The following is a 115,343-nucleotide window of genomic DNA, read 5'->3' as shown; positions in this document are numbered from 1 at the left end:
GGTCGTTCACTTCATTGAGCTCGCCGTTGAGGTCAAAAGAGGTGCGGTATTTTTCCGGTCTTACCTGCAGGTAATGCTGCGTTTCACTTTCCGTGAGGTACTGGCTGATATATTTCAGTGCGTACTGCGGCTGACCGGAGCCCCATATCAGTTTCATTTTCTCGTAGCGGGAAGCGAAGTTGTACCTGCGGTTGAAGTACGGGATCATTTCAGGGTTCAGTACCGACATGGTATGACTGAGCATCCGCTGCAACTTTTTTGAAAAACGGGTATAGCGTAAGGCCTGGTTGAATTTGTTGTAGCCGGCAAAGATCTCGTCGCCCCCGTCTGCAGAAAGCGCCACCTTTACCTGGCGGGCGGCCAGCTTACTTACCAGGGTGGTAGGCACGGTGGAGTTGTCTGCAAAAGGCTCGTCATAGATCTCCGGCAGATGTTCCAGCACATCCAGCGCATCTTTAGGGCCAACGATCCATTCTGTATGATCAGTACCCAGGTGACGGGCAATCTTTTTGGCTTCTGCGGATTCATCCCACTGTTTCTCTTTGTACCCGATGGTGAAAGTTTTGATACGGCTGCCCGAACCGGCTTGCAGGATAGCGGCCACGCTGGCGCTGTCATACCCGCCGCTGAGGAACACGCCCACCGGCACATCTGCCACCATACGGTAATTATAGGCGCTCTTCATGAGCATCTCGGTATGCTGGATCACTTCGTTTTGGGAAAGGTCTGTCAGGGGCTGGTTGTAAGCATCCAGCACATTCCAGTAAGCACATTCCTGCGTTTCCTTCCTGTTAAGGCTCACTGTGAGCAGGTGGCCGGGTTTCAGCTTGCGGGTCTGGCGGTATACGGTGTAAGGTGCTGGAATATAACTGTATTGCAGGAACAGCGATACGCTGTTCACATCAATTTCCTTTACAAACTGCGGGTGCTCACACAAGCCTTTCAGTTCGGAGGCAAAGAGGAGCACATTACCATCCCAGAAATAATACAGCGGTTTTACACCGGCCCTGTCGCGGCACAGTATCACCTGGTCCTGCCGTTCATCGTAGATCACAAAGGCGAACATGCCGATGCATCTGTCCAGCACCTGTTCTTTCCAGGCATCGTATCCCTTTAACAACACTTCTGTATCAGAACCGGATTGAAAGGTGTAGCCCATTTTCTCCAGGTCTTTCTTTATCTCTTTGAAGTTGTATATCTCGCCGTTGAAGATGATGGTGTACTGCCCGAAATGCATAGGCTGATGGCCGCCGCTGGATAGATCCAGGATGGACAGGCGCCGTTGTCCCAGCCCGATGTTTGCAGCCGGATGGCCGAATACTTCGTAGCCGGCATCATTGGGACCACGATGCTGCATCACATCTGTCATGCGCTGCAGTATGTCTGTTCCAGATTTTTTGGTAAAATCAATAAACCCAGCAATTCCGCACATATCTATTAGTTAAAGTGTTTAATAATATAAATGGTCTGAAAGTTTAACAGTTTAATGCTGTTCGGGAATGTTGTCAGGCATTCAGACTTTCAAACCTGATATTTTTCATGTTCCAATAAATACCTTTCCAGAACGCTTTCAGATGAGTAGCTTCTCTTTTAAGGAGATACTGCAGGGTATTCTTGGGCACGGTAAAACAAATGAAATACAAAATGAACACCAGGCGGGCGGGCAGGCGCACGTTGCGGCGCATGAACAGTATCCGGTTCCTGGTAATATAATATGTTTTGAGCGGGCTGTTCTTGCCCGTTGTCATGGATTCTTTATGATAGATCAGTGATTTATACTGGTAGTAGATCTTGTATCCTTTGCGGCGGAACTGCTCACACCAGTCAAATTCTTCATAATACAGAAAATACAGTTCAGGCATGAGTCCCACCTTATCGAGCGCTTCCCGGCTGATCATCATGGCGCCGCCGTGTGCATATGGTGTAGCGCTGACAGCGTCATACTGCCCCTGATCTTTTTCCCGGCAGCCGATCATGCTGTTGCGGCCGGTGAAGATATCAACGGAGTGATAGCCGGCATATTCAATGGTGCCCTTATGAAAATAGTAATGGAACTTGGGACTGGCCACGCCGGCGTCCGGATAGGTGGCAAACACTTCCAGCAGTCCTTCTATCAGGCCTTCTGTAAATTCAGTATCGTTATTTACCAGGAAGAGGTAGTTACCGGCGGCGGCCTGGATGCCCAGGTTATTGCCCCCGGCAAAGCCGCGGTTCTCTTCACTGCGGATCACTTTTACAGTGGGAAAGCGGTTGATGATCTCCCTGGTAGGATCTTCTGTTGATGCATTGTCCACCACGATCACTTCAAAACGCGGGTAGCTGATATGTTGCAGGGATGCCAGCAACTCACAGGTTACCGCCGTATTGTTATAATTAACGGTGATGATGGAAACCAAAGGATGATATGTCTGTTTATTTGCCTGCAACATCTAACAAGGGATTGTCTATCTCTGTTTTGGTATGTTTGGTATGTATAAAGCGGTTGTTGGCGCCTTTGAGACGAAACAGCAGCATTACCATAATGAATGCCGCACGTGGAAGTCCCAGCATTGCGGTCAACAGGTAACGGCTGAAGAACCGACCGGGTATGGGCAGCAGCAGGCTGATGCAATTGCAAGTCCAGAGTGCTATCCACCACGCTAGTGGCAATACCAGGTAAGTATGCAGCGCGATATACAGCAATGCAACCGCTGTAACGGCCACTACCAGCAGCAGCCTTGGCAGCAACAGGTTCTGGCATACCGCGAGATTAAAGTAATCTACATTGCCCCTGAACAGTTCGCGCCACCCCTTTTTCCAGTAATGACGCAGGTATACCAGCTGGCTGGACAACCAGCGCCGGCGCTGGTGTTCAAAGGTTTCAGCATGCTCTACCTTTTCGTCAAACACATGCGCATCTTCCAGGTAATAGATGGCATGTCCTTTCTGTATAACCATTAACTGCAGCACCTTGTCAAAGCCCCCCGTGGCATCTATCTCCTGCATGATGTTCTTTATCAGCGGGTAATGGAAGGCCATGCCGCTGCCTATCACGGACGAAGACAAACCAAGCGCGTTGGCGCCTTTGCGGTAAAGGTGGTTGGCAATGATTTCATTGGCCGCATCCAGCACTGCAAAGGGTGTATTCAGGTTCTTGGCTACACGCTGTGCCTGTATGGCATACTCACCTGCCTGGAATGCCTGGTTCACCAGCAGCAGAAAATCAGCCGCCAGCATGTTGTCTGCATCACAGATCAGGGCCAGGTCGTAATGATCGCCTAACCGGGCAAAAGCCGCGTTCAGGGATTTTGCCTTGGTACTTTTGTCAAATGAAACGGGGATGACGGTAACGCCGGATGAGCGCAGCTGTTGCAGCGTTTCGGGCTGCAGCGAGTCTGCTATTACAATCACTTCATATTGATCTGAAGGGTAGTTCAGCCTGGTGTAACTCTGTGCGGTAGACAGAATGATGGAGTCCTCTTTATAGGCCGGTATCAGGATGGCCATCTTAGCATAAGAGGCTTCTGTTGCGGCCGGTGAATGTTGCGTATTTTTCTTACGCTGCATCCGTCCGGCGATGGACAGTATCAGGTTGTAAAGTATGCATCCGGCTAAGTAGGAAAATAGAATTACTTCGATAACAGCTGTCATTATACGTTATCTTTTTGTACGAGCGCAAAGGGAGTATTCACCATCAACCACATGTCGTAGGCGAAGTTGTGCCGGTGCGCATAATTAATATCAAGACTGATCCGCTCTTCAACAGACATATCTTTTTTACCACGTTTGCTGATCTGCCACAGGCCGGTGATACCGGCGGGCGCCAGGAAACGCTCTGCCCAGTCGTCAGTTGTAAGCGTGGCTGCTTCATAAAGCGGCAGCGGGCGGTTACCTACCAGCGACATATCCCCTTTCAGTACATTAAATAACTGGGGCAGTTCATCCAGGCTGGTATTGCGCAGGAAACCGCCCAGGCGGGTAACGCGGGGATCGTTGGACACTTTAAAGAACATAGGGCCGTTATCGTTACCGCAGTATTGATTCTGGGCTTTGAGCACATGCAGCTGTTTATCTGCATCGGCCACCATGGTCCTGAACTTATAGAATTTGAACATCCGGTAATTCTTGCCGGCCCTGGAAGCCGCGTAAAAAATCGGGCCTTTGCCTTCCAGCTTTATCATCAGGGCGATGAGCAGCAGCAAGGGCGACAGCAGGATCAGCAGCGTACCAGCTACCAGTATATCAAAGATCCTTTTGGCCACGCGGTTAACGGGTGTACTGTGATAAGTAACAGTGGGAGCTTCCGGACTTTTAGGCACAAACAGGTGCATGCGCTTAAACTTGCTCACAAAGTTCACTTTATCATCCAGGCGCTTCACGAGGCAGTCGTGGGTAATGATCTCATCAATGAAAACATACTTCTTAACGAAAGATCGCAGGGCGTCTGACAACTGATCCGTGTACAGGAAGAACGGGATTGAGCGCAGTACCTGGTGATTTTCAAAATAGCTTTGCCAGCTCGCCAGGTCTGTTTCATAACTGCTGTTGAAACGATAGATAATGACAGCAGGGATCTTCCGGTACACATTCAGCAATTGATCAATTGCTTCCTGCGCATCGGCCACATGATCTGCCATGAGGTATTTGAAATGCCCGGGTTCCTGTGGCATTTCTACAACGCTGTGGCCTACAAACAATGCTATCTTCTCATCCGAAAGCTGACGGATGATAGTAGTGTTAGGCTTACCTGATGTTGCACTCCTGACAATCGTGGCAGTAGTCGAAAAACTAGGTGTAATCGTTGTCTCCATATCTTTGGTTGCAATTTGCGTTGGTAAAGGGATTACGGCAAGGTCGCGGTCAGCTGACCATTAAACATACAGGCAATTTTCTCGAGCAACACAACCGGGTCAAAAGGTTTATGCATCACCGCCTGAACGTTCGTGTAACGTGCCATCAATGTTTCAGGCGCAGCATTGGCAATTTCACCGGAAAGCACGAGCACAGGAATATCTTTATATAAGTAACTGGCAGATAAATGTTCCAGCAGTTCCCAGCCATCAATGTTGGGCATGCGCAGATCTGTAACGATCAGGTCTGCTGAATTGCCGCCTGACAACCAGGCCATGGCATCAAGCCCATCTCCCACTGCTGTTACAGCATAATGCCTGCTCAGTATAGCCTCCAACAAAATTCTTATTGGCTTGCTGTCATCTATTATTAAAACTTTCTTTTTCATTACTACCTTCTTTTTCAATAAAACTTGATCTTTTGAACACTAACACCTAAGCAAAACGCACAGCTATGCCATAGGTATAAGAAGGCTTTAGATTGGATAAGGTCAAAGAGAACTGAAATGTACGGTAGCTTTTCAGGGGATATGATGACCGGTAGAGGGATTAACTAACTGTAATTTAAGGCATCCTTTATTAATTAGCAAAGGTTCCTCAATAAAACAACACTAGTTGACCAGGTTTTTCCAAGCATTAGTTTCAATCAGAGAGAAAATTGCTACAATGCTTCGAACGGATGTAAAATTATAATACTTTGATAATTAACAAGGCAGTATTTCGTAAACGGCGAATTTTCCCGGGTGAATGCAAGGAAAATGATGGTAAACGAGTACTCAAACAAAGATACGGGTAAAAAATTCTAAATAGTAAAATTTTACGGGAGATAAATTACTTTTGCGGTCGACATACTACTACCCCATGAAGAGATTTTCGGGTCCGGCCATTCTGTTATTATTACTTGGAATAGTAGCCTACATCATACTGGTATTAATCACTGTTTTTCATCAGCAGCCTCCTTTATATGATGAGCCATTGTTCATTCCTAACGTGTACCTGTTTGAGCAGTACGGCCTCACCAAAGAGTTCCTGTTAAAGATCAATGAACAGGCGCCCGGGCCTTTATACCAGTTTATACATTATCCACTGAGAGGCATTACCCATTTGCAGACGCCCGGCATCAGGCTGGTGAACACTGCCTTACTCGGACTGATGATCTTACTGCTTACTGCTATCATTACGCAGCTTAGCAAGGTAGAGAAAAAGCAGGCCTTTCTGCTGGCGCTGAACATGATGGCCATCCCCATGGTGTGGAATGTATCAGGCATGGCCTTAACAGAAATCCCGCCCATGTTCTTTGCCACACTCTCCATCTTTCTTTTACTGCATGCTTTGCGTAAGCAGGACAATGCATTTGCAGTGAGTCTTTTACTGGCGCTGCTGGCAGGATGCGCCACAGGTTTATCTATCCTGGGCAGATCTCCATTCCTGATCATGGTGCCGGCAGCAGGTGCATTGCTGGTAAGACATTTTAATGATAAACGCCGCTGGGGCATACTGGCCATATACATGAGCACGGCGCTGGCCATCTGCCTGCCGGTATTTTTAATATGGAAAGGATTGATGCCGCCGCAACAGGCATTTACAGCAGCTGGTGGCCTGAGTGTGCAGCATGCCATGCTGGCCTTTGCTTATGGTGCGCTGGTAACTTTTATCCTGGCGCCTGAATGGTTCTTTTTCAACCGGCGTATATTAATATATATGCTGCTGGCCTACGTGGTGCTTTTAGTGCTCAACCTAACGGTTGTCCATCTTAAATTTGCGCCGCTGTATTTTTCCCTGGCTAAAGTATTGCCCCGGGAGATCATGCGCCCCTACCCTTTTGTAATTGTACCGGTGCTGTGGGTAATTGCCTGCTATTTTTCCGCATGTTCGCTGGTAAGGGCCTGGCAACGCAGGCAGGAACCGTTCTTTCTTTTCCTGTTCCTCTGCGCTATGCTGATGCTGGCCACCAACCTGAAGGTGATGCACCTTTTCAGCTCGCGTTACGTGGCGCAGGCTGCCCCCTTCTTCGTACTGGTGCTGTTATCGTACGACAAGATCAGTTATAACAAATGTCTGCGGGCAATTGCCGGTATGATCATCGGACTGCTTTCGCTGGAGACTTACTTTCATTTCCATTGAAGTTGTAACAACTGTATGTGACCAAATTCATTACTTCACATGCTGAAAAGTGGCTTTTACTAGTAAATTTTCTCACTTCACCCAAAAAAATTAGGTAGTTTATGATCTGCGAATTAATTTAGCGCTCGAAACCGGGTACGCCATAGGGTGTTTATTTCCTTAACAGCAAGAACATTTCTGCTCTCCCCCAAATGGCGCTGGTGTTGCAAATCTAATCTTTCTACCGCCTTATCCTAAGACAAAAACCACGCAATGTAGGCCGGTTGCGGACCGTGAGCCTGCCATCTTTTTACCATTCCTTTGAATTTCTGGTGCATGACTGGATGCAGTCATGAGTATTTAAACAGGTATCGTATGATTTGCCGAAGAGGTCCGGTTATATCCGGATTTTTTAAGGTGACATAAGTGATAAAAAATAATAATTGATATGGATGTCATATATTTTATAAAAGCCCTGCTAAAGAGGAAGTGGTGGATCATGATCAGCACCGTTGTAGCTTTAGCACTTTCTTTTCTTTTCACCATGGACAAGGCCAAGTTGTACCGGTCCAATTCACAGATGTCTACCGGCTTTACGGTAAATGAAGATGTGAAACTGCGGGATGAGAATGTTAACCTGTATGAAGCAGATGTAAAGTTCAACAACGTCGTGGAAACTTTCAACTCCCCTACTGTAATTGGTTTGCTTTGCTATGACCTGATGCTGCATGACCTTACCTCTCCCAAGCCCTTCACCGTACTGACAGAGAAACAGCGCCACACCCCTGAATACACCAGCTTTAACAGGACCCAGGCGCTGACCATCCTGCAGCACAAACTGGATTCGCTGCAAACACTGACATCCTATCAGCCGGAAGAGCGCAAACTGCTGGAGTATATGGCGCTCTATAAGTATGATTACGAATCCATCAAGAAGAACCTGAGCATTGGCCGCCTGGCGCGCACCGATTATATAGATATCTCTTTCGGTTCTGAAAACCCGGAGCTGTCTGCCTACGTGGTGAACCAGGTAATCAAAGTGTTCCTCCGCTATTACCGCAGCCTGCGTTCTGAACGTTCTGTAGAGAACATCGGCACCTTTGAAGAACTGGTGGCGCAGAAGAAAGCCGAACTTGACCAGAAAGTGGAAGCGCTGCGTAACTATAAGGCCTCAGAAGGTTTGCTGAACGTGGAAGCCGCCAGCGGCACAGAACTGGGGTTGATCAGCCAGTTTGAAAGAGCCCTGGTAGACGAAAGGAACAACCTCAACATCATCAACTCTTCCCTGCAAACGGTGAACAGCCAGCTGGGTCAGATGGGACAGGGACAGGTAGTATACGATAATAACAATAACAACGATATCGTTTCCCTGCGCAGGCAGATCAACCAGATGAATGATGAGTACATGCGTACCGGAAGCACAGATGCTGCGCTGGCAGATAAAATAAAGGCCTCCCGCCAGCAGCTCCAGAAGCTGATGTCTGCAGCGCCCACCACTACTACTGCCAGCAAAACACTGACACGTGAAGAGCTGCTGCAACGTAAAGCCCAGCTGGAAGGTGATCAGCGGGCATCTATGCTTAACATCTCCAACCTGCAATCCAGGATCGGTTCTCTGAGAGGCTCCGTAGGCACCTATGCCAACAAGGAAGCCAATGTAAAAAGCATGCAGCAGGAAGTAGACCTGGCCCAGGAAGAATACAATAAACTCAAAGAAAAGCTGAACACTGCGCTGGACAGCCGTACCGCAGCTTCTGATAATTTCAGGCAAACCTTACAGGGACAGCCGGCTTTCCGTCCGGAATCTACCAAGCGTATGAAGATCATGGCGCTGGCAGGCATGTCTGTTTTTCTGCTCAGCACCCTCGGCGTATTGTTCCTCGAATTCTTTGACCGCTCTATCAAATCACCTTCGCTCTTTGAAAAGAACGTAGACCTGAAACTGATCAGCACGATCAATCATGCCGACCTGCAGCGCTACAGCATTCCGCAGGTACTGCAAAGCAAGGTGGGCGAGGATGATGTCAGCGTAAAGAGACAGAACACCTTTCGCGAACTGCTGCGCAAGCTGCGCTTTGAAGTGGAAAGCAGCAATAAATCCATCTTCCTCTTCACCAGCACAGAACCCCAGCAGGGCAAAACCACCCTTGTACAGGCGCTGGCTTACAGCTTAAGCCTGAGCAACAAACGGGTGCTCATCATCGATACCAATTTCTGTAATAATGATCTGACTATGCAGCTGGAGGCCAAACCTACACTGGAAACATTTTCCCTGCGGCCCGAAGAGGTCAGCCTGGAAAAAGTAAGGGAGATCGTTACCACCTACTCTGTAGAAGGCATTGAAGTGATAGGCTGCAAAGGCGGCGACTATACGCCTTCCGAGATACTGCCCAGGCATCATTTGCTGAATTATCTGCCGCAGCTCAAAACCTATTACGACTATGTGCTGCTGGAAGGAGCACCCCTGAACGATTATACCGACAGTAAAGAGCTGGTGGCTTATGTTGATAGCGTAATAGCGGTATTTTCTTCCAGGCTCTCTATGAAACAGAACGATAAGGAATCAATTCAGTTCCTGCAAAGCCTGAATGGCAAAATGCTGGGAGCAGTACTGAACAATGTAAATGAGGACTACCTGGAACTGTAGTAGTCGAAAAACGAATAGCATGCGCCTTTCCGAGCATTTGAAATTTATTTTTTCATTCCGGCCTGAGGTATCGGGGCGTTACGCCTGGGTAGATTACGCAAAAGGCATCGCAATTATATTTGTAGTGTACCGGCACGTATTATATGGTTTATTGTACAGCGGTGTAACGGCAGATCCTTTGCTGATGGACGCCAACGAAATGTTGTATGGATTCCGCATGCCGCTGTTCTTTTTTCTTTCAGGACTGTTCTTTTCATCCAGTCTGAAAAAAAGAGGACCCGGCGATTACCTGGTTACCAAGGTCAATACGCTGCTTTATCCCTATGTATTATGGTGCTTTATACAGCTTACGCTGCAGATCATTTTTTCAGACTACACCAATTTTAAACGCGGAGTGGGCAATTATATAGATATACTGATCCATCCGCGGGGCATGCTGCAGCAATGGTACCTCTTTGCCCTGTTCAATGTATCGGCCCTGTATCTCTTCACGCATACTGTGCTGAAATTGAATGCGCCGGTGCAGATCCTGCTCGGACTGTTACTGCCAGCCCTGATCCCTTTTGTATACGATATCAGCACCCTGTCTGACGTGATGATGTTCTATATCTTTTTCTGCCTGGGGCACCTGAGCGCGCCTTACTTTTTCAATGATAAGGTGCAGCAGCAACTGGGCAAAGGTTACAATGCATTACTGCTGCTGCCTGCATTTGTACTGGCACAGTACTATTGCATGAAGCACCCGGAAGCAAATATCTATCTCTTTTCCGCCCTGGCCATGCTGGGAGTGATCCTGGTGATCATGATCTCTTTCCTGCTGGCGAAGTACAGGAAGCTTAGCTTTCTGCAGACGCTGGGGCATCATTCATTGTATATATACCTGCTGCACCTGGGTATTGTTTTCCTGCTGCGTACGGCACTGCTGCGTACCGGACTGGCCATCAGCATGCCCATGATGACATTCATACTGGTGACAGCGGGCATACTGTTATCGCTGGTGCTGTACAGGGTTTGCCTGCTGCTGCGGATGGACTTCCTGTTTGTAGGGCCGTTTAAAACGCCTGCTGCAGCATTAACCACCATACCAAAAAAATAACGACAATGAAAAAGGACAATAAAATGGTCAATGAGGGAGTGCACCGGGCGCTGATACTGGCCTTTGCAGCCATCGTCATTTTAATGTTGCTGGCAAAAACCTTTTTCTTTTAATACATGCAACTGACACGCAGAAATATCAACAAGGCCTTCATGGTACTGCTCTGGATACTGATCGTACCGGTGATCACTTATCTCGCATCCCTGGATGCGAAGATCGGCATCGGGCTCAGTGTGCTGATCGTGGGTGGTGCTGTGGGATTGGTATGCGTGATCAACTACCGCCTGGGGTTCTATATTTATATCACGGTCACCTTCATACTGCCCATGATAGAACGCATGGCGGGTACAGAGCTGAGTAAAGGTGTGGCGATGGATGGCCTGCTGCTGTGTACCCTGCTGGGCTGTATCTTCAAACGGGGAGATAAAACGATCCGCAAGGTAAAGCTGAGCAACCCGATACTGGTTTGCCTGTACCTCTACCTGCTGATATTGGTCGCACAGCTCTTCAACCCTGCAGGCAGCTCATTGCTGGGATGGTATGTTTTTATGCGGGTAGCCCTGCGCAGTTACTTCTTCCTGTACATTGGCCTGAACGTGTTCAACAGCATGAAGGATGTGTACAATTTCTTCAAGTTCTGGCTGATACTGGGCACCGCCGCTGCTTTGTATTGCTGTATACAACAGTGGTTTGGCCTGATGTGGTACGAAAAGGCCTATATGGCCAAGTATCCCGAAAAATACAAGACCACGGTGATCATCTTTGGTCTCAGGCTGTATTCATTTATGTCTGACGCAGCAGTGCTGGGTATCATCCTGGCCTGTAATATCACCTTTATGCTGGTATTGCTCACGGCCAACCTGAGCGCCATCAACCTGAAGCGAAAGGTGCTGCTGGGTATTTCCGTGGTGCTGCATACACTGGCTTTGGGATATTCCGGTACCCGTACCGGCTATGTGATGCTGCCACTGGGCCTGATGATCTTTTTTATAGCGAACCTGCATAAGCGCAATACGATATTGATAGCGATGGGTTTTGCGTTCTTCGGACTGGTCATTCTCTATGGCCCCATCCATGGAAACCCTACTGTGAACAGGGTAAGAACCGCCTTTATTGGCGAGCAGGATGAATCTGTAAACGTGCGCGACAGGAACCGCAGCCGCATCCGGCCCTTCATGCATTCTCACCCTATGGGAGGCGGCATCAATACCACCGGTGGTAACGGAGACACTTATTATCCCGGCCATGCGCTGGCAGGCTTCCAGTGCGACAACGGCTACCTGCGCGCAGTGCTGGAAACTGGCTGGCTGAGTATGTTCCTGGTGGCAGGCGTTTTCTATTTTCTAATACAAACTGCGGTGGGTAATTATTTCCGGTCTGACACTGAGCTGGACCGGCTGCTGATGATAGGGCTTGCCTCTGCAAGCTTTGCCGCCGCCGTTTCTGAATACGCACAGGATACTTTCACTTTAGTGGAATCGTCCATTATGTTGTTTGCCTTCATAGCCGTAGCTATCAAAGTAAAATATCTTAAAGAGTAACTATTAACGGATGATATCACCTGCTGATTTTCTTAGAGAGGGAAAATGTAGTGTGTGATCTCATCAGGGGACAAAAAAACAACAATTATTAAACAGTAACTGATGTAATGAATATTATATCAGCAAATTAACTAAAGACAAACTATTAACTGATGAAAAAGGCCTACATTTTACTGCTGTTTGTTTGCATAGGTCTGGCGGCGAATGCGCAACAGCAACCCGATACCGAAGTACTACTGAAGCTGCCAGCAGATCCGCCTGCAGTGGCACGTTTTAAGCAGAAGCTGGTGGAACTGGCATTGCAAAGCCCGGATGTAAAACAATTCGATGATCGTAAGGATATTGCCAAATACAATACGCGTGTGGCCACCGCACAGTGGGCTAACCACTTCGTTGCTTCAGGTAACCTGAATGAATTCACCATTAAAGGCCGCAGCAATGATCTGAACGCCAACCAGAACTTTTACCCCCGTTACAATTTCGGGGTTACCTTCCCGCTGGGGCATTTCGTTAGCATCCCTAATGAAATAAAGAGGGCCAAGGCAGAAGGGAAACTGGCCCAGAAACAAAAGGAATCACAGGCGCTGATCATCAAGGCCAGGGTATTACAGGCTTATGAGGATTATGCCGCCGCTAAAAAGCTGATGGAGCTGCACCTGCCTATCATGGAAGATGCATTGCTGAACTATAACCAGGTAGAAGAGAAATTCCGTGCGGGAGACAATACAGTACCTATTGATATCTATAAAGAAGCCTACCGCCAGTACAACGCAGAAATGGTACAGAAGGTAGAGCTGGAAAGAAACTTCCGGCAAACAAAACTTATACTGGAAGGAATAGTAGGCATGACGCTGGAAGAAGTTATGAGACTTCCCTAACCTATTAAATGAAATGTTATGTTCTTAAAGAACTTTGTACTGCTGTGCAGCCTGGTGCTGCATACCGGTGCAGACGGGCAATATGCCCCCATGAAACCTATTACCGTTAAGATCAGTCCCTGGCAAACAAGGCAGGCGCTGATACTGACACCTGAAAACATCAGTAAGGGTAAAAAGTACCCCCTGCTGATCTGCTTTCACGGAAGAAGCATTGCAGGGCACGACCTGAGCAAGATCTTCCGGCAGGGAGTAGCGAGGCAGATACATGAAGGAAAGAAGATCGAAGCAGTGAACCCGAAGGATAATAAAAAGTATGAGTTCATCGTTGTGGCGCCGTTGGCTGAAAGCTGGTCTTTTGCGCCGCAGGATGTAGAACCGATGCTGGACGACATTCTGAAAAATTACCCGGTAGATCCCAGCCGCGTTTACCTCACCGGCTACAGCGCGGGAGGCTGGTCGGTAGAATCTGCCAAAACGCACAGCAAAACCTTGTCTAAACGTATTGCTGCCTGCGTTACGATGTCGCCCCCCATCCTGGACAGTCCTTACCTGAAAAGGTATAAACTGGCTGCTGACGAAAACATACATACCTGGTACTTTGCCGGTGCGCAGGATGGTTACTTCCTGAAAAACGCCCGCTCATATGTAGACAGTACCAACCGGTATAAACCCGGTTTAACGAGGTTTACCGTATATAATGGAGGACATTGCTGCTGGGAGGAATATTATAATCCCGCACACAGGGAGAACGGTATGAATATTTACGAATGGCTGTTGCAGTTTAAGAATACCGATTGATAATTCCCTATACGCATGAACAGGACGAAAGCTTTGAGAGGATGGCTGTGGTCTGCCGAAAGCAACATCACCACAGCAGCCAGGCTGAAAGGGCACTGGCTTTACAGAACGCCGGACCTGGGACTGCTGTATCATTACAGGTCCCTCATCGCAGAACTGGCAGAAACAATTATACCACGTGCCGGCACACCGGGTGCAAAAGATGCGGGCGTACCCGAGCTTATCATTACCATGATAAAGGAAGGTACACCGGTAGGCGCCCAGCACAGGTTCCTGCAGGGACTGGAAGAACTGGCAGCCTATGCACGTTCGCAATACGGCCAGTCTTTCTTTGACTGCAGCGTAGAACAGCGTCATAACATACTGGCCCATTTTGAAAAAAGAGACCGGCCCATGAGGGGGATTGCCGGTAAAGTATTCAGACGGCTGTTTGGCGACGCTTTTTTTGTGACACTAAAAAAATGTACCGTAACAGGCTACTGCGCCTGCCTGCAACGCGCAGCAAAACAGACATAAAATATGCGTTTCACTTACATACTTTTCTATGCCAGCTTTTTTATCCTGTTCTATAATTATATAGGATACGGCATACTATTGTGGGCGCTCGTAAAGGTCAAACGCCTTAGGACAAAAGCCCGTCCGGCCACAGCCCCCTTTGAGCCGGAAGTGACGCTGATAGTGGCTGCCTATAATGAAGAAGCGGTGATCGAAGAGAAGATAGTAAACACGCTGGAGCTGGATTACCCCAAAGAAAAGCTGCAACTGCTCTTTATTACAGACGGGTCTACAGATGATACCCCTGCCATTATCTCCCGTTACCCTGAAATACAATTGCTGCATTCCAATGCCCGCAACGGTAAAACAGCGGCCCTGAACCGGGCAATGGAACACGTACAAAGTCCCTACGTGATCTTCTGCGACGCCAACACCCTGTTGAATACCGCCGCCGTCCGCAACATTGTGCGGCACTATGCAGATGAACGTACCGGTGGGGTAGCCGGTGAAAAAAAGGTGATCAGCAGCGGCGCAGCAGGTGCGGCAGCTACTGAAGGCGTTTACTGGAAGTACGAGTCTTTCCTCAAGCGCCTGGACGCCGAGCTGTATTCTGTAGTAGGCGCAGCCGGAGAGCTGTTCTCCATCCGTACGGCGCTCTTTGAGCCGGTAGAGGAAGATGTGATCCTGGACGATTTTGTGATCTCCCTGCGCATTAACATCAAAGGTTACCGTATTGCGTATGCGCCCGATGCCTATGCCATGGAAACACCCTCTGACTCTATCAGTGAAGAGCACAAGCGGAAGATCCGCATCAGCGCGGGAGGGTTTCAATCCATTGTAATGCTGCGCGCATTACTGAACATTTTCAGGTTCCCGGTGGTTTCTTTCCAGTATATCTCGCACCGGGTGCTGCGATGGACCCTGAGCCCTTTAAGCCTGCTGGTGCTGTTGCTGAGCAATATTGTACTGGCCGTTTACGCAGGCGGATGGTTCTACCCTGCCTGCCTGGCCATCCAGGTACTGGGATACCTGGCTGCGTTCACCGGGTACAAACTGGCTGCGCGTAATACGAAGATCAGCCTGTTCTATATCCCTTTTTATTTTCTATTTATGAACATAGCGGTGTACCAGGGCTTTTACCGCTACCTGACCAGGAGTCAGTCAGCCGCCTGGGAAAAAGCAAAACGTTCCAATAAAGTTCCTAATGCCAACATCCAAATTGCAGAAAATGGAGAAACAATTGTCCGTAGCAACTGAAACGCCCGTATCAGCGCCCATAGCAGCAGCGGCCAACACTGCTGCACCGAAGAAGAAATTCATCAGCTACATCCACAACTTCCGTGGGGTGGCTATCATTTATGTAGTGGGTGCGCATATACTGCTGAACTGGAAAGAAGGGTCTGTATCGCATAAGATACTGGATATTATCATGCAGAACTCCACCATCCTGTTCCTGTTCATTGCAGGCTACCTGTTCCAGCATTTATCTGCAAAGTTTGAGTATAAAGACTACCTGGTGAAGAAGTTCCAGAACGTGATCTGTCCCTACCTCCTGCTGTCGGCGCCGGTGATTGTGTACCGTGTGGTTACACAGGATATTAATGGCTTTACACTGGAAGATCATCCTGACTTCGGCTCCTGGCCACGCTGGGAACAGGCCGGCTATTACCTGCTGCATGGGGCCCACCTGCAACAGCTGTGGTTTATCCCCATGATCGCTTTGTATTACCTGATCGCCCCGGTATTATTATATATGGACCGCAAACCGGTATTGTACGGGTCACTCGTGCCTTTGGTAATACTATCTTATATCGTACAGCGCAGCGTGTTGAGCGATACCCTGGTTATGGCCGTTCACTTCCTTTCCGTGTATGTTTTTGGTATGTTCCTGAGCCGGTTTAAAGACCAGTTCCTGGTGTTTGCCCAAAAGTACTGGGTAGCGATCACCGTACTGCCCATCGCATTCCTCGTATTGAACTACTTTGTGAGCAAACCTTTCTACGACCCGGTAGACTATACGCACAAGATGCTGTTCTGTCCATTTTACCTGTACTGGCTGTGGAGGCTTGAGAAGTACGTGCCCCGGGTGGTAGACACGCTGGCGGTGTACAGCTTCGGCATATACTTTGTGCACTACTTTTTTGTGCTGTTATTAAGGGGGGGCTACCAACTGGCATTTCATCGCCCGATGCCGGGCAACCTGCTTATCTGGGCCGTTTGTTTGATTATAGTAATGGCACTTTCGATCTGGACCTTACAACTTGCAAAACGGATACTCGGGAACAAGAGTAAATTCCTGGTGGGGTGTTAATAACGTTTAAAGGCAAAATCCTGCAATTTACCTGCTATTTTCAGCGGTTTACCAACTTTTTTTGAAAGTGTCGATTTTAAATTTCTAAATTGCAGTATACTGAATCTTGTTGGGGACAAAACTTTCTCTTCTGACCATCTCCTGGACAAAACCACCACGTTTAGTGATTTCTTTTTATTTGGCCACATCCAATGAACGAGCCTGGTAAACAACGATTACCGGATACTCAATCATTACATATGTTAAAATTTTACTTGCGACTCGTGTTGCTGGTATTGTTCAGCACACAAACATCTTGGGCACAGGTTTTAAATCCCAATGACCCCGTTGTAACTTATAACCCCTCCAGCCCCCCGGCCCAGCCAACCTGGGGCCAGATCGGTAAGTGGGTTAGAACTGCCCGTGTAAGCTGGAACAGTTCAGGCTACAAATGTTACATCTACAAAGGCATGCAGTTCAGGCTGCATTATCCAAAGAATTTCAATGCGGCGGATACCAGTAAGAAGTATCCCATTATCGTATTCTGGCATGGTATAGGCGAGAAGGGCGGTTTATATGATAATGAGTATCAGCTGTTCCATGGCGGACAGGTGCATGACCAGCGCATTGCATCCGGCGCCTATGACGGTTTCCTGTTATATCCCCAGAACCAGTTCGGTTATTTTGGGCCTACCCAATATGACTATGTGAATGAACTGATCAACAACTTCTTTGTTCCACAACTGAATGTGGATCCTTTCCGGGTGATCGTGAACGGTCTTTCCGGCGGCGGTGCAGCCTGCTGGGACTTCATGTTCCGTTACCCCAAACTGGTGGCCGCAGCTACTCCTATCAGTGCGGCGCTGGATACTTATGATGATAACATACAAACCTGGAAATGGACCTCAGTATGGCATTTGCAGGGGGGTGCTGACAAAAATCCGCCACCCCAGGTTGCACAGCTCATAGAGTCTACTGCCAAATCAGTAGGCGCCAATTATAAGCTGAAGATCTACGCGGGCCAGGGGCACGGCATCTGGAACCTGGTATGGAATGAAGCGGATTACTTTCCCTTTGTTATGCGGCAGTATAAGTCCAACCCCTGGGCTTTATACGGCCAGACCGAGTTTTGCCCCGGTACCCCCGTCAACGCAGTGCTGGGCCTCACAGCAGGGTTTGACCAATACCAGTGGCGGAAAGACGGTGTTATTATTGCCGGCGCTACCGGCAATACCTATACGGCTACCAGCTTCGGTACCTACGATGCCCGTATCAGGAGCGGCTCCCGGTGGTCAGAGTGGTCCCGTATCCCCATTGTGATCAAGACCAAGACGCCTACGGTTACTCCCGATATCATGATGGCCGGTATCCAGAGCAATGTGCTGCCTACCCCTGAAGGTAAGGACAGTGTTGTACTTTCACTGCCCGAAGGATATGCCAGCTACCAATGGTTAAGACAAGGCACCAGCGATACGATCGGCAGGGCAAGCACGTTTACGGCCCGCCAGCCGGGTAATTATGTTGCCCGTGTAACCGAGCAGTTCGGCTGTTCCAGCAATCTGTCCAGCCCCTTCAAGGTGATCAGCGCCAGCGGCGCCCCTGCACCAGACGCTGCCAACGGCCTGGTGGCCACCGCCACTTCCAAAACAGCGATCAAACTTGACTGGAGCGATAAGCCTTCTCCACAGTACAATGAAACCTTCTTTGAAATATACCGTGCAACATCACCCGGTGGCCCCTATACACTCGCAGGTAAAACGGCTACGGATGTACGCACCTTCACCAACAATGGCCTGGAGAACAATACACAGTATTACTTTATTGTACGCTCCGTGAACAATAACGGCGCCGCCCCGGTGAGCAATGAAGCCACGGCTACCACCCTGGCAGATAACAAACCGCCTACCGCCCCGGGTAACCTCACCGTAGGCTCCGTTACCCGTACCTCCGCAAGCCTCAGCTGGTCTTCTGCTACAGACGACGTAGGCATTGACAGGTATGACATCTATATCAACGGTAAGAAGAGCTTCTCTATACCACAGATAGGTACAGGCACCCAGACGTTTGTAGCTTATGGCCTTAACTTTGGTACCACCTACACCTTTGTTGTAAAAGCCAGGGATGCCGCCGGCAACGAATCTCCGGCCAGCAACCAGGTGGTTGCCATTGCACAGAATACAAGCGGCCTTACCTATAAATACTATGAAGGTTCATGGAACAACCTGCCTGACTTCAATAGCCTGACGCCGATAAAAACAGGTGTCAGCGCCAATGTAGACAAGAACGTAAGGAACAGATCAGACAACTTCGCCATCATGTGGGAAGGTTATATTAACATACCCACCACCGGCACCTATACATTCGAGACCTACTCCGATGCGGGCAGCAAGCTGTATATCAATACGCCATATAGCGCAAACGCTACTGCGCTGGTGAATAATGACGGCATCCACAACGCCCAGTACAGAAGCGGTACCATCACACTGGCTGCAGGTACCTATCCCATTGTACTGACTTACTTTGACCGTACAGGATCAGATGAGATCCGTTTATACTGGAGGAACAACGTGGGAATAAACTCCCGTACGCAGATCCCCAACTCCGCATTCAGGGATAACCTCAGCCTGGGCGCAGCGCCCTCCGCACCTTCGGGTATATCCGCTTCCGTTGTTTCTCATACCAAGCTGAAAGTGAGCTGGAATAACAGCGTTACCAACGAAACCGGTTTTGAAGTATACAGGAGCACCTCCTCCGGCGGTACGTACACCATCGTAGGCAGAACTGCCGCTAACGTGACCAGCTTTACAGACACCGCTTTAAACCCGAACACGACTTACTACTACAGGCTGAAAACCATCAATAATAATGGCAGCTCCGGCTTTACTTCTACTGCTTCTGCAAGAACAGCAGTACTGCCGGCTATACCGCCTGCACCCACTTTGCTGGTGGCTACAGCCGTTTCCGGCAACCGGATCGATCTGACATGGAAAGATAATTCCACCACAGAAACAGGCTTTGAAATATACCGTTCTGCTAATGACGCCAGCAACTTTGTGCTCATTGCCACTACGCCGCCCAACGCCGGCGCACAGGCTGCATACGCTGATTCGGGCCTCTTTGCCAACTCGCTCTTCTACTACAGGGTGCGTGCAAAGAACGATGGCGGCAACAGCTCATACACCAACACCGTGAATGCCACCACGCTGAACGGCTTGCCCGAGATTGTAGGTACGGAAGACAGGACGATGCGCTACGGCACACAGACCAGCTTCCAGATCGGTGCAGTGGATCCGGATGGAGAAGATGTAACGATCACATCGCCCAACCTGCCGGCATTCGGTGCTATTACACCTTCCGGCGACGGAGGCGTTAACCTGATCTTCTCTCCGGGTGCAGGCGACCAGGGCGTATATAACATACAGATAAAGGCAACAGACGAGCATAACGGCAGTACTACGGCCACCTTCACCCTGACGGTGAACGACAACTTCATGCCCCAGTTAAGCCCGATCTCGAACGTAAGCCTGGCCGAAAAAGGATCTGCTGTGGTGAACCTCAGCTCCAGCGATGCAAACAGCGGCGACCCGACCAACTGGTCTGCCACCGGTCTGCCTGCCTTCGCAGTGCTGTCGCCTGAAGGCAATACGGCACAGATCCAGCTCAACCCCGGATATGCCGATGCAGGCGTTTATAACGTAACAGTAAAAGTAGATGACGGTAAAGGCGCATTCGATACCAGGTCATTCACGATCACGGTAACGGATGTGAACCCCAACTACACCGTTTACATAGACTTTGGAGACGGTGCATGGGCGCCGCCATCACCATGGTTCAATACCAACAAACGGCCTGCGCAGAATGATGTATTCCCTGCCCTGAAAGATCAGCTGGGACGCACTACCAATATGTCAATGACCATCCTGACCCCATGGCAGAACGTCAACGGCGGTACGAACACCAATAACCAGGGCGCCAATACCGGTAACAACTCCGGCGTTTACCCCGATGCAGTGATGGTGACCAACTGGTGGACCACGACGGATCTGCAGACCATCCGCTTCAACGGACTGGATCCGCAGTTCAAGTACAGCTTTACCATGTTTGGCAGCCGCGCAGGCATCAGTGATGACCGTGTGGCCAGCTATACCATTAACGGTACCACGGTAACGCTGAATGCACGGAACAACTCCAGCCAGACCGTGTCTATCAATGATGTAAGGCCCGATGCCAATGGCGGTATCTCCATGAACATAGTAGCGGCGCCGGGATCTCAATATGCATACATCAACGCCATGGTGATCACCGCCAGCTTTGATGATGAATCAGCGCCTGCCAAACCGCTCAACTTCAGCGGAGAGGTGGTTAGCAATGGCGTGCAGCTGAGCTGGAGCGACCAGGCCTTTAACGAAACCGGGTACGAAGTATCCCGTTCCGCTAACCAGGCAGGGCCATTCACCGTGCTGAACGCAAATCCCACCAACGCAAATGCCACCGGTTACCTGGATGCTACCGCAGGCAGTGCCACCACCTGGTATTACAGGGTAAGAGGCCTGAATGGCTATGGTGCATCACAGTACACCGATACAATAGCCGTGGTGATACCGAACAAGGCGCCCGTGATCGCTGCCATCAGCAACGTGACCATGAAGTCAGGCACCAGTCAGCAGGTGAATTTCACCGCCACCGATGCCGCTACAGACGTCATCACCCTGTCTGCCACCGGTCTCCCTGCCTTTGCCGTCTTCCAGGATCTTGGCAACGGCTCCGGCAGGTTCACCCTGACTCCGGGTGCAGGCGATATCGGCAAGTATACACTCACCGCCAGGGCCAAAGACAATTCCGGCGATACCAGCAGTGTAAGCTTTACCGTTACGGTAACCGATGCGAAGATCACTTCCGTATACGTGAACGCCAACCAGGTAGAACCTGCAGGCGCACCATGGAACAACTTCAATGCATTACCGAACGTGAACGCCGGCATCACGAACCTGCTGGATGAAGCAGGCGCTGCCACCGGTATCAACATCACGGTGCTCGACCAGTTCACCGGCGCTAACAACGTAGGTGCAGAAACGGGCAATAACTCCGGTGTATACCCGGATGCAGTGATGAAGACCTTCTTCTTTGACCAGAGCAATTCTGACCGCCGTATACGCATCAGCGGACTGTCTGCCACACGTAAATATAACCTCGTGTTCTTTGGCAGCCGTACCAGCGTATCCGACAACAGGAACACTACTTATACCGCAGGCGGACAATCCGTAACGCTGAATGCCGCCAGCAATACCAGCAACACCGTTCAGCTCAACGGCCTCACACCGGATGCAAGCGGGAACATTGTCTTTGTTGTAAGACAAACCAGCGGCTCTGTGGCTGCTTACCTGAACGCACTGGTGATACAGTCTTACGTGGATGACGGCACACCGCTGGCGCCATCCAACCTCACAGCTACCGCTAATTCCAGGACCAGCATACAGCTGAACTGGGCAGATAAGGCCAGTAACGAAACAGGCTACCAGGTATGGCGCGCAACATCCGCCACCGGTACCTATAGCCTGATCACTACGGTAGGTCCGAATGTAACAACGTATGCAGACAACAATCTGAGCCAGAACACTGTCTACTTCTACAAAGTAAGGGCAGCGGCAGGCGCACTGTTCTCCGCCTACAGCAACGTGGCCAGCGGCGGCACGATGGCTTATGGTGTAATGATCAACTTCACCACTACCACCAGCATTGCCAACGCACCATGGAACAATACGGCCGCATTGCCTTTCGCAGGACTTACCATGAACAACCTGATGGACGACAATAGTGTAAACACCTACATGTCCATGCAGATCATAGATAACTTTACCGGTACCAACCCTGCAGGTATGCAAACCGGTAACAACTCCGGCGTATATCCTGACAAGGTACTGGCAGAATCTTACTACACTGAAACAGATACGGCCCTGTTAAGGATTACCAGGCTGGATCAGACCAAACGCTACTCCTTCACCTTCCTGGGCAACAGGGGCAGCGGCGGTACCAGGATCACGGCATACAGCATCGGCGGCCATGTAGTAACACTGGATGCAAACGACAACACCCAGAATACCGTTACCATCAACGATGTGATACCAGACGAAAACGGTGATATATTCATTAAGGTATACACTTACCTGAACTACGGCTACCTGAATGCAATGGTGATCAAGGCGTATCCGCTGGGCGACAGCAGTGGCCTGGTAAATCTGCCGGTAGTTGGCGCCACCATGGATGCCGGACGTACCACCAACAAGCTGGTAACATTGTCAGGCGCGCTCAACGACGCGAAACTGACACAGTCTGAAGATGCTGCTACCAACGGCGTATCAGTTGAAAAGGCATTCCCGAATCCGTTCAATACCTTCATCAACCTGTACTACACCCAGCAACAGGCCGACACCAGGGTAACCGTAAGATTGCTGGATGTGACCGGACGACTGATCCTGACCAAGGACCTTGGCATCCGCGGTAAAGGACAGTATATGGAAAGACTGGATCTGGGCAACGCACAACTGAACCATGGCGTTTACTTCCTGCAGATAATGTCTGAAAACAAAGCTGTCAAAACGATAAAACTGTTAAAGAATTAGGATCTAACAACACACCGTTCACAGAAAACTCCGGTTCCGGGCAATCCGAAACCGGAGTTTTTTTGTAAAATCCCCAAAGGCCAAAGACCACAGGCCAAATTCCAAAATCCAAATTCCAAATACCAACATCCAATCACTAAACTCCAAAATAAAAATTCCAAAGAGTGAAGCAACTAATAGTCTTCGCTCTTTGGAATTTGGTATTTGGAATTTGGAATTTGGAATTTCCTATTTGGTACCCGCCAGCTCCATAATAATCTTGTATTCTTCCGGCGTTACTGCGCTTACAGACAGCCTTCCCAGTCTTACCAGCTGCAGGTTGGCCAGGCGCTTATCTGCTTTTACCTGTGCCAGGGTAACGGGCTTCTTGAGCGGTTTAAGCGGTTTCAGGTCTACTACTACCCAGTTAGGATCTGTAGTGGTAGGGTCCTGGTAATGTTCTTTCACCACTTCCGCGATCCCTACTATTTCCAGGCCTTCATTGCTATGGTAGAAAAATACCTGGTCTCCCTTTTTCATCGCCTTCAGGTTGTTACGCGCGGCATAGTTGCGCACGCCATCCCAGAAAGTTTTACCGTCTTTTACAAACTGGTCCCAGGAGTATTTGAATGGTTCTGATTTAACAAGCCAGTAATTCATATAGAAAGTTTGAAGTTTGAGGTTTGAGATTTGAAGTTGTTGGAAGTTAAAAGTTAAAGGTTGAGCCAAGAATTATTAACTGGAGCCTTGTTATGAACGTTTCGCGTTCAACAAACCTCAAACTTAACACTTTAAACTTCAAACCTGAAATGTCAGATCCCGCTTGCCAGCACATCCGCAATGTGCATGGTTTTGATGGAGTGCCCATGCTTACGGATATATCCATCCAGGTGCATGAGGCAGGAAAGATCGGTGGAGATCAGGTAATCCGCCCCGCTGTCGATGGCGTTCAGCACTTTCTGTTCGCCCATCCCGATGGAGATCGGTTCGAACTTTACGGAGAAGGTGCCGCCAAAGCCGCAGCAAACCTCGCAGTCATTCATTTCCCGCAGTTCCAGGCCTCTTACTTTTGATAGCAGCAGCCGGGGGCCCTGCTTGATACCGCATTCTCTCAGGGCGCCGCAGGCGTCGTGATAGGTAGCCACGCCATTAAGGGTGGCGCCGGTATCTGTTACATGCAACACGTCGGTAAGGAATTCTGTGAACTCGTACATGTTCTTGCGCAGCTGCTTCACCTCATTATGTGCCGCCGAGTTATCGAACAGCTTACCATAGTAGTTACGCACAAAGCCGGTACATGATCCGCTGGGGGCGACAATATAATCGTATGTTCGGAAGTCCTTTACAAATTTGGTGGCTACAGAGCGGCATTCGTCCCAATACCCTGCGTTATAGGCGGGCTGCCCGCAGCAGGTTTGTTCGGGGTTATAGCTCACGTTGCATCCCAGCTTTTCCAGCACCTTCACCATATTAAATCCGGTCTCGGGGAACAGCTGGTCTACAAAACACGGTATGAAAAGCTGTACATTCATAAACAAAAGTTTGAGGTTTGAAGTTTGAGGTTTGAAGTTCGTTAAAGGTTAAAAGTTTATGGCAAGTGTCCCAACCAGGCTTAGGCCGCTAACCTGCCAACATCTAACGAACCTCCAACCTCAAACTTTAAACACCTAAATTCCTCTGAAAAGCGATCATCTTCAGCGCAGTAATGGCAGCTTCCTCCCCTTTGTGCCCATGCGGGCCGCCCAGTCGGTCTGTTGCCTGCTGCATATTATCTACGGTTAATATACCAAATATAACAGGTACCGGCAATTCGAGGTTCAGTTGTGTAATGCCGGTAGTAACGGCATCACATACATAATCGAAATGCGGTGTTTCGCCGCGTATCACGCATCCGAAAGCAATAATAGCGCCAGGTTGCCGCCCGGTACCTTTAGTGGCTTCCCAATACTGCTTACAGGCAAAAGGCAATTCAAACGCGCCCGGCACCTGGTATTTGCTGACACGCGAGATCTTATACCGTTCCAATGTGCGTTCACAGCCGGCTACCAGCTCATTGGTAACGGCATCGTTCCATTCGGTATACATCATAACAACACTGGCATCCTCTAAATGGAGAATGCCAGCATCATTCAATAACGTTTGGTTATGTATTGACATAAAACTATAAATTCCAAATACCAATATCCAAATCTCAAATACCAAGATCCAAAATCCAAAATCTGGTGCTGAACACAATTCCAGCTTTGGAATTTGGCAGCTGGAATTTGGAATTTGAAAACCTTACTCCGTTACTTGTCCCAGGCGCGCCAGGTACTTGTCCATTTCGCGGCCTTCGTTGGTTTGCGGATATTTTTCTTTGATCTCTTTGTAGATAGCGATGGCGTCCTGTGCTTTACCGGCTTTTTCGAGTGCCAGGCCTGCACGGAAAAGGTACATGGGCGCAGTCAGCTCATTATCGCTGTAGTGACCGGCCTTTTTATAGTACGCAATACCGTCGTCTGTTTTGTTCAGCTCCATATAGGCGTCGCCGGTAAGGCCATAAGCGTATGCCTGTACCAGTTTGTCATTAGCGTTGAAATCTTTCAGCATATCTATACCTTTCTGGAATTCGCCCAGCCTGATATAGCTAACGCCTGCACTGTATTTGGCGAGGTTGCCGGCTTTGGTGCCGCCATATTTATTGATCACCTGTATAAATCCGTAGTTGTTGCCGTCGCCATTCAGCGCCAGCTTGAAAGAGTCTGCTGCAAAGTACTGCTGCGCGTGGAAGATCATTTCCTGCGCCTTCCTTTCATTGGGGGCCTTGATGAAGCGGTTATAGGCGAAGAAGCCGCCTACTATCACCACCACTGCCAGCAGGGCAATGTTGATCACCTTTTTATTGTTGTTGTAGAGGTCCTCTGCCTTGTGCAAAGAGCCCTGCAGATCGAAGTCCTGCTGTGTTGTTGCGGGTGTAGCGGCTTTATGTTTGGTTTCTGCCATTTTTTAGTTTGTTATCAGTTTTTACTCATAGGTAATTAGTAAAGCTCTTAGCTGCTAGCTATTAGCTTCTAGCAGCTAACGGCTAACAGCTAATAGCTAATAGCATTTTTATTAGTCCACAATAAATGGATAATCCTGCTGTACGTAAACGTCTTTCAACAGTTCATCATCAGCCGGCCAGGGAGATTCTTCTGCGAACTTCACACATTCTTCTACTTCGTTCTTCACTTTCTGGTTGATCGCTTCGATCTCTTCGTCAGTTGCCCATTTATTTTTCTGGATCGTCTTCAGTACCTGGTTGATGGGATCTTTCTCCTTATATTCTTCTACTTCTTCTTTGGTGCGGTACTTGGCGGGATCGCTCATGGAGTGGCCGCGGTAACGGTAGGTCTTGATCTCGATCAGGGTAGGACCGTTGCCTTCGCGGGCGCGTTTTACTGCCCTTCCCAGGCCTTCAGCCACTACTTCGCAGCTCATGCCGTCGATCGTGTCGCTCGGCATATCGTAAGCGTCAGCCAGTTTATATATATCCAATACGTTGGAAGTACGTTCTACGGAAGTACCCATGGCGTACATGTTGTTCTCGCAGATGAAGATCACCGGCAGTTTCCACAGCATAGCCATGTTGAAAGTTTCGTGCAGGATACCCTGACGGGCAGCACCATCACCGAAGAAACACAGTACCACATTATCTGTACCCTGGTATTGCTCTGCAAAAGCCAGGCCTGCACCGGTACCTATCTGGGCGCCCACGATGCCGTGACCACCGAAAAAGCCTTTCTCCTTGGAGAAGAAGTGCATACTACCGCCCTTGCCTTTGGAACAACCGGTAGCCTTGCCGTACAATTCCGCCATACATTCATTGGCAGTCAGCCCCTTCGCGATCGCCAGGGCGTGGTCGCGGTAAGCTGTAATGAATTTATCTTCAGGCTTGGTAGCAGTCATAGCGCCTGCTGCTATTGCTTCCTGCCCGATATACAGGTGGCAAAAACCGCGGATCTTCTGCATACCATAGAGCTGTCCGGCCTTTTCTTCAAAGCGGCGCAGCAAGAGCATCAATTCATACCAGTACAAGTATGTTTCCTTAGTGAATTTCGTCTTCGCTTCTGTTTTAGTAGCCACTATTTCTAAATTTGTCCGCAAATATAACAGGAAAATCCTAAAAACTAAATAACTGTAACAAATCCCTGTAAATTTGTGGTTTACAATTAAAAAATACGCTGAATGCTTAATGCAGAACGCAGCACGCCCCTGGCAGGGTTCACCCCGTGTTCCGCTTTCAGCATTCAGCTTAAAGCCTTAACATTCCGCCTTTGTTATCTGTAACTGACATAGCGCTTACCCAGTTCAAGAACTATACACACCGGGCCTACCGTTTCGGGAAGCGTATCATTGGCATCAGCGGCCGCAATGGCAGCGGCAAAACCAACCTGCTGGATGCCATTTATTACCTGTGCTTTACCAAAAGCTATTTCAGCAGCAATGAGGCCAGGAATACCCAGTATAATACCAATGGTTTCCGGCTGGAAGGGCAGCTGGAACGCGATGGCCAGCTGAGCCGCGTGGTCTGTACCCTCAAGGAGGGTAAAAAAGAGATCTCCCTGAACGGGGAGGCCTACGAGCGCTTCTCCCAGCACATTGGCCGCTTCCCCGCCGTAATGATAGCCCCCGACGATGCGGAGATCATCCTGGGTGGCAGCGAAGAGCGCCGTAAATGGCTGGACGGCCTCCTCTCCCAGCTCTACCCGGGCTACCTCGAAAACCTGATCACCTATAATAAGATATTACAGCAACGGAACAGCCTGCTAAAGACCATTAATGCATCAGCCCCCAGCCAGGATGCCCTGCTGGATATATTTGACCGGCAGCTGGTGCAGCACGGTGTACCTGTGTTTGAGAAACGGCGCGAATTTCTCCCGGCATTCATTCAACAGGTACAGCAGCTGTACGATTACCTGGCCGGGAAACATGAAGTGGTCAGCATCGAGTACCAGTGCGCACTGCTGGATCAGCCCCTGGCTCAGCTGCTGAAGACCAACCGCCATAAGGACATGCTGCTGCAGCGCACCAGCGGCGGTATTCACCGTGACGACCTCCTTTTCCTGCTGGACAGTCATCCTATGAAATCCAGCGCCTCCCAGGGGCAGCGAAAAAGCTTCCTCTTTGCCCTTAAACTGGCGCAATATGAAGTGATCAGGCAACAGAAACAGTTCCCTCCCCTCCTGCTGCTGGACGACGTATTTGAGAAGCTGGACCAGGATAGAGTATCCCGTCTGATCCAGCTGGTCTGCAGCCCCGGTTACGGACAGGTCTTTATCACCGACACACACGCCTCCCGCCTGGAAGAAGCCTTCAAAAACAACGCTGACAATTTCCAGCTCATCCCTATGATGTAGGAAATATCAAATACCAAATACCAAATACCAAATACCAAATTCCAAAAAATAATGCAGGTGGCCCAATGTAAAGCGGGTATGCCTGTTATGGCTACGCTTATGTTTGGTATTTGGTATTTGGTATTTGGAATTTGGTATCTTTGATCCATGCGCCATGGAATCAGTTCAATAGGAGACGCTCTCCGCGAATACATGAATAAAAGCCGCCTGAAACCGCGGATGATGGAAGTACGTATACAGGAAAACTGGGAACACCTGATGGGAAAAACCATCGCCAGGTACACGGAAAACATACAACTGATAGACGCAAAACTCATCATCACCACCAACGTTGCCCCCCTCAAACAGGAACTGAACTACGCTAAAGACAAGATCATAAAACTGGTGAACGAGATGCTGGGAGAGCCCGCCGTACGGGAGGTGATTATACGCTGACTGATTATTAATTACTAGTTCCAGGATTATTGGAGGCGATGGCCTTATCTATCAGTCCCTGGATATCGCTCATCAGCATGGAGGTGTGGAAGTGCAGCATCACCAGTTCTTTTTCGTCTTTGATCAACATCACTACGTTGCCCAATTCATCTCCTTTTCCTTTGTTAAGCATATAAACGGAGTTATCTTTATCGCGCACTTCCAGCAATGGCTCCAGGCCCGATTTGCTTATCAGCGTTTGCCTGAGGCGGTGCACATCCTTAGAACTGATGGTTTCGCTGTCGTCTGCACTGATCACGTATAATTTCATGCTGTTCACCTTGCGGAACATGCGTTTTATAATTACGCCGTCTTCATCGTCAAATGCGCTGGCGGGTATTACATTGGCGCCCAGCTTAATCAGGAAACCCAGTCCCATTCTGAAAGTGGTGGCCTTATCATAATACTCGCGCTGAAAGGACTTCAGGTATTTTTGCTGGCAGAGGGCTGGTATAGCGCCCATCAGCAGGAAGGCGGAGAGGATGATACAACGTTTCATTGCTTATTATTTTTCTTGAGTTTTTTGAGGTTATCCATTCCCTGGATGTTCATGTTGCCGGCAATCTGGGAGATCTCGTTCAGGTCAATGTCACCTACCAGGCTCATGGCAACAAATTCCTTTGTGCCGCCTACCAGCATCACCAGTTCAGAGATATTGCCCTTTGCATTTTCCTTTACCAGGAATTTGAGGTCGTTCTCCTTGTCCCTTACCGTCATCAGTTCTTCGAAATCTTTGGTCAGGAATGCAGCCGCTTCTTTGTAGAGTTTACTGCCATCTGTCGCGTCTTCCTTGGCCAGGATGCGGAGGCCTTTGAGCTTCTTCACCACAGACATGAACTGCTGCCCTTCTCCTGAATTAATATCCAGTTTGCTGAACATACTGAACATCTTGGGGGTAACGCTGACCAATGTGAAAGAACGGTCGTCTTCATACTTGTCAAAGAAACGGTCTATTACGCTTTGTGCATGTAGCTGCTGAGCGGCTAACGCCAGCATCAGCATAATTGTTAGCTTTTTCATTTGCTGATATTTATATGTAGTAAGTAGTCTGTTTAATCCTTGATCTTATCGGTAGCCTCGTTGAAGTAGCTGAGCTTTTCTATCTGCTCGGTGCCTTTATTCAGGTTCCTGGCCAAGAGCTGTAAAGCTTTCTGTGTTTCCTTATAGGCCACTTCCGGGTCCTGGTAGGTATCCTCCCCGAAATCAGCTACAATGAGCTGGTGCTGCTTTTCCCGCTGCTGCTGTATGCTGTAACCGATACCTGCCATGATCAGCAGTACGGCGGCGTATTTCATCCAATGCTGCCAGGGGCTGGCTTTCTTTGTGATGGGTACCACGCGGGCAGCCGGTTCTGCAGGCAGTTCCTGGTCTATTTCCAGCTGGAAGTAGCGGAACAGGGGCGCTGCTTCCCGCAGGTCATCCGGCAATGGTTGCTGGTGCGTTACAAAAAATTCACGCAGCTGCTCCTCTTCCTCCAGGGATGTTGCTGCTTCCCAATATTTCTCCAGCAGCGCTCTTATTTTATTGTAATCCATATACATGCATGTTTTGCAGTTGCTCCCGCACCGATTTCCTGGCGCGGTGCAGGTTAATTTTTACTTCGCTTAATGTCAGTTCCAGTATGTCACAGATCTCCTGGTAGGAGAAACCTTCCATATCCCGCAACTGAATAATGGTGCGGTACTTTTCGGGCAGGGCATTGATGATGCGGTGCACCCTGCCCATTACATCCTGCTGTTCGGCCGCCAGGTGCGGGCTTTGCTGGTGATTGGCCGGTACCTCTCCTGCCCTGTCAAGTCCCTCGGTATTCCGGTACTTTTTTGATTTCAGCCGGTCCAGCGCCAGGTTGCGTACAATACGCATACACCAGGCCTCCATATTCTGCAGCTCCGGCATGCGCTCCTGCTGGTTCCATACCTTCAGCAGCGCATCCTGGATGATGTCTTTGGCATCTTCCTCATTATTCAACAGGCGGAAAGCAAAGCGAAAAAGCTTTGGCCTGATGGGAAGTACCTGGGAATGAAACAGTTCTAAAGACATAAATCAATGCTGGCGGAAGGTGCCAGGTTTCAGGTTTGAGGTTTGAAGTTCGTTAAAGGTTAGCAGTTCAATTCAGATGGCTTACCTGCCTTGAACATCCAACTTGCAACGAACTTCAAACCTCAAACCTCAAACCCGTCTCTTTAATTGCCGTTTTATATTAGGAAGACGACCAGTGAAAACCTTTGTTACAAGAAAATTAAAAAAAAAATCCTGTCCCGGAACTAAACCGGAACAGGAACTCAACCATAGTAATTCAGGGGGAGACTAAAACAGTGCTTAGCAATTATCTCAGCCACAGTATCTTACCTGGCTTATACTCCTTATAAGCGCCGGTAGATGGATTATAGGTGTATGTACAGGTGCTGGAATGGTCCCAGGCGCATATAAAGTCATAATTCTCCACGCCTGCGGGGTAGAAATTACCGCCGCTGGCCTTGTAGTATAAGGTGGGTGCAGACTGGGAGCTGGCGGCTACGGCGCCGCCAATGCCGAGGGTAATGGCTGCTGCCATTAAAAGGGTTCTCATTTTTTTCATGGGTGCTACTGTTTACGGGTTTTATAAATAAAGGGTTTCAGATGCCGGCCACCTGGTTATTGATTAAATAAGGTTTTTCAGAACGTTCTTTACGAATATAAGGGAAAGCGGGCAATTAAAAAAGCGGATGATCCGGGGCTCAGAGCCGGATCCTGGGGTCCACAATGCTGTATAGAATATCTGCCAGCAGGTTGATGATGACGAAAATGCCTGCGGTAAACAGCACAGCGCCCATCAGCACGGGGAAATCAAACTTTTCAAGTGCATCTACGGTTACCTTGCCGATGCCTTTCCATCCAAAGATATATTCCGTAAAAAATGCGCCCGCCAGCAGCTCTGCAAACCAGCCGGTAATGGCGGTGATCACGGGGTTGAGCGCATTGCGCAGGGCATGTTTCCAGAGCACTGCCCGGCGGCCAAGACCCTTGGCATAGGCCGTGCGGATGTAGTCCTGGTTCAGTACATCCAGCATGGCGCTGCGGGTGAGCTGCACTATGATAGCCAGTGGACGGATACCCAAAGTAACGGCTGGCAGCACCAGGTTGCGCAGGTTCAGTATACGGCCTGCAAAGGGATCCACATCATACAGGCTGCCCGTCATATGCAGCCCCGTATAATTGCTCAGCACAAAACCAAAGAGATAGGCCAGCACAATACCCGTGAAAAAAGAAGGGGCCGATATGCCCAGCACACTCGCAAATACGGCGCCGGTATCCATCCAGGTGTGCTGCTTCACGGCAGAGAGAATACCCAGTGCAATACCTGCCACGGTGGCAAAGAGCATGGCCGCTACCGCCAGCAGCAAGGTACCCGGCAGGGCTTCGGTAAGGATCTCCCACACATCTTTCCTGCCCTGGTAGGAACGCCGCAGGTAAGGGGTTTTCAGCACCAGTATGCTGCACTTGGATACGTGCATCACCGTTATATAGTGCAGCTTCTCGCGGGCTTCCTGCTCGTTATGCACGGCTACCGGAGAAAGATCGTTCAGGTACAGCAGGAACTGCATGGGTAAAGGCTGATCCAGGTGCAGTTCCCGCCGTACATTTTCAAGAGAGGCCACGTCTGCCCGCTGCCCCAGCGTAAGCCGGGCAGGATCGCCGGGCAATACATTGAACAGCAGGAACACCAGCACCACTACACCGAGCAGTACCAGCAATCCGTAACCTGTTTTCCTGAGAAGAAAGTGCATAATCAGATCCTGGCAACTATCTAAGGTATATCATTATAATGCCATTTCCCTTTGATCGTTCCCTGCTCTAACTGTATCAGGCAGGGATTGCTGCGGCCAGCCGTTTTTATGGCAGTGCCGTCCATCTGCACAAAGGGGAACTGCAGTCCATGCTGCGCCTTGAAAGCATCTACCGCTTCCTTGCCGGAACCCGTAACGCCATAGATGTATATCTCACCCTTCTGCTCTCTTTCCTGCAGTGCCTTCATTTTGGCATCCCAGCCTTTGCCCGCTTTAGCGGTGTTCAGCACCAGGAAGAGGTATACGGGTTTGCTTTCTGTGAGGATAGACTGCGTAACATCCGCGCCATCAAAATCAGTCAGGATAAAATCCTTAATGGCTGGTTCTGCGTTGCCTTTCTTCACCAGTTTATCCTTACGGTCTACAAACACCCAGGTACTGTCAGACCATGGATAGTTTTCCATGGTGAACTCCTTGCGCTCGCCGTTCTTCTCATATATCAGCATGGTCTCATACACATCAGGCTGTGCGCCGGGCGGCAGTTTCATTTTCTCGGGAATGTTGTTGCCTACCTTATAGGCGAGGCAGTCTACAAACGGCAGGTGGTTTAACGTATACCACTGTACGCCCGCCGCAAATACCAGGGACAGCGCCATGATAATGTTGCTGGCCATATTACGGAACAGGGGTTGTATACGGTTACGGTAAAAGAAGATCACCAGGATCATCACCAGCAGCACCACATCTTTATAGAAAGTGCCTTCGGCGCTCAGCTTGATACAGTCGCCAAAGCAGCCACACTCCTTAATGGTGCCGCTGAACAGCGCATAGGCCGTCAGGAAGGTGAAGAAGCCGATCAGCAGCAGCAGCAGGAAAGAAAAGATGCGCATGCGATAACCGATCAGCACCGCCACCCCGGCTACGATCTCGAATATATTCATGATCACGGAGAACGCCAGTGAATAGGGCGAGAGAAAAGTGAGGTGCAGCACCTCAAAGAACTCGTCCGTCTTATAACTGAGCCCTAAAGGGTCATTGGCCTTGATAAGGCCGGAGAAGATAAAGAGAACACCTACCAGTATTCTAAATAGGTTCAGGATAATTTTCATGGATTCAATATAATTAATTATTAATTGTGTTGCTCCTCCATCTTGATAAGCGCGAACAGCGCGTAGTTGATAATATCAACGTAGTTGGCCTCTATCCCCTCAGAGATCAGCGTTTTTCCGTCGTTGCGGAGTATCTGCTTGATGCGGAGCAGCTTGGTGAGAATAAGGTCTACAAAGGATTCCTGGCTCATGTCCCGCCAGGCTTCGCCATAGTCGTGGTTTTTGTCTTCCATGACCTGCTGTACGAAGCGGATCTGCTCATCATAGCGGCGGGACACTTCTTCCACGGGCAGGTCCTGGTAAGGATTGTCTTTATCCTGCTGGCTGAGCTGTATCAGGCCGATCACGCCATAGTTCACAATACCGCGGAATTCGCCGTCAATATGATCGCCTACTTTCTGCGTGCCCAGCTCCTGTATGGTGCGGATACGCTGCGCCTTAATAAAGATCTGGTCTGTTACGGATATGGGCCTTAACACACGCCAGGAAGTGCCATAGTCCCTGGTTTTCTTGATAAAGATATCCTTACATGCTGCCATGGCCCGCTGGTACTGCTCGCTGGTTTTATTCATGATCGTTATTAAGGCAATAAATTTTAATTTGCAGGGCAAAATAATGAAAAATGTGGGAATGAAATTAACGCCATATACCATCAACTGCCGCGGCAAACTGCTGGACCTTTCCACGCCCCTGATCATGGGCATCATCAACATCACGGACGATTCATTCTACGCAGCCAGCCGCAGCAAACACCTGCACCATGTATTGGAACAGGCAGCGCGGCACCTCGCAGAAGGGGCCGCTATCCTTGACCTGGGCGCGCAAAGCAGCAGGCCCGGTGCGCAAACAGCAGGCGAACAGGAGGAAACCGACCGTTTGCTGCCCGCCGTACATGCCATTATCAACCAGTTTCCCGAAGCGGTGATCTCTGTAGACACCTGGTATGCCGGCGTTGCAGAAAAGGCCGTACAGGCGGGGGCCGCCATCATTAACGATATCAGCGCCGGTGAGATGGACCCCGGTATGCTTGGCACTGCAGGACGCCTGCAGGTACCCTATATCGCCATGCACATGAAAGGTACGCCTCTTACCATGCAGCAGGATCCCCAATATGATAATGTGGTGCAGGAAGTGCTGGACTATTTCATTAAAAAGCTGGCACAATGCCGGGCCGCGGGTATTGACGACGTGATCATAGATCCCGGTTTTGGCTTTGGCAAGACCATGGCCCACAACTATACCTTACTGCGTCACCTGCAGCTGTTTGGCGAGCTGGAATGCCCCCTGCTGGCGGGCGTATCCCGCAAATCCATGATCTACCGCCTGCTGGAGACCACCCCGGAAGCAGCGCTCAACGGCACCACGGTGATCCATACACTGGCATTGCAGCAAGGCGTTCAGCTGCTGCGTGTACACGATGTAAAACCAGCCGCCGAAGCAGTGAAAATATGGCAGTATATCAGCAATATCGTATAGTTTGATAGTTAAACTATCAACCTCAGACCTTTAAACATTCAAACTTTTCCTATTTTTACGTTTATGGATATGTTTCAATTTTACGGTAATAGGTTTAACTGGCTGAATATACTGGATCTGCTGATCGTTATTTTCCTGGTCATACAATTATACAGGCTCCTGAAGGGCAGTCTTGCTTTCAACATTTTTGTGGGACTGCTCATGGTATGGCTGGCCTATTTTATTGTACAGGCCCTGGGTATGCCTATACTGACCAATATTCTGCAGAACTTCATTAATGTAGGCATCATTGCCATTATTATCATATTTCAGCCTGAGATCCGCAAGTTCCTGCTGGTGCTGGGCAAGAAAACACCGATCAGTAAAGACAGTTTTTTCACCAAGCTGTTTATGCCGGATAAGTTTAAAAGCTACCGTGAAGAAGAAAATATCATCAATGAAGTGATCACCGCCGTAGCGCATCTCTCTGCCAGGCATACGGGTGCGCTCATTGTGCTGGCTACCACGCACAGGGTGAAGTTTGATACGGCCAGCAGTATTTCGCTGGACTGTAACATCAGCGCCAAACTGATAGAGAGCATATTTGCCAAGGGTAGTCCCCTGCATGATGGCGCCCTTATTATTGTTGGCAATAAGATACTGGCGGCTAAAGTGATACTGCCGGTTTCCGATAATCCCAACCTGCCTACCCGTATTGGCCTGCGTCACCGTTCTGCGGTAGGTATTACGGAGCATAGTGATAACCTGGCAATTGTGGTATCTGAAGAAAGAGCCACTATCTCCTATGCGCAGGATGGAAAGCTGGTGCAGGATGTTTCGCTGGAAGAGCTGAAGATCAAGATGTATGAAGTGCTGGTAGACGGAGAAGTACAGTAAGCTGTTCTGCCACCGGCTGAAATTAACTGTTATAAAAAAAGGAAAAGCGAAGTGGGGATCACTTCGCTTTTCCTTTTTATACTAATCTGTTTTAAGTTACCTTATTTAGCAGGAGCAGGTGCAGCCGGCGCTTTACCTGGTTTAACATCTACCAGTTGTACGTCAAATACCAGTACAGAGTTACCGGGGATAGCCGGGGGACTTCCCTGTAAGCCGTAAGCCAGTGCAGAAGGAATTACCAGCGTAGCTTTGGAACCTTTGTTCAGGGCGCCGATACCGGCATCCCAGCCTTTGATCACAAAACCCTGGCCGATGGGGAACTTGATAGGTTCCAGCGGCATGCCGGGCCTCATGGTAGAATCCAGGCTGGAATCAAAAGTTTTGCCGTTCAGCAGCTTACCGGTGTAGTGTACAAATACGGTGTCGCCTTCATGGGGCTTGTCGCCTGTACCATTCTGGCTTACTGCAACATATACGCCTTCAGCAGTTTTATTTGCGTTCAGTTTGTTCTTGTCCAGGTATTCCTTGATCACCTTCTCGTCTTTAGCAGTCTGCTGGCTGGCAGAATACTTGTAATCAACGGCGAAGGTTACCCTGATCTGGTCGCCTTTTTTACCGAACGGCGGACGAGGCTCGGGTAATGAATCCCAGGGTATAATGAAGGTAGCGCTGTCGCCCTCTTTCAGCAGGGCCAGGCCTTCCATCAGGTCATACTTGTTCACTGATTTCTGGATCAGCACCGGTACAGGAGCGCCCACCAGTTTGCGGGACTCTGCGAGGATGGAATCGTTCAAACGCTGAGTAATGTTCATCAGCACCGTATCGCCCAGCTTAAGCTGCGCACCGCTGCCAGATTTGTGTACGGTGTATTCTACACCATTGGGTGTTTTCTTGACACCGCCGGTACCGCAGCTGGCCATAAACAGGCCTAATGCTGCAACAAGTAACTGATTGTTTCTTTTCATCTCTGAGTATTATACGTATTAATAGGTAAAGTTTCGTTGTTCAAAGTTCACAGTTTGAAAGTTTGATGGTTTGAAGGTCGCCTTCGCGAACGTGTCAAACTTTTAAACTTCCAAACATTCAAACTTCCCGGCTATTGCAGCAGGTCCTCATTCTCTTCCACCGCCTTGATAAAACGCTGTACGGTCTTTTCAAGTGAGTCTGCGCTTCTGCCGCCGGCTGCGTTAAAATGGCCTCCGCCTTCAAAATATTTACGGGCAAAGGTATTTACGTCAAAATCGCCTTTGGAGCGGAAAGATAGCTTTATTTCCTCTCTTCTGTCAATGATCAGGGCAGCCATCTTGATACCCTGAATAGACAGCAGGAAATTTACCAGTCCCTCCGTATCCCCGGTCTGCAGGTCAAAGCGCTTGAGATCAGCATATGGAATGGCCATCATGGCGGTATTGTATTCATAGAATACTTCCATACGGTGCAACAGGCTGTGGCCGATAAAACGGAGGCGGTTTTCCAGGAAATTATCATAAATGGCCTGGTGGATCAGCTCGTGTTTTAAACCACGGTCAAGCAGGTCTGCTACCATCCGGTGCACCCTGGCCGAAGTAGAAGCGAACCGGAAAGACCCGGTGTCAGTCATGGTACCCGCATAAATACATTGCGCTATCTCGCTGGTAATATACTGCTCTTCTCCCAATTTATAAAGCGTTTCATACACCAGCTGAGCAGTAGAAGACGCCGCTGTGTCGCTAACGCCATAATCAAATCCGGGTTGCGGCTCTAAGTGATGGTCTATCAGTATTTTAGTGCATTTCAGCTGCTCCAGGTGGGGCGCCATGGCCTTGGTGCGGTACAATGCATTGAAATCCAGGCAAAACAGGAGATCAATGCCTTCCAGCGCGCTCATAGCCTTCTCCTGCATAGACTCAAAATCAAGGACCAGCTCGGCCCCCGGCATCCATTTCAGAAAATCCGGGAAATTAGTGGGAGAGATAACGGTTACTTCGTGTCCTTTCTGGCGCAGGTAATGGTACATCGCCAATGAAGAGCCCATTGCGTCTGCATCGGGTTTCTGATGCATTGTAACCACCACCTTCTTAGGGCTTTCCAGCAAAGGCTTGATTTCCTCGATCGGCTTCATACCAAGATTAAGCGGATGTTAAAATATTGTTATGTGTCAACTAAAAACGAAGTGCGAAGTTCTTTATAAAATTCCAAATTCCAAATTCCTGAGGTTAAATTCCAAATACCAAATTCCAAATTCCAAAAGAGCGGAGATTTCCGGACTATAAACGGGAATTTAGCATTTGGTATTTGGAATTTGGAATTTGGATTCCGGAATTTGGAATTTAGCATTAGGAATTTGAACTTTGTGCCCCAAACTAACCAAAGGGACAAAACTTCCCCTTTGGAATTTGGATTCTGGAATTTGGAATTTTAAAATATTATGGGCAACAGAACATTTACGATGATTAAGCCTGATGCTGTGGCAAACGGGCACATTGGCGCAATACTGGAAAAAATTAACGCCGCCGGCTTCCGTATTGTAGCACTCAAAATGACCAGGTTATCTGCTGAGAAAGCAGGCGAATTTTATGCAGTGCATAAAGAAAGGCCTTTCTACGGCGAACTGGTTGAATTCATGAGCAGCGGCCATATCGTAGCTGCCATCCTGGAAAAAGCCAATGCGGTGGAAGATTTCCGCAAACTCATCGGCGCTACCAACCCGGCTAATGCCGAAGAAGGCACGATCCGCAAGCTGTATGCAGAATCCGTAGGCCGTAACGCCGTGCACGGTTCCGATTCTGATGAGAATGCTGAAATAGAAGGCAGCTTCTTCTTCAGCGGCCTGGAGAAATTCTAAGCAACGAACCTACTGTTATTTATAAGCCAAAGCGCCTTTTGTTAATAAAGGCGCTTTTTTTATGTCCCCCACAACCACTCCCATGCTATTTTGTTATATTTAACAGTCCACGGAAATGCAACACCACCATCCGTGCCACACTATCTTATGAACCAATACACAGCATAATGGCCACGCTATGAATCAAGAACGACAGACCATCAACTATGGACGTTTTACATCCCCGGCTCAAAACAGCTATTACATCATGATAACCACTTAAAGAACAAAAACACACTTTTATGGAAAAACAGCAGACTGCCAGGCCTGACCACCGGGCACGCGATTACGTGTCCGACGCGCTGAGCGACCTCGGCATTCATTACATCTTCGGCGTGCCCGGCACCAATGAGATCCCTATTATTGACGGCACCTCCTACCCCGAAAACGGCGTGCGGTACATTGAAGGCCTCCATGAAAACATTGCTATCGGCGCGGACATCGGCTCTGCCCGTATGACCGGCAAACCGGGCGTACTGGTAGTGCATGTTACACCCGGCATCGCCCACAGCATCGGCACCTGTTCAATGCCTGCCGCCCGGCAATGCCGCTGGTCATTCTTTGCTTACAGCAATATTCCCTCCATCTTTTAAACCAATTGTCATGGCTAACGAACAAATTGACATCGCCATTATAGGCGGCGGCGTTTCCGGTCTTTACAGCGCCTGGAAACTGCAACAGGACCTTCCCGGTAAAAAGATCGTTGTTTTTGAAGGCAGCGATCACATTGGCGGCCGCTTACTCTCCGTAAAACCACCCAACATCCCGGATATGGTGGCCGAATTGGGCGGCATGCGCATCCTGGAGAACAACCAGTTCAGGATCGTTGGACTGATCAAGGATCTCAACAGCCAGCTGCCCCCCAATGAGCAGATCGAGACCTATAAATTCCCTGTGGATGAAAACCAGAACCTCGCCTTCCTGCGCGGCGAATTCCTGCGCCTGATCGATTTCACCACCCGTCCCGATAAAGTGCCCTACAACCTTTCTTTCCTCGATAAAGGGAACGGTCCCGGTACCATTATCGTGAATGCCATTGAACAGATCGTGCCCGGTATCACAGACACCGGCCTCACGGAAGATCAGCGCAGGGAAATGTGCAAACACGCTGCCTTCGACGATATCCCCCTGTACCAGTGGGGCTTCTGGAACCTGCTGTACCGCGTGATCAGCAGCGAAGCCTACCAGTTCAGCATGGACGCCGGCGGCTATGATTCCACCCTGGTGAACTGGAACGCAGCGGATGCTATTCCCTGGTACCTTTCAGACTTTGGCATCTCGCCGCAGTACAAAGGCTTTTGCAACGGCTTTCAGCAGGTGCCCATCACCCTGGGGGCTTTCTTTGAAAAAGGCGGTGGCGAGATCCGGCTTAACCAGCAGCTGCGCGGATTTGTATGGACGGACAACCAGTTTGAGCTGACCTTCAACAACGGTACCGTGATCAACGCAGGCAAACTGATACTGGCCATGCCCCGCCGTGCGCTGGACCTGCTGGCGCCCAATAGTCCGCTGCTGCAGGACATCAAAGCGCTCACCGGCAGCGTTACGCCGCGCCCCCTCTTTAAACTGTTCACCACTTACGACAATCCCTGGTGGAGGATATCCGGCTACACAGGCGCCGACGGCAAATTTGTACCCGTTCAATCCGGCCGCTCCGTAACGGATCTGCCTATACGCCAGGTGTACTACTGGCCCAACTACAAGGGTAATGCCGCTGTAAGCGGACGCGCCATGCTGCTGGCCAGCTATGACGATGGCGCCAACATCGGCTTCTGGGACGGGCTCCGCCCCCAACGCGGCGCCACCTGGCTGCAGGGCCGCTCTCACCCGCTGCTGGCAGATCCTTTTGTAGGTGAGGATGATAAGGCACCTGCATCCGGCAATGGTGTGCAGAACGGGCTGAACCAGCGCTGGGAACAATACCAGGCTCCCCGCCGTATGGTAGATGAAATAGCCCGCCAGCTGGCCCAAATGCATAACCTGAGCTATACACCGGCGGTGAAAAGCGCGGCCTTCCGCGACTGGGGTGAAGATCCCTATGGCGGCGGATGGAATAGCTGGAATATTGGTGTAAAAAGCTGGGAAGTACGTGACAAGATCGTGCACCCTTTAGCCGATTGCCCCATGTATATCTGCGGCGAAGCCTATTCTGATGCACAGGGCTGGGTAGAAGGCGCCCTTCAGACAGCAGACCTCATGCTGGCGGCCCTCCTCGGCAAATCCGTTAAAGCCGGAAAAGCTGTAGGCCAGGAAGCCTGAGCCACTTAAAAGTTAAAAGTAAAATAGTCGTTAGTTGTCACTAATGGAGGATGCCATCACACCTCCATTACCCAACAACTAACGACTTCCCTTCAATCGCTAACAGCTGAAAGCTAACAGCCAGCAGCTAGCTATCCAGTTCCACCACCACATCATCCTGCTGCACCATAGTGCCTTCCGGCAGATGGATGGCTTTTATTTTTGTGCTGCGCGTAGCCGTTACCGTAGTTTCCATTTTCATGGCTTCAATAATGAACAGGGGCGTATTGCCGGAGACGAAATCTCCTGCCCTTACCAGCAGTTTGGACAGCTTGCCCTGCAGGGGCGCACCAATTTCCTGTTCAGGGTTAATCACTTTCCTGTTCACCGGCACGAGGCTGGCTACGGAATGATCTCTTACCTGTACGCGGCGCGTATAGCCGTTCAGCTCAAACACCACGGTACGCATACCATTTTCGTCTGCCGGCTGTACATACAGCAGTTTCACGATGATGGTCTTGCCTTTGCCCAGGGTAACCAGTATCTCTTCTCCCAGCTTCAGCCCGTAAAAGAAAGCCGGTGTTGGAATGGCTTCCACGTTGCCGTACACCATCGCATGATGATAGTACTCATCAAACACCTTGGGGAACATATGATAGCTGAGATAATCCAGGAACTCTGCCAGCGGGTACTTCAGCTGGAAGGCGGCAAAATCACTGTCAAAATCCACCGGCGCCAGATGCGCATTGGGTTTGCCGTTCAGCGGCTTCTCTCCTTTCAGTACAATGCGCTGCAGCTGCTCGGGGAAACCACCGTGCGGGATGCCCAGATCACCGCGGAAGAACCCTGTTACCGAAGCCGGGAAGGCCAGGTTACGGCTTTCATCCAGCACTTCCTCAGCGGTAAGATTATTGGCCGTCATGAACAGCGCCATATCACCCACCACTTTAGAGCTGGGCGTTACTTTTACAATATCGCCGAACAGCTGGTTCACCACGGCGTAGTTCTTCTTGATCGTTTCCAGCTGGGCGCCCAGTCCCAATGATTCTGCCTGTTGGCGAAGGTTGGAGTATTGTCCGCCGGGGATCTCATTCTCATAGATCTGGGCGGTGCCCGCTTTCATATCAGATTCGAAAGGATAATAGAATTCTCTTACATCCTCCCAATAATTGCTGTATTCATTGAGCGAAGCCAGGTTCATGGCCTGCCCTCTTTCATGGCCCTGCATAATGGCCACCATGGCGTTCAGGTTAGGCTGAGAGGTGAGTCCGCTGAGGGAGGCAATGGCGCAGTCCACCACGTTCACCCCTGCCTCTATGGCCTTCAGGTAGGTAGCCGCCTGCACGGAGGAGGTATCATGCGTATGCAGTACCACCGGCAGCTGTACGGCCTCGCGCAGGGCGCTGATCAATACCGTTGCCGCCTGTGGTTTCAGCAGGCCTGCCATATCTTTTACCGCCAGCATGTGAGCGCCTGCATCTTCCAGGCGTTTGGCCAGGTCGATATAATATTGCAGCGTATATTTTTTGTTCTCTTTATTCAGTATATCGCCGGTGTAGCTGATGGCTGCCTGCGCCAAAGCAGGGGTATATTCCCGTACAAAGCGGATGCTGGGCGACATGGCATCTACCCAGTTCAGCGAATCGAAGATGCGGAACACGTCTATCCCGTTCTCAGCGCTCTTCTCAATGAATTTGGCGATAAGGTTCTCGGGATACGCCGAGTAGCCTACGGCGTTAGCGCCGCGGAACAGCATCTGCAGCAGCAGGTTGGGCATGGCGGCACGGATCTGCTGCAGGCGCTTCCAGGGACATTCATGCAGGAAGCGCATAGACACATCGAAGGTAGCCCCGCCCCATACTTCCATGGAGAACAGCTGCGGGTTGTTGCGCGCATAACCTTCTGCTACGGCCATAATATCCTTGGTGCGCACGCGGGTGGCCAGCAGGCTCTGATGCGCGTCGCGGAAGGTCGTATCTGTGAAATACACGGGTTTCTCATTCCGCAGCCAGCGGGTAAATTCATCCCTGCCCAGTTTTTCCAGGCGGTCTTTGCTGCCTTCGGGAAAGGGCTGCATGCGGTTGGCCGAGGGTATCTGCGGAATGCGGAAACGCTTGTTGGGATCTTTGACCTTCACATCCGGATGACCGTTCACCGTTACATCTGCCAGGTACAGCAGGGTTTTGGTGCCGCGGTCGCGTATCTGCGACAGCTTGAACAGTTCGGGGTGCTTGTCGATAAAGCTCACCGTACAGGTGCCTTTACGGAAGGTATCGTGCGTGATCACATTTTCCAGGAACCGGATGTTGGTCTTCACACCGCGGATCCTGAACTCACGCAGGGTTCTGTGCAGGCGGGCGGAAGCGCCGGACAGCGTACGGCCCCAGGCGGTTACCTTCACCAGCATGGAATCGAAGAAGGGCGAGATCTTTACGCCGGAATAAGTGCTGCCTTCATCCAGGCGGATGCCGAAACCGCCGGCATTGCGGTAAGCGATAACGGTACCGTAATCAGGCGTGAAATTATTCTCCGGGTCTTCGGTGGTGATGCGGCACTGTACCGCAAAACCGTTCAGCTTTACATCTTCCTGCCCTTTCAGGAAGATCTCAGGATCGCTCAGCTGGTGGCCCTGAGCGATCAGTATCTGAGATCGTACAATATCGATGCCGGTTACCTCTTCCGTAACGGTATGCTCTACCTGTATACGGGGGTTCACCTCGATGAAGTATATATTGTTATTGCGGTCTACCAGGAACTCTACGGTGCCTACATTGTTGTAGTTCACCTTACGGGCCAGGCGCAGCGCATATTCGTATATGGCTGAGCGTGTTTCTTCCGGCAGGTTGGGACTGGGCGCTATTTCCACCACTTTCTGGAAACGGCGCTGCACGGAACAATCGCGTTCATACAGGTGAACAATATTGCCGTGGTTATCTCCCATCAGCTGCACTTCAATATGTTTGGGCTCTTCAATGAATTTCTCAATGAAGATGGTATCATCGCCAAAAGCTTTGGCCGCTTCGCTGCGGGCTTCTGTAAAAGACTTTTCCAGCGAGGAGGCATCGTGCACCACGCGCATACCGCGGCCGCCGCCACCGGCTGCCGCCTTCAGCATAACGGGAAAACCTATACGGGCGGCCTCCTGCTGAGCAACAGCCACACTATCCAGCTTCACCTGGCTGTCTTCGATCAGGGGAACATTGGCGGCGCGGGCAAGCGCTTTGGCAGCAACTTTATCGCCCAGCTGCGCCATCACTTCAGGAGTGGGGCCAATGAAGATGATGCCTTCTTCCCGGCAGCGCCTGGCAAATTGCACGTTCTCGCTGAGGAACCCATAACCGGGATGGATCGCATCTACCTGGTTCTCTCTGGCCAGGTGGATAATCCCTTCAATGTCGAGATAAGGTTTAAGGGGCTCATCGTCTTTGCCTATCTGGTAGGCCTCATCCGCTTTATAGCGGTGCAGTGAATAACGATCTTCGTAAGTAAAGATGGCGACTGTACGTATCCGCAGCTCTGCTGCTGCCCGCAGTACCCTGACTGCAATCTCGCCCCGGTTGGCTACCAATAATTTCTGTATCTTCTGAAGTGGAATCTCCGGCATGGTATGTTAAATAAGTATGCGTTTGTGTTAAAATTGTATGCTTCTGCGAAAATAAGGGAAATAGAAGGTCAAATCCCCAATTCCAATGCCCAAATTCCAAACTTTAAAAAAAGTCGTTAAAACCACTGGGCGGCCATAAAATTAGTAAAAGAAGAACTGTTTTTATTCAATTCTTTCTAATCATTCCTATTAAATTGTAAATATTCTTCAATCACCGGGAAAATTCAAATCCCAGGGGAAATTCCAAATCCAAAATCCCAAATACCAAATTCCAAATTCCAATCGATGTCATAATTATTATCTGTCATAACTTATAAGTTGGCGTTATCTATATTGGAATTTGGTATTTGGGATTTTAGTATTTAGTATTTGGATTTTGACGCCGGAATGTGGATTTTGCCATCCGTAATTTGAGATTTGGGATTTGGGATTTGGTATTTGGTATTTGGAATTTTACAAGATGTGGAAAGTATACCTGAAAGGCTTCACCGCTTACCTGCAGCTGGAACGTTCGCTGTCTGCCAATTCTGTAATGGCCTATATACGGGACGTTGAGAAGCTGGAACAGTATCTCCTGGCGCATGACCGTAAAATACCGCCCGAACAGGTAACGCTGGACGACCTGCAAAACTGTGCGCAGTGGATTGCGCAACTGGGCATGACGGCTACCTCGCAGGCCCGTATCATCTCGGGCATCAAGGCCTTTTACCGTTACCTGATGATGGAAGACCTGCTGAAGCATGATCCTACCCAGTTGCTGGAAGCGCCCAAAATCCGCCGTAAACTGCCTGATGTACTCAGTTTTGAAGAAATAGAAAGCATTATTGCCCAGATCAAGGCCGGCACGCCCGAAGGGCAGCGCAACCGGGCCATACTGGAAACCATGTACAGCTGCGGACTCCGGGTAAGCGAAGTAGTGAACCTGAATATCTCCCGCCTTCATTTTGACGCCGGCTTTATACGGGTGATCGGCAAAGGCGATAAAGAAAGATTGGTGCCCATCGGCAGGGATGCCATAAAATATATCAACATCTACCTGGAAGAGATCCGTGTACACGTGCCCGTAAAGAAGGGCTTTGAAGATACCCTCTTCCTTAACCGCAGGGGCAGCGCCCTGAGCCGGGTGATGATCTTCCTGGTGATCAAAGAACTGACCGCAGCCGCAGGTATTACCAAACAGGTATCGCCGCATACCTTCCGCCATTCCTTTGCGACCCACCTCGTAGAAGGCGGCGCCGACCTCCGCGCCGTACAGGAAATGCTGGGCCACGAAAGCATTACCACCACCGAGATCTATACCCATCTTGACCGCGAATTTCTGCGGGATACCCTGCAAAGGTTCCATCCCAGGTTCTGACACACTAAGAAATCCTTTGGAAGATGACCAAACGAGCCTGACAGATCGAAGCACATCGATGTAAGATAACAGAACGGGGCCGCCACCTGACAGAACGGCGTTGTCAGCTAACAGAACGGAGCTGACAGATCGAAGAACATTGATGTAAGATAACAGAACGGCGTTGCAGATAACAGAACGGGCCTGACAGATCGAAGCACATCGATGTAAGATTACAGAACGGAGCCGCCACCTGACAGAACAGCGTTGTCAGCTAACAGAACGGAGCTGACAGATTACAGCACTGCGATGAAAACTTACGGCACTTCCGGGTAAGATAACAGGAATAAAAAAACAGCTACCTTAAACTGGCTGAAAGGTAGCTGTTCATATGAACATTGGGGCTCTCAAACAAGATGACTCCTAACTAAAACTCTAGAATGGCGCTAATGACAGAAAATCGTCCTGGAACTTTTTCCTTTTCCCTGATATCACCGGCCAGTTGCCGATCCATTGAGCCAGGTGGCTGCCGGCCTTCTTCATGGCGGAAGGTTGAATGATGATATTCAGTAAGGTACAGGGAGCGATGGCCCTTCGCTCAGGACGTTGTGCCGATTGTATGTCCTCTTCCCAAAGCAGCTGGTTCTTACGGTATACCTTGAAGTATACATCCGGTCCTTTGTGGTACTGACCCTGGCGGACCGGCGGTAAAAAGCCGGCTGACATATCCTGGATGCCGAACTGCACTTTATAACGGCCAAGGCTATTGGTCTGTGCGGCGCCCAGTAAGCGCCTGTTCAGGGCATTATAAACTTCTACTTTCAATTGCGGCTGGGCATTCATGCAGCCATGATGCTTTACCGTACCGCTGATCACCCAGGTGCCGTAGCTGCCCCTGATCTGGCTCCAGTGTTCGGACGGTATCACATAGGCAAATGCCGCCAGGTACTTGTCTTTTGTCCGTTTCCAGTGGGGCACCAGCCTGCTCAGGTGATACTGGGTCACGCTTCGCTTGCCGGAAGCGCGCCCCGGCATCTGTTCCAGGCAAAGATCCAGCTCCAGGGGTTCTGTAAATAAATGGATCTCTTCCCAGCTGAGGCGGAAATCGCCCCTTTCATCCAGCACTGCTTCGGCTAACAAACGGTCTGCTTTCCGCTCCACTTCCGCGGGAGAAAGCTGTTTTAGGTGGTTGAAATTACCATTACCTGTCATCGCTGAGGGGTAATGGCCTTCCGGCAGGTAGATGCGCAAGCGCCCTTTAGCCATCGGCTCAATACTTTCATCACAGATTAGCGCAGAGATGTTTCCAATTAACAGGTAACTCATAGTCTGACAGTTTTAAAAAAAAGGGGTTAACGAGTAAACCCTGGACCGGCTATCCTCTCTCCTGAATAACCGATTTTTCCTTTTCTCTCTTTCTCTGCATACCGGAAGAAACAAACATGGGTAGAAAGGCCCAATTCAACTATTAACCCAAGTATTGCCCTCTCCAAAGTAATAACGTGAATCTTTCGTACTCAGGTTGATGTTACAAAGGTTGGGAATAATGCAGGAGCAGTCAAGCGTTAAACACGCATAAAATAGAAAATGCGTAGTTCTACGCATTCTTTGCGGGAAATACGGTACCAGGCAATAAAAAAGGGATTGCCTGCCGGCAACCCCTTTAAAATGAATAGCTTAACGTATAGTCTTAGTGACGGTCTTTAGACATGTAGATCTTCAGGTCTATGCTGTCCGGACAACTAGCCGGGCAAGGCAGACCACTATCCGCCAGCGGCGCTTTTACAGTCTCTACGCCATTGGCAGTATTAACCTTATACTCAAGGATATTGCCACCTACCGCATCTACCGCTGTAAATACCAGTGAGTGTGCGCCCTGGTCATTGATACCGTTGAAGATACGGATACCGGCGCATCCGGGAACAGCCAGCAAAGCATCGAACAGCTCACGGCCATATAACCAGGAGCGGAAAGCTTCCGGCTCTTCGTTCTGCCAGGTAGCGATCATTTCATGTGCAGCGGCACGGGAAATAGAAGCGCCAATGGTAGTCAGATCCAGCGGAGCCTCATTGGCTTTTTTCCATAAATAACCTTCCAGGTCGGCGCTGCCGAAGGGACAGCTGGCAGGGCAAGGCAGGCCAGTGTCAAAAATAGCCTCGTAAATGTGTTTGCCTTTTGCATTGGCGCCAATGAGCACGAAGGTGTGGATACCTTCTGCATTAATGGCGTTGAATGCGCGGATACCTTCACAGCCGGGTATCTGCAGCAATGCTTCGAACACATGGCGGCCATACACTACAGACCGTGTACCTTCCGGTTCCTGCTGCTGGTAGGCAGCGATCATTTCCTGGGCTTGTTTGGAAGAGATGAAGGAACCGATCTTCCTGATGTCCTTTAATAATGTGGCTTTCTTTTCCTGGGTAATCATGAGATACCATTTAAAGGTTAAACAATAATAAAAGTTGACTCAATGTTAAAACCACATAACAGGAGACCGGTTATCAATTACTATGATACTGATACGAACAAAATAGCAACTATAATTTAAGAATGCAACAAAAAACAAATATTTTTTATTTATTACCCCCTTCACTCCCCGCTACTGCCCTATGGATAAGGGTCATGCGTAGAACTACGCATTTTTCCGGGAAAGTACTGAAACTGAACGGAGGGTTGGACTGGATAACAGGCAGCAAACACAATATCGTAGCGGGTTTGCAGGAAAAACACGTTACACTTAACACATATGTGCCATATGTATGTAATCTTTAAAAAGTGAGATTTTGTAATAACTTTACCGCCACTGGCTATTTATCTAACATCCTAATTAACTAAAACTGTTGTCACATGAGTACAGATGCTAAAAAACTCCACTACCCCTCCGATGCAGGGGAGTTCATCTCCTTAAAAGATGCTGACAGAATGATCGGCAAATACGGGGATAACGAAAAGCAGAAAGGACGTGGGGAGAATTATACGCAAGCCTATTTCTTCGGAAAGGAAAAGATACTGGAACTGCTGAACTGCCATGAAGAAATTGTTGGTATCCGTATCTACTACGGTATGGACCTGAACGGAGACGGTGTAGACGATAAGAAAATGGTACTGTATGCAGTGAACAAAGAGGGCAAGAACGTACCTTATAAACGTCCCAGGCCGAAGATCGCCGGATTAAGCTTTGCGCCTCCTGATCCTGCTCCGACAGGTGACCCGGTTGATGATGGAGGCGCGCTGGATGGAGGTTTACCATGCCCTAGCTATTGCCCATGAGTTTTTAAATGGAGAACTAAGTGAGTATATTTGAAATTCTTTTTTACGCAATGACGGGGATCGAATGTTTAATTTTGATCCCCTTTACTTTAAGTAGCAGATTGCTGAATAAAGCCGAAAGATGGGCCTACTATTACCTTATTTCAAGTGTTTTTTTCGCTGTGGGATCTGCCATCATTGCCCGGCTACTCAACAATAACCTGTGGTTTACTTCTATTATGAATTTAGTACAGTTTATTGTGCTATCAGTTTATTACGCTTGTCTGATCAAAAATACGTTCACCCAAAAAATAATAAAGATCCTGCTGCTCCCCGCTATAGTTATCTTCTTTTTAGATTTTTTAAAGCTGGAGGGCATATTTAGCTTTAACTCCATCTTCATGACAATCCGGACTTTCCTGCTGTTATGCTACGGCGTTATATTCTTTATCCAGCTTTTGTTTGATGAAGAGCTGATCAGGGAGTCAATTTTCATTAATACCCTTCCCAATTTCTGGTTTAATTCCGGGCTGTTTATATACCTATGCAGTTCTTTCTTTCATGCACTTACTTACAACTTCTTTCTGCGCCATTCCGTCGGTAATACTAACCTCATTATTCCATCACTCGTTTTTATAAGTGGAATTATTGAGGCAATTCTTTTTTATATTGGCCTTATGAAAGTAAAACAACAGCGAGGATGAATATCGTTGAAATAGTCGTTATTGGCACTATTGGTATGCTCATGCTGGGTATCCTGGTGGTTATACTGGTAATATTTCAGCAAAAACAAGTCATCCAGCACAAACTTGCCCTCCGCGATAAAGACCTCGAACTGCAACGCGAACGCCTGGTGGCCGTGCTGCAGGGACAGGAGCAGGAGCGCAAGCGCATTGCTGAAGACCTGCACGATGAAGTAGGCGCCCAGCTGTCTGTACTCAAACTCAACATCGGGCAGCTGTCGCAACACCTTAAAAACGGCAACGGCGAAGCCGAACGCCTTAAGGAAACCAAAGACTTTACCGATACCATCATCCAGCACCTGCGCTTCATATCCCAAAGCCTGCATCCCCAGGCCCTGGATAACCTGGGTCTTTCACACGCGCTGGATTCCTTCTGCAGCCTGATGAACAAGAACAAACAGGTGGCGATCTCCTTCAAGACCTCCGGCAACAACCGCCCGGTAGACCGGGAAAAGGCGCTGAACGTATACCGCGTGGTACAGGAGCTGATGAACAATATCCTGAAACATGCCCAGGCCACCGAAGTCCTGATCACCTACCACAGCACCCCTACCCTCCTAAGCGTAGACGTGGAGGATAACGGCAATGGCCGCCTCCTGGACTCACTGCAACAGTCGCGCAAAAAAAACGGTAGCCTCGGTCTTAAAAATATTGAAAGCCGCCTGAATATTATCGGGGGAAGTATCACCTTTGCAAAGAGAGCTCCAACAGGTACGATCGCCCAGATCAGGGTGGAAAACTACCAGCCCGTGATCGGATAGCGGTTTACAGTAGACTGCAAACTGCAAACTAACTGCTGCCAACCGGACAAGCGAAGCACGCTAGATATTAAATTGTTGACAGTTAAACGTTAAGAAAAAAAATCACTTAACTTTACGGCCAGTTAAACTGTTTACACAACTCATCTCCCTATGGCTGACAAGATAAAAGTGGCGATTGCTGACGATCATAAGATCTTTCGAAGCGGCGTTATCAACACGCTCACTCCATACGATAATATCAACGTAGTGTTTGAAGCAGAAGACGGGGAGCATCTGTTAAAGATCATGGAAGAAGAGCAAGTACCCGATGTGATACTCATGGACCTTAAAATGCCTAACATGGACGGCATCCAGGCCACCGTACAGGTAAAGGAAAGGTTCCCTGACATAAAGATCATCATCCTCACCATGTACGAAGACGACAACTTCATCGTACACCTGGTGGAAAATGGCGCCAACGCCTACCTGCTCAAAAACGCAGAACCCGAAGAGATCTATGAAGCCATTTGTACCACGCATGAAAAAGGATTCTACTTCAGCGAGAATGTCAACCTCGCCCTGCTTAAGAAAGTACTGCACAAGAACCGGCAGCAGTTCAAACCTACTTTCAGGAACAATAATGCCAATACAGAACTGCAGCTGAACGAACGCGAAAAGGAAGTCCTCCAGCTCATCTGCAACGAATTCACTACCCAGGAGATCTCCGAAAAGATCTTTCTCAGTCCGCGTACCGTTGAAGGCATCCGCCAGAAACTGCTGGAGAAGACCAGCGCCAAAAACACCGTAGGACTGGTAGTGTATGCATTCAGGAACGGACTGATAGAGTAAACAGCTGCAAGCCGTCAGCCCTTAGCCATTAGCAGCAGCTGACAGCTAAAAGCCGGCAGCTAACCGCTACATTTAAACCACCAATTATATGAGAAAACTAGTTTACTACTGCGCGTTCCTGTGCCTTGCGCAGGGCGCCTTTGCCCAGAATGTTAAAATGCCGGCTCCCAGTCCCGGCCAAACAGTAAAGCAGGATTTTGCACTCTCCTACGTGGAAGTGAGCTACTCCCGCCCCGCTGTAAAAGGCAGGAACATCATGGGCGACCTGGTGCCTTATGGCAAAGTATGGAGAACCGGTGCCAACGGCGCCACCACCATCACTTTCGGCGAAGACGTAAACTTTGGCGGTAAACCCGTTAAAGCGGGTAAATACGGCCTGCTCACCATCCCCGGACAGGCGGAATGGACCGTGATCCTCACCAAAGACCTGAACGTAACCAGCCCTTCCGCCTACAAACAGGAGAACGACGTGGTACGTATCACGGCGCAACCCATGGAAATGCCTTTCTCCGTTGAAAGCTTCCTGATCTCTTTTGACGAGGTAATGCCCAGCTCCATGAACATGCTGCTGCTGTGGGATAAAACCGCCGTACCGGTAAACATCACCGCCGATATCGACAGCAAGATCACCGCACAGCTGGACGAAGCCATGAAAGGCGAAAAAAAGCCTTACTTCCAGGCAGCTTCCTACTACTTTGAAAGCGGCAAAGACCTGAAGAAAGCCCTCGAATGGGCCGACGCCGCCGCCAAAGAAAATCCCAAAGCGTTCTGGATCTATCACCTGAAAGCCAAAATACAGGCCAAAACAGGCGATAAAGCCGGCGCTAAAGCTACCGCCCTACAGTCTATCGAACTGGCCAAAGAAGCCAAGAACGACGACTACGTGTCGCTGAATAATAAGCTGATCGCCAGCCTGTAATATTAAGCTGTTAGCTGCTGGCTGTTAGCCGTTAGCACGTGGCTGCTGTTGAAGCCATCGCTAATAGCCAATAGCTAACAGCTAACAGCTATTTTTTCGCGTATTTCTACGCTTTTCTTCCTCCCTCCCTTCCCCTACATTTGCATCATAATACCACAACCCCAATCAGATCTGCAGATCCCTGATCTTAGTGTATTGTTTTTCTAAAACCCCAAAAATGTAACATCATGCCATCCCGCACAAAAGCGCTCAGCACCAACGACAATGTTGAGCTGAGGAATAAGCAGCATTTCCTGCTCCTGAAGAACCCGAACTATTTCGGCATACAGGATAAGGAAAGCCCCCTGAATGAACAGTTCAAACCTGAGCTCGAACTGTTGTACAACACATTTTATGAAGAACTTACCTGCGTCAGCTACAAGCCCGATATCCAGCGCCTCAGCGCCATCGTAAAAGTAAAACAGGGCGCCGGCTACAGCGGCGGTCCCTGCACACCGGGCAGCAAAGAGTATGTACGCTTTTATGTTAGCTATGATAACGGCGCCTCCTGGGAAGATGAAGGCGTAGTGAATTTCGACATCCACGATTTTGGCAGCACAGAAGATCTCTGCTATGAGGTGTTCAAAACCTTCGTTCCCAAAAGGAGAACCTGCTGCGATAAAAAACCGGTACTGCCCCTGGTACGCGGTATCCTTTCCTGGAACCAGCTGCCGCCGCCTGCTTTGCCTTTCTGGCCGCCCATCTGGGGCAATGTGCTGGATGCCTGTATACAAGCCGCCCCGCGTACCGGTATCATCTGCCTGCTGGATGATATTTTCATCAAGGCCAACGTAAAGCTCGATGCCAAACAGTTCGACATCATAGAACAGGAACTGCCCCCGCTGGAGTATACGCCGGAAGTGAAGGAGAATTACACGCTCGAAGAGATCGTAAAGATCTACGGCAAGGATATCGAGCCTTCACGGAAAGGCTTCGGCTTTGTCAGCAACACCCTCTTTACCAAAGCAGCCGTCAGCGCAGCGCAATACAGCCTCTTAAAGAAATATGACCTGGATATCAGCGCCATCATCGACGCCCTGCAGCAACAGCAGTTCAATACCACTTATGAAGAAGTGGTGTGCGTTGGACTGAACCGCGATTTCGATACGCTGAATGCCGCCATTCATATCAAACGCTCCGCCGGTTACTCCGGTAACCTCTGCTCCAAAGGCTCACAGGAATACCTGGCCTATTATATGGACTTTGGCGCCGGCTGGGTATACATGGGCACTTCTTCCGTAACCGTACACGATATTGCAGTGCCGGATGGCGGCCTGTGGTACAATGCACCGCTGAAAATATCCCTGGACCCCTATCAGAAAGAATGGTGCCAGACAGGCAGGGCCAAAGTAAGGGTGATCCTCTCCTGGAACTGGGTACCGCCGGCAGACCCCAACTGGGTAGCGCCCTGGGGCGATTGGGAAGAATGCAATGTGGAGATCAAACCCCTGCCCAATGGCGTGAACCCCGGACAGCTGAAACCCTTTATTGAACTGCTGGGCGGCATGCCGGTAGACCTGATCAGCAACGTTACCGGCGAAGCCAACGGACTGCACACCCTCGGCTTTACCGCTGTGGAAAGCCCCTTTGGCGGGAACACCACCCTGCGCGGCCGTTTCTTTAACCAGAACACCCACAACTTCCGTTACAGGATCAGGGTAATAGCGCCCAGCACCGCCATTCATTCCGTAATGACGCCGGTGAAGATCAAGACAGATACCTTTGGCACCATCTCGCCACAGATCACCCTTACACCGGATGCCAACGGCTGGATGCCTTACCTGGCCAACCCCAGCACCAATACCTTCATTGTAGACGATCTGTTTGGCAGCTATGTACCATCTGAAAACGGTATCCATTTCATCAAGGTGGAATTTGAGGATATTACCCTGGGCGGTGTATTCTATAACAGCCAGTGGGTAGCCTTCAAGGCAGATGTACACGCACCGGACGTTGACGTAACCATCACCAGCGGAGGCGGCGACTGTGGCGACTTTCCGCCGGGCAGCACTATATCAGGCACTTACCATATATTTGACAATGATAGCGCGGGCATGAGTTTGTATATTACCCCTGCAGCCGCAGGTACTACCATACAGATAGACGGCCTGGCCACGGCATCCCTGTCTTATGGCAGCGCATTGTTCCCCTTGCCGAACGGAGGCAAATCCGGTACCTGGACATTGCAGACCACCGGCGCTACGCCGCCCTGCGGGTACAATATCTGGATACAGGGCCACGATCGTACCATTGTGGGCAGCAGCCAGTACGGGTATTATGCATATATGCCCAAAGGATTCTGTCTCGGATAAACAACACGATGCATTTTTATTATCTCATACTCGCGATGCTGGCAGCCTGGAGGATCACGCACCTCTTCCAGGCGGAAGATGGGCCTTTTGATATCATCTTCCTGCTCAGGAAAAAGGCAGGAGCAGGTTTCTTCGGAAACCTGCTCGACTGCTTTTACTGCCTGAGTATATGGGTAGCCCTCCCCTTTGCCATCTGGCTGGGCATCTCCTGGCAGGAAAAGCTCCTGCTATGGCCCGCCATCTCAGGGGCGGCCATCCTGCTGGAAAAACTGACTTCAAAACAAACAATTGACCACTAAAAACGATTATTATGTGTTGCGGAAAGAAAAGGGCCGCATTGGCGACCCAGTCAAGAGGAATGGCCCGGCCCTCCAACGGGCCCGGGCCTGAAATGCTCGCGTTCCAGTACGTAGGCGATACTTCGCTCACGGCTACCGGCAGCATTACCGGCAAAACCTATCGCTTTGCAGCTAAAGGCGCCATACAAATGGTGCACCGCCAGGATGCTTCCCGGCTCAGGGATGTGCCCAACCTCGTTCAGCTGGACTGATCACGACGCCGTTGTGGCCTTGCCGTTATCCTTACCGCCGCAGAGATGAATGATGAAGGCCAGCAATATCACCAGTGCACAGCCAATCACATTCAGCCAGAGGAAGGAAACGATCTCCATTTTGTAGATCGTGATCACCAGCACTTCGGACACAATGGCCGACCAGAAAACGGCATTGCCGCCCAGTCTTTTGATATAAAAAGCTACCATGAAAATGCCCAGTATCACCCCGTAAAAAAGTGATCCCAGCACGTTCACCGCTTCTATCAGGCTTCCCAGCTCGCTGGCAAACTGTGCTACCATGATGCAGAAAATGCCCCAGATCAGCGTCCACCAGCGGGACACCCGCAGGTAGTGCCCCTCTGAATCATCCTTGTTGATCATACGCTTGTACACATCCACCACCGTCGTAGAGGCGAGGGAGTTAAGCGCCGCCGCAATGCTGCCCCAGGAAGCCAGGAAGATAATGGCGATCAGCAGGCCTACCAGTCCCTTAGGCAGGTTGTTCACCACAAAATGCAGGAAGATGTAGTTGGTGTCATTATCATCAGCAGCCGGATCGGCCTGTTTGATTAATTTCTTCGCCTGTGTACGGACCCCTTCAGCAACACGCTCCGTTTGCTGCAACGCATCCTGCGCCTGGCGTATCGTTCCCTCATCTTTTCCTTCCAGTGCGCTGGCCAGTATTTTCACCTGCTGCTGCTTGGTAGCAGAAAGCTGATCATATTGCTGCTCCAGCGCTTTCAGCTCGGTACCGTATTCCGTACGGTATACCTTATTCAACTGCCCCTGGTTAAAGAAAATGGGAGAACGGAAATACATGTAGAACACAAACACCAGCGCCCCTATCAGCAGGATCAGGAACTGCATGGGTACTTTCACCAGGCCGTTCATGAGCAGCCCCAGCCTGCTTTCCGTTACTGATTTGGCGGTGAGATAACGGCCCACCTGCGACTGGTCGGTCCCAAAGTAAGACAGCGCCAGGAAGAAACCGCCTATCAGCCCGCTCCAGATATTGTATTTATCCTGCCAGTCGAATTTAGTGACGATCACATTTAAGCGGTCCATTTTGCCGGATACATGCAGTGCTTCATTAAAGCTGATATTCTCCGGCAGCAGGTGCACCACCATCCAGCCTGCCAAAAACATGCCCGTAAAGACGATGGCCAGCTGCAGCGTCTGTGTATAGCTTACCGCCCTGGTACCGCCAGACATGGTATAGATAATAAGCAGGCCGCCCATCACCACATTGGTCCAGTAAATATTCCAGCCCAGCAAACTGCTCAGGATAATGGAAGGTGCATAGATGCTGATCCCGGTAGACAACGCCCGTTGCACCAGGAACAACACCGCCGTGAGCGTACGTGTTTTAAGATCAAAACGCTGTTCCAGGAACTCGTATGCCGTATATACCTTCAGCCGGTGAAAGATGGGCACAAAAGTGATACAGAGCACCACCATGGCCAGCGGCAAGCCGAAGTAATATTGAACAAAACGCATCCCGTCCGTATAGGCCTGACCGGGAGCCGATAAAAATGTAACCGCACTGGCCTGTGTACCGATAATAGACAGCAGCACAATATACCAGGGCATAGATTGGTTGCTCAGGAAATACCCGTCAATATTCTTATGACCACGGCTTTTCCAGACACCATATAAAATGATCACTGCCAGTGTAACACTTAATACAATCCAGTCCAGTATGCTCATGCGTATGTTTTGGTGAACAGGTAGAATAATACAATCAGCACGGCCAGAAAGCCGCACACCAACAGGTACCACATCCACCAGGAGGGGAATAAGGGTGGCTTCTCACTTTTCATGAGTCAGTGAAATTACAGGTGCTTATTAATTATTTAATTTATCTGCGATTGATGAGTGCCCCGCCTAACAGCCCCAGTCCAATGCCTATCATAAGACCTATGTGCACTCTTTTGATTAAAATGCCGATGATCAGCCCGAGCGCAATACACAAGCCGGCTGCCACATTTAACCGGGATCTATCGGGTGCTTGTTTTCCCATTGCCTCGTGGTGTTGTTGTTTTTTTATCTGAAATAAGATTCACGAATAAACGATAGGCGCCCGGTACACCGGCAGGCAGTTGTCTGAAAAATGCCAGGGAGGTATACACGTATCGTCCTTTTCCATACCGCGCGATCAGTGTGCTGCCGTCCAGTGGATCCGTGCCTTTATCGTTCATGGCAAACAGTTTCTGGTAGGATGGATCTGCATTGGCCGTAAAATAGAGTCCCCGCTCCTGCACCCAGCCGTCAAAGTCCTGCGGGGTGAGCTTGTTGGGATACTGCATCACGGGATGCTCCGGCAGCAGCCAGGTTACGCTGGCGTTTTCTTCCGTTACCCGGTCGCCACGGGAAAGGGTAAACGGAAAAGGTCCCAGCTGGCCGGTCACCAGCGGCGCATTGGTATTATACTGCACCAGCAGCGTGCCGCCGTTCTTCACATAGTCCATCAGCCTGGGCTGCCAGTATTTCAGACGCCCGTTGGTGTTATAGGCCCTTACGCCGGTAATGATGGCATCGTATGATGAAAGATCGCCCATAATATCTTTTTCCTCCAGCACGGTTACCTGGTAGCCTACCTGGCGCAGCGACGCCGCCACCATATCACCTGCCCCGGCAATGTAACCCAGGCGCTGGCCGTTATGTTCCAGGTGCACCCTCACCAGCCGCGCTGCCGCAGGCGGAAAGAGGGTGATAGGCGGAATATGATCATAACTGATGGTTTGCAGGCTTTGCGTATACACCTTTCCGTTGGTGCTCACGGCTACGTTAAAGGTATCTACGCGGTTGGTACCGTTGGCCGTTACCGGGGCAATGCTGAACTGCAGTTCTGTTTCATCGCCTTTTTTATCCAGCTTGAAGGGCTGCTGTTGCGGACTGGCCTTAAAGCCGGCGGGCAGCTGCAGCTGAACGTTGCCGTTGTTGTTATCCGCCATGGCTTTGAGCTTCACGCTCACCTGCTGCGGCTGGGTGCCGGTGAAGATGAACACCTGGTTGCTCAGGTTGGCGGTAACGCGGGGTGCAATCACCAGCGGTTCGTATAATTCCCCTTTAACAGGATCGGTATGTTTGTATTGCAGTGGTCTTACCAGTTCAAATGCCTGTCCGCCGATTTCCAGCCGGATCGTAGCCTGCAGGGCCGGGATATTTTCCGGTCGGCCAACCAGCTGCAGGTCTTTGATGGTGTAAGTACCCAGCGGATGCTGATAATCCTGCAGCCAGTAGGGCTGTGATACAGGTGTATTGGCGGGTACGGTGATCTGTTGCGGGATGCTGAGCAGCTGGTCAAATACCAGTGGCTGTTTGTTGAAGGAGGTATCCTTTCCTGCCACGCTGATGGATTGCAGCAGCACGGGCACCTGGCCGTTATTGATCAGCTGTACGCTGGTTTGCAGCGGTTCACCCGGTACGGTCACCGGTGTGGAGCTGTAGGCCTCTGCCCAGAGCCCCGCGCAGGCCAGGATCAGGTCTTCCGTCTCCTTCAGTTTCCGGGTTTTCCAGTAGCCGTCCGGCAGCGCGGCGATGGATTTTCGTATAGCCAGCAATGCGGGTACGGAAGCAGAAGGGTCATCGATGTTATAAGCAGCCAGCGCCTTGTCTATCTGTTCGCCGATGGCTTTGCCGCCCGGCACACGTTCCCAGCTGGTGTTTATGCCATCCAGCAGGCTGTGTACAGGTGTCTCGCCTTTGATGGTGGTAAAGTATTCCAGTGCGCTGCCGCGGGTGGCGGCTACGCCAAAGCCCTGGCTTTTGTGCTGCGAGCGGCTTTCGGCGGCAATCTCTCCATAACCTCTGCCTAAGAATACGTTATAGGCGCCCACATCGATCTTATATTGATCGGGCGCGGTGGTATTGATGTTGCCGAAAGTATAGGTATTCCACAACAGGCGTTTAGCCTGCCATGGTTTAACGTATTGCAGCTGTTCGGGATAGCGTGTTGGATCTGCGGCGGCTTCAAAGGCCTCTGCCGCCAGCATGGCAGATGCGGTGTGGTGACCATGACCTGCGCGGCTGTCTGCCGGGAAGCGGCAGATGATCACATCCGGCTGAAAATTACGGATCACCCAAACGGCGTCTCCCAGGATCTTTTCTTTGTCCCAGATAGTGAAGGTTTCCCCGGGGTTCTTGGAAAAGCCGAAGTCCTGCGCGCGGGAGAAGAACTGTTCAGCGCCATCAATACGGCGGGCAGCCAGCAGTTCCTGCGTGCGGATCAGTCCCAGTAACTCCCCCTGCTCATTACCCACCAGGTTTTGTCCGCCATCGCCGCGTGTAAGCGACAGATAGCCGGTACGGTACAGTTTTTCTTTGGCGAGGTAACTCAGTAAACGGGTATTCTCATCATCCGGGTGTGCGGCCATATAGAGCACGCTGCCCAGCGTGTCCAGTTTCTTCATTTGCAGTTTAATGGCGGCAGCGTTCAGTTGCGGAGAAGGCTGTGCCCACAAAGGGAGGGAAACGACGGCGGCTGTTAATCCTGTTAATATGGTCCTTAAAAACATTTTGTTGCTGCTGTTTACAGATCATCAAAAATAAGCATTTAATATCCGTATGCAGAGCAGGAAATGACAAAAATAAGGGAGTGGACAGATGGGCTGATGAGTGGATAAGTGGGGCTGACTACTTTTTGAACATAAAATACACGGCGCCCAGTATGAACGCGAAAGAGATCAGGTAGTTCCAGCGGAAAGGTTCTTTCAGGTAAAAAAGGGCAAAGAGCGCAAATACCGTCAATGTCACTATTTCCTGGATGGTCTTCAGCTGGAAACCGCTAAAGCCTTCCTGCGCTCCGAACCGGTTGGCGGGCACCATAAAACAATACTCAAAAAAGGCAATGCCCCAGCTGATCAGGATTACTTTCCACAGCGCTGTAGCCGGGTGTTTCAGATGCCCATACCAGGCGAAGGTCATGAAGGTGTTGGAGATCAAAAGAAGGATGACTGTGCGCACCGCTTTGTAATTAATTATTCTTTACTGTTAATTAGCCAGCTGCTGATGCCCTGCCAACAGATAGAGTACCGCCATCCTAACGGCTACGCCGTTCTCAACCTGGTTAAGGATGATGGATTGTCCGGAATCAGCAACGTCGGAGCTGAGTTCTACACCCCTGTTGATGGGGCCGGGGTGCATAATGACGATGTCTTTCTGGAGGCTGTCCAGCAGGCGGCGGTTTACGCCGTAGGCCAGGGAGTATTCGCGCAGGGAGGAGAACAGCGGGGTGTTCTGCCTTTCCAGCTGTATGCGGAGTACGTTAGCTACATCGGCCCAGGCCAGGGCTTCGCGGATGTTATATGTTACATTAACGCCCAGTGCGGCTTCCATGTGCTTGGGGATCAGTGTGGGTGGGCCCACTACCGTAACCTCGGCGCCCAGCTTCTTCAGGCAGTAGATGTTGGACAGCGCAACGCGGGAGTGCATGATGTCTCCACAGATGGCCACTTTCTTACCCTGAATGCTGCCCAGCTTTTCGCGGATGGAAAAGGCATCCAGCAATGCCTGGGTGGGATGCTCATTGATACCGTCGCCGGCGTTCACAATGGGCACGTTGATGTGTTGCGATAAAAAGTGGGGGGCGCCGCTGGCAGAATGCCGCATCACCACCATATCCACTTTCATGGAGAGGATATTGTTCACCGTATCGATCAGCGTTTCTCCTTTTGAGACAGAAGAGCCGGATGCAGAGAAGTTCACCACATCTGCGCTGAGCCGTTTTTCCGCCAGCTCGAACGAGATCCGTGTACGGGTAGAGTTCTCAAAAAATAAATTAACGATGGTAGTGTCCCGCAATGTTGGAACTTTCTTGATGGGCCTTTGCAAAACCTCTTTAAACTGGTCAGCTGTTTGAAAAACAAGCTCTATATCCTGACGTTCCAGATCGCGAATTCCGAGAAGATGTTTTACTGAGAGTGACATTCTAAGGTGCAAATATAAAAATTCCAGAGACCAAATACTAAATTCCAAATACTAAATTCCAAATTCCAAAATCCAAAGGTTAGATGCCAGGTCCTGAGATTGCATTTCAAACACCTGGCTTAAATCCGGTGTCCTGGTAAGTCAGTAATGAAAACCAGGTTACCGGGCTTGCTTCCAGCTTCTGCAATATAGATGACATTATCTTACGTAATTGTTCAGCTTCGTCGATCAGCTGTACTCTAACAGCCGCCTGCTGTTGCTCATGAGCGCCAATCACAATTAATCGTAGCCACCATTTAGACTCCTTTGCCTCCTTCCTGGAAATACGTATGTGCATTTTACGATCAGCTGCACCCAGGCTTTCATTCGCTTCAATATAGTTAGCCCCTATGGAACTGCCTGACCTGATCAATTGTTGTATATATACATTATTTATTACATCCTTTTTCAGTTCTTTACAAAGATCCCTTACGTCGCGGGCAAAGGTCATCGTTCGCTCTGCTAAATCCCTGAACATAATGATCACTTTAGGTTAACAATAATAGAATGACAGAATAATACAATGTACGATAAATTACACTCCCAAAGTTCTCCGCCAAAATCTCCGCGATTTGGAATTTGGATTCTACTCCAATATAATTACTTCGTCTTTCCCATCCCGTTCTTTCCACAATACCCGCACTTTTTCACTGATAATAGCATCGATGGTACGGCCCGTATAATCAGCCTGGATAGGCAGCTGGCGGGTAAAACGGCGGTCTATCAATACCAGCAGCTCTACGGAACCAGGGCGGCCAAAATCAAGCATGGCATCCAGGGCAGAACGTGTGGTACGGCCTGTATACAATACGTCGTCTATCAGTACGACCCTTTTATTCTCTATGGAAAAATTGATGTCTGTTTCATTGGGCACATGCAGGGCAGTTCCCTTGTTGAAATCATCCCTGTAAAAAGTAATATCAAGCTTACCGTAGGCAATAGGCGTAGCGGGCAACAGCTTCTGCAGTGTATGATAGATCCTGTCTGACAGGTAGATGCCCCTGGGCTGCAGGCCTATCAGCACCGTATGCTCAAAATTGAGGTGATTCTCTATCAGCTGGTGACAAAGCCTGTCTATTGTAATGGCCAACTGTGTCCCATTCAGTATGGTTTTCAAAGCGCATTAAATTTTTGATGTCCAAAAATAGTAATTAAAAGCCATAGAACTCTTTTAACATTACCTTAGAAAACAAATAACACTCTTTAACAATACATCTTCATTTTACTGTTTAGATTGCTGCCGTTAACAATCTATATCACTAAACCCAGTACACTATGCAGAGAATTCTATTGTCCCTTTGCACGGGAACCCTTTTGTTGTTTGCTCAACCCAAAGCACAAGCCCAGGAACAACCCGCGTCATTTAAACGAAACCTCATCGGCGGTACGCTTGGATTCGGATATTCAACAGACAAAAATGCCACAACCACGTCAGAAGGAACGAGTACCAGCATCAGTGTAGCCCCGGTTTATGCGCATTATTTGTCTGCTACTTTCGCAATCGGAGCCAGCCTTACTTATGCTTACAACAAAAATGAAAACAGCGGAGCTGTTAACAGGAATGAGTATAACCTTTATTCCTTCGGGCCTTTCGTCCGGTTTGAGATCCCACTATGGCAAAGCAGGTTCAGTATTTATAACGATCTGGGCCTCTACGGCAGCTACATTAAGAGCACCCAGGAAACTGACAGCGTTCATTCCAAAATGGATTACTGGGGCGCCGGTGCATTTTATGAACCCGGTCTGATGTTCCGCTTAAAAAGCAACATTGCCCTGCAGGCTTCCCTGGGCCGCCTTGTCAGCTATGATTATCAGAAGAACGATCTCGGCTATAGCCACTCTTTTGGTATCAGGTCCAGCCGCAACGGCACGGAAGAGTTCAGGATCGGAATTAATTTCCTGTTCTGACCGGAGACCCGCAGCATGAGTTGTCCTGCCACCTGGCAGGACAACCGCTTCTCTCCTTCCGCCCAAAAATTTCTTCTCATCTTACGCCCCGATCCCCGAACTTTGTTCCAGCACAAAATCAAACCATCTTATGAAACAGTTCATGCCCACTGCCCTGCTGGCTTGCCTGGTTTTCATATTGGCTTGCGGCGCCCGGGCGCAGCTGAAGAACGGGGACAAGGTACCCACCTTCCGCCTGAAAGATCAGAACGGCCAGCTCTTCGATCTTTCTTCCGTATTAGGCAAACAACCACTGGTGATCTATTTCTACCCGAAAGATGAAACCAGCGTCTGCACCAAGGAAGCCTGCTCTTTCCGCGACGCCTACGAACAGTTCCGCGAACAGGGCGCCCGCGTGATCGGCATCAGCAGCGACGGCGTTCAGTCGCACAAAGCATTTGCCGAACACCACCAGCTGCCCTTCACCCTGCTGGCCGATACCGCCAACGAAGTAAGAAAACTATTCGGGGTGCCTAAGAATTTTGTATTACCGGGAAGAGTAACGTACGTGGCAGACAGGAACGGGGTTATCATTCATCAGTTCAATTCCATGCGCAACGCAGAACAACATGTGACGGAAGCGCTGACGGCGCTTCAGCATATTCCAAAGTGAAAATTCCAAATTCCAAATAACAATTGCCAGGTTCCAAATGCTCAAAACCTAAAATAAAAATTCCAAATTCCAAACCGTGGAGCGCTTCGCAGCCATCTCCGCACTTTGGAATTTGGAATTTGGTATTTGGTATTTAAATCTTAAAGCCCAAACGCCTTCTTAACCGCATCCACATAATCCAGTTTCTCCCAGGTAAACAGTTCCACTTCCACTTTCTTCTCGTTCTGTTTGCCTTTGTTGAACACTTTCGTAACCACCTGGTTGCTACGGCCCATGTGTCCGTAAGCGGCGGTTTCGCTGTAGATAGGATTACGCAGTTTCAGCCTTTGCTCGATAGAGTAAGGGCGCATATCGAAGATCTCTTCTACCATACGGGCAATCTCTCCATCGCTCATTTTCACTTTGGCGGTACCGTAGGTATTAATGTACAGGCCACAGGGTTTGGCTACGCCGATAGCGTAAGATACCTGCACCAGTACTTCGTCGCACAAACCGGCGGCTACCAGGTTTTTGGCGATGTGACGGGTAGCGTATGCTGCAGAACGGTCTACCTTGGAAGGATCTTTACCCGAGAATGCACCACCACCGTGCGCGCCTTTACCACCGTAAGTGTCTACAATGATCTTACGGCCGGTCAGGCCGGTATCGCCGTGCGGACCACCGATCACGAATTTACCGGTAGGATTGATATGATAAGTGATCTTGTCGTCAAACAGATCCTGCAGTTCAGGTTTCAGCTGCGCCTTTACGCGGGGCACCACAATGTTGATCATATCGGCTTTGATCTTGTCCAGCATCTGCTGATCCTTGTCAAAGTCATCATGCTGGGTAGAGATCACGATGGTGTCTATACGAACGGGCTTGTTATCATCAGAGTACTCGATGGTCACCTGTGATTTGGCGTCCGGGCGCAGGTAAGTGATATCTTTATTTTCGCGGCGGATGGCAGCCAGCTCTATCAGCAGTTTGTGGGCCAGGTCAAGCGCCAGCGGCATATAGTTCTCCGTTTCCTTCGTAGCGTAACCAAACATCATACCCTGGTCGCCGGCGCCCTGCTCTTCAGGGTTCTTACGGTCAACACCCTGGTTGATGTCGGGCGACTGTTCATGGATAGCCGACAGGATACCACAGCTGTTGGCTTCGAACATATATTCACTTTTGGTATACCCTATCTTACGGATCACCTCGCGGGCAATATCCTGTACATCCAGGTATGCATCGGATTTTACTTCACCTGCCAGCACTACCTGCCCGGTAGTTACCAATGTTTCGCAGGCAACTTTTGACTTTGCATCATACGCAAGGAAATGATCAATCAACGCATCGGATATCTGATCCGCTACTTTATCGGGATGCCCTTCTGATACCGATTCTGACGTAAATAAATAAGGCATAGCTCTCTTTCGCTTTTAAAGTTTAGTGTAAATAATTCGCAGTTTTAAATTGTACTGGGAATGGATCCCTCCTCCTGCCTTCACACGTTGTACGTCAATATTCCGGGGGGACAATGCCTCCAGTTTGAAACCGGTATTGGTTTCCTGCTTACGCAGCAGGAACTGCATGAACCGTGCAATATTAAACTTGTACTGTGATACTTTCACTCCTCCGACGTTCACCTCTGTTTTATCGCCACCAAAATAAGGTTGGTTGGGATTCTGAGGGTTACCGTAATCTATCACGGGTCTGGTGGTATCCCCGTTTATATATTGCATCAAAAATAAGTAATCTGGTTCAGAATATATATTATCCAGGTCACCTGTTCCGGTAGATATCTCTGTTACTACCAGTTCTGCCTTGTTGATCACCGCATTCGGGAAGTTTTCCAGGTTGGGGATGGTGATCCTGGTGTAGAAACCGGGAGCAGCGGTGAGGAACAGCAGGCTGTCGCCCTCCGGACGGTTGGTGTTCAGGTACTGCGCCGATTGGGAGCCCATCGGGTTACGCACAAAATAGTTGGCATGTGCCGCGGCGCCGCCAAAAGAGAAATGCGTTTGCAGGGAATCGTTCTCCGAGTTCTTATAGAATACCGTCAGGTAGTTCTCCGGTTCTGTCATGTCCAGGTACAGCATGGTACGGTTGGTAGACAGCATGGTATCCGGTACGATCGCAAATCCTCTCAGGAAAGCGCGGAAAGTAGAGTCGTTTGTAAAGCCGGTGGTGGAGGTTTGCTGCAGCAGCTGGGTGCCGAAGGCGTTACTCAGTCTGATACGCAGCTGCGGACCCTCTTTTACGCCGTAAACTGATACGGAGTCTTTCAGGTTCCTGGGTATGACAGTGGCAGTACCCAGCAGTTCGCCTGCATTATATTTTAATGCCTGGTAATAACGGTAATTGGAATCAACCCTGAAATCGGGTTCGTTCATGCGGTACACCCGGAAGGTCTGCGGAGACAGGGAGTCGCCGTAATAACCTCTTACGGAAAGGCTCAGCACCACAGAGTCCAGCTGCTGGTTGGTGCCCTGCCAGCTGTAAGCGTTGCTGGGAAGGCTCATCTGCGTATATACAAAAGCGTGGGTTCTGCCAAACAGGGGATCATCCACGATGGAGCCCAGCACTTTGTTATAATTTCCCCGCCCGGTGAACACGGCGGAATCTACTTTCCAGATGTTGTGTGTGATGATATCGGTGATAATGGTATCTTCTCCGTTTACAAAGTCCTTTCCGGGAATCAGCTCCCTTCCGAGGATGGTAGCTTCGTTACAACCGGATGAAATATAGAGCGCGGTAAAGAAAGCGGCGACTAATCCCAGGTTCCTGAAAAAAATTCTCACGCGTATTGGTTTTGTTTGTTTAGTCCATGGCCCATTGTCCATGGTCCATTGTTGTTATCTTGCCAAAAAAATCTCCTTAAGCAACCGGATATGCCATGGACCGTTGACTATGGACCATGACCTCAATACTCTATTTTCCGAGCAGCTGGTGATACAGCTGCAGGTAGTCAGCCAGGTCCTCGTTCTCTTTCTTGTACGGAAGAACGATCTTGCCCTTTTCCCCCTTTATTTCTTCTACCAGTTTTTTATCAACTTTATCTCCTGCCACTATCACAGCGTCGGCATATTTGGCAGCGCCTTTGTTCAGGGCCGCATTGGTGCCTTCCTTGTACAGCTCAATATCCTTCTCCTTGATCTGGTTGCTGATAGTGGCCTTTTTAACAAAGGTGGCACCCAGCTTCTCTTTAAAAGAATTGGGTTCCAGTGAATATACGATCTTGGAATGTGCGAAAACAGGCTCCTTCTTATAGGCTGTTTTCAGGTACATAGGTATCAGTGATGTCATCCAGCCGCTGCAATGGATAATATCCGGCGGCCAGCCAAATTTTTTCACCGTTTCAAGCGCCCCTTTACAGAAGAACACGGAACGGGCCGCGTTATCATCATAGAACTGCTCGTTCTCGTCGGTAAATACCGTTTTACGCTTAAAATAATCCTCATTGTCCAGGAAATACACCTGCAGGCGCGCACTTGGCAAAGAAGCCACCTTAATGATCAGGGGATAATCATCATTGTCTATCACAATATTGATCCCCGACAGCCGTACCACTTCGTGCAAACGATGTCTTCTCTCATTAATAATGCCAAACCTGGGCATGATCACCCGAACCTCCAATCCAGCCTCGTTGGACTTAATTGCCATTTTATTGACCATGGCCGCATATTCAGTCAGATCCAAATATGGCGACATTTCCTGGGCAATAAAAAGAATTCTTTTCTTTGTGGACATTTAATGCTGATTATTAATGCAGTAATTTTTAATTTGGCTTGCAAAATTACGGATTTTTTAAAGAAAAAAGGACAATTTGGCACTTTTAACATCGCTTTAAGCATTGTTTCATGGCAGAAACGCCCTTTTTTACGTAGTATTTGCGCGCGTTATGACACGCTTTGACAGCCAGATACTACCAACTAAATGCTAACAGCCAAAAGCTAACAGCTTATTTTAACATGTACCTATTCAAACAGCAGAAAGACCTCCGGCTCTTTCTTGAAACCGCCCGGCAGAAAGGATCAAAGATCGGATTTGTACCCACTATGGGCGCCCTTCACCAGGGGCACCTGTCATTAATACACGAGGCCCGGCAACACACCAGCCTGGTAGTATGCAGCATCTTTGTCAATCCTACCCAGTTCAATGATCCTGCAGACTTTGAAAAGTATCCCGTCACCATAGAAAAAGATATTGAACTGCTCACAGGAGCAGGCGCCGATGTGCTTTTCCTCCCTTCCGTAGCCGAAATGTATCCCGAAGGCCTGGACGCCCCGGCCCCGCATTACGACTTCGGCGAACTGGAAACCGTACTGGAAGGCGCCCACCGCCCGGGTCATTTCCAGGGCGTAGGCCGTATTGTACATAAACTGCTGGATATTGTTCAGCCGGATCAGCTCTTCATGGGGCAGAAAGACCTGCAGCAATGCCTGGTTGTAAAACATTTGTTAAAATTGATCGGCTCCCCGGCTGAAATGATCATCTGCCCTACCCTGCGCGAACCGGATGGCTTGGCCATGAGCAGCCGCAATGTGCGCCTCAGTCCCGCAGAAAGAACAAATGCCGTGGCCCTTTTTAAGGCCCTCTCCTATATACGGGACAATGTCCGGGAAGGTAAACCCCTGCCCGAGGTCATGACTGCCGCCCGCTTGCAGTTAGCGTCCAGTAAATTTGAAGCGGATTACCTGGACCTGATCGCCGTAAAAGACGGCAATACCATCACCTACCCCAGCTCCGCAGCATCGGCCCCCGGGCCTATGTACGCCGTAGTGGCCGCTAAAATGCAGGGCAGTCCCGTCAGGCTCATCGACAACATGCAGGTGTAAAGACTAAATTCCAAAATCCAAAATCCGAATTCCAAACCGAAGACCACAAATGTGCTCAATCAGGCTTTGGGACTTGCGATTGTATCCGGACTTTGGAAATATAGCCTTTGGAATCTGGAATCTGGTATTTGGAATCTGGTATTTGGAATCTGGTATTTGGAATCTGGTATTTGGAATCTGGTATTTGGTATTTGGAATTTGAAATCTGGGATTTTGCGTAGTTTTGCGGATTCTGAAACTAAACTATGCAGATCGAAGTACTTAAAGGTAAGATACACCGTGCTGTTATTACAGAAGCCAACCTGAACTATGTGGGCAGCATCACCATCGATGAAGACCTGATGGATGCCGCCAACCTCATCGAATATGAAAAAGTACAGGTAGTGAACGTAAACAACGGCGAACGACTGGAGACCTATGTGCTGAAAGGTAAACGCGGTTCAGGGGTGATCTGCATGAATGGCCCGGCAGCCCGCCTGTGCGCCGTGGGTGATGTGGTGATCATCATCTCCTATGCCATCATGGATTTTGAAGAAGCCAAAAAGCATACGCCGGTGGCCATCTTCCCGAAAGAAGGCAATAAACTGTAGGTAGTCTATTGTCCATGGACTAACCGGCCTCCCAAAACCTATTATATGCCCAAAAAACTTAAGAACGTAATTCAGATAGCTATCTTCCTGGGCATTGGTCTGGTTTTGATATGGCTCATCACAAAAGACCTTACTGCAGAACAGAAAGAGCAGATCAAAACTGCCCTTCGCAATGCCCATTACTGGCTGGTAATTCCCGCCATGATCATCGGTATTGCCAGTCACTGGGCAAGGGCCGTACGCTGGAAACTGCTCATCAAACCCCTGGGCTACGAACCCGGTACCCTCAATACGTTCTTTGCCGTTATGGTAGGCTACCTGGCCAACCTGGCCGTTCCCAGGCTGGGCGAAGTAAGCCGCTGCGGCATCCTGGCCCGCTATGAAAAGATACCCGCCGATAAACTGATCGGCACCATGATCGCTGAAAGGGCCATAGACCTCATCTGCCTCGTTATCCTCCTGATAGCCACCGTATTGGTACAGATAGACCTTATCGGCCAGTTCTTTAAGACAGAAGTATGGCACCCCCTGCAGCAAAAATTTGCGAACGCAGGCAGCGCACAAATGCTCCTCTATATCGGTATACTGGTTGGCGTCATCATCCTCCTGTATTTCTTTTTCCGCCTCTTTGCCCGCTCCAAAGCGGCCATCACCTTACGCTCCCTGGCAAGAGGCGTGCTGGAAGGCATCCTCTCTGTAGGTAAAATGGAACGCAAAGGCTGGTTCATCTTCTATACCCTGCTGATATGGACCCTGTACTTCTCCATGCTGTACTGCGGATTTTATACGCTGGATGAAACCAAACACCTCGGCTTTAACGCAGCCCTGGCCATCCTCGGTGTAGGCAGTATAGGCATGATCGTTACCCAGGGCGGAATCGGCGCTTATCATGCGCTGGTAACCAAAACCCTTATCCTCTACAACATCCATGAATCTACCGGCTTTGCCTTTAGCTGGATCCTCTGGCTGGCGCAAACCCTGCTGGTAATGGTGGTAGGATTACTCTCTCTTGTTCTGCTGCCGGTATTCAATAATAATAAGCAGAAGTAGATCGGCGCAAATAGCGTAAATTTAACATACAGGTTCCCTGAAAATATGTATGTTAGGTGGTTATTGTGAACAACCTCCAGATTGCAAATATCGATTTATGCGTTTGACGAAAAGTGAACCAGCTGATATGGTAGCCGCTACAGATTTAATACCGGACAAAAAAGGCAGCAAGAAAAAAACGGAGATCCCGCAGAAGAAGAAGATGATCGCCAGGGATGTGAGCTGGCTTTCTTTTAATGCAAGGGTGCTGCAGGAAGCTGCCGATCCCGGTGTACCCCTGCGGGAAAGGATCCGTTTTCTTGGCATCTTCTCCAATAACCTCGATGAGTTCTTTCGTGTAAGGGTGGCCACCCTCAAACGTATGCTTTCTTTTGGCCGTTCTGCCAAAGTACACCTGGAAGATAATCCCGATCAGATACTGGACGATATTCAGCAGATAGGGGTACAACAGCAACGCGAGTTTGACCGTATCTGGAAAAATATCGAGGAAGAGCTGCGTGCAGAAAAGATCTTCATCCGCACAGAGAAACAGCTCAACAAGGAGCAGCAGAAATTTGTACTCAGCTATTTCGATGAGGAAGTGCGTACCAATATCATCCCCCTGATGATAGAGAGTATCCAGCACATGCCCTACCTGCGGGATAAATCCATCTACCTGGCCGTAGTGCTGGCCAGGCAGGATAACTCCGTGAGAACAAAGTTTGCCCTCATAGAGATCCCTACCGCCATCCTTCCCCGCTTTATCATACTGCCTTCCAAAGAAGGCGAACACGATATTATTCTCCTGGAAGACGTGGTGCGCTTTTGCCTGCCCATTATTTTCTCTTATTTCGGCTACGATAAGTTCAACGCACACATCATCAAGGTAACCCGCGATGCGGAACTGGACATCGATAACGATATCTCCACCAGCCTGATCCACCAGCTGGAAAAAGGCCTGAAAGAACGCCGCAAGGGTAAACCGGTACGCTTTGTTTATGACAAGGATATCGATCCCCTGCTGCTGGAATACCTGATGCGCCGGCTGGGCCTTTCCGGGAAAGATAACCTCGTTCCCGGCGCCAGGATACACAACTTCAAAGACTTCATGGAATTCCCCGATGCTGTGTTCTCCAACAAACAACAGCAGCATCGCAAAACATTCATACACCCGCTGTTCAGGAACGCGCCCAGCGTGATGCACGTAATACAGCAACAGGATGTAATGCTCCATCTGCCCTATCATTCTTTTGATACGGTGATCGACCTGCTGCGCGAAGCGGCGATCGATCCCAACGTAGTATCCATCAAGATCACCGCTTACCGCCTGGCCCGCAATTCCAAGATCATGAACGCATTGGTGAACGCGGTACGCAACGGCAAACAGGTTACCGTTGCCCTGGAGCTGCGTGCCCGCTTCAACGAAGCCGATAACCTGGCATGGAAAACACGCCTGGAAGATGAAGGCGTAAGAGTGCTGATCGGTATTCCCGGCATGAAAGTACATGCCAAGCTCTGCGTGATCAAGAAGAAGATAGGCACCAAGGTAGTTCAATGTGGATTTGTAAGCACCGGCAACCTGAACGAGAAAACGGCACGCGTATACGGCGATCATTGCCTGCTGACCGCCAACCGCTCCATCATGGCAGATATCAACCGCATTTTTGCCTACCTTGAAAGCCCGCGGCATGATATAAAGTCCACGCTGGAAAAATGTACCACGCTGCCTGTAAGCCCCTATAACATGCGCGACTTCTTCATCAGGATGATAGACAAAGAGATCAAGCATGCAAAGCACAGGAAAAAAGCAGGAATGATCATCAAGATGAACTCACTCTCCGATCCTGTACTGATCGCTAAACTGTATGAGGCCGCTAAAGAAGGAGTAGACATCCAGATGGTGATCAGGGGCATCTGCTGCGCCTATACCGAGAACAAGAAGTGGCACAAACCCATTCATGCCGTCAGCATTGTGGATGAATACCTGGAGCATGCGCGCGTGTTCATCTTCCATAACGGCGGACAGGAACGCATCTTCATTGCCTCCTGCGACTGGATGCTGCGCAACCTGGATCACCGCGTGGAAGCTGCCGTTCCCATCCTTGACCCGGCCATCGCACAGGAACTGAAAGACATCATGCAGATCCAGCTCAGCGGCAACGTGAAAGCCCGTATTCTCGATAACGAGCAGAAGAACGAATACAAACGCGACCACTCCGGTAAGAAGATCCGCTCCCAGGTAGAGATCTACCGCTACCTGCACGACAAACAATACCAGGAGTAAAATTCCAAATTCCAAATACCAAAGGGAAACTCCAAATTCCAAATACCAAATTCCAAAATGCGGAGATTAGCCGGGTTTATGTTAGATTTGGTTTTTGAGATTGTATCTTGGCCTTTAAATAAGATCACCCAAATTTCAAACTTTGGAATTTGAAATTTGGTATTTGGGATTTGGAATTTGGATTTTGGAATTTTACCATGAAGTTAGCTGCAATTGATATAGGTTCTAACGCTGCAAGGCTGCTCATTTCGGAGGCTTCTCCGAAAAGCAACGGGGTGATGGATTTCACAAAGGTGAACCTGGTACGGGTGCCCCTGCGTTTAGGCTTCGACGTGTTCTCTACCGGCGTCATCTCTGATAAAAAGGCGGAAGACCTGCTGAACACCATCAAAGCGTTTCAATTGCTGCTGGAAGTATACAACGTAAAATACCTGAAGGCCTGCGCCACCTCTGCCATGCGCGATGCCGGTAATGCCCCTCACATACTGAAGACCGTGAAGCAGACAACCGGCATCGATATCCGTGTGATCACCGGCGAAGAAGAAGCATCTTTCATATTCGAGAATCACGTGGCCGAACACATGGCCTCCACCAGCTCTTATTTATATATAGATGTAGGCGGCGGCAGTACCGAGCTGACCTTCTTCAGCCGCAACCGGCTTATCTTCAAAACCTCCTTCAATATCGGTACCATCCGCCTGCTGCAGCAGCAGGTAACAGATGTGCACTGGCAGTATATGAAGGATACCCTCAAGCAGATGCTGAAAGGCTATGGCCCCGTAACGGCAATCGGCTCCGGTGGCAACATCAACAAGATCTTCTCCCTCTCCAAACGCAAGGAAGGCAAACCCCTTTCCCTGGAAACGCTGAAAGACTATTATAAGGAATTCTCCAGCTTCAGCGTGGAGGAAAGGATCCACCTGTACAACCTCCGGGAAGACCGTGCAGATGTGATCGTACCCGCCCTCCAGATCTACGTGAATGTGATGCGCTGGGCAGACGCCGATGAGATCTATGTGCCCAAAATAGGCCTGGCCGATGGTCTCATACAAGCCCTCTACGCGGAGATCAGCAACCAGCCCATTTAAAAAAAATTGATGCTTTAGGAATATATTCCCCAAATTTGTGATCAACTCAAAGTTTAAAGGTTTGAAAGTTTCACTGTTTGAAAGTTCCCCGTATACAGGAGCCGCCTTCAAACGATCAGATCCTCAAACCTTCAAACTTTATTTTTTTTCATTTTATTAATTAGCAAATGTCTGTACATAAGGAAGTTAAGCGTGTTACCACCCATGTACTGCAGAAGATGAAAGTCGATGGGGAAAAGATATCCATGATCACCGCCTATGATTTCTCCATGGCCCGTATTTTTGACGATGCAGGTATGGATGTAATACTGGTGGGCGACTCCGCCTCCAACGTAATGGCGGGCCACGAAACAACGCTCCCCATTACACTGGACCAGATGATCTATCATGCCTCCTCCGTAGTAAGGGCCATTAAGCGCTGCTTCGTGGTGGTAGACCTCCCCTTCGGTTCTTACCAGGGCAATTCAAAGGAAGCGCTGAGTTCTGCCATCCGCATCATGAAAGAAACCGGCGCGCATGGCATCAAGATCGAAGGCGGCGAAGAGATCATTGAATCCGTAAAACGGATCATCTCTTCCGGCGTACCCGTAATGGGCCATCTGGGCCTTACCCCCCAGTCCATCTACAAATTCGGCACCTACGCCGTACGCGCCACCGAAGAAGCCGAAGCCAACAAACTGCTGCACGACGCACAGCTCTTACAGGAGGCCGGCTGCTTTGCCATCGTACTGGAAAAGATACCCGCCCAGCTGGCCAAAAAAGTAGCCGAAACCGTACAGATCCCCTGTATCGGCATCGGCGCCGGCAGGTATGTAGACGGACAGGTGCTCGTAATGCACGATATGCTGGGCATCAACAAGGAATTCAAGCCCCGCTTCCTGCGCCGCTACCTCAACCTCTACGAAGAGATATTCAAAGCTTCCCAGCAATACATTCACGATGTGAAAGCAAAAGATTTCCCGAACGAGAACGAACAATATTAAATTGTTTGAGGATTGAAACCCACCAAAACTCTCTTGTTTTATGCTTGAAAATATCCTGAACGGCCTGATGCAGCGCTACATGGAGCGTGTACCGGATGTAAAGGCCATTATCGAGACCATGATCAGGGAAGGGATCATTCAACGTGCGGACGATGTGGAGAATGATCATATCGCCTTCCGTACCATGGGCGTTCCCCCATTGGGGATACAATCCCTCGAAAAGATCTTTTTACATCATGGCTACACGAAGCGGGACGCCTACTTCTTTAAAGAAAAAAAGCTGAACGCCTTCTGGTATGCCCCTCCTTCCCCCCGGTACCCACGCATCTTCATCAGCGAACTGCGGGTGCAGGACCTGCATCCGCGTAGCCAGGCGCTCATCAACAGCTATACCAGCGAAGTGAAGACCGACCCGGTAGACGCCCTCGATCTTGATGATGCCGCCGCCGTGGATACTTTCCTGCACAGCGGCCTGTGGCGCCTGCCCACCCTGGAAGATTATAAGGCTTTAGCAGAAGAAAGCGAATATGCCGCCTGGGTGATCTATAACCGTTATTACCTCAACCACTTTACCATCAGCGTACACAACCTCCCCGAAGGCTATAACACGGTAGCCGATTTTAACGCTTTCCTGGAACGCCACGGCTTTGTGCTTAACAACGCCGGCGGAAAAATAAAGGTAAGTCCGGACGGCGGCCTGCTGCAAAGCGCCACCGTGGCCAATATGATCACAGCCACCTTCTCCGGTAACGAAAGCTACCGCATCGCCGGCTCCTATGTAGAGTTTGCGGAGAGAAAGGTGTTGCCACAGTTCGCCCACCTGCCCGCCGGCCAGATCACCCGCGAACACCGCCGCGACGGCTTCGAAGCCGGTAATGCCGACAAGATATTTGAGAGTACGTATAGGGCGCAAACGGGGAAAGGGGAGGAATAAGCGGCTGGCGGCTGGCTGCAGGCTATCAGCTATAGCTAAATGCAGCGAAGAAAATAGGGCAGCCAGATACCAGCTATTTAACAAACGATATTTAACAAAACGCTATTAGCTAACAGCCAGCAGCTGACAGCTAATTAGTATCTTGCACTTATGATCACAGACACTTTAAAACAATTCAACATACAATCCAGGAACAGCGGTGTAAGCACCGGGGCAACCTGGTTAAAGGGAAGCGGCGAGTTGCTGGCTTCTTACTCGCCGGTAGACGGGGAACTGATCGCTGAAGTACAGGGCGCTTCCAGGGAAGAATATGATGCAGTGGTAGCTACTGCTCAGGAAGCTTTCAAACAATGGCGCCTGTGGCCCGCTCCCAAGCGCGGTGAAATAGTGCGGCAGATCGGCGATGCCCTGCGCAACCACAAAATCGCCCTGGGCAAACTGGTATCCTGGGAAATGGGTAAAAGCCTGCAGGAAGGCTATGGCGAAGTGCAGGAGATGATAGACATCTGCGATTTTGCCGTAGGCCTGTCCCGCCAGCTGTACGGACTCACCATGCATTCTGAAAGGCCTGGCCACCGGATGTATGAGCAATGGCATCCCCTGGGTATTACCGGCATTATCTCGGCTTTTAACTTTCCCGTAGCCGTTTGGAGCTGGAACTCCATGCTGGCCTGGGTTTGTGGCGATGTATGCATCTGGAAGCCCTCTGAGAAAACTCCCGTAACCGCCCTGGTATGCCAGCATATTGTACAGCAGGTATTTGCGATCAATAACGTACCCGAAGGCGTATGCTGCCTGGTAGCCGGCGGCCGCGAAGCAGGTGAATGGCTCTCTCACGACACGCGCATCCCGCTGGTATCCGCCACCGGCTCTACCCGTATGGGCAAAGCCGTAGGCGCCGCTGTAGGCGCCAGGCTGGGAAGGGCCCTGCTGGAGCTGGGCGGTAATAATGCCATTATCATCTCGTCCTCGGCCGACCTGGATATGGCGCTGATCGGCTGCGTATTTGGCGCCGTAGGCACCGCCGGACAACGTTGTACATCCACCCGCCGGCTGATCATTGAAGAAAGCGTGTACGACACTTTCACACAAAAACTCGTGCATGCCTACCAGCAGCTTCGCATCGGCAACCCGCTGGACGAAAGCAACCACGTAGGCCCCCTCATTGATAAAGACGCCGTGCAGTCCTACCTGCGGGCCCTGGAACAGGTGAGGCAGCAGGGCGGCCGCTTCCTGGTAGAAGGCGGTGTACTGGATGGTAAAGGCTATGAGTCGGGTTGCTATGTTCGTCCCTGCATCGCCGAGGTAGAGAACCATTACGACATCGTACAGCACGAAACTTTTGCCCCCATCCTCTACGTGATGAAATACAACACCATCCAGGAGGCAATAGATATGCAGAATGGCGTACCACAGGGCCTCTCCTCCGCCATTATGACGCTCAACCTGCGCGAGGCCGAACATTTCCTCAGCAGCGCCGGCTCTGATTGCGGCATTGCCAACGTGAACATCGGCACCTCCGGCGCCGAGATCGGCGGCGCCTTCGGCGGTGAAAAGGAAACCGGCGGCGGCCGCGAAAGCGGCTCAGACGCCTGGAAAAACTACATGCGCAGGCAGACGAATACCATGAATTATTCTACTACGCTTCCACTGGCGCAGGGGATTAAGTTTACAGTGTAAGGGGACGGGGCTGGTCGTATAAACCAGACAATGGCCTCCATCCCGCCAACGAAGCACAATCCTTTATACCAGGTATTTCATATGTTTCCCTCATGGAGAGAGGAGGAACCTTTCCCTGCCAAACAACCCGCTCCACCTCCTGCAACCTTCCTGCAATTGCACTGAAACCCTCCTCATATTAAACCGACCCACATTCGTATTCGTCTAAAAAACTATCCCTTTAAACCGTAAATAAAAAATAACCTCCCCCTCTATTACGTTTCATCTAATCGCAATCGGTTCCAATTACCACAATAAAAAAATAAGCGAGGTTAGAGAACCTCGCTTTTTCGTTAAACGGAAACCATGCTTATGAGAAAAACATCTGAGAGGCCGAAGATGGCCTTCAAATATTCTTCCAGTGATAAATATTGTACTTTTTTTTGAGAATTCATATTCTACTTTTGTGCTATAGTGCGCTTTTTCTGAACATCACTTTTGCAAAATCTAACTTCATATTTAATGTAAATAAAGCCCTTTTAAAGAAAACAACCGTTAATTATTGATTATCAGTTTATTCCTACCAGCTATTTCACACAGCGTTTTAAATTCACTGCTACATTCCCGCACCTCATCCTCCCGAAAATTGCTGCAATAAAAGTTCCCGGTTGCAATTTTTCTACTGGCCTGTCCGCTTCCGAATGGTGGAGTTTGTCACCAATCATCTTTTTTGCACGCTTGTCAGATTCTTGTCTTGTCATAATATCATTTTACATATCTTTAACCAATTCTGGTACCTAACTTGCTCGACATAGCATTGTTATTACCAACATTTATTTTTAATATTTGGAACCGGTACCGGGCGTTTTTTAAAATGCAAGGTCCATCTGACTAAAAAAGAACAACTTAGAAATGAATTTACGCAGAGCAGTTGCTGTCCTGTCAGCTTGTGTTATGTTATTGACGATCCCCTTCGGCTCATTCGCCCAGGGAACATCGGTACCGAAAAACTGGCACTTACTAAGCTTTGAAAAGGACAGCGTGTATGGAATAGGTGCGGATAAAGCTTACAAAGAGCTGCTGAAGGGCAAAAAAAGCACGCCCATAGTAGTAGCTGTGATAGACTCCGGCATCGATACCACCCACGAAGATCTTCGTCCGGTACTCTGGACAAACCCCAAAGAAATTCCGGGCAACGGCATCGATGATGACGGTAACGGCTATGTGGACGATATTCATGGCTGGAACTTCCTCGGCGGCAAAGACGGCCGCAGTATCAAAGAAGATTCTGACGAAGCCACCCGCGAGTATTTCCGTTATAAGAAGATCTACGGCAATCCCGACTCCACCATGGACCCGCAATCCAGGGAATATGCCTACTGGAAAAAACTGGTGGATAAAGTGGTAAAACCCACCAGCCAGTACAAAATGTCTTACAAGACCATGTCAAAGCTGCAGGACAACCTGAAGAAATGCGCCTACATCCTGACCACCTACCTGAAAGAAGACGACTTTAACGTCAACAGGCTGGACAGCATCGAGACCACCGATCAGGATGTGATGCTGGCCAAAAACTTCATGATCCGCCTGCTGCAAAGTACCGGCGAAGAGAACATCGCCTACCTTGAATTTAAATCCGAATTTGAAGAATACCTGGCCGATCTGAAAAAGAAAGCGGAAAGAGTGGACGAAGGCCTGGTAGATAAACGCGCCGAGATCGTGGGCGATAACATTGACGACATCAATGACCGCTACTACGGCAACAACGACGTAATGGGCGACTTCTCCTTCCACGGCACCCACGTTTCCGGTATCATCGGCGCCGTTCGCAATAATGGCGTGGGCATAGACGGTGTGGCCGACAATGTGCGCATTATGGCCGTTAAAGTAGTGCCTGATGGCGACGAACGCGATAAAGACGTGGCCCTGGGTATCCGCTACGCGGTGGACAATGGCGCCAAGATCATCAACATGAGCTTTGGTAAAGGCTTCAGTCCCAATAAAGTGTGGGTAGACGATGCCATTGAATACGCCCAGGCAAAAGGCGTACTCCTTGTGCATGCCGCCGGCAACGATGCCAGCGACAACGACGTGGTAGACAATTTCCCGACACCGCACTTAAACAACCATACCGTAGCCAACAACGTCATAACAGTAGGCGCCAGCGGTTCCGGCCGCCAGCCGGGCTCCAAAGTGGCCAACTTCTCCAACTACGGCAGAAGGGAAGTAGACCTTTTCGCCCCCGGCGTACAGATCTATTCTACCGTGCCCGGTGGTAACAAATACGGCAGCGCCAGCGGCACCAGTATGGCCGCTCCCGTTGTAGCCGGTGTGGCAGCGCTCGTTCTCTCCTACTACCCTGATCTCACTGCCCAGCAGCTGAAGATGGTACTGGAAAAAACCGCCGTGCCAATGCCCGACAGCCTGGTAAACAAACCCGGTACAGACGAAAAAGTTCCCTTCTCTGAACTGTCTGTTACCGGCGGTATCGTCAACGCCTACAAAGCCCTAAAGCTGGCCGACAGCATCAGCGCCTATGGTAACAAGAAACCTAAGCCTAAGATGCAGCCGGTAAAACGAGGATAAAAAGAAATTCCAAATAATAAATCCCAAATTCCAAAGCGCGGAGATCTCCGTTAGTTACTTTGGAATTTGGGATTTTTTCTGTTTACTATTTTGTCTGCTATTTAGTTTCTGACTTCTGGTATCTTCTTTGGAATTTGGATTTTGGATTCTGGAATTTTACTTCACGATACGCCAACTGATCGGGTACCTGTACGCTACTCCGCTGCTCGCTTTCACCGCACCGATAATCGAAAAGATAATATTAAGCAGCCATACTATACCGTAAAGGCTCACAAATGAAAAACTGAAAACATCAAAGTCCCAGTCGTCGCGCCAGACCCTGCGGAAGGCCCACACACCATGACGGACACTGATCAGCAGGCCAATGGCTACATTAATAAGACTAAGGGTGATCTGGAAGTTAAGGGCCTCTTTTCCCTGGTTGTCAATGAAAGACGACTCATTGCGTTTGATCAGCCACATGACCAGCGCACCAATGATATTGCCTACATAGGAAAGTACGGCCATACCTATCAATCCGCCGAGATGTACCAGGGCGCCCCAGGTTTTTTCTTCTTTTTGTTCCATAAAAGTATAAGCGTTTAGCGTGGTTGCAACGGCATAGGGAATAACATAAAACTACAAACCTGTAAGCCGGATTCTGTGATCCCGGCCGGTTACCCGGAACAGGACTGCTATCATTTATCTGCGATGACGCTCACGCGCCACCTGTATCTGCCTACCCTCGGTCATCGGACGGGCAGCCCTCAAACGACCGTATACATGGCATTTCAGCACACAAGGTTTACCCTCCCGGCATGTTGCCATACCGCGACGTGGGCCCTTACCCCACATTTTCACCCTTACCCCGGCCGTAGCCAGGGCGGTTATTTTCTGTGGCACTATCTGTCTCGCAGCCTTGCACCGCGATCCCACCCGTTAGGTGGTGTGTTGCCCTATGCTGTCCGGACTTTCCTTCCTCCTATTGCTAAGAAGACGATAGCTCGGTTTGTAGTTTACGTTATCAGTGCACAAAGTTACGCATAATTAAGAGCTATGCGTATTTAAAAAATATCTCCGTAGCGCCGTAACCGTACCTGGGATGATATTCATTCACAAAGTTATCTACCTCCGGGGTTTGCCGCAGTATATGATGCAGCTCGTCGCGCAGCTTGCCCTTACCCAGGCCGTGGATCACGATCATGCTGGATTGACGGTGTGAAATAGCCAGATCCAGATAACGCTGAAATTCATTCAGTTGTATCGCCAGGATGGCAATATTGCTTAAGCTCTTCCAGTCCTCTTCCAGCTTTTCTATATGCAGGTCCAGTTCGTACTTGGGTTCCAGTGGGGTATCCGCTGCCACCTGGATGGTGCCCGGCGACAGGCGGCCAAGGTCTGTTGCGTCAAACCCGGCGGTTGTAGCCGCGTGCTTTTCGGGGTACTTCTCAAACAGCGGAAAGCTCAGCATGGCATCCCGCCGTATCCGCAGATCATGCAGCTGGTGAAATACCTGTTTGGGCTTGATCTTCCAGCTCTTTTTAAAAGAAGGCGCCAGTTTGGGATCGGGATCTTTCAGGGAGAAGGTGAATTCAAACCGCGGACTGTCATTCAGCGATTCAAACAGCAGATCAGCGAGGTAAAAATTATTGAAAGGCAGTAGTTCGTTCTTGATCTCCAGGTCCAGCTGGTTCTTCAGCCATATCTGGAAATGAAAGCGATAGGTACGCTGGGTTTCATTCAGCAGGTGGAATTTCAGCAGCTGTATCTGCTCTTCCATATCCTCCTGCTGGTATACGGGCAGCATGGAAAGAAATACGCCCTTGTCTGTACGAAAATGCTCATGCTTCTTTTTCTCCACAGGTATCTCGTCTCCGGGTATCATCTTACGCGGAGCCGCAACAGGGGTCTTTTTTTCGGTAAAGCGGTAAAAATAAGGGAAGTCTATCTGATCCAGGTACACGGGGAAAGTGATGTTACCTACTTCCACCATTACCATTTCGTGGTTCACAATGTCAATTACAGTGCCCTCCTCCTTGGAATGCAGCAGTATTATCTTATCTCCTATTTCATATTTCATGATGGCATTCTCTCCACTGACAATTTAAATATACGATCCCAGCTTTTAACTGATTAACAATCCCAAAGCTAAAGTCTAAAATCGTAAATCTAAAATCAGATTGCCCTCCCCAAAATACCTCAATTAGGATGCCTGCGCATATATGCATCAAGGGAAACGGGGCCGCCGCCTTCTACCAGGAAGAAGATCAGCAGAAACAGGACAATGATGGAAAGGCCGGGCTGCGTATATACCGTGAACAATCCCGTTGGGGAATGCACGAATAACACAGCACCCAATAAAACCGGTATGTTTGCAATAACAGCCACTCTCGTTAGCAATCCCAGGGTGAGCAATAATCCGCCTGCCAGGTGGGCAAATACAATGTAATGCGCCAGCCAGAAGGACATTACCGTGAGGAACGGGCTTTCATCGATCAGAGCGGTCAGCGCGTCCCTGTTCTGGATGAAGATCACACCCAGATAGAAAAGGAACATGCCTAATCCTATCCGCACAAAATCTATCCATTTCGGATGATGCCGGTCGCCCCAGCTTTCAATTCGCTGTAGCAGATTCATAACATTAGGTTTTAAGATCAATCAAATCAATCAAAGAGCTTAACCTAATATACGAAAAAAGTTTGAGGTTTGAGGTTTGAGGTTCGTTAAAGGTTACAGGTTCAGTAGCAGCCTGCTATCCTGCAGCTGTTGAACACGTCAGGCAGGGGGCCCGTCTTTAACTTCAAACCTCAAACGTCAGACTTTCGCCAGCTTACTGTTCCGGTAACTATACCCAAAATAGATCATGAGCCCCACCAGCAGCCAGACCGCGAATACGATCCAGTTCTTGAGACCCATTTCGGTCATCAGGTAAAAGCAGCTGAGCAGGCCCAGCACCGGGATAAGCGAGAGCTTACGGGTAAAGGAGAGTACGCTGATCACCACCGCTACGATGGTAAATAAAAAGAAGGGAATATTATGTTTCCACTCGTCCCAGCCGTCGGCAAAAGACCATTTCTCTGCCAGGGGAGCGCGGAAAACCAGTATAAAAAGGATGATCAGGCCAGGTACGATCCACTGCCCGTTGATATACGGCAGCTTGAAACGGCCGCTCACGCTTTCTTCCCTGGGCAGTACCAGTACGCCGCCACATACCAGGATGAAGGCAAACAGTGTACCGATACTGGTCAGATCCGTGACAATGGTCAGGTTAAGGAACAGGGCCGGAACGCCCACGATAATGCCCGTAATGATGGTGGCAAAGGAGGGCGTTTTGAAACGGGGATGTATCTTGCTGAAGCGTTTAGGCAGCAATCCGTCGCGGCTCATGCTCATCCAGATACGGGGCTGCCCTATCTGGAACACCAGCAGCACACTGGTAGTGGCGATCACCGCACTTACGGAAATGATATATCCGATCCAGGGCAGCTTTACCGCGTCAAACACATAAGCCAGGGGGTCAGCCACTTTCAGCTGGGTAAAGGGCACCATCCCCGTCAGCACCAGGGCGATCAGCACGTACAATACAGTACAGATGATCAGGGAGTAGAACATGCCCTTGGGCAGATCCCGCTGGGGATGCGTACATTCTTCCGCCGTGGTGCTCACCGCGTCAAAGCCGATATAGGCAAAGAAAACGGCCGATACCCCCCGCAGCACCCCCGAAAAGCCGTTTGGCAAAAAGGGATTCCAGTTCTCCGGGTTTACATAGAATGCGCCCAGCACAATCACGAAAACAATCACCAGTATCTTGAAAGCCACCATCATATTGGCGCTGCGCTTGCTTTCCTGGATGCCCACATAAGCCAGCCAGGTAATAAATACCACGATGAGGAAGGCAGGCAGGTTCAGGATGATGGGGATGCCGGCAATCCGGGGCGCCGCCGCCAGCGTTTCTGCCGTGGCATTGTCGTAATTGCTGGTCAGCCAGGCCGGGAATTCCATGCCCAGGCCCCGCAGCAGGTTATTAAAATAGCCGCTCCAGGAAATGGAAACGGCTATGTTACCAATGGCATATTCCAGGATGAGCGACCAGCCTATCACCCAGGCCGCCAGCTCACCGAATGTTACATATGAATAGGTGTACGCGCTGCCGGATACCGGTACCCGGGAAGCAAATTCCGCATAACACAATGCTGAAAAACCGCAGGTGATGGCCGTGATGATAAAGAGGATGGACACACCCGGACCACCGTGGAAGGAAGCCTCCCCGATAGTAGAGAAGATCCCGGCCCCGATAACGGCCGCAATCCCCATGGCTGTCAGATCTTTAACTTTTAGTACCTTACGGAGTTCACCAGTTCCGTGACCATCAGTAAGCCCTTCACGGGCATCTTTCAGTATAGTGGATAACGACTTCCTGCGGAATAACGAATTAGACAAAGCAAGTTCAATTTTGGTGAATGTGCGAATATAAGGATTTCCCTATCATTGCTGACGGCTCAGTAAAAAATCCGCCAGTTCCTTCAGGGGCTTTTTCCGGGAAGAGATCACCGCAATGTCCTCCAGGTTGTTAAAAGCCTGCTGCTGGAAACGTTCCTTCTCTTTTTCCGCCCAGGCATCCACCTTACAGTCATGGAACAGCTGCAGCACCTGGTCTACCTTATCGTCCGGCGAACTGCCCAGCAGCTCCTTCAAACGGGTGAGCTGCGCCGGGTTGCACAGTTCCAGGGCCTTCAGCAGTAAGAAGGTCTTCTTGTTGGCCAGGATATCGCCCCCCTGTTTCTTGCCGAATTTTTCCGGGTCGCCAAAAGCGTCCAGGTAATCATCCTGTATCTGGAAAGCGATGCCGATGTTCCTGCCAAAATTATAGAGGTGAGACTGGTTACCCTCGCTGCCGCCGCCGATGATGGCGCCCATTTGCAGGGATGCCGCCAGCAGTACAGAGGTTTTGAGGGCAATCATATTAACGTAGTCGTCGTAGTTTACCTGGCCCGGTTCCATCCCTTCCAGGTCCATATCCAGCTGCTGTCCTTCGCACACCTGGATGGCTGCCCGGTTAAAAACGCTGAGCAGCTTATGCTTATAACGGGCCTGCACTTTGTTCAGATGCTCATATACATATACCAGCATCACATCACCGGCCAGTATGGCTGCCGGATCTCCGTAGATGGTATGCACGGTAGGATTGTTCCTGCGCAGCGGCGCCCTGTCCATAATATCGTCATGAATCAGGGTAAAGTTGTGGAACAGCTCTACGGCATTGCCTGCATGCCAGGCGTCTGCATGGATTTCATCGAACAGTTCATTCCCCATCAGCGCCAATACGGGCCGTATACGCTTACCGCCGATCTTGAGGATATGCGATGCTGCATTATACAAAGTTGCCGGCTGCTGCGGAAATTGCTGTTCATCAAATTGTTTTACAAATTTTGCAATGAGTTCTTGAAAGGAATGCATGGTGTAATATGAGATGTCGTCTGTTTTATTTATTTGCGCCTGGTTTTCTGCGCCCGCCCCTTAGCCGCCGGCTTTTCCTTGCGGGCTCTTTCTTTTTTAGCTTTCGCCGGCTTACCGGCTTTACCTGATGGCGCCAGTTCTTCGGCAAGATCGTAATCCAGCTGCCGTTTGGCCATGTTGGCCGCCAGCACCCGGATCATCACTTTGTCGCCTATACGGAACTTGCGGCCCGTATGCAGGCCAATGAGCGCATACTCACTTTCATCGTGTTTGAATTCGTCTTTGGCCAGCAGGTTGTGGATGCTGACCAGGCCTTCGCACTTGGTGTCCACCGTTTCTACCCAGAAGCCGAAATGCGCCACCCCGCTCACCACGCCCTCAAAGGTCTCGCCGATGAATTGCTGCATGTACTCCACCTGCTTGTATTTGTTGGCGGCGCGTTCTGCATCCATGGCCTTGCGCTCCATTTCAGAGCTGTGTTTGCACTTCTTCTCCATCTGCTTGTCAGGCTTGATATCACCGGCCAGGCACTGGGCCAGTACGCGGTGCACCAGCACATCGGGGTAACGGCGTATAGGCGAGGTGAAATGGCAGTAATGCTCAAAGCCCAGGCCGTAGTGCCCGATGTTATCCGTGGTATAGATAGCTTTGGCCATGGTACGGATGCCGATGGTTTCGAGCACATGTTGTTCCGGCCTGCCTTTCACCAGCTGCAGCATTTTGTTGAAGGAGCGGGCGATGCTGTCCGGGTTATCCAGGTCAAACTTATGCCCGAACTTGCGGGCAAATATGGAGAACACCTTCAGCTTTTCCTCGTCCGGCGTGTCGTGCACGCGGTAAGGAAAAGGTACAGACTGTTTATTGATCTTTATTTTGGAGACATACTCCGCAACGGTACGGTTGGCCAGCAGCATAAACTCTTCGATCAGCTGATGCGCCTCCTTGCTTTCCTTGATCACGATGCCAATGGGACGGCCGGTTTCATCCAGCTGGAAACGTACTTCCTGCGAGGAGAAATTGATGGCGCCTTCGTCAAAGCGCTCCCTGCGAAGCTGCTGTGCTATTTTGTTCAGCAGCAGTATTTCTTCCTCGTAGGGACCTTCCCCGTTTTCGATGATCTCCTGCACTTCTTCGTAAGTGAAGCGGTGCTTGGAATGTATCACGGTGCGGCCCAGCCAGTGATCCTTGATCTCGCCTTTTTCATTCATCTTGAATACGGCGGAGAAGGTGAGCTTATCTTCATGTGGCCGCAGGGAGCAGAGCTCGTTGGAGATCTTTTCCGGCAGCATGGGCAGCACGCGATCCGGCAGGTAGACGGAGGTGGCCCGTTTGTCGGCTTCCTTGTCCAGCGCGGTATCCGGCAGCACATAATGACTGACGTCTGCAATGTGCACGCCTATTTCATAATAGCCGCCTCTGAGCTTTTTGATGGAGATGGCGTCGTCAAAATCTTTCGCATCTGCCGGGTCGATGGTAAAGGTGAGCTGTTTACGGAAATCCTTTCTTTTTCGTATTTCCGTGGTGGTTATCTTTTCACTGATCCGGGTCAGTTCGGTGATCACCTCGTCGGGAAAATTTAGCGGGAAGCCGCTTTCCACGAGGATCTCCTTCATGGCGAGGTCGTTGGTATCGCTGGCGTCCAGGATCTCCACGATCTCCCCCACCGGTTTGCGGGTCTTTTCGCCCCAGGCCACGATGCGCACCACGGCTTTATCGCCGGTTTTGGCTTCGCCCAGCGCATTGGCGGGAATGTATATATCGGGAACAAAGGCCCCCTTTTCAGGTACCAGGAATGCAAATCCCTTGTTCACATCCAGGGTGCCGGTAAATTCTGTCTTTTTTCGTTTAAGGATGTCGGTTACCATGCCTTCCATGCGGCCGGTGGACTTGCCCTGTTGACGGATCACGTTCACCAGCACTTCATCACCGTCCAGCGCGGTATTCAGGTTTTTCTGTTTAACCAGGATATCTTTGCTCAGGCCCTCCACGATTACGAAGGCCATTCCCGAACGGGTCACCTCCACAAGGCCCCGGAAACTTTGCTGCGGGCTTCCGCCGCCTTTCTTAGGTCTTTTCTTTTTTGTCATCTCATGTCCCATTAAGTGAATGCCTTACGTAGCTGCCCCTTCTATGTAGTCAAAAATATAATTATTAAACGAATAACCTTCCCCGAAAAGAAAAGATATTTCCACCGGTATCACGGCCATTTGCAGTCCAAGCTCCTCCAGGCGGGGCTGCAACAGGTGCAGGCGTACCGCATCTTTTTCTGTGGTGACCACCACTTTTTCATCGCCGGGCAGGCCCTTCAGTTCCCGTGCGATCTTCTCCAGGTCGTTATTACTGTAGTAGTAATGGTCCGGGAAAGGCAGCAGGAACACTTCCTGGTACTGGTCCTTCAAATGCTGTACCAGGGGAGACGGTCTGGCAATACCGCACACCAGCAGTACGGAGGCGTTTGCTGTAGCGCTCACCGGCTGTCCGCTCAGCATTTCATACAATGCGCCGTACTGCAGGCAGGTAAAGAAAAGGCGCTGATGCGGCAGCGGCGCTATTTCACGTTCCAGGGCCTGCTTATCGGCTGCTGTCATATCAGCCGGGCATTTGGACACGATGATGACATCGGCCCTTTCATAACCCTTACGGCCCTCCCGCAGGCGGCCAAAAGGCACTACGTGGTCGCGGGTGAAGGGACGGTTATATTCTGTAACGAGGATGTTCTTACCTGGTTTGATGGAGCGGTGCTGAAAAGCATCATCCAGCAGGATCACCTGTGTTTCCTGCCGTTCGCGGAGCAGCTCCGGTACCGCCAGCATGCGCTCCTCTCCTACGCAAACGCTGATATCCGGGAACTTCTGGTGAAACTGCATGGGTTCATCGCCCAGCTGGGCGGCGGTGCTGTCTTCATCTGCCAGGAAAAAGCCCCGTGTTTTACGGTTGTAGCCGCGGCTCAGGGTGGCCACCGCATAATTTTCCTTCAGCAGGCGTATCAGGTATTCCACATGGGGTGTTTTGCCGGTGCCGCCAACAGAGAGGTTGCCCACCGCGATCATGGGAATGTCGAAACTCACGGCGGTGAGGGTACCGCTGTCGTATAGGCGGTTACGTATCCACATCACCAGTCCGTACAACAGGGAGAAAGGATATAGTAAAATTTTCAGGTATTGCAGTGCTTTCATGGTATGTTGGAAAAGTGATAGATTTTTTCAGGTGTAATCACGGTATGCAGCGGCACATCCCGTGGGTCGGTATCCGTGATGCGGTCTACCGGTTCAAATAAAGACAGGCCGATGGTGCGTACGCCGGGGCGGCATTGTTTCAGGAAGCGGTCGTACATACCTTTGCCATATCCTACGCGCTGCCCGCTGTGGTCAAAAGCCAGCAGCGGAACAAATACCAGGTCCAGCATTTCGGGCGCTATCAGCGAACCGCCCGCCGGTTCCGGTATGCCGTATTTGCTTTTGACCAGGATGGTATGTGGTTCCCAGAGATAATGCTCCATTTCGCCGGTGGCCAGGAACGCTTTTGCCAATACCAGTTGCACTGCAGGATGGGTGCTGCGCAGCCATTCTATGATAGGCCAGGTGTTCACTTCCTTCTTTTCTGTGATAGGCAGGAAAACATGCACCCACTGCACCTTGCTGAAGTCAAGCTCCCGGATTTTATACAGCAGGGCCTCATTGCGCGCGGCGGCTTCCTCTTCAGGAAGATTTAAGCGGCGTTCAAGGAAATGTTTTCGTATGGACGTTTTAGTTTGCAAGTGAAATGAATAGTTTAAGTGTATGTGGAGCGGGACTTGAGCACCAATCTCCCCGCCTGCTCTTTCACAAACGCCTTATCTACCCGTTGCGCCTGATCAATCCTTCCTAATTTCCTATACCCGCTCCATTTCACCACTTCATCCTCATTGGTATGATAATCCCCACTGAATATCCAGCCCAACACCGGTATACCGCTTTGCTGCAACACTTTTGCCGTCAGCAATGCATGATTGATACTTCCCAGGTAGTTCTGCGCCACGATGATCACCTCCGCCTGCAGCTGACGGATCAGCTCCAGTGTGAACACGTCTTCGTTCAGGGGCACCATCAAACCACCGGCGCCTTCTATCACCAGCGGGCGATCTGCCGGTTGTATGGCCTCCGCCTGCTGCAGGATGGGCTCCACTTCAATACGTACCTGCTCCAGCCGGGCCGCCAGGTGCGGCGAAGCAGGCGCTGAAAGGCAATATACTTCTTTATGACATACTGACACCGCATTTGACAGCAGCCCTTTCACCGTATCAGTGTCCGTACCATCTTCCAGCCCCGTTTGTACGGGCTTCCAGTAATCCGCCCGCAAAGCCTCTGTAACACAGGCCGCTGTAAGCGTTTTTCCCACGCCGGTGCCTATACCGGTGATGAATATTCTCTTCCGCATAACGCGGCAAAGATAGCGGATGATAAATTACCGTCGTACCTGCTAATCCGCCCGCTCCGATTTTTTCCCTTAAATTCGCCGGAGTTAACACTACCATATGAAGTTTTGTAATAACATTCTCGAAACGATAGGAAACACCCCGTTAGTAAAACTGAACCGCGTTACTGCAGCCTTGCCCTGCCCCGTTTTTGCCAAGGTGGAATTCTTCAACCCCGGCAACTCCATTAAAGACCGCATGGCGGTAAAAATGGTGGAGGTGGCCGAGCAGCAGGGACTGCTGAAACCGGGCGGCACCATCATTGAAGGCACCTCCGGCAATACGGGTATGGGACTCGCGCTGGCGGCCGTGATCAAGGGTTATAAATGCATTTTCACCACTACCGATAAACAATCCAAAGAAAAAGTGGATATCCTCAAAGCGGTAGGCGCAGAAGTGATTGTTTGTCCCACTAACGTAGAGCCGGATGATCCCCGCTCCTACTATTCCGTGGCACGGCGCCTGTCTCAGGAGATCCCCAATTCTTTCTACATCAACCAGTATGATAACCTGGCCAATCGCCAGGCCCACTACGAGCAAACCGGTCCTGAAATATGGGAGCAGACAGAAGGAAAGATCACCCACCTGGTGGTGGCCACAGGTACGGGCGGCACTATCACCGGCGCAGCACAGTACCTGAAAGAAAAGAACCCGGCCATCCAGGCATGGGCCATCGACAGCTATGGCTCCCTGCTGAAGAAATTCCACGAGACCGGCGAGCTGGATATGAGCGAAGTATATCCCTACATCACAGAAGGCATCGGCGAAGATTTTGTGCCGCAGAACTACGACATGCGCCTGATAGACCGCTTTGAAAAGGTAACCGATAAGGATGGCGCTATCATGGCCCGCCGCATCGCCAAGGAAGAAGGGATATTTGTGGGATATTCCGCCGGCTCTGCCATCTCAGGCCTGCTGCAGCTGAAACAGCACCTGAAACCAACAGACCTGGTAGTGGTGGTGTTCCACGACCATGGCAGCCGGTACGTAGGCAAGGTTTATAATGATCAGTGGATGATGGAACGCGGCTTCCTGGACGTAAAAACCGTGAAGGACATCGTGAACGCCCGCCGCAATCTGCCCCTGGTGACCATCGGCGCAGAAGAAAAAGTAAGCGACGCCATCGCCAAAATGAAGAAATTCGAGATCGAACACATCCCCGTACTGGCCAATAACGAGATCATCGGCGCCGTATCAGAAGGGGGCCTCTTCAGCAGGCTGATAGATGATGTAAACCTGAAAGACGCCCAGGTAAAACAGGTGATGCAACCTGCCTTCCCGCAGGTAGCCATGGAAACGCCTATCGAAAAGCTCTCCGTTTACATCAATAAGGAAAATGGCGCCGTGCTCACCAAAGACGAAAGCGGCAGCTATCACATCGTCACCAAATACGATATTATCCAGGCGCTGGGAAGCTAAGCAGGAGATGGAAGTCCGCACGTACATAGACCAGCTGCAAAATACGGTGCACATCCCTTATCCGCCGCAGCGGATCGTGTCACTGGTGCCCTCGCAGACCGAACTGCTCTACCACCTGGGCCTCGATGCCGAGGTGGTGGGCATCACGAAATTCTGCATCCACCCGGAGCAATGGTTCCGGCACAAAACCCGTATAGGAGGCACCAGGCAACTGCACATAGAACAGATCAAAGCCCTGCAACCAGACCTGGTCATCGCCAACAAGGAAGAAAATGCACAGGAGCAGGTGAGGGCCCTGATGGCAGATTTCCCGGTGTGGACCAGCGACATCCGCTCCCTGCCCGATGCCCTCAGCATGATCCGGGAAATTGGGGTGATCACCGGCCGTGCGGAACAGGCCCTGCAGCTAAGCGCCGACATCAGCCGGGAGTTCAGCCTGCTGAACGAAAGCGTAGCCCGCAGCACCCGTCCGCCGCAGGCCGCCTATTTTATCTGGCGGGATCCCTGGATGGTGGCCGGGGGCGATACCTTTATCCACACCATGCTGGAGGCAGCCGGTTTGCAGAACATCTTTTCCGGTATGCAGCGTTATCCCTCCATCAGCCTTTCCCGGCTGGCCGAAGCCTTTGCTGCGGTACCACCCGCCAGCCAGTTTGTGCTGCTGTCTTCAGAGCCCTATCCTTTTAAGGAAAAGCACATCGGCGAGATCCGTGCCTGTTTGCCCGAGGCCCGGGTATTGCTGGTAGACGGGGAAATGTTCTCCTGGTATGGCAGCCGCCTGCTGGAAGCCCCGGGGTATTTCAGGCAGTTGTTTTCCTGATGGTTTCTTCGTTTTTATTTCGTGCTCTCCGCATCTTACCCTCATCTTCCCTTCGTGTTTTCAATGCGCTTTCTTAGTGTTACTTTCGTGCTATCCACACTAAAAGCGTATACAAGCTTAGGTAAAAGCGCATGATAGTATAGTAAAAGCGCATAAGATCTTCGTAGTGTCTTGCATCCGCACCCCGGTAAACTCCCCGGATAAGTTATAAATATCGTATCGATAACGTATAGATAACGTATCTCTATATAGGGCTACTATATTAGTACTATATGGGTACTATATCTGTACTATATCCCCGGGTTGGGAAGGAGCCGGAGTGGGATCGGGGTGGGAGCAAACTGCATAAAGCGGGCAACCCTTCTGCTGTTGTGCCCGTAAACATATTACAAAGCAACTGTTTATTCTTCCAAAGCATATTTCACACTAAACCTGCAACTTTATGGAAAGAAGGGAGTTCGTCAATAACCTGGGCGTGGTTTTAGCCCTGGCCTGCGCCGGTGGATTAGCCGCCTGTAGTAAGAACAGCGCAGATGCGCCGGGTCCGGGGGGCGGTGGCGGAGGTTTTTCTGCTAACCTGGGGTCTGAATTAACCAACATCGGCGACTATAAGATCGCCGGCGGCGTAATCGTGATCCGGGTGGCTGCGGGCAACACACCGGCTGCTTTCGCCGCGCTCTCCAGCACCTGTACCCATGAGGGCTGCACCGTTGCCAGGTTCAACAGCGCTACCAACCTGGTAGAATGCAATGCGCCCTGCGGCCATGGCAGCCGTTACACTACCAGCGGCGCCGTGAATACCGGTCCGGCAACCGTAGCGCTCGCTCAGAAAACCGTCGCTATCAACGGCAGTACGCTGACTGTAAGTTAAATCGTAAAATTCCAAATCCCAAATTCCAGATTCCAAAGTGGGGAGGTGCCCGGAACAGATTTAATTGATCTGTTTGGCACGGTCTCCTTACTTTGGAATTTGTTTTTCGGGATTTGGAATTTGGATATTGGAATTTGGTATTTGGGATTTGGGATTTGGAATTTGGGATTTACGACTATCTTTGCCCTCCGTAAACAGTAAACAACCAAAAGAATATGGGAAAATACAGAGCCGGCGTATTATTCGGCGAAGAGCTGGAAGCGCTTTATAATGATGCTAAAGCGAACGCATTTGCTATGCCTGCCGTGAACGTGGTGGGAACTAACTCGGTGAACGCAGTATTGGAAACCGCTGCAAAAGTAAACTCCCCGGTGATTATACAGTTCTCCAATGGTGGAGCACAGTTCTTTGCTGGTAAGGGAATGCCGAACGATAAACTGCAGGCAAACATTGCCGGCGGTATCTCCGGCGCCAAACACGTCCATGAAGTAGCCAAATATTACGGTGTACCGGTAGTATTACATACAGACCATGCTGCCAAGAAATGGCTTCCCTGGATAGACGGCCTGCTGGACGCCGGTGAAGCGTTCATGAAACAGAACGGTCAGCCGCTCTACAGCTCCCATATGCTGGATCTGTCTGAAGAGCCCCTGCACGAGAACATCGAAATCTCTCATAAATATTTTCAGCGGATGAATAAACTGGGTATGTCCATCGAGATCGAACTGGGCGTAACCGGTGGTGAAGAAGATGGTGTAGACAATACCGGTGTTGAAAACTCCGCTTTGTACACCCAGCCTGAAGATGTGAACTATGCGTACGAAACACTGAGCCAGGTAGGTTCCCGCTTTACAGTGGCTGCCGCTTTCGGTAACGTACACGGTGTTTACTCTCCCGGTAATGTGGAACTACGTCCGGAGATCCTGAAGAACAGCCAGGAATTCATCCAGCAGAAGCATAAAACAGCTGCCAAACCCGTATACTACGTGTTCCATGGCGGTTCCGGCTCTCCCAAGCACCAGATCAGCGAAGCCCTGGGTTACGGCGTGATCAAGATGAATATCGATACCGATATGCAGTGGGCTTTCTGGGAAGGCGTGCACGATTACTACGAAGCTAAAAAGGATTATCTGCAGGCACAGCTGGGCAACCCCGAAGGCGCGGATAAACCCAACAAAAAATACTACGATCCCCGTGTATGGCTGCGCAAAGGCGAAGAAACCTTTGTTAAGCGTCTCGAGGAAGCATTCACTGATCTGAATTGTATTAACAGGAATGCGTAAATAAAGTTATCAGCGGTTGGCGGTTAGCTGTTAGGGTTGGCTATAATTTATCTGGTGCTTAATATAAAGTTAAGAACTGAAAGCTAACGGATCACGGCTAACAGCTGGCAGCTAAAAGCATTGCTCCCGCCCCGGTTATTCGCCGGGGCTTTATTATTCAACAAACAACATATATAAAACCCCTACCCTATATATTGGTTTTCAATTTCTTTTCATGTAATATTGCGGACGGAAAAAGTGTGTGTGAATTTAATTCGTATCTTGCACCACTATTTTTTAACCTAACGAAAAAATATGTCTAGCTGGTTTAAGCGCATTAAGCAGGGCATTTCAACGTCTACTAGTGAAAAGAAGGAAGCACCGGACGGATTATGGCACAAATGTCCTAATTGTAAGAAAACCACCACTGTAAAAGACCTGCGGGAACATTTCTACGTTTGCGATAAGTGTAATTACCACAATCGTATCAATTCTGCAGAATATTTTGAGATCATATTTGATGAAAACCAGTACGAGGAGCTTTTTCCGAACATCTACCCGAAAGATCAGCTGGGATTCCAGGACCTGAAGCCCTATGCAGATCGTTTGAAAGACGCGCAGAAACGCTCAGGCCTGAAAGATGCCATGCGGGTAGGCGCAGGTAAAGTACTGGGAAACAACCTGGTGGTTGCCTGTATGGATTTCGCCTTCATCGGCGGCTCGATGGGCTCTGTAGTGGGTGAAAAGATCGCAAGGGCCATAGACCATTGCATTGCACATAAAATGCCGTTAATGATCATCTCCAAATCAGGGGGCGCGCGTATGATGGAAAGCGCCTTTTCCCTGATGCAGATGGCCAAAACATCCGCCAAGCTTACACAGCTGGCCAATGCAAAGCTGCCCTATATCTCCCTGATGACAGATCCCACCACGGGTGGCGTAACCGCCTCCTATGCCATGCTGGGTGACCTTAACATCGCGGAGCCGGGTGCGCTCATCGGATTTGCCGGTCCCCGTGTGATCAAGGAAACGATCAAGAAAGACCTTCCCGAAGGTTTCCAGAGCGCCGAATTCCTCCTGGAACACGGCTTCCTCGACTTCATCGTTGATCGCAAGGAGCTCAAGCAAAGGTTGGCCAACATTTTGCAGCTTTTCAAGAACTAGTACAAAAACCAATAATGAATAATTAATAATTAAGGATTAAGACACCAGCCACAATTTAGCGCCGGGATAATCGTGTCACTCCGGCCACCTGGACACTGATGATTAATTCTTAATTATTAATTGTTAACGAATGTAACCCCATAAAGTTTTAAATGGCAGAATTAAAGAACAGATCGGCTTATTTTGAGTATGCAATAGAAGATAAATATATTGCAGGGATCGTATTGACCGGTACGGAGATCAAGTCTATCCGCGCCGGGAAAGTAAGCTTTAATGATGCCTTCTGCTATTTTTCAAAAGGTGAGCTGTGGGTGAAAAGCCTGCATATCGCCATCTATTCTCATGGTACCTATGCCAACCATGATCCGCTACGCGAGCGCAAGCTCCTCCTGACTAAAAGAGAGCTGCGCAAAATGGAGAATAAACTGAAGGAAAGGGGCTATACCATCGTTCCCCTGCGCATCTTTATCACAGAAAAGGGACTGGCCAAAATGGAAATTGGCCTGGGTAAAGGTAAGAAGCTGCATGACAAACGCGAAAGCATTAAGCAAAGGGAAACCGAAAGGGAGATCCGGCGATACGTGAAATAAGCGCCGGGAATGCAAACTATAAACCACAACCGTTCATGCGTAATTATGCATGGCTGACAACAGCCGTTATCCTATTCCTCTTTACCTCCTGCAAGTCAGGCGAAAAACTCTTTAACCAGGGCCGTTATGACGACGCGGTAGCCGCCTTCGTCAAAAAACTGCAACGCAAACCACAGGATGCCGTTGCCCTGCAGCTGCTGCCTAAAGCTTACGAACAATCCATCCGTACACATGAAGACAAAGTGAATGGCTACCTCCGTTCAGACAACCCGCTCAAATGGGAATCCGTAAGACGCGAATACCGCTCACTGCAACGCCTGTATGATATTATATACGCCTCTCCCGCTGCACAGAAAGTAGTACAACCCAAAGACTACCGCGATGCCATCACAGGCGCCCAGGAAAGCGCTGCCCAGGTAAGGTATGAACGCGGCATGGAACTGCTGGACCGCGGCGATAAAGCCAGCGCCCGCGACGCCTACGAAGAATTTGCCGCCGCGCTTAAAATGGTGAGCAACTACCGTGACGCCCGTCAGCGCATGGACGAAGCCTTTGCGCTGGGCACCGTGAACGTACTGGTAAGCCGTATAGACGTACGCAGCCCTTACTACCAGTTCAGCGCAGACCAGTTTCGCGATGCCCTGGTACGTAACCTTCAGCAGCGCAGCATCAACCGTTTTGTAAAGTTCACGGATGAACGGTTTGCCAAAAATGATGACATCCGCCCGGATGAATACCTGGAAATGCAGTTCTATGATTTTGAAGTGGGCCAGACCTATGTAGACCGCCTCCAGCGCGAAGTATCGAAAGAGATAGAAACCGGTTCTGTAAAAGATACCAGCGGTAAAGTCATTAAAAAATATCAGACCGTAAAAGCCACTATCTATATCGTTAAAAAGACCGTAGTGTCCCGCGGCCTGCTGGACTACCGCATCATTGATGTGAACAATAACCGTGTATTGCGCCAGGACCGTATTCCCGGCAGCTACACCTGGTTGAACCAGGTAGGTACTTTCCGCGGCGATGAACGCGCCCTCAGCGATGAAGACAAACGCCAGATGGGCGGCGTAGACGCCCCTCCACCCCCGCCACAGGAACTGTTCATGCTCTTTACCCGTCCCATTTACGACCAGCTGGCCAGAGACCTGCAGAGTTTTTACAGCCAGGTGAATTGAGTTTGACGTTTGAGGTTCGTTGGATGTTGGTAGCTTAAATTGGTAGCACGCCTACTATTATGAACCCGCAACCTTCAACGAACCTCCAACCTTAAACTTCCAACCTCACACTTTAAGTTGTCTTAAATATTTTTTTAAATTGTTAAATTTGTTAATATTGTACCCAAATTAATCGGGAAAGAGCCCGAGGGACATATTCGAGTAAACTGAACGGTGCACCCGGATTTCGTAGTATAGACAGCCTTTTGTTAACAGGTAAAATATTGCCCCTCAAACTACTAACCCTGTACCTATACCCTATTTGCCTATGGTCAACTGTTACCCACGCAAGTACCATTATTGCTTTTCTATTCTATTTGCCGCATGCCTGGCCTGTTGCGCATGGGTGGCCAAAGCAAGCGACAAAGATTCCCTGCAGCGCCTGCAAACGGTAATGGCAGAACGACTGGCCTATAACCTGCTGGAAAGCCGCAGCTTCCCTGAAATAGACCGCCAGCTCTCCGTACAAAACTTTGCCGCGCCGGAAGCTCCGCTGTTCACTGATAACTATCTGCAGCGCATCTACCCCAGCGATTCCAGTACCAACAGCTACCGCGAACAGGCAAGGGCTGAGTTCATGAAAATGGATAAAGAGAACCGGTATAGCAGCGCGCTTTCTCCGGACGATCTCAATGAACTGCCCATAGGGCTTTCCCGCACCGTGGGCAATACCACCGTTAAGATAGCCGTTAGCAACGCCATCTTCCACCCTAGCTATGCAGAGCTGACCGTATACGCCAAAATGGAGATCCCCCAGGAACCCAGGGAGATATTCTTTGGAATAAAAGGCATTAAGCTGTCGTATGACGGCGGTATCCTGGGAGACGCCAAACTGGTGCTGCTGGGCGATGTACCCATCCGTATCAACGGCGGTACAGCCGCCATTGTGCTGAAAGGCGGTATGAATATGGAAACAGGGCAGGGCCTGGACCTTACCTATGTTACCATGGACTGTAACGGCTTTAAAGAGCTGGGGATCTCCGCAGAAATCGCATTTCCGCGCACCATGCTGGTGCCGCTGAAACCGGATGGCGAGCGGAATGAAGACAGCAAAGCCCTGGTATCTGCCCCGTTTAACACCGTGGTGGCCGACTGGAATGATATTCTCGTCAACATCAGCCTTCCCTCCTTTGAAATAGCGCCGCTCAAAGGCGTTGGTTTTCATATAGGCAAGGCCGTATTTGACGGCAGTGATATCCGCAATACACCAGACATCGTATACCCGGCAGGGTATGAACAGCAATATATGCCGGCGGAAAACCCAAACCTCTGGCGCGGCGTATACGTGGAAGACCTGCAGGTGATACTGCCCAAACAGTTCGCCAAACGCGGCGAAAACGGCAAGCGCGTCAGCTTCGGCGCCACGCATATGATCATTGACAACAACGGTCTCACCGGCTCCTTCTTTGCCAATAACATACTGCCGGATGGTACGGCCTCCGGCTGGAAGTTCACGGTAGACCGCTTCAATATAGACCTGCAGGCCAACCACCTGGTGGGCGCAGGTTTCAGCGGCATGGTGGGTTTACCCGTAGCCAAAGATCCCCTGGGTTATACCGCAGTGATCACTGCAGACAATGAGTATATCCTGAAACTAAGCACGCTGAATACCTTAAGCTTCAGCGTATGGGCGGCCAAATGCGAACTGGAACCCAATTCCTGGGTACAGCTGAAACTTGCCGATGACCGCTTTCAGCCGGAAGCCATGCTGCATGGCCGTTTGGGCATATCTGCCTCCAGGAACGGGGAGGATGGTAAGGCAATCGCCACCTTCAAAGGCATCGTTTTTAAAGATCTGCATCTGCAAACCAACGCGCCTTATCTCAGCGCCAGTTACTTTGGATATAAAGCGGAAAACACCGTTTCCAACTTCCCTGTTTCTATCAATGAAATAGCCCTCCGCACACAGGGCAACCAGGCAGACCTGATCTTTGGTATCCGCCTGAACCTGATGCAGGGCAACTTTGGCGGTGATACCAAAATTGCGCTGGCAGGATCTTTCGATGAAAGTAAAGGACTGCAGACCTGGAAATTTGACAAGCTGAAACTGGAAGAAATTGCCATCAACGCCAAGATTGCGAATACACTGAAGATAGCCGGGAGGATCAAGATCTACGATGATGATCCGGTATATGGCGATGCTATCAGCGGACAGGTGGCTGCAGACTTCCTGGATGATAAGATCAAAATAGAAGCCCGCGCCATGTTCGGTTCCAAGGAATTCCGCTACTGGTACGTAGATGCCAAAGCCGATCTCGGGCTGGGCATCCCGCTGGTACCGCCTGTGAACATACAGGGCTTTGGCGGCGGCGCCTATTATCATATGAAGAAGCAGGGCGTGGATATGATGGCCTCTCCCACCGGTGTGAACTATGTGCCCGATGAGAATACCGGTCTTGGTATCAAGGCGGCAGTACTGTTCAACATCGCGAAAAAAGAAGTGGTGAACGGCGAAGTATCTTTTGAAGTGGCCTTTAACAACAGCGGCGGTATCAACTTCATCGGCTTCTACGGTTTTGCCAAAGTGCTGGCCGCATTACCAGGCGTTGGCAATATGCAGGAGCACATGAGTAAAGCCTTTACCAAGTTGGGTGAGGCGGAAGCCAGTGCCATCAGTAAGCTGGGCGGCACAGGTGAAAAACTGCAGGCGCTGAAAGTTTCCAACCCTTCTGCCGCGGCAGAAAGCGTGGCGGGCGATTCCTATAAAGTAGGAGAAGTAGGCCTTTCCGCATATGTAGGTATACAATATGATTTTACCCAATCTACTTTCCATGCCAATTTCGATATCTACCTGAACGTAGCCGGTGGCATGCTCACCGGTACCGCCAGCGGCAACCGCGCCGGATGGGCAGTGATACATGTGGCGCCCGGCGAGTGGTACTTCCATATGGGTACGCCTACCAATCGTTTAGGCGTGAAGTTTGGCGTGGGCAGCATCTCTATCAAAACAGGCGCCTACATCATGGTGGGCGATAAAATACCGGGCTCCCCTCCCCCTCCGCAGGAAGTAGCAGACATACTGGGCGTGGAATTGCAGGAGCTGGATTATATGCGCGACCTGAACGCCCTGGGCGATGGCCGCGGCTTTGCCTTCGGCGCCAACCTCAGCGTAGAAACCGGCGACCTCACCTTCCTGATACTGTACGCCAACTTTAAATGCGGCGTTGGTTTCGACATTATGCTGAAAGACTATGGCGATGCACATTGTAAAGGCAGCAACGAAAAGATCGGTATAGACGGATGGTATGCTAACGGTCAGGCCTATGTGTACTTACAGGGTGAAGTAGGCGTTAAAGTGAACCTGGCATTTATCAAAGGCCGCTTCCCCATCATTTCCGGTGCGGCAGCGGTACTGATGCAGGCCAAGCTGCCCAACCCCACCTGGATGAGGGGGTATATGGCCGTGAAGTTTAACATACTGGGCGGATTGGTTAGCGGCAACATGCGAATGAAAGTAACCATCGGCAATGAATGCGAAATAGTAACCGGCACCAATAGTCCGATTGATGTTAAGATGATAGCAGATCTTACGCCTGCGGATAACAGTAATGAAGTGGATGTATTCGCAGCTCCGCAAACCGCGTTTAACATGCGCATTGGCCAGACCTTTGAAATAGAAAACGATGCAGGTACCAAAACCTACCGCGCCAAACTGGAATCATTTACAGTAACCGATAATGGCCAACCCATACCGGGCCGCCTGGAATGGAACGCCAACAATGATGCGGTGACCTTTTATTCAAAAGAAGTGCTGCCCACCAAACGTACGCTCAAAGCAGCCGTTAAAGTAACGTTTGAAGAACTGCAGGGCGGTACCTGGCAAACCGTATACATGGATGGTAGGAAAAGCGAGGAAGAAAAGACGGTGACCTTTACCACCGGCACTGCTCCTGACTTTATCCCGCTCACGAATATCGCTTACTGCTACCCCGTTGTAAACCAGCGCAACTACTTTAAAGATGAACTTGACCGTGGTTACATTGTGCTGCAACGCGGACAAAGCTACCTGTTCGATAACCGCTGGCAGTACGAGATACGCTTCTTCTCCAATGGCGCCAGCGCAGGTAAACAGCCCATGCAGTACGATGTGGATCAGCAGCGGATTGACTTCCGCATGCCTGTCTTGCAGACAAGCACGAGATACAGCTTTGACCTGATCGCCATTCCGCCGGGCGTTGACGCCAGTCAGCAGGAAGTAGTGGCCTACGCCAAACAGGATGCAGGCGAAGACGGTGAGATCATCGTACGCAGCAACAAAGCAGGTAATGTAAGCAGGGGCGATGTTACCAAATCACTCCTGGGCTACGACTTCCGTACCAGTAAGTACGGCACCTTCGCCGCTAAGGTCAACAGCATTTCCACACAGCGCAGTCTTGCGGGCAATGTATTGCCTGATGTGATAGACCTGCGGGCAGAAGTGGGGCAGCATGAAGACTTTGACGTTCCCGAACTTACCGGTAGCGCCTACACGGCATACACACCGCTGGTGAACACCAGCGCCATCACAGACGATGTGTACTTTACCACCGACATTGAACCGGTGATGTATAAAGATTACCCGCTGAACCAGGAAATTAAGATCACTTACCGTGATACAGACACGCTGGGTATTGTGCCGCGCAAAGCCATCAGCATACTGAGCAGCTACCTGGCAGAATCAGCCACCGGTGCCGTGAACGGCTGGTCGAAAATAATGATGCCCTATATCTATAACCTGCCCTTATACTATAAACAGGACTTTACCGATCTGCAGTACCAGGTGGTGAACCGCTACCTTGGTACGCCGATGCAGGAACGGTTTGCGGGGCTGATCATGGGACACTATCCCTACATCCGCTACGGCAAATACAAGGTGGAATACCAGTACCTGCTGCCGGGCGGACAAAAAGGTACCCGTGCCGTATACGAATACATGAACCCGATCAAGTAACCTATGATGCGAAGAGCTATGCAATGGAAGCACCTGCTGTATACCTGTTTATTCGTTGTATGTGCCTTACAGGTGCAGGCCCAGCGGAAAGACACGGCTAAGATAAAAGTGATGGCCACGGTGAGTAAGAACAGGGGCATCCTGCTGCGCTGGGCCGTGAACACATCAGGCGCCTGGAAGCTGAGCAACCAGTACGGTTTCCAGCTGCTGCGATATACCGTGCTGCGCGATGGCAAATTGCTGGCGCAGCCGGAGATGAAGGTATTGTCTTCCGTACCGCTCAAACCCAGGCCATTACCGGAGTGGGAACAACTGGCACAACAGGACAACTATGCAGCCGTGATTGCACAAGCCATCTACGGAAAAGATTTCCAGGTGAGCGCCGGCGACAACAGCGGCATTGCGAAGATCATTAACCAGTCGCAGGAACAGGAGCAGCGTTTCGCACTCTCCATGTATGCGGCAGACAACTCTTTCGAAGCAGCCAAACTGGCCGGCTGGGCATGGGAAGATCAGACAGCACAGTCCAACGAAAAATACCTGTACCGGCTTCGTTCTCTCATTCCCGTTAACCGTCTCCGCCTCGACTCCGCCGGTGTGTTCATCGGCATGAGTAACCTGCAGGAATTGCCCAAACCGCCGGACCTGGGCGGCATCTTCGGCGACAGGAATGTGATACTGAGCTGGGACTACAGCCTGCTGAAAAGCTATTATAATTCCTGGATAGTAGAAAGATCTGCAGACGGCGGCAAAACCTTTGAAAGGGCTTCATCGCTGCCGGTGACCAACTTCAATGAGAAAGAGAAGAAGGCATCTCCCAGGATGTATTTTATTGACTCGCTGAAAGACAATACCACCGTATACTATTACCGCATCAGGGGTATCTCGCCGTTCAATGAAACCGGTCCGCCTTCAGACACTGTTTTCGGTAAAGGCAGAAGCCTCCTGGCTTATGTGCCCAACATCCGCTCCAGCAACGTTGACGAAAAAGGCGCCATGGAGCTGAACTGGGAATTTGAGCAGGCAGGCAATAAACTCATTAAAGGCTTTACCCTTAACCAGGGCCCGACTGCCAACGGTCCCTTTACCACAGTACTGAAGGATATAGCGCCGGAACAGCGGAGCCTTGTTTACAACAACCTGAACGCAACCAATTACTTTACCATAACGGCAGTGGCCAGGGAAGGAGCGTCTACTACCTCCTTCCCCGTACTGGTGCAGCCGGTAGACTCTGTTCCACCCACAGCGCCTACGGGGCTGGCGGGCACCATAGACAGCAACGGTGTGGTGCTGCTTATCTGGAAAGCCAATACCGAAAAAGACATTCTCGGCTATAAGGTATTCCGCGCCAATAACCTGGGTGATGAGCTCTCGCCGCTGGTAGACTCTGTATACGCAGCGCACAGCTTCCGCGACTCGGTGGTGATCAAATCGCTGAACAGCCGTGTGTACTATGCAGTCACCGCGTTTGACCAGCGTTATAACCAATCTGCCCTTTCTGCCGTGATAGAGATAAAGAAGCCGGACGTTATCCCGCCCTCCTCACCCATCTTCACGGATTACAAGGTGGTGAACGGCGTGGTATACCTGAACTGGGTGCCCTGCCGCGATGAAGATGTGGCCATGCACCTGCTGTACCGCAGGCATATAGATACCGCCCAGACCAACTGGCAGCCCATTGCTACGTTTGAGCAGCCTGCCAGTCATTATGCAGACAGGCAGGCCATACCCGGGCAGCAGTATGCGTACATCATCCTGGCTAAAGACAGCAGCGGACTGGAATCCAAACCCGCGCAGCCGGTAACGGTTACGGTGCCTCCCAATATGGGGAAGATCGCTATAAAGTCGTTTAATGCGGCTGTTAACCGCCAGGAACGTTACATAGAGCTTTCCTGGAATGACAACCTCGAAGATGTGCAGGAATACCAGCTGTACAAAGGCGAGAAAGGTGGCAACGTTACCCTCTGGAAAGTGTATAACGGCAAACCGAAACGAATCACCGACGAACAGATAAAGATCAATACGACTTACGTGTACGGCATAAAGGCAGTACTGAAGAACGGCGCGCAAGGCATCTATAAAACTATAGACGTAATGTATTAACTATGAAAAGATTTTTACACCGCATACTTTTTTTGCTGCTGACATTGTTTACCCTTACGGCCCACGCGCAGACACTGGGCCAGTACGAAGCCAAAATAGATGTGGAGATCTGGGATGGCGTGGATAACCACAGCGGCAGATGTACCAACAAGTACGACATCTATTTTCTCTTCGCAGGCTCTACCACAGAAAACCAGGTGGCGTACCAGGATCTGAACCCCATTGGTACCACATCCAGGTACTTTACACATACTTACAGCTTTGCAGCCAACCGCACCTTGCAGACCATGCGCATATGGGGTACCCGGGAGTGGAGAAATGCCATCAGGTGCAGGGGTAATAACGAACGCAGAGACTATACTATCCCCGCCAGTTATAAGAATTGCTATTATGAATATACCAACGGCAAAATACCGCAATGGGGCAACTGGGTGCGGGTAAATATCTATCCTAAATCCATTCTCATCACCAGGGTGGGCGGCGTGACCGAGCTGCCTTCAGACAGCAGGATCACCCTGGCCGCTACCTATGGGTTTCCTGCTTCGGTATACAACTGGGAGTATTCTACCAACGGAACCACCTGGACCAGCTTTCCTGCCGCTTTCCAGACAGGCGACCGCAGCAGCTTTTCTGCCAACGATCTGTTCGGGGCCAATGCAGATAATATCCTGGGCCGTAATGTGTTTATACGTATCCGTTACAGCGGCTGTTATGGCGCAGACAGATATTCAGACATCGTTACGCTCAGCACCAGGCTGACGTCTCCGCGTATAACCAGCGCGCCTGGTAAAACTGTTACCTGCGCCGGTGATAACGACGGAAGTGTGAAGATCTATTTTGATCGGGCCTTAAAAATCAATGAGCAGCTAAGCATCTTCCTCACCAAACCATCAGAACCGGGATGGACAGACGGTATGTACAGCATTACCTCCCTGGCTGCCGACAATAGCGTTACGTGGCCGTCGGTACTATCGCCCGGCACCTATGAAATCAGCCTGCAGGGTAAATACCCTGACGCAGGGACCGCCACTATTGCCAACACGAGCGCTCACCGAAGATCCTTCACAGTGAATGCACCGCTTCCCGTTCGCTTCTCTGAAGCAGGCAGACGGCAGATCAGCTGCTTTGGGGGTAACGACGGCGCCGTCAGCATTAACGCTTCCGGCGGAACAGGCGATTATACACTGTGGTACAGCAGCAATAACGATCCTGTACCCAGGTCATTGACTTTTAACAGCGCCACCGCTACCCTCTCCGGGCTGCGGGAAGGTACCTATACCATCACTATGCGGGATGGCAACAACTGTTACGAAAAGAATGCCAACGGAACTGAAAAGCAACTGGTCGTCACACTGGGGCAGCCGGCAGCGGCGCTCTCAATAGACATTGCAAATACATTTGAACCTACCGCCTTCGGGTATACGAATGGTTACATTACCGCCGTGATCAATGGGGGTACAACCCTCCCGGACGGCTCCTACCATATTACCTGGCGGCGCTCAGACGGCAGCCTGGTAACACCCCTTAACGGGCCCACGGGCTCCGGTTACAGCAGCCGGGCGGAAAATCTTGGTGCAGATACGTACACGCTCACCGTTACAGATGCCAATCATGCCGGGGCAACCAGCGGTAGCGCCACCTGTATGGCTACTGCTACCGTGGTGCTGAACCAGCCGCCTTTACTGGAAGTAAACACGTCCATCACAGACAGCATTCTCTGTAACGGCGACAGCAATGGTACGATCAGCGCCAGCGCCAGGGGTGGTAAACCCTTCACTACCGGCGCCGGGTATACGTACGAATGGTACCAGGTAAGCGGCGGTACGCCAACGGCCATCGGCCAGACCAGCGCAACAGCCGGCAACCTGGCCGCAGGTACTTACCAGGTAAAGATCACGGATGCCAATAGCATAGAGAAATGGTCCGATCCTGTTGTGCTGATAGATCCGGGTCAGCTGCAGATCCATTTCACCGAAACACCCGCCACTTGTTATGGCGGCAGCAATGGCGCTGTAAGCGCACTTGTAACAGGCGGTACACCTGCCTTCGCGTACAGCTGGAGCACCGGCAGCCAGTCGGCAGCTATCAGCAACCTGCCATCCGATGCCTATACCCTGACGGTAACAGACTACCACGGTTGCCGGGTTACGGATATCGCCCTGGTAAGGCAGCCTTCTGCCGCACTGGAGATTGCCACACCCACTATTATCTACCCGCGCGCATTCGGTTATACAGACGGCAGTATCAGGCTGCTGCTACGCGGCGGCACGCCATTGGCGGGCGGCGCTTACAATATTACCTGGCGCCGGGCAGACGGCACCGTGCTTACAAGCCACAGCAGCCAGGTGGTAAGCAGCGGCTATGAGCACCTGCTGAGCAACCTGGGGGCGGGCGATTATACCATCACCGTTACAGACGCCAACTATACAGGTCCTGATCCCAATATGCAAAGCTGTATTGCTATCGCCACCTTTACGCTTACAGAGCCCCCTGCCCTGACAGTGAACATCAGTGAAAAACACTACGTTTCCTGTAAGAATGATGCAGATGGCATACTGTATGCCACAGCAGCCGGCGGCGTTCCCATCAGCGGCGCTTTGCCCTACCAGTTTGAATGGTATAAGAAGGATGGCGCCGTATTCAATGCCATCGGTCAGACTACCGATACGGCCCGCGGACTGACAACGGGCACGTACAAGGTGATCATTACCGACTGGAACAATATTTCCAAAGAGTCTGATACCTTCCTGCTGGCTGAACCCGACCTGTTAACCGTGCAGCTGCAAACCCGCGCGGTAAGCTGTAACAGCGGCAACGACGGCTTTGTAAAATCCACCGTGAGCGGTGGTACACTGCCCTATAGCTGGTCATGGAGCAACGGCGATACTACACCGGATATACTGGATCAGCCAGCCGGTAATTACAGCCTGCTGCTGATGGATGCCCATGGATGTATACAGCAGCCCTCCGCCATCATTACGGAGCCTGCAGATCCGCTGGCGATCACCGCGGTAACCACAGCAGATCCGCTGGCCTACGGCTATACCGACGGATCGGTGACCGTCACACTGAAAGGCGGCACACCCGCTCCTGACGGCAGTTACAGCGTACAATGGCTGGACGCCAATAACCAGGTGCTCACCCAGCATACCGAATCCATTACCGCAAACGGTTATGTTACCAAACTGGAAAACGCAGGTAACGGTAGTTATACCTTGCAGGTAAAAGATGCACAATTTGCGCTTTCCACCAACAACAGCACCAATGGCTGTTATGTAACGGCCAGGTATACACTGACAGAACCGCCACTGTTGAAAGTGAACATCACGGAACACCGGTATGTATCCTGCAACGGCGACAGCGACGGGCAACTGGCCGCACATGCCAAGGGCGGTATTCCGCTCAGTGGCGGCCTGCCTTACAGGTACCAGTGGTTCAGCGTAAACAATGGTACGCTTACCAGCATTCCGCAAACAGACAGTATCATTACCGGCATGCCTGCGGGCAGCTACCTGGTAAGGGTAACAGACTTCAATAACATTACCCGCTCATCAGATACCTTCCGGCTGCAGGAGCCCGGAAAACTGCTGGTTGATTTCAATACCACCGCTGTTTCCTGCGCCTCCGGCCAGGATGGTAAAGCCACCGCCATTGTGAGCGGCGGTACAGCGCCCTTCCACTATGAGTGGACCAGCGGCGATACTACCAGCAGCATTTCCAATATCACAGAAGGCACCTACCTGGTATTTGTAAAAGACGCACATGCTTGCGAAACCCAGAACCAGACAGATATCTATATACCCGGCGGCATCGTGATCGATGCAGATATTAAAGCGCCTACCTGCAACGGTTACTGCGACGGCTATATTAAAACGGGCATCAGCGGTGGTGTGCCCCCCTACCGCTATTCATGGAGCAACGGGCAAAGCGGTACTGAACTGAACAACCTATGCGCAGGCAGATATACCATTACCATCATAGACGCCAATAACTGTACACGTATACAAACCTTTAACCTGCCGGATCCTGCGCCTTTACAGGTACAATTGGGACCTGACAGAACCCTTTGCAATGGCCAGGTGTGGACGGCGAATGCCGCCATTGCAGATCCGCAGGCCAAGTATGCATGGGGTGGTAGTCCGGCCTTCCAGGGCACTGCCGCACAGGCAGCGCTCAGCAAAACAGGTACTTACTGGGTCAGCGTTACAGACAGCAAAGGTTGTCTGGGCAGCGACACCATCCGCATCAGTCAGAACAACGTGGATATTTCGGCGGAGTTTGTTGCAGCCACCCAGGTATTCCGCAACGAAAACGTCTTACTGATCAACATCAGCAAACCTGTACCCGAAAAGATAGAATGGGTAATACCCACCAACCGGAACATTACCGTACTGCAGAATACACCACTGCTGGCGGAACTGCGCTTTGCAGACACCGGCGTATATACTATCCAGTTACGTACCGGTGTAGGAGATTGTGAAAAGTCGTACTCCAAGCAGATCACGGTACTGCAGCAGGAAGCCTTCGCACAGCCGGGCGGTGCACAGGAGCCCTTTATCCGGGCTTTTGAAATACTGCCCAATCCCAATACCGGGCAATTCAACGCGCACATCGTGCTGGATAAAACATCGGAGATAAGGCTGCGCCTGTTCAACATCATCAGCAACCAGCTGGTAAATGATCGCAAGGAAAGTCCTTCGGCACAGTTCAATGTAGGATACCAGCTCAACGTTACGGCGGGGGCTTACCTCCTGCTGCTGGAAACGCCGATGGGCCATGCGATCAGGAAGATCATCATCACTCAATAAACACTAAACGAAGATACCGGTGACAGCTAAACGCAGCATACTAACGGCAATCAGCATATTACTCTGTATAATATGCCATATGGCTGTGGCGCAGCAATATCCTGTAAAGGTACAGGTGCAGACCCTTCAGCCTGTTTCCGCCCAGCTCAGCAACCTGTATACCGGCACCCAGGCCCGGATGTTGGTCACACTGATCAATACCGACCTTCAGAAACCTGTGCTGCGCGTCCGGCTCCGCCTCAATATCAAAGGCACCACCGTTGCCCTGCGTAACCGCGACTATGGCTATTACCCCGAGATTGCGCTGGATGCAGGCATACCGGTGCAGTTGTCGCTGAACGACCTGGCGCCGTATTTCAATATAGAGAACATGGAAGTATCCGGCGTGCCCCGCCAGCAGCTGGCGCAGAGCGGCAAACTGCCGGACGGTTTCTATAACTTTTGTGTGGAAGTGGTAGAAGTGAACAGCGGACAGCTGGTGAGCAATGCCAAACAGGGTTGCGCACCGCCGGTGTGGATCAGTACCAGCGAACCGCCCCTGCTGAACCTCCCGCGGAAAGGCGAATCAGTAGCCTTCCGCGAACCGCTGAATATCGTCTTTAACTGGACACCCAGGCATATGGGCAGTCCCAATGCCGCTTTCCAGACCGAATATGAATTTACACTGGTAGAATTGTGGGATAATGGCGTGCTGCCTGAAGCGGGTTTCAGTACCATGCCTCCCCTCTATCAAACCACTACTCCCGCCACTACCCTGCTGTACGGCCCTGCAGAACCACCACTGCTGCCGGGTAAACGTTATGCCTGGCGCATTCGTGCAAAAGCTAAACAGGGTGTTGATGATTTTGACGTGTTCCTGAATAACGGATATAGTGAGATTTTTTATTTCACGCTGCAGGAAGATTGTCAGCCGCCGCAGCAACCGGTAGCCACCGTACAGGATGGCCGCATCTCCATTAACTGGCTGCCGCAGCCCAAAATGTTTGAGTACGTGGTGGAATACCGCGAACAGAACAAGACTAACGCGGAGTGGTTCAACGTAAAAACCGGCAACACCAGCGTAATGATCTACGATGCAGTGCCAGGCCGTAAATATGAATACCGTGTAGGCGGCTCCTGCTCCCTTGGCAGCCAGACCATGGGCGAGCTCCATGGCTTTACCGTACCCTCCCGCGATACCAGCCGGAACAAAAACTGTGGCCTGCTGCCAGACATTAAGCTGGCCAACCAGACCCCCATACAGGCACTGCAGCCCGATGACCAGATCATGGCAGGCGACTTCCCCGTAAGGCTGCTACAGGTAAAAGGCGCAGGATCTTTCAGCGGCTACGGCTATATCACTATTCCCTTCCTGGGCTACAACCGGTTGAAGGTGAAGTTTGATAATATAACGGTGAATACCGACAGGCAGCTGATCGGCGGGGTGATCATGACCACGTTTGACCCGGTGGAAAGGCAGGTGGTAAAGGTAGACAGCGTGGTAACCGCATTCTCCAACCTCGCCGGGGTGATTAACGACCTGGTACGCCTTGCCATTGACGAGGATATCAGCACACTGCAACCCCTGATCGACAGCATGCGGGAGGCCATCAAGGAAGATCTGCCGGAGCCGCTGCAGACCCGCGCATCTACAGCGCTCGACAACATGGAGCAAGCCAAGAAGGCTTATGACGAAGCCAAATCCGACTATGAAAACGCAGCTACACCCGAAGAAAAAGCCAAAGCCAGGGAAAAAATGGAACAGAGCGGAAAAGCTTACCAGGCGGCGCAGGATGAACTGAAGGCAGTTGAAAAAGAAAAAGCCGGCTTCCTGAAGGACTACGCCAATATTATCCGGAAGGCGCTAAAACAGATCATGCAGGAATACAAAGATTCGATACAGCAGCAGCGGGACGCCAAACGTCAAAAGGAAAGCGCTTTAGGATTCAGCGAAGGCACGGCAGACAGCATGAACAGCGACACCCTGGCCACGGAGGAATACCTGGAGGAAGTAGATGCGGCAGCAATACTGATGCCTGAAACCATCAGCAAACTGAACGCCTATTACGCGGAAGAGTTCAGGACCAACCGTTTTGAGCTGGCAAGGCTGCTGGCCGAATCCAATGATAACGAAGAAGGAGCCGCCCGCTTATCAGAAGAATTGAAAAAGGGCGCAGCCACGCTTGGCAAATACATTTATGAAGAAAAGAACAAAAAGACTCCTGAACAGGAGATCATTACCGGTGTAAAAGAAGCGATCTACATACACCTGGAAAATGTGTTAATCGAAAAAGTTTACAAATGATGAAACATTTCTGCCTCTTCATAGCATTACTTGCCTGTACCCTGGCTTCAAAGGCAGCCCCCGCCGAAGGGGACTCATCATGGTTCAGCTACATGAAGGAATGCGCCCACTACGGGCAACACCAGCTTCATGCACTTATTGAACAGAACAACATCAACAAACGCGAAGGAAAAATCGCAGCGAACAACTATGTAGTTGACTTTTCAGGAATGGAACCGCTTAACGGCGGTATAAGTGCTCCCTTCAATGATTACACCAGCATACTGGGAAAAGGCGACTATAAGGGTAACGACAAACTGGACGCAGCTACCTTGCAGACCCTTAATAAACATCTGCAGGAACTGAATGATGGCACAGGTCCGGATATTTACGTAGCAGTGAACCTGCGCCTGGGCCTTATCATTAACACCCGGCAGATAAGCGGCAGCTATGCCGATGTTGCATATGGTTCTACGGGCATAAAGGTACAATGGCAAAACCGCAGCGAGGTGGTGGCGAACCACGACGCTATCCGCACCTATTTCGTGAATGAAATGAACAAGGCCGCTAATGACGATAATTATGTATTGTTCACATGGGGCAAGTATTTTGAAGTCAGCAAAAAGGGAAATGATAAAGACAACCGGCTGCGTGTAAGCGCTACCGCGTATTATAATTTCTGGTTCAACAACACTTCCTACAAAAACGACATCCCTGCTATAGAAGATTATGTGCGGACGAAGTCGGGCTTCCACCTGATGCCCAATCAAACCGCATCCGATCTGCTTGCCAAATACAAGGCCTGCACCCAGCAGCTGGATTACGCTATGGCAAATGTGAGTAAGATCAGGGATGAGCTGGCAGATACGTATGCAAAGCAGCTGAAAGACCGGGGCTTAAACTTCTTTAACGCGCATAAAAGCAATTATCACGTTACACCGGATGTATTATTCCGCATCGGCACCCTGATCAATAAGGTGGATGAACAATTCCTGAAGGTGTTCAGTGAAGAAGTAACCTACCGGCCCAAGGACAGGATGGAGCGTTACTACCAGCAACAAAGCCTTACCAAAGAAGACTTCCTGCGATTTGAAAACGCTTTAAAAAACCATTATGAAGAGCACCAGCAACTGGAAGCCGCACTGGCTAAAAGCACAGACAATGAAGAGGTATATAGAATGGCGCTGGCGCTCAATCCGCTCAACCTGAAAACTATCAGCGCCGAAACGAGGCTGAAGATACTGAAAGCTATCTATGAACTGCGGGATAAGGTAAAAACAGAGACGGTCACATATTATAATTTACCGCAGCACCTTGGTGGCACAATCTCTACCAAAGAGATAGAATTTCCCGTGCTGGCAGACTGGGGTAATCATGCAGGCAAGCTGGTAATGGCAATGCTGGAGCTGGCGCCTGTTGACCAGCACGCAGTGCTTGCAGCGAAACTCGCCGATAACCCGGCGCTGGTATTGGATGATTACAACCGTGTGCAGGAGGATATGGGAAAGGAGCACCTCTACGACTTTGTAGACATCCTGTATACAATCTGTTACAAGGATCACAACATATCAAAAGGACTGGTAGACCTGTCGAAGTACAAAGAAAGCATGCAGCTCGTCTGGGGTAATATGCATAAAGTGCTTACCAGCAAGAGCGATGGCGGCGTCTATTCAGGTACGGGCACTTCCTGGGATGTGTCGTATACCGTAAACAATAATCAGATCCAGTTTAAATCGATCAACTATTTCGTAGAATTTGGCGGCGCCGCCCATGTCGGGGGATATTCGATGAGAAAGCCGCTGAACGAGATCGAAGTACAGATCAGCAACCCCTTAAAAGAGGTGGTATACCTGTATATTGATGAGCCGGTAGCACTGCTGCCCGGTTATACACCGGGACGCGCCTACCCGATACCGGCAATCGCCCTGTTATGGGCCATCGATAACCGGATGCTGCAACAGCGGGAAAATATGGTGAAGGCAGGAAAGTTCCTGTTGGACTATGCCACCTTCTTTATCGGTCTGGGAGAGCTCAATGCTGCATATAAAGGTTTCCGCTTATTCTGGGCCTATACGGAAATTGCGGTAGCCGGCGGCGATATCATCGTTAATTACAGCGGGCTTCGTGAAAAACTTGAGAAGAGCCCGGAAGGTCAGGCTTTCCTGGGCGCATGGGATAAGTTCAGCACTGTGGTAGGCGTAGCCTCTATTGGTAATGCCACCTATGAGCTGGGCACACAGGCATTTTCAGCCTGGAAGAAACACCGGCAGGCATTGAAAAGCCAGTTGAATGCAGACGAGTTTGCCCGGCTGGAAAAAGATGTGACTATTGCGGGACAGAAAATGAAAGATAACGGATGTGATTTCTCGAAGTACCTGGATGATGTACCATACGCCTCCATTATCAATAGTTTAAAAGCGATGGCGAAGGCTAAACTGCCGCCAGGTTTTGTGAATGCCGTTAAAAAGCTGGGAAAAACGGAAGATGAGATCATGGAATACTTTGCCCGTTACCAGTACGAATCCAATTTCTTCGATCTCATTGAAGATTTTATCAGCGATCCCCTGAAGAATGTAAACAAGCTCAGCCCGGAAGAAGCATATACCATATGGGGCTATACTACCAGTTTATATTACCGTGAAATGAACGGTATGATGCGCCAGGGACTGGATGCCGCCAAAACGGCTGATATGGCGCAAATGCTCAGTAACGCATTAAAAAAGCTAAACCCTCCGTATAACGGCGCCGTATACAGGGCTATCGAGATCGCTCCCGCAGATCTGAATAATTTCCTGGGTAATTATCAGGACGGAATGGAACTGGTATGGAAGGAGTTTACTTCGGCAGGTTCTTCACCGACAGGATCGTTCCAGGTGAAAAGCAAAAAAAATGTAATTTTCGAAATTGAATCCACTTTCTCCGGTAAGGATATAACAGACCTGGCCGATGGCGTTAAATTCCGTAATATGGCGCCCAAAGAGATACTCTTTGATGCGGGGATGAAAGTAAAAGTTACTGCTCCTCCCATCTTTCAGGCTGATGGTAAAATATTGATCAAACTTAAAGAAATCCCATAATGTCAACACCTGAAGAAAACATTGACGACTTGTATGAAAGGTTGAAGCACCTCGTTAAAAGAGAAACTCCGGAAGAAACAGCAGCGAGGCTGAAGAAAGAAAATGCCTGGAAAGAGGAATATGCGCAAAAGTCTTTTGAGGAGCGTGTGGCATACTGGAGCGGTGATATCAACCGGAATATGCGCTCGAATGGTGAAAGTTCAGGCGATGAATATTCCTGGCTGTCGCCTGCCTGGTATGATGAAATAAAATCGTTTGAGCCGGACATTGATAAAATACTGGCAGGCGTGAGCGCCAGGCTGGGGATGATGTTCGATGCAGACCGGTTTTATCGTGCAATCGGCCGTCAAAAGCCGATATAAGCCCGAACGATCTATCCCTATACTGAACACCTATGACCAAACCTATACCCTATACCGTATTGGCAGCCCTGCTGCTGTTACTTGCTGCCTGCTATAAAGAAGTGCCGCACCCGGTTGCGGTAGACTTCATCTATGTGCTGGCAGACAGCTCAAAGACCGTTCCCCGCCCGGTGAACTTCACCAACCGCACCACCGGCGCCACCGGCTTCAAATGGACCTTTGAAGGCGGAGAACCGGCCATCTCCGAATACGAGAATCCCGGTACCGTTGTCTTCAAACAGG

General features: G+C 50.2%; 92 protein-coding genes and 1 other RNA gene (2 of these 93 running past the window's edge). 51 read left to right on the top strand and 42 right to left on the bottom strand.

Annotation, left to right across the window (positions count from 1 at the left end; genetic code table 11):
• The 5 genes from asnB to Q0577_RS08510 form a co-directional block, all read right to left on the bottom strand.
• A protein-coding gene (gene asnB, locus Q0577_RS08530; RefSeq protein WP_298734842.1) for an asparagine synthase (glutamine-hydrolyzing) crosses the window boundary here: on the bottom strand, nt 1–1,432 show its 5' portion. The gene continues 467 nt to the left of window position 1, outside the view; 1,432 of the gene's 1,899 nt are visible here — the first part of the coding sequence; its start codon is at nt 1,430–1,432; the stop codon falls past the left edge of the window.
• A gap of 73 nt (nt 1,433–1,505) precedes the next feature.
• Nucleotides 1,506–2,429: a glycosyltransferase family 2 protein gene (locus Q0577_RS08525; protein ID WP_298734840.1), complete on the bottom strand. Its 924-nt coding sequence runs from the start codon at nt 2,427–2,429 to the stop codon at nt 1,506–1,508.
• Complete coding sequence (locus Q0577_RS08520) at nt 2,413–3,630, bottom strand: glycosyltransferase family 2 protein (protein ID WP_298734838.1); 1,218 nt, start codon at nt 3,628–3,630, stop codon at nt 2,413–2,415. Before Q0577_RS08520 ends, Q0577_RS08525 begins: the two co-directional genes overlap by 17 nt.
• Nucleotides 3,630–4,790 (bottom strand): sugar transferase, encoded by a 1,161-nt coding sequence (locus tag Q0577_RS08515; protein WP_298734836.1) that lies wholly within the window; start codon nt 4,788–4,790, stop codon nt 3,630–3,632. The genes Q0577_RS08520 and Q0577_RS08515 overlap by 1 nt, the downstream gene beginning before the upstream one ends.
• 32 nt (nt 4,791–4,822) lie before the next feature.
• Complete coding sequence (locus Q0577_RS08510) at nt 4,823–5,218, bottom strand: response regulator (RefSeq protein ID WP_298734834.1); 396 nt, start codon at nt 5,216–5,218, stop codon at nt 4,823–4,825.
• Nucleotides 5,219–5,690: 472 nt separating this feature from the next.
• Between Q0577_RS08510 and Q0577_RS08505 the strand changes: the two genes are divergently transcribed.
• The 10 genes from Q0577_RS08505 (at nt 5,691) to Q0577_RS08460 (ending at nt 23,297) form a co-directional block, all read left to right on the top strand.
• Complete coding sequence (locus Q0577_RS08505) at nt 5,691–6,953, top strand: phospholipid carrier-dependent glycosyltransferase (protein WP_298734832.1); 1,263 nt, start codon at nt 5,691–5,693, stop codon at nt 6,951–6,953.
• A gap of 427 nt (nt 6,954–7,380) precedes the next feature.
• A complete protein-coding gene (locus Q0577_RS08500; protein ID WP_298734829.1) occupies nt 7,381–9,579 on the top strand; it encodes an AAA family ATPase in 2,199 nt (732 codons plus the stop codon).
• A 19-nt stretch (nt 9,580–9,598) separates the two neighbouring features.
• Complete coding sequence (locus tag Q0577_RS08495; RefSeq protein ID WP_298734828.1) at nt 9,599–10,675, top strand: acyltransferase; 1,077 nt, start codon at nt 9,599–9,601, stop codon at nt 10,673–10,675.
• A 116-nt stretch (nt 10,676–10,791) separates the two neighbouring features.
• Complete coding sequence (locus tag Q0577_RS08490; RefSeq protein ID WP_298734825.1) at nt 10,792–12,216, top strand: O-antigen ligase family protein; 1,425 nt, start codon at nt 10,792–10,794, stop codon at nt 12,214–12,216.
• Between the two features lie 152 nt (nt 12,217–12,368).
• The gene (locus Q0577_RS08485; protein WP_298734822.1) at nt 12,369–13,094 is read left to right on the top strand and encodes a TolC family protein; all 726 of its coding nucleotides are present in this window, start codon (nt 12,369–12,371) and stop codon (nt 13,092–13,094) included.
• 18 nt (nt 13,095–13,112) lie between these two features.
• Entirely contained in the window at nt 13,113–13,892 is a 780-nt protein-coding gene (locus Q0577_RS08480; protein WP_298734819.1) for a hypothetical protein, read from the top strand.
• Nucleotides 13,893–13,907: 15 nt separating this feature from the next.
• The gene (locus Q0577_RS08475; RefSeq protein ID WP_298734816.1) at nt 13,908–14,408 is read left to right on the top strand and encodes a gluconate 2-dehydrogenase subunit 3 family protein; all 501 of its coding nucleotides are present in this window, start codon (nt 13,908–13,910) and stop codon (nt 14,406–14,408) included.
• A 3-nt stretch (nt 14,409–14,411) separates the two neighbouring features.
• A complete protein-coding gene (locus Q0577_RS08470) occupies nt 14,412–15,644 on the top strand; it encodes a glycosyltransferase family 2 protein (RefSeq protein WP_298734813.1) in 1,233 nt (410 codons plus the stop codon).
• Entirely contained in the window at nt 15,616–16,698 is a 1,083-nt protein-coding gene (locus Q0577_RS08465; RefSeq protein WP_298734810.1) for an acyltransferase, read from the top strand. The genes Q0577_RS08470 and Q0577_RS08465 overlap by 29 nt, the downstream gene beginning before the upstream one ends.
• 239 nt (nt 16,699–16,937) lie before the next feature.
• Complete coding sequence (locus Q0577_RS08460) at nt 16,938–23,297, top strand: fibronectin type III domain-containing protein (protein WP_298734807.1); 6,360 nt, start codon at nt 16,938–16,940, stop codon at nt 23,295–23,297.
• A 228-nt stretch (nt 23,298–23,525) separates the two neighbouring features.
• On the opposite strand, the gene Q0577_RS08455 is transcribed toward Q0577_RS08460, so the two are convergent.
• From Q0577_RS08455 to pdhA, 5 genes are all read right to left on the bottom strand, one after another.
• On the bottom strand, nt 23,526–23,936 hold the full coding sequence (locus Q0577_RS08455) for an EVE domain-containing protein (RefSeq protein WP_298734804.1): 411 nt from the start codon (nt 23,934–23,936) through the stop codon (nt 23,526–23,528).
• Nucleotides 23,937–24,088: 152 nt separating this feature from the next.
• Nucleotides 24,089–24,808, bottom strand: a complete 720-nt coding sequence (locus Q0577_RS08450; RefSeq protein ID WP_298734801.1) for a (Fe-S)-binding protein — start codon at nt 24,806–24,808, stop codon at nt 24,089–24,091.
• Nucleotides 24,809–24,935: 127 nt separating this feature from the next.
• Nucleotides 24,936–25,433 (bottom strand): 6,7-dimethyl-8-ribityllumazine synthase, encoded by a 498-nt coding sequence (ribH, locus tag Q0577_RS08445; RefSeq protein ID WP_298734799.1) that lies wholly within the window; start codon nt 25,431–25,433, stop codon nt 24,936–24,938.
• Nucleotides 25,434–25,556: 123 nt separating this feature from the next.
• Nucleotides 25,557–26,258, bottom strand: coding sequence for a tetratricopeptide repeat protein (locus tag Q0577_RS08440; RefSeq protein WP_298734797.1), 702 nt, complete (start codon nt 26,256–26,258; stop codon nt 25,557–25,559).
• 111 nt (nt 26,259–26,369) lie between these two features.
• The gene (gene pdhA, locus Q0577_RS08435) at nt 26,370–27,380 is read right to left on the bottom strand and encodes a pyruvate dehydrogenase (acetyl-transferring) E1 component subunit alpha (RefSeq protein WP_298734795.1); all 1,011 of its coding nucleotides are present in this window, start codon (nt 27,378–27,380) and stop codon (nt 26,370–26,372) included.
• A 191-nt stretch (nt 27,381–27,571) separates the two neighbouring features.
• Here pdhA and recF point away from each other — a divergent pair, with 191 nt between their 5' ends.
• Both recF and Q0577_RS08425 read left to right on the top strand, forming a co-directional pair.
• A complete protein-coding gene (gene recF, locus Q0577_RS08430; RefSeq protein WP_298734792.1) occupies nt 27,572–28,654 on the top strand; it encodes a DNA replication/repair protein RecF in 1,083 nt (360 codons plus the stop codon).
• Between the two features lie 147 nt (nt 28,655–28,801).
• The gene (locus Q0577_RS08425; RefSeq protein ID WP_298734789.1) at nt 28,802–29,089 is read left to right on the top strand and encodes a DUF721 domain-containing protein; all 288 of its coding nucleotides are present in this window, start codon (nt 28,802–28,804) and stop codon (nt 29,087–29,089) included.
• 7 nt (nt 29,090–29,096) lie between these two features.
• Here the strand turns inward: Q0577_RS08425 and Q0577_RS08420 are convergent, their stop codons facing one another.
• The 8 genes from Q0577_RS08420 to Q0577_RS08385 all read right to left on the bottom strand — a co-directional run bounded on the left by Q0577_RS08420 (nt 29,097) and on the right by Q0577_RS08385 (nt 34,576).
• Complete coding sequence (locus Q0577_RS08420; protein WP_298734787.1) at nt 29,097–29,627, bottom strand: DUF4252 domain-containing protein; 531 nt, start codon at nt 29,625–29,627, stop codon at nt 29,097–29,099.
• The gene (locus tag Q0577_RS08415) at nt 29,624–30,148 is read right to left on the bottom strand and encodes a DUF4252 domain-containing protein (protein WP_298734784.1); all 525 of its coding nucleotides are present in this window, start codon (nt 30,146–30,148) and stop codon (nt 29,624–29,626) included. The genes Q0577_RS08420 and Q0577_RS08415 overlap by 4 nt, the downstream gene beginning before the upstream one ends.
• Nucleotides 30,149–30,180: 32 nt before the next feature.
• Complete coding sequence (locus Q0577_RS08410) at nt 30,181–30,663, bottom strand: hypothetical protein (RefSeq protein ID WP_298734781.1); 483 nt, start codon at nt 30,661–30,663, stop codon at nt 30,181–30,183.
• The gene (locus Q0577_RS08405; RefSeq protein WP_298734779.1) at nt 30,650–31,168 is read right to left on the bottom strand and encodes an RNA polymerase sigma factor; all 519 of its coding nucleotides are present in this window, start codon (nt 31,166–31,168) and stop codon (nt 30,650–30,652) included. The genes Q0577_RS08410 and Q0577_RS08405 overlap by 14 nt, the downstream gene beginning before the upstream one ends.
• A gap of 286 nt (nt 31,169–31,454) precedes the next feature.
• Complete coding sequence (locus Q0577_RS08400) at nt 31,455–31,706, bottom strand: hypothetical protein (protein ID WP_298734777.1); 252 nt, start codon at nt 31,704–31,706, stop codon at nt 31,455–31,457.
• Between the two features lie 139 nt (nt 31,707–31,845).
• On the bottom strand, nt 31,846–32,895 hold the full coding sequence (locus tag Q0577_RS08395) for an ABC transporter permease (protein WP_298734774.1): 1,050 nt from the start codon (nt 32,893–32,895) through the stop codon (nt 31,846–31,848).
• A 20-nt stretch (nt 32,896–32,915) separates the two neighbouring features.
• On the bottom strand, nt 32,916–34,004 hold the full coding sequence (locus Q0577_RS08390; protein WP_298734772.1) for a BT_3928 family protein: 1,089 nt from the start codon (nt 34,002–34,004) through the stop codon (nt 32,916–32,918).
• Between the two features lie 20 nt (nt 34,005–34,024).
• Nucleotides 34,025–34,576, bottom strand: coding sequence for a DUF1599 domain-containing protein (locus Q0577_RS08385; RefSeq protein WP_298734769.1), 552 nt, complete (start codon nt 34,574–34,576; stop codon nt 34,025–34,027).
• Nucleotides 34,577–34,634: 58 nt separating this feature from the next.
• Here Q0577_RS08385 and folP point away from each other — a divergent pair, with 58 nt between their 5' ends.
• Complete coding sequence (folP, locus tag Q0577_RS08380; protein ID WP_298734766.1) at nt 34,635–35,480, top strand: dihydropteroate synthase; 846 nt, start codon at nt 34,635–34,637, stop codon at nt 35,478–35,480.
• 63 nt (nt 35,481–35,543) lie between these two features.
• Nucleotides 35,544–36,356, top strand: coding sequence for a diadenylate cyclase (locus tag Q0577_RS08375; RefSeq protein ID WP_298734763.1), 813 nt, complete (start codon nt 35,544–35,546; stop codon nt 36,354–36,356).
• Between the two features lie 101 nt (nt 36,357–36,457).
• Here the strand turns inward: Q0577_RS08375 and Q0577_RS08370 are convergent, their stop codons facing one another.
• Both Q0577_RS08370 and Q0577_RS08365 read right to left on the bottom strand, forming a co-directional pair.
• The gene (locus tag Q0577_RS08370) at nt 36,458–37,321 is read right to left on the bottom strand and encodes an FKBP-type peptidyl-prolyl cis-trans isomerase (protein ID WP_298734760.1); all 864 of its coding nucleotides are present in this window, start codon (nt 37,319–37,321) and stop codon (nt 36,458–36,460) included.
• A 131-nt stretch (nt 37,322–37,452) separates the two neighbouring features.
• Nucleotides 37,453–38,457: a DHH family phosphoesterase gene (locus Q0577_RS08365; protein ID WP_298734757.1), complete on the bottom strand. Its 1,005-nt coding sequence runs from the start codon at nt 38,455–38,457 to the stop codon at nt 37,453–37,455.
• A 303-nt stretch (nt 38,458–38,760) separates the two neighbouring features.
• Between Q0577_RS08365 and Q0577_RS08360 the strand changes: the two genes are divergently transcribed.
• The 3 genes from Q0577_RS08360 to Q0577_RS08350 all read left to right on the top strand — a co-directional run bounded on the left by Q0577_RS08360 (nt 38,761) and on the right by Q0577_RS08350 (nt 41,478).
• Nucleotides 38,761–39,180: a nucleoside-diphosphate kinase gene (locus Q0577_RS08360; RefSeq protein ID WP_366884150.1), complete on the top strand. Its 420-nt coding sequence runs from the start codon at nt 38,761–38,763 to the stop codon at nt 39,178–39,180.
• Nucleotides 39,181–39,461: 281 nt separating this feature from the next.
• Complete coding sequence (locus tag Q0577_RS08355) at nt 39,462–39,812, top strand: thiamine pyrophosphate-binding protein (RefSeq protein ID WP_298734753.1); 351 nt, start codon at nt 39,462–39,464, stop codon at nt 39,810–39,812.
• A gap of 10 nt (nt 39,813–39,822) precedes the next feature.
• Nucleotides 39,823–41,478, top strand: a complete 1,656-nt coding sequence (locus Q0577_RS08350) for an FAD-dependent oxidoreductase (protein WP_298734750.1) — start codon at nt 39,823–39,825, stop codon at nt 41,476–41,478.
• Between the two features lie 127 nt (nt 41,479–41,605).
• On the opposite strand, the gene Q0577_RS08345 is transcribed toward Q0577_RS08350, so the two are convergent.
• Entirely contained in the window at nt 41,606–45,061 is a 3,456-nt protein-coding gene (locus Q0577_RS08345) for a pyruvate carboxylase (RefSeq protein ID WP_298734747.1), read from the bottom strand.
• A gap of 460 nt (nt 45,062–45,521) precedes the next feature.
• On the opposite strand from Q0577_RS08345, the gene xerD reads away from it, so the two are divergent.
• On the top strand, nt 45,522–46,418 hold the full coding sequence (gene xerD / locus Q0577_RS08340) for a site-specific tyrosine recombinase XerD (protein WP_298734744.1): 897 nt from the start codon (nt 45,522–45,524) through the stop codon (nt 46,416–46,418).
• 414 nt (nt 46,419–46,832) lie between these two features.
• On the opposite strand, the gene Q0577_RS08335 is transcribed toward xerD, so the two are convergent.
• Together Q0577_RS08335 and Q0577_RS08330 are read right to left on the bottom strand one after the other, a co-directional pair.
• Nucleotides 46,833–47,723: a hypothetical protein gene (locus Q0577_RS08335; RefSeq protein WP_298734741.1), complete on the bottom strand. Its 891-nt coding sequence runs from the start codon at nt 47,721–47,723 to the stop codon at nt 46,833–46,835.
• Between the two features lie 364 nt (nt 47,724–48,087).
• Complete coding sequence (locus tag Q0577_RS08330) at nt 48,088–48,825, bottom strand: hypothetical protein (RefSeq protein ID WP_298734738.1); 738 nt, start codon at nt 48,823–48,825, stop codon at nt 48,088–48,090.
• 419 nt (nt 48,826–49,244) lie between these two features.
• On the opposite strand from Q0577_RS08330, the gene Q0577_RS08325 reads away from it, so the two are divergent.
• From Q0577_RS08325 to Q0577_RS08290, 8 genes are all read left to right on the top strand, one after another.
• Nucleotides 49,245–49,667: a hypothetical protein gene (locus Q0577_RS08325; protein ID WP_298734735.1), complete on the top strand. Its 423-nt coding sequence runs from the start codon at nt 49,245–49,247 to the stop codon at nt 49,665–49,667.
• A gap of 20 nt (nt 49,668–49,687) precedes the next feature.
• Nucleotides 49,688–50,350, top strand: a complete 663-nt coding sequence (locus Q0577_RS08320; protein WP_298734732.1) for a hypothetical protein — start codon at nt 49,688–49,690, stop codon at nt 50,348–50,350.
• The gene (locus Q0577_RS08315) at nt 50,347–51,150 is read left to right on the top strand and encodes a histidine kinase (protein WP_298734730.1); all 804 of its coding nucleotides are present in this window, start codon (nt 50,347–50,349) and stop codon (nt 51,148–51,150) included. The genes Q0577_RS08320 and Q0577_RS08315 overlap by 4 nt, the downstream gene beginning before the upstream one ends.
• A 150-nt stretch (nt 51,151–51,300) precedes the next feature.
• Entirely contained in the window at nt 51,301–51,978 is a 678-nt protein-coding gene (locus Q0577_RS08310; RefSeq protein ID WP_298734728.1) for a response regulator transcription factor, read from the top strand.
• 88 nt (nt 51,979–52,066) lie between these two features.
• Nucleotides 52,067–52,897, top strand: coding sequence for a DUF2911 domain-containing protein (locus Q0577_RS08305; protein ID WP_298734726.1), 831 nt, complete (start codon nt 52,067–52,069; stop codon nt 52,895–52,897).
• A 227-nt stretch (nt 52,898–53,124) separates the two neighbouring features.
• Nucleotides 53,125–55,248 (top strand): hypothetical protein, encoded by a 2,124-nt coding sequence (locus tag Q0577_RS08300; protein ID WP_298734724.1) that lies wholly within the window; start codon nt 53,125–53,127, stop codon nt 55,246–55,248.
• An 8-nt stretch (nt 55,249–55,256) separates the two neighbouring features.
• Nucleotides 55,257–55,547, top strand: coding sequence for a DUF1360 domain-containing protein (locus Q0577_RS08295; RefSeq protein ID WP_298734722.1), 291 nt, complete (start codon nt 55,257–55,259; stop codon nt 55,545–55,547).
• 11 nt (nt 55,548–55,558) lie between these two features.
• Nucleotides 55,559–55,798 (top strand): hypothetical protein, encoded by a 240-nt coding sequence (locus Q0577_RS08290; RefSeq protein WP_298734720.1) that lies wholly within the window; start codon nt 55,559–55,561, stop codon nt 55,796–55,798.
• Here the strand turns inward: Q0577_RS08290 and Q0577_RS08285 are convergent, their stop codons facing one another.
• The 6 genes from Q0577_RS08285 to pyrR all read right to left on the bottom strand — a co-directional run bounded on the left by Q0577_RS08285 (nt 55,799) and on the right by pyrR (nt 62,885).
• Complete coding sequence (locus tag Q0577_RS08285; RefSeq protein ID WP_298734718.1) at nt 55,799–57,508, bottom strand: sodium:solute symporter; 1,710 nt, start codon at nt 57,506–57,508, stop codon at nt 55,799–55,801. It abuts the gene before it with no gap.
• A 290-nt stretch (nt 57,509–57,798) separates the two neighbouring features.
• A complete protein-coding gene (locus Q0577_RS08280) occupies nt 57,799–60,318 on the bottom strand; it encodes a PIG-L family deacetylase (protein WP_298734716.1) in 2,520 nt (839 codons plus the stop codon).
• A 118-nt stretch (nt 60,319–60,436) separates the two neighbouring features.
• Nucleotides 60,437–60,766 carry a DMT family protein gene (locus Q0577_RS08275; RefSeq protein WP_298734713.1) on the bottom strand — a complete coding sequence of 110 codons (330 nt, stop codon included), beginning with the start codon at nt 60,764–60,766 and terminating at the stop codon, nt 60,437–60,439.
• A 27-nt stretch (nt 60,767–60,793) separates the two neighbouring features.
• Nucleotides 60,794–61,729: an aspartate carbamoyltransferase catalytic subunit gene (locus tag Q0577_RS08270; RefSeq protein ID WP_298734710.1), complete on the bottom strand. Its 936-nt coding sequence runs from the start codon at nt 61,727–61,729 to the stop codon at nt 60,794–60,796.
• Nucleotides 61,730–61,835: 106 nt separating this feature from the next.
• Complete coding sequence (locus tag Q0577_RS08265; RefSeq protein WP_298734707.1) at nt 61,836–62,246, bottom strand: four helix bundle protein; 411 nt, start codon at nt 62,244–62,246, stop codon at nt 61,836–61,838.
• A gap of 108 nt (nt 62,247–62,354) precedes the next feature.
• Nucleotides 62,355–62,885 carry a bifunctional pyr operon transcriptional regulator/uracil phosphoribosyltransferase PyrR gene (pyrR, locus tag Q0577_RS08260; protein WP_298734704.1) on the bottom strand — a complete coding sequence of 177 codons (531 nt, stop codon included), beginning with the start codon at nt 62,883–62,885 and terminating at the stop codon, nt 62,355–62,357.
• Between the two features lie 158 nt (nt 62,886–63,043).
• Between pyrR and Q0577_RS08255 the strand changes: the two genes are divergently transcribed.
• Nucleotides 63,044–63,676, top strand: a complete 633-nt coding sequence (locus Q0577_RS08255; protein ID WP_298734701.1) for an outer membrane beta-barrel protein — start codon at nt 63,044–63,046, stop codon at nt 63,674–63,676.
• A gap of 130 nt (nt 63,677–63,806) precedes the next feature.
• A complete protein-coding gene (locus Q0577_RS08250; RefSeq protein ID WP_298734697.1) occupies nt 63,807–64,328 on the top strand; it encodes a peroxiredoxin in 522 nt (173 codons plus the stop codon).
• A 140-nt stretch (nt 64,329–64,468) separates the two neighbouring features.
• Here Q0577_RS08250 and metK read toward each other — a convergent pair whose 3' ends face one another.
• The 3 genes from metK to Q0577_RS08235 form a co-directional block, all read right to left on the bottom strand.
• Nucleotides 64,469–65,722 (bottom strand): methionine adenosyltransferase, encoded by a 1,254-nt coding sequence (metK, locus tag Q0577_RS08245; protein WP_298734696.1) that lies wholly within the window; start codon nt 65,720–65,722, stop codon nt 64,469–64,471.
• A 15-nt stretch (nt 65,723–65,737) separates the two neighbouring features.
• Nucleotides 65,738–67,099: a DUF4270 family protein gene (locus tag Q0577_RS08240; RefSeq protein WP_298734694.1), complete on the bottom strand. Its 1,362-nt coding sequence runs from the start codon at nt 67,097–67,099 to the stop codon at nt 65,738–65,740.
• A 130-nt stretch (nt 67,100–67,229) separates the two neighbouring features.
• Nucleotides 67,230–68,048: a glycogen/starch synthase gene (locus Q0577_RS08235; protein WP_298734692.1), complete on the bottom strand. Its 819-nt coding sequence runs from the start codon at nt 68,046–68,048 to the stop codon at nt 67,230–67,232.
• Nucleotides 68,049–68,269: 221 nt separating this feature from the next.
• Here Q0577_RS08235 and panC point away from each other — a divergent pair, with 221 nt between their 5' ends.
• The 9 genes from panC (at nt 68,270) to Q0577_RS08190 (ending at nt 80,289) form a co-directional block, all read left to right on the top strand.
• Nucleotides 68,270–69,136, top strand: coding sequence for a pantoate--beta-alanine ligase (gene panC / locus Q0577_RS08230; protein ID WP_298734690.1), 867 nt, complete (start codon nt 68,270–68,272; stop codon nt 69,134–69,136).
• A gap of 245 nt (nt 69,137–69,381) precedes the next feature.
• The gene (panD, locus tag Q0577_RS08225) at nt 69,382–69,726 is read left to right on the top strand and encodes an aspartate 1-decarboxylase (RefSeq protein ID WP_298734687.1); all 345 of its coding nucleotides are present in this window, start codon (nt 69,382–69,384) and stop codon (nt 69,724–69,726) included.
• A gap of 45 nt (nt 69,727–69,771) precedes the next feature.
• Nucleotides 69,772–70,776 (top strand): lysylphosphatidylglycerol synthase transmembrane domain-containing protein, encoded by a 1,005-nt coding sequence (locus Q0577_RS08220; protein WP_298734684.1) that lies wholly within the window; start codon nt 69,772–69,774, stop codon nt 70,774–70,776.
• A gap of 97 nt (nt 70,777–70,873) precedes the next feature.
• Nucleotides 70,874–73,039 (top strand): polyphosphate kinase 1, encoded by a 2,166-nt coding sequence (ppk1, locus tag Q0577_RS08215; protein ID WP_298734681.1) that lies wholly within the window; start codon nt 70,874–70,876, stop codon nt 73,037–73,039.
• A 197-nt stretch (nt 73,040–73,236) separates the two neighbouring features.
• Nucleotides 73,237–74,127, top strand: coding sequence for an exopolyphosphatase (locus Q0577_RS08210; RefSeq protein WP_298734678.1), 891 nt, complete (start codon nt 73,237–73,239; stop codon nt 74,125–74,127).
• 167 nt (nt 74,128–74,294) lie between these two features.
• Nucleotides 74,295–75,110, top strand: a complete 816-nt coding sequence (panB, locus tag Q0577_RS08205; RefSeq protein WP_298734675.1) for a 3-methyl-2-oxobutanoate hydroxymethyltransferase — start codon at nt 74,295–74,297, stop codon at nt 75,108–75,110.
• Nucleotides 75,111–75,150: 40 nt separating this feature from the next.
• Nucleotides 75,151–76,044 carry a DUF1338 domain-containing protein gene (locus Q0577_RS08200; RefSeq protein ID WP_298734673.1) on the top strand — a complete coding sequence of 298 codons (894 nt, stop codon included), beginning with the start codon at nt 75,151–75,153 and terminating at the stop codon, nt 76,042–76,044.
• 150 nt (nt 76,045–76,194) lie between these two features.
• Complete coding sequence (locus tag Q0577_RS08195; RefSeq protein ID WP_298734671.1) at nt 76,195–77,724, top strand: aldehyde dehydrogenase family protein; 1,530 nt, start codon at nt 76,195–76,197, stop codon at nt 77,722–77,724.
• A gap of 933 nt (nt 77,725–78,657) precedes the next feature.
• Entirely contained in the window at nt 78,658–80,289 is a 1,632-nt protein-coding gene (locus Q0577_RS08190) for a S8 family serine peptidase (protein ID WP_298734669.1), read from the top strand.
• A gap of 156 nt (nt 80,290–80,445) precedes the next feature.
• On the opposite strand, the gene Q0577_RS08185 is transcribed toward Q0577_RS08190, so the two are convergent.
• The 10 genes from Q0577_RS08185 to bioD all read right to left on the bottom strand — a co-directional run bounded on the left by Q0577_RS08185 (nt 80,446) and on the right by bioD (nt 90,141).
• Entirely contained in the window at nt 80,446–80,856 is a 411-nt protein-coding gene (locus Q0577_RS08185; protein WP_298734667.1) for a DUF4870 domain-containing protein, read from the bottom strand.
• Nucleotides 80,857–80,902: 46 nt separating this feature from the next.
• Nucleotides 80,903–81,284: RNase P RNA component class A (gene rnpB, locus Q0577_RS08180), an RNA gene on the bottom strand.
• A 38-nt stretch (nt 81,285–81,322) separates the two neighbouring features.
• The gene (locus Q0577_RS08175; RefSeq protein WP_298734665.1) at nt 81,323–82,348 is read right to left on the bottom strand and encodes a Smr/MutS family protein; all 1,026 of its coding nucleotides are present in this window, start codon (nt 82,346–82,348) and stop codon (nt 81,323–81,325) included.
• A gap of 119 nt (nt 82,349–82,467) precedes the next feature.
• Complete coding sequence (locus tag Q0577_RS08170; protein ID WP_298734662.1) at nt 82,468–82,905, bottom strand: DoxX family membrane protein; 438 nt, start codon at nt 82,903–82,905, stop codon at nt 82,468–82,470.
• Nucleotides 82,906–83,082: 177 nt separating this feature from the next.
• Nucleotides 83,083–84,708 (bottom strand): amino acid permease, encoded by a 1,626-nt coding sequence (locus Q0577_RS08165; protein ID WP_298734660.1) that lies wholly within the window; start codon nt 84,706–84,708, stop codon nt 83,083–83,085.
• A gap of 45 nt (nt 84,709–84,753) precedes the next feature.
• Nucleotides 84,754–85,725, bottom strand: coding sequence for a polyprenyl synthetase family protein (locus Q0577_RS08160; protein ID WP_298734658.1), 972 nt, complete (start codon nt 85,723–85,725; stop codon nt 84,754–84,756).
• A gap of 29 nt (nt 85,726–85,754) precedes the next feature.
• Nucleotides 85,755–87,812: a ribonuclease R gene (rnr, locus tag Q0577_RS08155; RefSeq protein ID WP_298734656.1), complete on the bottom strand. Its 2,058-nt coding sequence runs from the start codon at nt 87,810–87,812 to the stop codon at nt 85,755–85,757.
• A gap of 24 nt (nt 87,813–87,836) precedes the next feature.
• Nucleotides 87,837–88,901: a tetraacyldisaccharide 4'-kinase gene (gene lpxK / locus Q0577_RS08150; RefSeq protein WP_298734652.1), complete on the bottom strand. Its 1,065-nt coding sequence runs from the start codon at nt 88,899–88,901 to the stop codon at nt 87,837–87,839.
• Complete coding sequence (locus Q0577_RS08145) at nt 88,898–89,482, bottom strand: 5-formyltetrahydrofolate cyclo-ligase (RefSeq protein WP_298734649.1); 585 nt, start codon at nt 89,480–89,482, stop codon at nt 88,898–88,900. The genes lpxK and Q0577_RS08145 overlap by 4 nt, the downstream gene beginning before the upstream one ends.
• 14 nt (nt 89,483–89,496) lie before the next feature.
• The gene (bioD, locus tag Q0577_RS08140) at nt 89,497–90,141 is read right to left on the bottom strand and encodes a dethiobiotin synthase (RefSeq protein ID WP_298734646.1); all 645 of its coding nucleotides are present in this window, start codon (nt 90,139–90,141) and stop codon (nt 89,497–89,499) included.
• Nucleotides 90,142–90,238: 97 nt separating this feature from the next.
• Here bioD and Q0577_RS08135 point away from each other — a divergent pair, with 97 nt between their 5' ends.
• The 14 genes from Q0577_RS08135 to Q0577_RS08070 form a co-directional block, all read left to right on the top strand.
• Complete coding sequence (locus Q0577_RS08135) at nt 90,239–91,597, top strand: pyridoxal-phosphate dependent enzyme (RefSeq protein ID WP_298734641.1); 1,359 nt, start codon at nt 90,239–90,241, stop codon at nt 91,595–91,597.
• A gap of 7 nt (nt 91,598–91,604) precedes the next feature.
• The gene (locus Q0577_RS08130) at nt 91,605–92,417 is read left to right on the top strand and encodes an ABC transporter substrate-binding protein (RefSeq protein ID WP_298734639.1); all 813 of its coding nucleotides are present in this window, start codon (nt 91,605–91,607) and stop codon (nt 92,415–92,417) included.
• 442 nt (nt 92,418–92,859) lie between these two features.
• Nucleotides 92,860–93,288 carry a Rieske 2Fe-2S domain-containing protein gene (locus Q0577_RS08125; protein WP_298734636.1) on the top strand — a complete coding sequence of 143 codons (429 nt, stop codon included), beginning with the start codon at nt 92,860–92,862 and terminating at the stop codon, nt 93,286–93,288.
• 215 nt (nt 93,289–93,503) lie between these two features.
• Nucleotides 93,504–94,571: a class II fructose-bisphosphate aldolase gene (gene fbaA / locus Q0577_RS08120; protein ID WP_298734633.1), complete on the top strand. Its 1,068-nt coding sequence runs from the start codon at nt 93,504–93,506 to the stop codon at nt 94,569–94,571.
• Between the two features lie 294 nt (nt 94,572–94,865).
• Entirely contained in the window at nt 94,866–95,714 is an 849-nt protein-coding gene (gene accD / locus Q0577_RS08115) for an acetyl-CoA carboxylase, carboxyltransferase subunit beta (RefSeq protein ID WP_298734631.1), read from the top strand.
• 152 nt (nt 95,715–95,866) lie between these two features.
• Nucleotides 95,867–96,304 (top strand): SsrA-binding protein SmpB, encoded by a 438-nt coding sequence (gene smpB / locus Q0577_RS08110; protein WP_298734629.1) that lies wholly within the window; start codon nt 95,867–95,869, stop codon nt 96,302–96,304.
• A 35-nt stretch (nt 96,305–96,339) separates the two neighbouring features.
• Complete coding sequence (locus Q0577_RS08105; RefSeq protein ID WP_298734627.1) at nt 96,340–97,479, top strand: hypothetical protein; 1,140 nt, start codon at nt 96,340–96,342, stop codon at nt 97,477–97,479.
• Between the two features lie 307 nt (nt 97,480–97,786).
• Nucleotides 97,787–102,448 carry a hypothetical protein gene (locus Q0577_RS08100; RefSeq protein WP_298734626.1) on the top strand — a complete coding sequence of 1,554 codons (4,662 nt, stop codon included), beginning with the start codon at nt 97,787–97,789 and terminating at the stop codon, nt 102,446–102,448.
• Nucleotides 102,449–102,451: 3 nt separating this feature from the next.
• Nucleotides 102,452–104,551 carry a hypothetical protein gene (locus Q0577_RS08095; protein ID WP_298734624.1) on the top strand — a complete coding sequence of 700 codons (2,100 nt, stop codon included), beginning with the start codon at nt 102,452–102,454 and terminating at the stop codon, nt 104,549–104,551.
• Between the two features lie 2 nt (nt 104,552–104,553).
• Nucleotides 104,554–109,359 (top strand): hypothetical protein, encoded by a 4,806-nt coding sequence (locus Q0577_RS08090; protein WP_298734623.1) that lies wholly within the window; start codon nt 104,554–104,556, stop codon nt 109,357–109,359.
• 79 nt (nt 109,360–109,438) lie between these two features.
• Entirely contained in the window at nt 109,439–111,643 is a 2,205-nt protein-coding gene (locus Q0577_RS08085) for a fibronectin type III domain-containing protein (RefSeq protein WP_298734621.1), read from the top strand.
• The gene (locus Q0577_RS08080) at nt 111,640–114,699 is read left to right on the top strand and encodes a hypothetical protein (RefSeq protein WP_298734619.1); all 3,060 of its coding nucleotides are present in this window, start codon (nt 111,640–111,642) and stop codon (nt 114,697–114,699) included. The genes Q0577_RS08085 and Q0577_RS08080 overlap by 4 nt, the downstream gene beginning before the upstream one ends.
• Nucleotides 114,699–115,061, top strand: a complete 363-nt coding sequence (locus Q0577_RS08075) for a hypothetical protein (protein WP_298734617.1) — start codon at nt 114,699–114,701, stop codon at nt 115,059–115,061. The genes Q0577_RS08080 and Q0577_RS08075 overlap by 1 nt, the downstream gene beginning before the upstream one ends.
• 32 nt (nt 115,062–115,093) lie before the next feature.
• Nucleotides 115,094–115,343: the start of a PKD domain-containing protein gene (locus tag Q0577_RS08070; protein ID WP_298734615.1), read on the top strand. 1,100 nt of this gene lie beyond the right edge of the window; 250 of the gene's 1,350 nt are visible here — the first part of the coding sequence; it begins with the start codon at nt 115,094–115,096; its stop codon lies off the right edge, out of view.

The organism is uncultured Chitinophaga sp. (assembly GCF_937898475.1).
Taxonomy (GTDB): Bacteria; Bacteroidota; Bacteroidia; order Chitinophagales; family Chitinophagaceae; genus Chitinophaga.
The sequence above is the reverse complement of the archived record's forward strand: the minus strand, read 5'-3'. Positions and strand labels throughout refer to the sequence as shown.

Bases quoted from the DNA above. Each gene is read 5' to 3' on its own strand.
- ppk1 (WP_298734681.1), top strand. From the start codon at position 70,874: ATGCGTTTGACGAAAAGTGAACCAGCTGATATGGTAGCCGCTACAGAT.
- Q0577_RS08135 (WP_298734641.1), top strand. From the start codon at position 90,239: ATGAAGTTTTGTAATAACATTCTCGAAACGATAGGAAACACCCCGTTA.
- Q0577_RS08420 (WP_298734787.1), bottom strand. From the start codon at position 29,627: ATGAAACGTTGTATCATCCTCTCCGCCTTCCTGCTGATGGGCGCTATA.
- ribH (WP_298734799.1), bottom strand. From the start codon at position 25,433: ATGTCAATACATAACCAAACGTTATTGAATGATGCTGGCATTCTCCAT.
- metK (WP_298734696.1), bottom strand. From the start codon at position 65,722: ATGCCTTATTTATTTACGTCAGAATCGGTATCAGAAGGGCATCCCGAT.
- Q0577_RS08100 (WP_298734626.1), top strand. From the start codon at position 97,787: ATGGTCAACTGTTACCCACGCAAGTACCATTATTGCTTTTCTATTCTA.
- rnr (WP_298734656.1), bottom strand. From the start codon at position 87,812: ATGACAAAAAAGAAAAGACCTAAGAAAGGCGGCGGAAGCCCGCAGCAA.
- Q0577_RS08355 (WP_298734753.1), top strand. From the start codon at position 39,462: ATGGAAAAACAGCAGACTGCCAGGCCTGACCACCGGGCACGCGATTAC.
- Q0577_RS08090 (WP_298734623.1), top strand. From the start codon at position 104,554: ATGAAAAGATTTTTACACCGCATACTTTTTTTGCTGCTGACATTGTTT.
- Q0577_RS08175 (WP_298734665.1), bottom strand. From the start codon at position 82,348: ATGAAATATGAAATAGGAGATAAGATAATACTGCTGCATTCCAAGGAG.
- Q0577_RS08350 (WP_298734750.1), top strand. From the start codon at position 39,823: ATGGCTAACGAACAAATTGACATCGCCATTATAGGCGGCGGCGTTTCC.
- Q0577_RS08195 (WP_298734671.1), top strand. From the start codon at position 76,195: ATGATCACAGACACTTTAAAACAATTCAACATACAATCCAGGAACAGC.
- Q0577_RS08325 (WP_298734735.1), top strand. From the start codon at position 49,245: ATGAGTACAGATGCTAAAAAACTCCACTACCCCTCCGATGCAGGGGAG.
- Q0577_RS08125 (WP_298734636.1), top strand. From the start codon at position 92,860: ATGGAAAGAAGGGAGTTCGTCAATAACCTGGGCGTGGTTTTAGCCCTG.
- Q0577_RS08505 (WP_298734832.1), top strand. From the start codon at position 5,691: ATGAAGAGATTTTCGGGTCCGGCCATTCTGTTATTATTACTTGGAATA.
- Q0577_RS08210 (WP_298734678.1), top strand. From the start codon at position 73,237: ATGAAGTTAGCTGCAATTGATATAGGTTCTAACGCTGCAAGGCTGCTC.
- accD (WP_298734631.1), top strand. From the start codon at position 94,866: ATGTCTAGCTGGTTTAAGCGCATTAAGCAGGGCATTTCAACGTCTACT.
- smpB (WP_298734629.1), top strand. From the start codon at position 95,867: ATGGCAGAATTAAAGAACAGATCGGCTTATTTTGAGTATGCAATAGAA.
- Q0577_RS08480 (WP_298734819.1), top strand. From the start codon at position 13,113: ATGTTCTTAAAGAACTTTGTACTGCTGTGCAGCCTGGTGCTGCATACC.
- Q0577_RS08450 (WP_298734801.1), bottom strand. From the start codon at position 24,808: ATGAATGTACAGCTTTTCATACCGTGTTTTGTAGACCAGCTGTTCCCC.
- panD (WP_298734687.1), top strand. From the start codon at position 69,382: ATGCAGATCGAAGTACTTAAAGGTAAGATACACCGTGCTGTTATTACA.
- Q0577_RS08460 (WP_298734807.1), top strand. From the start codon at position 16,938: ATGTTAAAATTTTACTTGCGACTCGTGTTGCTGGTATTGTTCAGCACA.
- Q0577_RS08305 (WP_298734726.1), top strand. From the start codon at position 52,067: ATGAGAAAACTAGTTTACTACTGCGCGTTCCTGTGCCTTGCGCAGGGC.
- Q0577_RS08410 (WP_298734781.1), bottom strand. From the start codon at position 30,663: ATGGATTACAATAAAATAAGAGCGCTGCTGGAGAAATATTGGGAAGCA.
- Q0577_RS08470 (WP_298734813.1), top strand. From the start codon at position 14,412: ATGCGTTTCACTTACATACTTTTCTATGCCAGCTTTTTTATCCTGTTC.
- xerD (WP_298734744.1), top strand. From the start codon at position 45,522: ATGTGGAAAGTATACCTGAAAGGCTTCACCGCTTACCTGCAGCTGGAA.
- Q0577_RS08185 (WP_298734667.1), bottom strand. From the start codon at position 80,856: ATGGAACAAAAAGAAGAAAAAACCTGGGGCGCCCTGGTACATCTCGGC.
- Q0577_RS08455 (WP_298734804.1), bottom strand. From the start codon at position 23,936: ATGAATTACTGGCTTGTTAAATCAGAACCATTCAAATACTCCTGGGAC.
- Q0577_RS08395 (WP_298734774.1), bottom strand. From the start codon at position 32,895: ATGCACTTTCTTCTCAGGAAAACAGGTTACGGATTGCTGGTACTGCTC.
- Q0577_RS08465 (WP_298734810.1), top strand. From the start codon at position 15,616: ATGGAGAAACAATTGTCCGTAGCAACTGAAACGCCCGTATCAGCGCCC.
- Q0577_RS08075 (WP_298734617.1), top strand. From the start codon at position 114,699: ATGTCAACACCTGAAGAAAACATTGACGACTTGTATGAAAGGTTGAAG.
- Q0577_RS08220 (WP_298734684.1), top strand. From the start codon at position 69,772: ATGCCCAAAAAACTTAAGAACGTAATTCAGATAGCTATCTTCCTGGGC.
- Q0577_RS08285 (WP_298734718.1), bottom strand. From the start codon at position 57,508: ATGAGCATACTGGACTGGATTGTATTAAGTGTTACACTGGCAGTGATC.
- Q0577_RS08250 (WP_298734697.1), top strand. From the start codon at position 63,807: ATGAAACAGTTCATGCCCACTGCCCTGCTGGCTTGCCTGGTTTTCATA.
- folP (WP_298734766.1), top strand. From the start codon at position 34,635: ATGAAATTAACGCCATATACCATCAACTGCCGCGGCAAACTGCTGGAC.
- Q0577_RS08200 (WP_298734673.1), top strand. From the start codon at position 75,151: ATGCTTGAAAATATCCTGAACGGCCTGATGCAGCGCTACATGGAGCGT.
- Q0577_RS08390 (WP_298734772.1), bottom strand. From the start codon at position 34,004: ATGAAAATTATCCTGAACCTATTTAGAATACTGGTAGGTGTTCTCTTT.
- Q0577_RS08280 (WP_298734716.1), bottom strand. From the start codon at position 60,318: ATGTTTTTAAGGACCATATTAACAGGATTAACAGCCGCCGTCGTTTCC.
- Q0577_RS08290 (WP_298734720.1), top strand. From the start codon at position 55,559: ATGTGTTGCGGAAAGAAAAGGGCCGCATTGGCGACCCAGTCAAGAGGA.
- Q0577_RS08255 (WP_298734701.1), top strand. From the start codon at position 63,044: ATGCAGAGAATTCTATTGTCCCTTTGCACGGGAACCCTTTTGTTGTTT.
- Q0577_RS08500 (WP_298734829.1), top strand. From the start codon at position 7,381: ATGGATGTCATATATTTTATAAAAGCCCTGCTAAAGAGGAAGTGGTGG.
- Q0577_RS08105 (WP_298734627.1), top strand. From the start codon at position 96,340: ATGCGTAATTATGCATGGCTGACAACAGCCGTTATCCTATTCCTCTTT.
- lpxK (WP_298734652.1), bottom strand. From the start codon at position 88,901: ATGAAAGCACTGCAATACCTGAAAATTTTACTATATCCTTTCTCCCTG.
- Q0577_RS08170 (WP_298734662.1), bottom strand. From the start codon at position 82,905: ATGAATCTGCTACAGCGAATTGAAAGCTGGGGCGACCGGCATCATCCG.
- Q0577_RS08190 (WP_298734669.1), top strand. From the start codon at position 78,658: ATGTTATTGACGATCCCCTTCGGCTCATTCGCCCAGGGAACATCGGTA.
- Q0577_RS08335 (WP_298734741.1), bottom strand. From the start codon at position 47,723: ATGAGTTACCTGTTAATTGGAAACATCTCTGCGCTAATCTGTGATGAA.
- Q0577_RS08300 (WP_298734724.1), top strand. From the start codon at position 53,125: ATGCCATCCCGCACAAAAGCGCTCAGCACCAACGACAATGTTGAGCTG.
- Q0577_RS08295 (WP_298734722.1), top strand. From the start codon at position 55,257: ATGCATTTTTATTATCTCATACTCGCGATGCTGGCAGCCTGGAGGATC.
- Q0577_RS08525 (WP_298734840.1), bottom strand. From the start codon at position 2,429: ATGTTGCAGGCAAATAAACAGACATATCATCCTTTGGTTTCCATCATC.
- Q0577_RS08265 (WP_298734707.1), bottom strand. From the start codon at position 62,246: ATGTTCAGGGATTTAGCAGAGCGAACGATGACCTTTGCCCGCGACGTA.
- Q0577_RS08425 (WP_298734789.1), top strand. From the start codon at position 28,802: ATGCGCCATGGAATCAGTTCAATAGGAGACGCTCTCCGCGAATACATG.
- Q0577_RS08415 (WP_298734784.1), bottom strand. From the start codon at position 30,148: ATGAAAAAGCTAACAATTATGCTGATGCTGGCGTTAGCCGCTCAGCAG.
- panC (WP_298734690.1), top strand. From the start codon at position 68,270: ATGTACCTATTCAAACAGCAGAAAGACCTCCGGCTCTTTCTTGAAACC.
- Q0577_RS08375 (WP_298734763.1), top strand. From the start codon at position 35,544: ATGGATATGTTTCAATTTTACGGTAATAGGTTTAACTGGCTGAATATA.
- Q0577_RS08330 (WP_298734738.1), bottom strand. From the start codon at position 48,825: ATGATTACCCAGGAAAAGAAAGCCACATTATTAAAGGACATCAGGAAG.
- Q0577_RS08515 (WP_298734836.1), bottom strand. From the start codon at position 4,790: ATGGAGACAACGATTACACCTAGTTTTTCGACTACTGCCACGATTGTC.
- Q0577_RS08130 (WP_298734639.1), top strand. From the start codon at position 91,605: ATGGAAGTCCGCACGTACATAGACCAGCTGCAAAATACGGTGCACATC.
- Q0577_RS08400 (WP_298734777.1), bottom strand. From the start codon at position 31,706: ATGAAAAAAATGAGAACCCTTTTAATGGCAGCAGCCATTACCCTCGGC.
- Q0577_RS08485 (WP_298734822.1), top strand. From the start codon at position 12,369: ATGAAAAAGGCCTACATTTTACTGCTGTTTGTTTGCATAGGTCTGGCG.
- Q0577_RS08235 (WP_298734692.1), bottom strand. From the start codon at position 68,048: ATGTCCACAAAGAAAAGAATTCTTTTTATTGCCCAGGAAATGTCGCCA.
- Q0577_RS08095 (WP_298734624.1), top strand. From the start codon at position 102,452: ATGATGCGAAGAGCTATGCAATGGAAGCACCTGCTGTATACCTGTTTA.
- Q0577_RS08085 (WP_298734621.1), top strand. From the start codon at position 109,439: ATGGCTGTGGCGCAGCAATATCCTGTAAAGGTACAGGTGCAGACCCTT.
- Q0577_RS08315 (WP_298734730.1), top strand. From the start codon at position 50,347: ATGAATATCGTTGAAATAGTCGTTATTGGCACTATTGGTATGCTCATG.
- Q0577_RS08405 (WP_298734779.1), bottom strand. From the start codon at position 31,168: ATGTCTTTAGAACTGTTTCATTCCCAGGTACTTCCCATCAGGCCAAAG.
- Q0577_RS08385 (WP_298734769.1), bottom strand. From the start codon at position 34,576: ATGAATAAAACCAGCGAGCAGTACCAGCGGGCCATGGCAGCATGTAAG.
- Q0577_RS08475 (WP_298734816.1), top strand. From the start codon at position 13,908: ATGAACAGGACGAAAGCTTTGAGAGGATGGCTGTGGTCTGCCGAAAGC.
- bioD (WP_298734646.1), bottom strand. From the start codon at position 90,141: ATGCGGAAGAGAATATTCATCACCGGTATAGGCACCGGCGTGGGAAAA.
- Q0577_RS08080 (WP_298734619.1), top strand. From the start codon at position 111,640: ATGATGAAACATTTCTGCCTCTTCATAGCATTACTTGCCTGTACCCTG.
- Q0577_RS08520 (WP_298734838.1), bottom strand. From the start codon at position 3,630: ATGACAGCTGTTATCGAAGTAATTCTATTTTCCTACTTAGCCGGATGC.
- Q0577_RS08160 (WP_298734658.1), bottom strand. From the start codon at position 85,725: ATGCATTCCTTTCAAGAACTCATTGCAAAATTTGTAAAACAATTTGAT.
- Q0577_RS08510 (WP_298734834.1), bottom strand. From the start codon at position 5,218: ATGAAAAAGAAAGTTTTAATAATAGATGACAGCAAGCCAATAAGAATT.
- panB (WP_298734675.1), top strand. From the start codon at position 74,295: ATGTCTGTACATAAGGAAGTTAAGCGTGTTACCACCCATGTACTGCAG.
- Q0577_RS08370 (WP_298734760.1), bottom strand. From the start codon at position 37,321: ATGAAAAGAAACAATCAGTTACTTGTTGCAGCATTAGGCCTGTTTATG.
- fbaA (WP_298734633.1), top strand. From the start codon at position 93,504: ATGGGAAAATACAGAGCCGGCGTATTATTCGGCGAAGAGCTGGAAGCG.
- Q0577_RS08365 (WP_298734757.1), bottom strand. From the start codon at position 38,457: ATGAAGCCGATCGAGGAAATCAAGCCTTTGCTGGAAAGCCCTAAGAAG.
- Q0577_RS08495 (WP_298734828.1), top strand. From the start codon at position 9,599: ATGCGCCTTTCCGAGCATTTGAAATTTATTTTTTCATTCCGGCCTGAG.
- Q0577_RS08345 (WP_298734747.1), bottom strand. From the start codon at position 45,061: ATGCCGGAGATTCCACTTCAGAAGATACAGAAATTATTGGTAGCCAAC.
- Q0577_RS08490 (WP_298734825.1), top strand. From the start codon at position 10,792: ATGCAACTGACACGCAGAAATATCAACAAGGCCTTCATGGTACTGCTC.
- Q0577_RS08270 (WP_298734710.1), bottom strand. From the start codon at position 61,729: ATGTCACTCTCAGTAAAACATCTTCTCGGAATTCGCGATCTGGAACGT.
- Q0577_RS08310 (WP_298734728.1), top strand. From the start codon at position 51,301: ATGGCTGACAAGATAAAAGTGGCGATTGCTGACGATCATAAGATCTTT.
- Q0577_RS08440 (WP_298734797.1), bottom strand. From the start codon at position 26,258: ATGGCAGAAACCAAACATAAAGCCGCTACACCCGCAACAACACAGCAG.